Here is a 115,343-nt window from a genome sequence, read left to right as displayed (position 1 = left end):
CAATCACCGCTTCATCGTCTGCTTTATTCGCTTCTACGGTCAGCTTAACTTGAGGGGAGAATACATACTTCCAAATCACTTCATCCGGTGATCCGTATACATCCTGCTTCAATATAACATAAGAATGGCTGTCTGGATCCTGATAGGAGAAAGAAGGAAATGCAGCGTTTGCTCTTCGTTTCAATTCTTTCACGGCATCAGGACTAACCTCATCACCGATCCAAACCGCATACTTTACTTTATCCTCCTCTGATACCATCACGGGATAAGCAGGAATACCCGCTGCTTCAAAGGACGCCTGCCATTCTTGTGCTTCCTTTAAGCTTTTGAATTTACCCGCTTCGAGTCGATGCGGGCCTTTTACCAGCGGATTCTGCCCGATTGCTTGGGCAACTGTTTTTGCCTGATTGGCAGCAGCCTGATACGTGTCGTACGTTCCGCTTACAACCTGATAGACGGTCTGACCGTTACGTTTTGCCACCTGGATCGAACCCTCGTATTTTCGTTGGCTCAATTGCTGTGCAATCTGCTGTGCGCGATCCCAGTCACCTGTTTCGGCAACGATCAGATGATATTCATCAACTCGGTAACGAGCTGCATCTCCCTTTAATTCGGGTAAATCTGTCTTGCCTTCGGGTCCATTGAGCACGACCTCCATTCCATTTGCAGCAGTTAGCGTAACGGAAGGAACTACTCCCCGATAGCCTTGTCCTGTATCCACAAATAGCGCAACCCTAATATTGTCGCCGGCTGCCTGCGCTGGTTCATGTCCTCCTACGAGAACTACTGATAGCAGGCCCACCGAAAGGACTTTCCCCATCCATTTCTTTCTCATGTCGTCCATTGTCCTTTCTTCACCTGATTTTCAACAAAAATTGGCATGTCATCCCATGTTTTTTCGACAATCGTCGGCTGATCTCCTGCCTTTTTCGTAAAATGGGACCAAACGCCCTCACACAAAAAAAACCACCGGAACGATGAGCTCCGATGGCCTACACACTTGCTTATTTAAACAACCGAAATAGATACATGCCAAGAGACAGGACGATGCTAATCACAATACAAGTCACAATCGGAAAGTAGAATTTGACGTTTTCCTTTTCTACCACGATATCTCCCGGCAAACGCCCCAGCGGCAAAAATCTGCCTCCTACCTGCCACAACAGACCGATTACGATTAAAGCAGCACCACCAATAATAAGTAGCTTGGCTACAGGATTCACGATTTCATCTCCCGACCAAAGTGTTGGTACGCACTTGGGGTGAGTACACGCCCCCGTGGCGTCCGCTGCATAAAGCCAATCTGCATGAGGTACGGCTCGCAAACATCTTCCACCGTCTGTGACTCTTCTCCGATTGTTGCTGCGATCGTATCCAGTCCAACCGGTCCACCATCAAAACGATCAATAATCGCTAGTAACAGCTTGTGGTCGATATGATCGAGACCGCAGGCATCTACTTGCAATCTTTCCAGTGCTTCTTTGGCAATCTCTGTCGTAATGACGCCTTCGCCTTTTACTTGGGCAAAATCGCGAACCCGCTTTAGCAAACGGTTTGCCACCCGGGGTGTTCCCCGTGAACGTCTGGCAATCTCCTCTGCTCCGCCTTCTCGAATGACGACCTGCAGGATGTCGGCTGCACGCGAAACGATAAAGGTCAGTTCCGGGACAGTATAGAACTCTAAGCGATTGACAACCCCAAAGCGATCTCGAAGCGGCGCGGAGAGCATTCCAGCCCGCGTCGTAGCCCCGACCAGTGTAAATGGCGGCAAATCCAAACGAACGCTGCGAGCGCTTGGCCCTTTACCGATAATGATGTCCAGTGCAAAATCCTCCATCGCCGGATACAGAACTTCCTCGACGCTTCGGTTGAGTCTGTGAATCTCGTCAATAAACAGGACATCGCCTTCTTGCAAATTCGTCAAAATCGCTGCCAAATCACCGGGACGCTCAATTGCTGGACCAGAAGTCGTGCGGATATTCACACCAAGCTCATTTGCAATAATTTGCGACAGAGTCGTCTTCCCCAGACCAGGAGGACCGTACAGCAGTACGTGGTCCAACGACTCTTTCCGCATTTTGGCCGCTTCAATAAAGATTTTCAGGTTTTCCTTCACATGCTGCTGACCGATGTATTCGTTTAAATAGCGAGGACGGAGGCTCAGCTCCGCCGCATCTTCTTCCCAATTCATATGCGTCGTGATGATCCGAGAATCCAAAATCCTACCCCCTCATGAGCAACGCAAGCCCTTGTTTGATGAGCTTTTCTACACCATCGCCCTCTTTTGATTTCTCAGACAGCGTGTTTCTGATTTTTTGCAGTTCACCATCAGAGTAACCCAGTGCAGTCAATGCATCGAGTGCTTCGTTCAGTGCAGACACAGCTTGCTCGCCTGCTGTCAAATCACCCGCTGCAACAGTCAAAATCGCAGATGGTGTGTACCCTACCAATTTATCCTTCAAATCGAGGATAATGCGCTGGGCTGTCTTTTTCCCAATCCCCGGAAATTTCGTCAAATAGGTAACATTCTCCTGTTGAACCGCCATCACTAGCTGCTCAGGCGTTGCAGCGGCCAGAATAGCCAGTCCGCCCTTTGGACCAATTCCGCTAACATCGAGCAGCTTGCGGAACAAATCGCGTTCGTCACGGGTGGCGAAGCCGTACAGCAGGATGGCATCTTCCCGCACGTGGTGGTGGGTAAACAATTTGGTTTTGTTGCCTTCATACCGAACGAATTGGTACGGGTTTGGGCAAAACAGTCGATAACCAATTCCACCCGTTTCGATAACTATGTATTCCGAATCGAGATAACTAAGTGTACCTTCTACAAAATCAATCATTTCTTGACCCCTTCCGAAATGGAAATGAACGCTCGAAACTGTGCGTGCGTAATCGCAATGCCCAATGCGTCCGCCACGTCGTCAGGCTTTGGTACTTCCTTTAACCGCAATAGGAGCTTCGTCATTTCCTGTATTTGCTTCTTCTCTGCTCCCCCGTATCCAGTCACAGCTTGCTTGACCTGCATCGGGGTATATTCATAGACCGGCACACCAGCCAGCTCTGCTGCAAGGATAATAACCCCTCGCGCTTGACCAACGGTAAAGGCCGTCGTCACGTTTTTATTAAAGAAAAGCTTTTCGACGGACATTTCATCAGGACGATAGGTTTCCAGAAGGCTCTGCATTGCCTCAAAAATCTGTTTCAATCTAAGCGGTACTGGCAATCCAGCTTCTGTTTGAATGCTTCCATATTGGACGGGACGCAATTGGCTGCCCTCTTTATCCACAACCCCGAAGCCAACAATCGCAATGCCAGGGTCAATTCCTAAAATGCGCATAGTCCACTCTCCGTGAGCAAAGATTCTACTCTCTACTGTAACACAAAGCACCCAAAAAGCGAACGTGTATTTCCATTTCATATCCAAGTTCAAAAAGTCGATTTTTTTAACAACCATAAAAAAACCCGTTCCTTATAAAAGGAGCGGGTTATACGGCGTCTGTTAGTGTTTGTTCATTCCGAATGAATCCGACACATCATGCTGCATGTGAGCATAGTCGTCTACGCCACTTTGCATGTGCTCTTTGATCTTGTTGATCTGTTGGTAATTGAGCTTGTTGTGTCCCTGGTTCAACTGAACGTACAAACGCTGATGGAACTGGTCTTTGTAGCTACCTCTAGGCATGGTAGACATGGTCTAAAGACTCCTCCTTCGATCACCGTATGAAATCAGTATGGCGTAAGCGCAATGGCGTTATGATACCAAGATTTACGCCACATAAGCCAGACATCTTATTGAAACGATAAGCTGTGGAGGTGTTGGTTGTTGCGCAGCAAAGTCCTTATTTTTTGTATCTATTTTTTCGCAATCGCACTGTCCATGCCGTACTCTGCGCTTGCCAAGGTCAAGAATGACATCAAGGTCACCGTTTCGGTGTCACCCGATTCCTCCTTCCAAACGACCATGTCCTTCCCTGATCGAAAGCAATTTTCGAAGCGGATATTGGGCTCTACTATCGAAGTCGCCTCCTATAACCCGCATTGGGTACGCGCTACATTGACCGTAAAAAAACGAATGTATGTATATGATCACGATGGTCAGCTTTATGAAAAAGAAATGCCACGTCGTTATGTGTTGGCAAACGATGTTCGCCAGCAGATCGAAGAAATGGTCAAGTCCGTAGAGGCAGTCCATTTTGCACAAGCCATTCCCTGGGAACAGGTGAAAAAAACGTTAAAACGGATGGAGTTCGGTACGGTAATTGATTTAGAGACAGGACAACGTTTTGATGTCCAGCGCAGAGCAGGTAGTCGCCATGCCGATGTTCAACCGTTGACGCGCAAGGATACACAGATCATGAAGAACATTTATCAGGGAAAATGGTCGTGGAAGCGCAGAGCCATTCTGGTAGAGGTAGACGGCACTTATTTTGCAGCCTCTATGCACGGAATGCCTCATGGTGCTGGTGCGATTAAAGGAAATGAATTCCCGGGGCATTTTTGCATCCACTTTTTTGGCAGCTCCACCCATCGACGCTCAGAGCCCGATCCCAGTCACAGCATGATGATTCTCAAAGCCTCCGGAGCACTTGCCACTACTCTAAAAGGGGCGTCACCTGAAGAATTGGTCGGCTATTTCCTCACCGCTCTGCATGAGCACGACACCCATTCGATGCGAATGACAACAGACGGTTTCACACTTCCAGAAGAACTGTCCGCGATCGAATCTGTGCGAACGTCAGAAATCGTTATCCCTTCTGATGAACGTGGTCCCCTCTTGATAGAGGTTCCTGTTCGGCTCGCGTACATCGCAGAGGAAGGCGGGAGTTTTCGACGAACATGGAAGTTTCTTTTGCGCCGTGAAGTCCCGGGGGAACGCTGGCGAATCATTGCGGTTGAACTAAATCCGTAGCCATGGAAACAAAAATCCCTTTCCAGTCCATACGTGCTTGTTACACGAAAGGCTCGAAAGGGATTTCTTTTCGGTTTACCCGTATTCATTGTCCGCTCCATTGGTATTCGCCATAGGTAGACAATACACTGTTATACTCTGCCAAATTCCGAATGCGAATCCCCCGTTTCAGATTCTCCCATTCCTCTTTTGGCAGACTCGCTTCCATTTTTGCCGTATCGATTCGATAAAAGGTTTGCACGACATCTTGTTCAGCAGGCAGACCATGAAACAGGGCTAGCATGCCGTCCGCAGCTATTCCGATATGTCCATTCTCCTTGCACGCTGGCGCTATATCCTGCTCGCGTTTCATTAAGAGCATCTTGACGGGCTCGGCTTGTACAATTTCCCATCCATTATAGTTGCCCATGGCGTCTGCCAGTTGATTCGGACGAACCGATACATGTTCTTCATCTCGCACCCCACACAAATAATGGCGAGTTAAAACCAGTTCGTACGAATTACCTGCGACTACATCTGCTTTGCCAGTATGGTTCAGTAAGCGCGTAAGACCTGAATCGTTTCCGTCTTTACCCACAAATAGGATACCGGCTACGACGCCTGTAACGAAAGCTACACCCCACGTCGCGTAAACCATCCACTTTTTCTTCTCAGTCAAATAGAACCCCTTCTTTTATAGGCTTTTCTTCCTATCATTGCCACAAAGAAACAGGGGCATACGCGACTAAAGTGGGATTGACGTTCTATTTTTTTATTTTTGTCAATACAAAAAATTAATATACTATTTCATCTAGCTATCTATCCAGCCTTCAAATCTAATGATAAACTATTTTTGCTTGGCATTATTGTAAACTTATGGAGGTCATTTCAAACATGAAAAAAACGAACAAAAAAATGCTGACTGCTTTTCTCCTCAGCACTTCTTTGGTTGTTGGCGCACTCTCTTTTCCTCTTACTCCGGTAAGTGCGCAAACAGGTTCTGTCCTCAAGCTCCGCCTATTGGAAACGACAGATATCCACACCAACATCGTGAACTATGACTACTATCAAGACAAAAACACAGACGAGTTTGGCCTCGCAAAAACAGCCACATTGGTCAAAAAAGCAAGAGAAGAAGCGAAAAACAGCATCCTGATCGACAACGGTGACTTGTTGCAAGGAAACCCGTTGGGCGACTACGTGGCAAAAATTGACCCGTTGAAAGCTGGAGATACTCACCCTGCTTACAAAGCAATGAACCTAATGGACTATGATGTTGCCAATATCGGTAACCACGAGTTCAACTTTGGTTTGGACTTCTTGGGCACCAGCTTGAAAGGTGCGAAATTCCCTTATATTAATGCCAACGTCTATGTAGACGACAAGGACAAAAACCCTAACAATGACAAAAACATGTTCACTCCTTACGAAATCCTGGAGCGTACTTTTAAAGATGAGAACGGCAAAGATGTAAAACTCAAAGTAGGCGTAATCGGTTTTGTTCCTCCACAAATTATGCAGTGGGACAAGGCTAACCTGGAAGGAAAAGTAATCGCGAAGGACATCGTGGAAACTGCCAACAAATTCGTACCTGAAATGAAGAAAAAAGGTGCGGACATCATCATCGCAGTTCCTCACTCCGGAATTGGCCCTATCGAGGGTGGTCCTCAATTGGAGAACGCTAGCTACCAGCTGAGCAAAGTAGATGGTATCGACGCGATCTTGTTCGGACACTCCCACTCCGTATTCCCTGGTCCTGGTTTCGATAAAATTCCAGGCATTGATGCAGAAAAAGGAACGCTCAACGGTAAACCAGCCGTTATGCCTGGCTTCTGGGGTAACCACCTCGGCGTGATCGACCTGACGCTGAAACAAGAAAACGGAAAATGGAAGGTAGCTGAGTCCGCTACAAAAGTTGTTCCGATTTATGACAAAGCAAACAAAGCATCCTTGGCTGATGCAGACAAAGCTATCGTAGACGCAGTAAAAGAAGATCACGATAAAACAGTTGACTGGGTTCGCTCCGCTGTAGGGAAAACATCTTCTCCGATCTTCAGCTACTTTGCACTCGTGCAAGATGACCCATCTATCCAAATCGTAACCAATGCACAAAAATGGTTCGTTGAGAAAAACGTGAAGGGTACAGAATACGACGGCATTCCAGTTCTATCTGCTGGTGCACCATTTAAAGCGGGCGGCCGTAACGGAGTGAGCTACTACTCCAATATCCCAGCTGGTACAATCGCCATCAAAAACGTATCTGACCTGTACATCTACCCGAACACATTGAAAGCGGTTCTGGTCGATGGTGCTACAGTGAAAGAATGGTTGGAGCGCTCCGCTGGACAGTTCAACCAAATCGATGCGAAGAAAACAGATGAGCAACCACTCATCAACGAGTCTTTCCCAACGTACAACTATGATGTAATCGACGGTGTTACTTATCAAATCGATGTTACGCAGCCATCCAAATACGCTGTAGATGGAAAAGTAGCAAACAAAGATGCAAACCGCATCAAAAACCTGTCTTATAACGGCAAACCAGTAAAACCTGAAGACAAGTTCATCGTCGTAACCAACAACTACCGTGCAAGCGGCGGCGGTGCGTTCCCAGGTCTGGATGGCAAAAACATCGTAATCGATTCTCCAGATGAAAACCGTCAAATCGTAATCGACTACATCCTGAACCAAAAAAATATCGATCCAGCAGCAGACAATAACTGGTCTTTTACTCCAGTAGATGCGAAGCTGAACGTTACCTTCACTTCTTCGCCAGACGCGAAACCATTCGCTGAAAAAATGTCCCATATCAAGTTCATCAACGTATTGGAATCTGGGTTTGCGAAATTCTCTATTGATCTGTCCAAGCCTGCTTCCAAGTAAGCTTCTCAACAACACAAACATCCCTCTTGAAAGAGGGATGTTTTATTTTATCCAACTATCCAACAAAATGGTAATGCCCCCACGGAGAACGCTGGAAGATTCGTTCTCCGTCGTTTAAAAAGCGTTGGCGATTTGCCATCACTTTTCCTTCCATTTGGATCAGCTGCATGACGCCCTTCATGTGGTAGCCTGGGCGCTGACTATACAAGCCTGTTACCTCCCGCAAGAAATTATCGGGATAGCGAAGCAATTGATGAACAGCCCAAATCTGCGTATCAGATAAATAGTTGACGTTACTATAGGCTTCCATCGCTTCTACAAAGGAATCCATTCGGTACTCTTGCATCAATAGCATCCGCGACATCAATTGTACGAGGTCAACAAGCTGAAGATCATGACCTACGGTATCAAGGTCGATCAAGTAGCAATTGCCTCGCTCCGTAAGCAAAAAGTTATGACTCGCCACGTCTCTGTGAGCAAGTGTCCCCCTCTCCATGGCTAAAAACATTTCTGGCGTCAAAGGCAGCTTGTAGGCAGATTGCAGCAGCTCCTTGCCATCCCGAAGGACATGATCTGCCTGTTGGGAAATGAGTTGCTCCAGTTTTGTCTGTGGTCCCTTCTGTTCAAGCGACCACATCAATCGCTCAAAGTATTCCAAGCGGCTCTCCCATTTATCTAAAAGGGCCGGTTTTCCTTCATACGCATAGGAATGAGCATTAGGAAAACCCTGAGCTGCGACATGAAAACGCGCCAATGTCTCTGCTGTTTTTTTCACATCGAAAAGAGAACCGTTATCTGCTTCATGCCCATCAATCATTTTCATGATGGTGTAATGGCGGTCTTCAAATGTAAAAATTTTTGTCCCTTCCTGACTCGCCACATACTGAACCGTATGATGAAAGCCCTTTTGGTATAGGGCATCTGCTAACTCTGTCACCCACACAGCTTTTTCGACCTGCTTATATCCTTTGAGTATCCAATGGCCCCGGTCTGTTTTTAACAGGTTGACGTTTCGCTTCGGCTTTACCCCGTAGATTTGACAGCGAAAAGCCTTTTCAATGGTAGATAAGATTCCTTTGTTCATCCCATACCCTCTCAGTAAGAAGAGGATTCTTCATGCCCATCTCCCCAGTTCGGCCAAACCCCTTGTTCAGGCATGGAAGCCATACACGGGGAAGGCGGGAACATCATGTTATTGTGAATCCCCTGTGGAGAACGATTGTACTTGCCTTTTCGGCCTCTGTACTCCATGACTTCAGAAGAACACTCACATGATGATGACTCCACTGGTTCCGGGCACACAGGCCTCTTCGCTCGTGGCCGCTTTAATGGCATGGGTGGAAATGGTGGTGGGCATGGATAAGGAAACGGCATCGGTCTGATCGGTGGTGGGACCATTGGAAATGGATGAATGGGTCGAATTTGTTCGGGACTCACAATCGGTCGGCGACTTGGATAAAATGGGCCATTCCACGGGTTCACGAACGGTGGGCAGGGAGGAAATGGCGGGCATGGTGGTGGGAATGGTGGCATGAACGGCGGTCGGAATGGCGGGAATGGGCGCACCTGTGGCATCGGCCTGCGCTCTTGCTCCGGACTTACCCTCGTTGTTGGTTTCTGCTTCTGTTGCGGGCTCACTTTTGAAGGTGGCTTGAGCTGCTGCTGTGGGCTCACCTTTGAAGTCGGCTTCTGCGGCCGCAACGGACTTACTCGTGGTGGGTAGTTTGGCTGCATCGGTTGCAATGGGCTTACCCGCGGTGGGTAGTTTGGCTGCATCGGTTGCAATGGGCTTACCCGTGGCGGTGGATAGTTTGGCTGCATCGGTTGCAATGGGCTTACCCGTGGCGGTGGATAGTTTGGCTGCATCGGTTGCAATGGGCTTACCCGTGGCGGTGGATAGTTTGGCTGCATCGGTTGCAAGGGACTCACCCGTGGCGGTGGGTAGTTTGGCTGCATCGGTTGCAAGGGGCTTACCTGTGGCTGCGTGCAAGGTGGGCATACATTTGCTGGCGGTCGTATAGGCTGTAAGGGCAAGACCTGAGTTGGTGGTCTATATGGAATGTAGGGCACATTTTGATTCGGTGGAATCGCTGGTGGATAAATATACGGACTCACTCCGGTTGGAGGTGGAGTCGGTATGAGTGGACGTATAGGAACAGGCGGAACCGGAGGCAGCACATTTGGATTACCTGAAATGTTCGGTGGTTTATACGGTGTTGGCTTCTCAATCGGTTTTTCAATCGGTTTTTCACTTGGCTTCTCGATTGGTTTTTCGATCGGCTCCGTTGGTTTTGGAATCGGCTGTGTTGGTGGTGGAGGTGGTAATGTTGGTGATTCCGTTGGCCTGACTATTTCTGGTGAAACAGAAGGGACTGGTGGTGTTGGCATTTCTTTGGGAGGTCTAGGCATCTCCTTGGGTGGCCTCGTAGGAATGGGAGCCGGTGGTAGAGTAGGTCTGATCTCCTCTCTGGATTCGATTTCCACCTCTCCTGATTCTTCCGGCTCAATGGGCCGCCTTTCAATTTGTTGCGGAACCTCCATCTCTTCCTCTTCGGTAATCGGTCTTTCTTTCACATAAGGGGCCGCCTCACTCATTGGATGCGGAGGCGTCGTTCTTTGTGGTGGTCGGACAGGAACTTGTTTCGCCGGAATCTTGATTCTCGCTCCAGGATAAATTGTATCGGGAGTTTTTAATTGACTATTAAGGCGTAACAGTTCTTTGTAATCGACGCCGTATCTTTTGGCGATCTTCCACATCGTATCGCCTTTTTGGACGATGTGTATTCTCAATGTTTTTCTCCTCCCTTGCACCAAACTCCCTAACATCGTATGCAGTCATGGGCGTTTTGCTCCTTGGCGTCATTCCTTTGTTGGGAGGGAGTAGAAAAAGAAAAAACCAATCCTCTAGGAATTGGTCTGATGCATATAAAATGGATACGTCCCGAGCTGACGAACTTGACAACCAATGGCTTCAATCTCCGCAAACGCTCCTGGCAGCAAGACATCGTCCATCTTCTGCTCAATGTCGATGACAAAATAATAGCTTCCGAGTGCTTTCTTCGTCGGACGTGATTCAATGCGAGACAAGTTGACCTTTCTCCAAGCAAAAGCAGCAAGTACTTGATACAATGCTCCCGGGAAATCTTCTGGCAGCGTGACCAGTATCGTCGTCTTTTCCTTGCGGGAAACCGGTAGATCAAGACTTTCCCGACCGACGAGAACAAAGCGCGTATAGTTATTCGAATAATCTTGAATTTGTTCACGCGCAAACTCCAATGGGTAGATTTCTACATTTAATCGAGTACCAACAGCAGCCCATGGCTCTTCTGGATGCTCACTCACCATTTTTGCAGCCAATGCCGTACTGTTTACTGTTTCAATCGCTGCTTCCGGCAAATTCTCACGCAAAAAGTTGTGGCTTTGTGCAATCGCTTGAGGATGTGACAGCACTCTCGTAATCGCGGACAAAGGAAGTGGGTGCTCCCGTTTTGCCACAAGCAAATTTTGCGTAATCGGCAAAGCGAGCTCTGCCAAAATAGGCAGCTCTACTTCGTGAATGAGCCAATCCAGTGTAGAATTGACCGTTCCTTCAATGGAGTTTTCCATCGGTACGACACCGTATGCCACTTCCTCTTTGGAAACAGCGTCTAGTACTTCAATAATACCTGGGTACGGAACGAAAGATAGATTTTGTCCGAGCGACAATATCCGTGCTGCTTCTTCGGTAAACGTTCCACGCGGTCCTAGAAAAGCAAGTTTCTTCTCCATGGCTACTCCTATCCACTATGGTCTATCTCTGATGGATTTCTACCTGTACGCCATTTTCGTCCGGTTGCAAGATCATCACGCGGTACGAGATGTCGTGCCCTTTCATCACTCTGTCCACAAATGCACGCAGCTTCTCTAATTCTTCATCTGAGGAGAAGAAACAGAGGATCGTCGGTCCAGCGCCGCTTAAAGCAGCTCCCAGTGCCCCGTGTTCAGTCGCTTTGTCCAGGATTTCGTTCAAGCCAGGTACAAGCTTTGCGCGATACGGCTGATGCAGCCGATCCGACATTGCCCGTCCCATCAGGTCGAGTCTGCCTTGTGCTAGTGCAGCAACTAGCAAACTACTATGACCCACATTATATACAACATCCTCCCTGCTGTACACCTGTGGCAAGACGTTCCGCGCTTTTTCTGTTGAGAGCATGAATTCCGGGATCACAACGAGGGTCTGCAATCCAGCCGGGGCAGAAAACCGCACATAAGGCACAGGGTCTCCTGGTACTTCAGGCATCGTTGCAACAATGACACCACCAAACATCGAAGCACCTGCATTATCTGGATGCCCTTCCAAGCGCGTTGCCTTTTCAAACAACTGCTCACGCGTAAATGGTTCGCCAGCGAGATGATTAGCCGCTACGAGTGCACCTACAATCGCAGCGGCACTACTTCCCAATCCTCTCGTCAGAGGAGCCTCACTGTAGGCACGGATCGCGAGCTCAGGAATGGCGAAACCTGCTTCTTGAAACAATCCCGCTGCAACCTTGTACAGAAGATTGTTTTTATCCGTCGGTGTTCCTTGTAGCTCCTTGCCCATCATCTCCACTGTCGTATGATCACTGATTTCCATTTCTACGACAGAATACAACTGGAAAGCCATTCCCAGCGCATCGAATCCCGGTCCCAGATTCGCTGTCGTTGCCGGTATGGTTACTTTTACACGTCTTCCATTCATGATACAAATTCTCTCCCACTTTGACGAACCAGCTCCATTACAGCTTCATGTGTCGCCGGAACAGAACGCGGCTCTTCACCTACCAGCTTCAAAGCGATATTTGGATCTTTTAGTCCGTTTCCAGTTAGTACGCACACGATCTGGCTACCAGGTTGGAGCCTTCCAGCCTCATGCAGCTTGATAATACCCGCCAGCGATGCTGCCGAAGCAGGCTCACAAAACACACCTTCACTCTTCGCCAGCAAATGATAAGCATGTAAAATTTCTTCGTCTGTTACACTATCGACAAGACCGTTTGATTTCGAAATGGCATTCAAAGCGCCATCCTTGCTCGCTGGGTTGCCAATTCGAATCGCTGTCGCAATCGTTTCAGGGTTGGGTACGGGTTCGCCGTGAACCAACGGAGCTGCTCCGGCTGCCTGGAATCCGTACATCTTAGGCAAGCGAGTCGATTTTTGGGCTGCGAAATATTCCTCGAAGCCCTTCCAGTATGCCGTAATGTTACCTGCGTTACCAACTGGAATAGCCAAAATGTCAGGAGCGTCTGTCAACGCATCGCACACTTCAAATGCCGCAGTCTTTTGTCCTTCAATCCGGTAAGGGTTCACGGAATTCACCAGTGTAATTGGCTCTTTCGCTGTGATTTCCCGAACAATATCCAGTGCTTCATCAAAATTACCGTCAATCGCGATGACTTCTGCACCATAGGCGATGGCCTGTGCCAACTTGCCCAGTGCGATATTACCGCTCGGGATCAGGACGATGCAACGCAATCCTGAACGTGCAGCATACGCCGCTGCTGCTGCTGATGTATTCCCCGTCGAAGCGCACATGATTGTGTTGCTTCCCTCTTCAACCGCTTTGGCTACAGCCATGACCATGCCTCTATCTTTGAAAGAGCCGGTCGGATTGAGCCCCTCGTACTTGACGTACAGCTCCACCCCCAATTGTTTCGATAGGTTCGGGGCATGGATCAGCGGAGTGTTTCCTTCATGCAAGCTGACCAGCGGAGTTTTTTCCGTAATCGGGAGAAATTCCCGGTAACGTTCTAGGATGCCAGACTGTCTATTAAAAGCCATTATTTGTCTCCCCCTTCTACACGGTAGCAGCTCTGCACAGTTGATACGATATCCATCTGTTCCATGTATGCCAGTACCGCATCCATGTCACTTTTTGAGGACATGTGTGTAATCATGATAATCTCTGCTTCACGTCCGTTGTTGAACGGTTGCTGGATCACCTGCTCAAGGGAAATATTTTTGTCAGCCAACAGCTGCGTAATTTGAGCAAGAACACCGCGTTTATCTGCAACGACGATACGCAGGAAATATTTCGAGAATTTTTCACTGTCTTCTTTCAGTACTTTTTCTTTGTAAGGAGCAACCATTCCACGTCCATTCACTCCTAGCTTTCTGTTTTTTACGACAGTGACCAGGTCAGACACAACGGCGGTGGCAGTCGGTAATTCACCTGCACCCGGCCCGTAAAACATGGTTTCTCCTACCGCTTCCCCATGTACGTACACGGCATTAAAGACACCATTAACGGAAGCGAGTGGATGAGATTTCGGAACCAGAGTCGGCTGCACACTTACCTCAATCGCCTCTTCGTCACGACGAGCCAGCCCGAGCAGCTTGATTTCATAGCCCAGCTGCTTGCCATAGGCGATATCTTCCTTGCTCACAGAACTGATCCCTTTTACGTCCACATCTTCGAGCTTCATCGGTACACGGAAGCCCAGTGTTGCCAGAATCGCCATTTTGCGGGCGGCATCAAAGCCCTCCACATCGGAGGTTGGGTCCTGTTCCGCATAGCCCAGTGCTTGCGCTTCTTTCAATACCTCGCTGTATTCTGCGCCCTCTTGACTCATTTTGGTCATGATGTAATTGGTCGTCCCGTTGACGATCCCCATCATTTTCGCGATACGGTCTGAGGAGAACCCTTCTACCAATGCACGTAATATCGGTATCCCACCTGCCACACTTGCCTCGTAGAAAACGTCACAGCCTTTTTCTTGCGCTTTCTCTAAAATTTCGGCTCCGTGCAACGCCATCAGATCTTTGTTGGCTGTTACTACGTGCTTGCCTCGTTCGAGTGCACCCAAGATGTATTCCTTTGCAGGGTGAATGCCACCAATTACTTCCACAATGACTTCAATTTCTGGGTCATCCAAAAGACTAGCAGGGTCAGTGGTCAACGTGCCCTCCATGGATGAAATATTGCGGGATTTTTCCGCATCCTGAACAAGAATACGGGAAATCTCAATGCTGAGACCGGTTTGCTTTTGCAAATCCTCCTGATGCGCTTGAATAATGCGTACGACACCAGTCCCGACTGTTCCAAACCCCATTAATCCCAATTTAATGCTCTGCTTCTCCATATCTCTCTCCCCTGCCTTTTCTTTGATTGTTTTTTCTTAGCCCCTACCGACGATCATCGCTTTGCGAACGCCCGGGATCAACTGCAAGCCATCCAAAAACTCCGTGCTAGATACGCGAAGATTAGCCATATCGACTGACATGGATATGGTAGCAATCCCTTGAAGTGGAATCGTCTGATTGATGGTCAATACGTTTCCACCTTGATCTGCTACATATGTGAGCACTTTGGACAAGTAACCTGACATGTGATCCAAAGAGAAAGTAAACGTCATAATTTTTTCGCTCATCATCGCATTGAACGGAAAAATGCCATCTTTGTACTTATAAAAAGCACTACGACTCAATCCCACCCGTTCAACCGCTTCATTCACGGTATCCACTTCGCCGGATTCCAGCATCTTCTTGGCTTCAATCGTTTTGGCAATCGATTCTGGCAAGATGTCAGATCGAATCAAGTAGAATTTTTCTTCCTTTTTCATGCGTTGTGTCCTCCTGAAAAAAACAGTTGTTCCTTCATAGAGGACATTATAACGGAAAGAATGGAATGTGACAATCCTTATCCGTCACTTTTTTTCATCCGACCCTATTTGGTTCACTTTGATTACATGAGGGACAGCTTCTTCGCACACAATAATGCGTATCGTATGGAGGAGGTGAAAGGCAAATGGCCGGACGTGGAAAGTCAGATAAATCGGAGCGCCGTAACAATCACCCAGCGGGTAAGCCAAGCAGTCTCGAACAGTTTGGCAATGACATGCGGGGCAAAAAGATGGCACAATCCCCAAACGTGATTGAAGATCCGAGCGGAAACGGATAAACAAGCACAAAAAACCCGGGACATCATGATCCCGGGTTTTCCTGATTCGATTAGTATGCCAAAGACGACAGACCGTTGATATGAGTCAAGTAGCGAACGTTACTCGCTTCTTTCATCAAGGTTGCAGGCAGACCTTTCAGCTTCAGTTGGCTTGCACCAATTGTACCGATCGCGTCTTTACGGCCCAGGCTACCCAATGTTCCGGAGAATACCGGCTTGAAGGTATCCATTTTGGTGCCGTTGAAGTGTGCGAAAAGGTTGTAACCTACTACTTCGCCCATTTGCCATGCCAGTTGCGCAGTTGGAGGGAATGGACGACCTTCTGGCCCCATTACGACCGCACTGTCACCTGCAAGGAATACATCAGGGTGAGAAGTGGATTGCAGGAATTCTGTAACAGTTGCACGTCCGCGGTTTACTTCCACGCCGCACTCAGCTACTACGCGATTACCTTGTACGCCACCTGTCCATACCATTGTTTTGGTTTCAATGGTACCGCCATCCTTCAGGCAAACTGTGGTTTCTTTCATTTCCGTTACAGGTACGCCTGTCAGGAACTGAACGCCGCGTTTTTCCAAGCTTGTTTTCGCACGCTCAACCAGGTCAGGAGCAAAACCAGCCAAAATGGATGGACCTGCTTCTACGCAGTAGATGGAAACGTCTGCAAAGTCTACACCGTGCTTATGGCACAGATTTGGCAACATATCAGCGAATTCCCCAACCAGCTCGATACCTGTCAGACCGCCACCGCCTACAACGAAGGTAGCATCTGCTTTATTTTTGCTCGTCTTGTATTCAATCACGCGCTCTTCGAGGTGTGCACGCAGACGATTTGCTTCTTCTACAGACTTCAGTGTAAAGCTGTACTCTTGCAGACCTGGGATTCCAAAGAATGCGGTTTCACTTCCCAACGCAATGACCAAAGCATCGTATTTGATGGACTCGCCGCTCGCCAATGTTACGCGTTGGGACTCGAGACCAATGTTTTCTACCGTGTCTACTACAAGGTTAATCTCTTTGCCACGCAGCAATCTTTCCAGAGGGAGCGCCACGTTTTGTTCAGACAGGTTTCCTACTGCCAAGCGGTGCAGTTCCGTAATGATTTGGTGAGTAGGAAAACGGTTTACTACCGTGATCGACGCTTCTTCAGCCGTCATGTATTTACGTGCAGTCAATGCGCTGAGCAAACCGCCATAACCGCCGCCTAGAATCAGAATATGCTTCGCCATGCCCAATCCTCCGTCCTTGTCTTCCATTCCATAATAAAAAAACTATCGTTTTTGTTGTTGACGTTCTGCAGTTACTTCCAGGAATGCTTGTGCGAAACGCAATGTTTTTTGTACTTGCGGATCCTTGAGCATTTTGAGAATACCGAACAAACCGATCGTAGACTCTTCTACATGTACACGGTCATTGGCTTCAATGGCTGCTTGCGCAATACCTTTTGCTTTATCAGAGATCGGTTTTACGAACTCTTCCATTCCGCCTTTGATGTCGTCGATCAATACATGATCATTTGCTACCGTTTGTACCAAATCATAGGTTTTGGTCAAAAGAGTTGTCAGTTCTGCCAATTTAGGCAGGTTCGCCACCAATATGTTCAGTGACTCTTGAATTTCTGGTTTCATCAACTGATCGAGTACATCTTGTTGCTGTGCTGGTGCCAGAGTAGCAGTGCTTGCTACTTCAGCAGCAGCTTGAGCTTGTTGCGTAGTTGTTTGAGACATAAAAAAACGTCCTCCTTTGCTTTGGAATAGAGGCCTTTCATTCTCGATGCCTGTTCATACGAGTAACGGCCGCTATTCTCCCTGAAAATCCGGTAAAAAATTGCATGTAACATTTTTCACAAAGTAAAGCAAACAACGGATTCTTATAATAAAAAGTGAATGATTTCACAAATATTTATTCAGGAAAGCGCACACAACAAATCATGAAGTGAACAGGCTCGATTGAGAACTCTATGTACTCTACTATATACCTTCTTCACGGGAACATCAAAGGAAAAAAACCGCTTCCTTAGGAAGAAGCGGTAGTTAAGAGCTTTTTATAGTAATCTTTGATGAGATCATGGTGCTTTTCATTGATATCCGTAAAGATTAATTCAATGATTGTTTGGTTGTCTTGGAACGTTTTTTCCACGATTTTCGCCATCATGACGATCTCCTGCGCTTGCTTCGGTATCTTGAAAGACAAATGGAGAAAATCGCCCTTTGACACATAACCGTCTGTTCCCAAAACAAGACGGGTAGGAGAGAATTTCAACAACACTGCCTCGCCTTTTTCTTCGATCGGTCTAGCTCCCATCACCTTGTAAGGAACAGAAATACCGAGATCTGGGGAAATAGGATCCTGCTTGCGCTTTTGGGTAATTTCTACCCCTACACTAATCGGAATCATCCCTAAAAGCTTGATCGGCCAAATCGTTTGCTCCGAAACTACTTCCAAATCAATGGTGTTCACTGCCGCATCTGTTTCCCAACGAATGCGTACAGTTGTTCCGAGCAGCTCTGCTTTCGTTTCAGGCTTCATCTCATAGGAAACTACGAGATAATTGCCCTTTGCATGTTCAACCAAAACTTGGACAGGTGTCTGCACCTGCTTGGAGATGATTAGCGGTAGCGATGCACCGCGTTGGAGTCGTTTATCCCCCATAAATGGGTTCAGTGATGGGATATCAATCATGGTTTTTGTCACTCCACAAAGTCAAACTCTAATTTGCCGATCCGAACGGTATCCCCGTCTTTTGCTCCCAGCTTGCGCAGAGCATCATCTACACCCATGCTACGCATTTGTCTCGCAAAACGCTGGGCTGCATCATAGCTGTTCAGATTCGTCATGCGTACGAGCTTCTCGATCTTCTCCCCGCTGACGACAAATACGTCGTTATCACGCGTAATCTCGAATGCGTCTGGTTCTTTTTCTGCTCGGAACACTACGCGCTCTTCCACTTCCGCAACTTCTTCGACAGCAGGCTTGTCCGGAATCGCCGCCAAGGTATCCCCGATCGCATACATCAATTCTTGTACGCCTTTACTAGTTGCAGCGGAGATCTCGTACACCTTGACATCTGGAGCCTTTTCCTTGAAAATACGCAGGTTTTCCTCTGCTTCTGGCAGTTCCATTTTGTTCGCGACTACAATTTGCGGACGATCTTCGAGCTTCAGGTTATACAGCGTCAGCTCTCGGTTGATTTGCAAATAGTCCTCGTATGGGTCGCGTCCATCTACTGCTGCCATGTCAATCACATGGACGATCAAGCGTGTACGCTCTACGTGACGCAGGAATTGGTGACCAAGACCCACACCTTCATGCGCGCCTTCAATCAATCCTGGCAGGTCGGCCATTACAAAGCTCCGCTCCCCCAAGTCCACAACACCCAGATTCGGTGTCAGCGTCGTAAAGTGGTACGCAGCAATTTTTGGCTTCGCCGCTGTTACACTGGACAGCAACGTGGATTTCCCTACACTCGGATAACCAACCAAGCCCACATCTGCAATCAGCTTGAGCTCCATGACAATATAACGCTCTTGACCTGGCTCTCCATTCTCCGAGATGTGTGGGGCTGGATTCGAAGAGTTGGCAAAACGATTATTGCCTCGTCCACCACGTCCACCTTTTGCGATTACAGCACGTTGACCTTGCTCCACAAGATCGGCAATCACTTCTTTGGTATCATCATCAATGACAGTTGTTCCCGGTGGCACGCGCACGACCATATCTTCCGCGCCTGCTCCGTGCTGAGATTTGTTGCGGCCATGCTCTCCGCGTGGTGCTTTGAAATGTCGTTGATAACGGAAATCTACCAGTGTACGCAGACCTTCATCCACGACAAATACGACATCTCCACCTTGACCACCATCTCCACCCGCTGGACCACCCAGCGGTACGTACTTCTCCCGGCGAAAGGAGACGGCTCCGTTACCACCGTCCCCGCCTTTTACATATACTTTTACCTGATCGACAAACATGGTGTCACCTCTTTCATTCCGCGAATGGAACCACCAATTTCAGGACCCATTCCTCTTCCGTATGTATCCACTCGGTGACTTCCACCGTACTCTGTTCGCTTTTACGTATCAGCTTTTCCAATTCTTCCATTCCGGATGCACGAAGTACACCGGCCAGGTCAAAACGAAAATGAACGCCACGCTCATCCATCTGCAAGCTTACTTGCATGCTGGCCGCTTCGTACCCGCTCTGGTCTACATGATCGTTCACTGTGCATAATATCTCTGACACCAACTGAAACAAGTCTTGCTCGTTCAAGACTACTCGCGTGAGATCCACATGATTGCACACGTCTACTTCTAAAAGCAATTCGTTGTTCAGTGCGTTAAATGTCAAGAAGAAGACGGACAACAAGGAGCTATTCAATCGGGCAACCATCGATTCCTGCATCGCCATCTGTGCAATGCGCTTCAAATGGGCCTCTCCTTGTTCAGTACGGTTCAAATGCAAATAGCCGAGCAGAACCTGAACATGGTTCAACCAGTCATGCCGCTGCCTGTTCAGAACGGTCAGCAGTTGGTCTGTCTGATGCGTAAACAGCCTCCGCTCGTCCCCCATCACATTCACCCAAGTCGATAAGAATATCTTTCCCATCTATTGTACCATAAAAAAACCTCTTTCGAGGCAAAATCATAGAAGAGCGACCGCGTTTTACTGGAAGTTTTTATGCGCTCCGGATTTTTTAAATTCCTGCTCGTTAAAAAAGAGCCGGACAAAAAGAAAACCCAGCTATACGCTGGGTTTTTCTTAATAAATATTACGCTTCGGAAGCAACTGGCTCGATCACAACTTGTTTGCGATCACGGCCCAGACGCTTGAAACGAACAACACCATCTGCAGTTGCAAACAGAGTGTCGTCTCCGCCTTTCATTACGTTCGCACCTGGGTAGATCTTAGTTCCGCGTTGACGAACGAGAATGTTACCAGCAGTAACGAATTGCCCGTCGCCACGTTTCACGCCCAGACGTTTGGAAATGGAATCGCGACCGTTCTTTGTGGAACCTACCCCTTTTTTCGATGCGAAAAACTGAAGGTCCAAGTTAAACAGCATGTTCATATCAGACACCTCCCTGCCATTTACGATCATTTACTTTTACGTATTTACCGTAATTCGCCTCAACTGACAAAAGAGCAATGACCATGCTCTCTGCCAAAAGCTGTTGTTTCTCGCGTGCAGTCTCATCCCCCGAAGAAGAAAGACTCCACTTCAAGAACCCACCGCCTTCTTGTGCGACAGCGACATCAGGGGTGATGCCGGTCAAAGGTTGGATGGCGTTTAATATACCAAAGCTGATGCCTGATACAGCAGAACAAACGATGTCTGCCCCATAGGCACCCGCATTGGCATGTCCGGAAATACTAATTTCATGGATACCGTGCTGCGCACGGCTCACGATCACTTCAATCATAACAAGTCACCAATTAAGCGTTGATCTTCTCGATCACAACTTTGGTGAATGGTTGACGGTGACCTTGCTTGCGACGGTAGTTTTTCTTGGCTTTGTATTTGTACACGATAATCTTTGCAGATTTACCGTGTTTTTCTACTTTACCAGTTACCGTTGCACCAGCTACTGTAGGAGCTCCTGCAGTAACTTTGCCGTCTTTGCTTACGAAGAGAACTTTGTCAAAAGTAACAACGTCTCCTTCGTTGCCAGCCAATTTCTCGATGAAGAGAACTGCTCCCTCTTCAACTTTGTATTGCTTTCCACCGGTTTCGATAATTGCGTACACTGTGTGCACCTCCTATACTCAGACTCGCCTTTACAGGTGCGTCGACAAGCGACGGCTTATGTACCTGATTCGTGCGGTTACAGTATGCACGAGGCATATCTGCATGACAACCATTAGGTTATCATAGCTACAATAGCCCAGTCAAGTTATTTCGATTGTAAACGCTCCGCCTCTGCCCGATTTCCGACGTATCCAATTCGAAACTCGTCGGGGCTCATAGAAGAGACAAGCCGCTTATAGACATGGACAGGCCATGTAATTGCTTCTGCTATTTCCCCCTCCTCTATCATGTCCAGCAATCGTGGAGGCATGTCTACGAGAATCGCCTCCGCATCTTGGCTCTTTGCCAATGCAGTGACTTCGACGTACAAGCGCCGTAACAGCTCGTCTACTCGCCAAACTCTCCCTCGCCCCGCGCATGCCTCACATGGCTCCGTCAACCGCTCCATCAGGCTCGCACGAACTCTTTTTCGCGTCATCTCGACTAATCCGAGCGAAGTCATCCCGAGAACAGTCGAAGGCACAGGGTCCTTTGCCAGCTCTTGTTTCAATCGCGAGATCACTCGCTCCTTATTGCCCTGCTCTTTCATGTCAATGAAATCAATGATCACGATGCCACCGATGTCCCGCAAGCGAAGCTGCCGGGCAATTTCAGCTACTGCCTCCAGATTGGTCGCGGTTACTGCCTGCTCCCGCTGTTGCCCTCCCGCACCAGTGAATGAACCGGTGTTTACATCGATGACCGTCATCGCTTCTGTCCTGTCAATGACCAAGGACCCTCCACTCTTAAGCGGCACCTGTCGATCACGAGCACGAATCAACTCCGCCTCGACACCCAAGAAGTCAAAGAGCGGCTGTTTGCCCTGATACCAGCGAAGCTTCTCTTGTACTTCCGGAGCAAAAGCTGCCAACGCCGCTTTTACCTGCTGATGAGTCGCCGCACCTTCTACTAACAACTCATCCATTTCGTTCGCCAAGCCATCTCGGAGCGCCACCTCGATCAACTCGGCATCCTGAAAAATCCGCCCGGTCGAGCGCAGTCCTTCCGCTGTTCGCCGCATGTCCTGCCAACGATTGCGCAAATAGGTCAGTTCACGAATGAGTGTCTGCTCCTCTGCTTCCGCTGCTTCTGTGCGCAAAATACAGCCTTCCCCTTGCCCTACTGTCGAAGAGATCACCTGTTGCAGTCGTTTTCGTTTGTTATCATCAGATATTTTACGCGAAAGTGAAATGCTCTCTTCAGTCGGAAGGTACACCAGGTAACGCCCCTGCAAGCTGATCCGCATTGTGATTTTGGGCGCCTTCATTTCCAACGCCTCTTTACTCACTTGAACCAATATCTTTTGCCCAACGTGAACGCGTTCTGCAATATTGGGTTTCGCTGTTCTACCCGGCTCCACACCGATCGTGTCATCTACATACAAATAAGCATTTTGACCTGTACCAATATCAACAAAAGCGGATTGGATGCCAGGCTTTACATCTGCGATCCGTCCTTGATAAATGTCACCAACACTTGCGTGTGACCCCACATCCTGTGTACGCCATTCCTGCAATTTCCCGTTTTCCATAAATGCGATGCGGATGCTCCCACCTTGTGTACTGATCGCTACTTGCTTCACTGCCTTCACTCCTTATTCCCCGTACAAGCCTTGCCCAAAAGAAGGATAACCGGGCTCATAGGAAGTAATCTAACATAGCTACCAAGTCAAGGTAAAGGAGATAAACCATGATTCATGCTGGTGATCTTACCATTAGAGCATTAACCCCCAATGGTACCGCTCACTTAGTCAAATGGCTTTCTGACGAACGCGTTTTGGCCTATTATGAAGGTCGCGATTGACCCGCAAGCCTGGAATGAACGAGCCCTCCGTTGCTACGAAAAATGTGGCTTTCGAAAAGTAAAAGAGCTTCCTCTGCACGAATGGCACGAAGGAAGCTTGCGTGATTGCTGGTTGATGGAATGGATTGCTCCTGCTGATTAAGGTCTATAGACTAAAGGAGCTTGCCCACTGCGGCATCGTGCTTTTGTTCAAACAAAAGGGCATACAAAAGCTGTTCCTCAGCCAAGAGACCCGCACCTTGGACGTAGAAAAGATGGGAGCATCCCCGTCGCAGCTTGTGCGAGACAGCTAGTACCGTTTCCTCGGGATGCACCCGTATCGCTTGAACGGCAGCTCCGTCTAGCTGCCGGTCGTATTTTTCGACCAGGAAGCGAAAAAATTGATAAGGAAATCGCAAAAATGCCTGGATGTTCAACGTCAGTAAATAAATCCCGATCACTGCTAAGTTGTACTTCAACTCCAAGCTGGACATCCCCACCATGATCCCCGCAAACAGCGTACTCCCGGTCATCGATATCATCGTCGCTTGCCTATATGACATAAACCAGCATAGAACCGCCAACAAGATTCTCCCGCCATCCAATGGCCAGATTGGCAACAGGTTAAACAGCGCAATCGTCAAATTGCTTACCAAGAAAAAGCGGGCCCACTCTTCCGTCCATATCCCCATAAACCAAAACAAGTAGGAGGCAGCCATCATCACCATATTTAAGAAGGGCCCTGCCAGTGCCACGACAATCTCATCCAATGGGTCCGTGGCGTATGAGTCTTCCATCATCGCTACTCCACCAAAAGGCAGAAGCTGCACTTCTTTTACAGTCCATCCGAGCTCACGCGCCATCGCTACATGCCCTAATTCATGGATCAGCACGATGACAAACAAGGTAATGACCTCCAAAAAATGGCCTGTCACCACGGACAAGCCAATCACCGCCCAAAATAGCAGGTGAATGCGAAAGCGAATGTCGAGCCAGCCTCCCCTATTCAAATGGAATCACTTCCAAGGGATTGACAAATTGCTCATTCACTTTCGCCCCTAGATACAGTTGACGTGATGTCTGATCCATTACCCGAGCGGTTCCGATGACCTTACCAGGTGCAAGGACCTCGTCCTTCGTCACCCCTATACTATCAAGATTGCCCAGCCATATCTCCCGCCCTTTGGTTAGACGAACAATCACTGTCGTCCCATAATCAGGCTTTTCACCGACAAAAGCAACCCAGCCAGCTTCTCCGATCGTGATCTGATCGTTCATTCCCGTATGCAGGATCACATTTGCACTCTCTGGATCATAGGATTTGACGATTTTCCAGCTACTGGGGAGCTTCCACACAGCAGCTACACCCTTTGTTGTGCTCGTAGCTGGCACGGCAGGGGGACTAGTAGGCATCGAAGGAAGCATTGTCGGAATCGGTCCAAATCTCGCTTCATACCAGTCCGCTACCCCCGAAAAATTAAAGTCCCGTGTCATGACTTCCCTCGCGGAGCTTTTCCAAGTAGCAGGGATCAGCGTTGTTTGAAACAATACATAAGCGGCACCAATCAATAAGACAGATGCTAAAATTTGCACGCCCCACTTTTCATGAGACGGTGGCTGGACCATCATATCGTTCTCGGGCGGCGAGTAACTGAATGGGTTTGGCGTTTCTTCGATCGGATCTTTCCAGTCATCGACGTAGGGAGTATAGCCGTCTCGTGACTGTGTTCGAATTCGTTCCAAACGCTCCCTCCGTCTTTCTTTTACGCGATCTACTCTTTCAAACATGTCCATCCCTCCGCAGGCCAAGCCTTTAGTACTCATCCTATGACTTGTCTACCTGGTTTATGACGACCGTCGCCCTCTCCAACTCCCCAGCTTATCGGGTACAAACATGCAAAAAAGACAGTCTCCCCATAGAGAGACTGCCTTTGAATCTGTCAATTTTACAGTTTAGTTACGCTAGCAGCTTGTGGTCCACGGCTACCTTGAACGATTTCGAACTCAACCTTTTGGCCTTCGTCAAGAGATTTGAAACCTTCTGACTGGATTGCGCTGTAGTGTACGAATACGTCGTCGCCACCCTCAACTTGGATGAAGCCGTATCCTTTTTCTGCGTTAAACCATTTTACGATACCTTGTTGCATGAAACAAAACCTCCCTGAACATTACGCCCCACGAGGCGAAAGAGTGTAGCGTTAACCTCTTTTTTACAGATAAGCCTTTTGCGTCAAGGAAAAAAAGTCATACGAATTGCGATTGACAATTGGTGACGTCACTCACAATACGTACGACTCCATACCAATCAATCAAACACTATAACTTGTAAAAATGGTTAACTTAGGATGATTTTAGCATAAGTATTTGCATTTGTCACGCATTTCATGAGTATCCAAAAAGTCTTCAATTCCGCACCGAGAAAGCGGGCGAACCTGAAGACTTTTTTGAACAACTATTTAATCAAAACGTAACTTGTCCTTACGCATCCCAATGTTGAGCACCACACCAATGATCAGGAAGTTGGTTACGAGCGAGCTCCCTCCGTAGCTAATGAACGGAAGCGGAATACCCGTAATCGGCATCAACTGAATCGTCATGCCGATGTTCTCAAAGATTTGGAAAGTAAGCATCCCTACGACACCCGCAACAACGTAGGAGCCGAACGGATCTTTTGCCTCCATCGCGATGCGGATCATTCGGTAAATCAAGACGAAAAACAAAATCATCAGCAAGCCCGCTCCGACAAAGCCCAGCTTTTCTGCAATGACAGTAAAGATAAAATCACTTTCTCCTACCGGCACCCATCCAAAGCTCGCTTGTGTCGGCGTATCAAGCCCTTTTCCGAACAGTTGCCCTGAGCCGATAGCAATCAATGCTTGCTTGAGCTGGAACCCTCGTCCCATCGGTTCAAGATCCGGGTTCATCCAAAAGACGATCCGATCCCACTGATACGGCTTGATAATCTTGAAAAAGATATCCTGCTTATATTGATACAACAGTGTCATGCCGGCAAAAAAGCTACCGACCAGCCCGCCCATATACAATACATGCTTCATCCGTATACCACCAACGATTAGCATAGTGGCAAGCATCCCCGTATAGACCATTGCGGTACCCAAATCGGGCTGAATTAAAATCAAAAGCAATGGTACGCCAACCAAGGTCATTACTGGAATCAGTTTGTAAAAGTAGTAAAAGCGGTCTTGATCGTTTGCCCTCTTGGACAAGAAGCGGGCCACCGTTATGATCGTGAACAGCTTCATCGGTTCAGAAGGCTGAAACAAGATAATACCAAGGTTATACCAGCTCGTCGTATTGTTAATGGGCTTCGTTTGAAATACCCCGATCAAAAGAATCAGACCGAGTGCATATAAGACATAGGCCATGCTGTGGAATAGGCGATAGTCAAATAGCAATGTCACACCTAGCACAATAAAGCCGATGACATACCAAAGGACCTGCTGATGCGCCTTATCTACACCTGCCGCAGAACCGGAAATTCCCAGATAGCTGAAGATACCTAGCCCTGCCAAAATCAAGATGATGGTCCAGTCAATTGTTTTTAAATGACGTTTTTCCAGGTCCATCCGTTTCCTCCTAGAAAACGTGACTCCCCTCTATAAAAGAAGGGAGCCAAGTATTACCTATTTTAATCCAAAGAATTTACGCATTTTGTGGAACACGCCCGCTTTTTCTTCCAATGGTTGCAATGGAACAGCTTCACCCAAAAGTCGTCGGGCAACGTTCCGATAGGCGATGGAACCACGCGATTCATGGTTCATCACAGCAGGCTCACCTTGGTTCGCGGATTTAATGATATGATCATCATCCGGCACTACGCCAATTAAGTCAATGGCTAACAAATCCAATATGTCTTCTACATCCAGCATGTCGCCATTTTTCACCATATGGGAGCGAACACGGTTGATCACCAGCTTCGGCATTCCGATTTTTTCTCGCTCTAATAGGCCAATAATCCTATCAGCATCACGCACAGCGGCTTTTTCAGGTGTAGTCACGACGATTGCTTGATCAGCCCCTGCCACCGCATTGCGGAAGCCTTGCTCAATACCCGCAGGGCAATCGATGATGACATAATCATATTCCCGCTTCAGTTGCGTAATGATTTCTTCCATCTGCTCGGGAGTTACTGCGGATTTGTCCTTGGTCTGAGCAGCCGGGAGCAATGCCAGATTGTCAAACCGCTTGTCTTTGATCAGAGCTTGTGGCAGTCGGCATGCGCCTTCGGCAACGTCTACCAGATCATAAATAATTCGGTTCTCAAGTCCCATGACTACATCCAGATTGCGCAAGCCAATATCGGTATCTACCATGCACACTTTTTGTCCCAACAATGCGAGCGCCGTTCCCAAATTGGCGGAAGTGGTCGTCTTACCCACGCCGCCTTTACCGGAAGTTATGACAATTCCTATCCCCACGTCCGTTCCTCCTCTTTCCCTCAACCCTCACGCTTTTTCTCACCCAATTCAGGGCGGATTCGCGACAAGTAGTTCATTTTCGCTACCAGCATGATCTCATTTTCCAGATAGGCGAATTCTGTGCCTCCAGAATTATTCGTCCATTCCTCACCCGGCTTGCTAATCACTTCTGCAATCCGCAATTGGGTAGGACTCATGACTGCAGCCGCAATAATTACCTGTGAGTCACCGGAAATACCTGCGTGCGCGTATCCTCTGAGATGCCCTAGCACGTAAATGCTTCCTGTGCTGCGAACCGTCCCCCCGGGATTGACATCTCCCAATAAGAGCAAATCACCGTCAAACTCCAGAACTTGTCCAGAGCGTACCGTATTTACCTGTATGGAAAAATGGGTTTTCAGGCGTTCAGCCATCGCTTCTTCCCTCGTGATCAAATCAGATTCGATTGTATGGATCACCAGGTTGCCCTTAGTTCGAATAATTTGAGTCAACTGCTCTTGTTGCTCTGGAGAGCAGTATCGTTTTCCCAATTTTATAGATACCCGAATGAGTGGCCCCGACAAAATCTGTTGGTGGCTATGCTCTATTTTTTCACGCATATCGGCCAGCAGTTCGTCGAAGGAACAAGTATCATCCATAAAGAAGACGAGACCCTCTTTAGTCCCTTTGATCGTGACCTTGCTTTTCACAGTCGTCACCGGTTTCACCTCGACCGATACCATTCGCCATGCAGAAAGATTTTTCCTGCTCTGCGTAAAAAAATTGCCGAAACGGGTCAGATAGTGGCGTTTTACAAGAGCTTGACTCGATTATTCTCTTGGGCTTAATTGCCCTGGACAACCTTCTAGTTAGTTGGATTCGGCTTCGGAACCCCACCAGTAAGGACACCTGGATTCAGTTCATTGTAAGCTTCGAGCAATCGACGCGCGATCGGACCAGTAGCATCAGAACTGGATGTACCATCTCTCAAACTGTTCGGCGCAACGACGACGAAAACCAGTTGAGGATTTTCATAAGGCGCAAAGCCGACAACCAGTGCGTTTTCCGCTGGCTGCGACGTTTGTGCCGTACCAGACTTGGCTGCAACCGTGAACGGCAACCCCTTGAAGCGTTGAACGGTACCACCTGGTTGAGTAACCAACCGCATCCCTTCTTTTACCACCTGAATATACTTCGGATCGATATCAACCCGGTTGAGCACTTCTGGTTCAATAACGGAGAGCGTTTGACCTGGTTTCTTCGGATCGGTGGTTCCTTTGCGAATTTCTTTTACAAGATGGGGGCGTATTCGATATCCTCCATTGGCAATGGTCGAAACGTATTGACCCAACTGCATCGGCGTGAACAGATCATATTGACCAATCATCACGTCCGCCAAGTTCCCGAAGTACATGTTCTGGTTTTCCCAACCAGTATGTTCATTCGGCAGATCCACACCTGTTTTCACACCAAGACCAAACTGGGCATTGTAGTAATCATAGACAGAGAACTGCTTCTCCCAGCCATCTTTTCCTTTTCTTGCTAAGCGAAGCGCCATTTCGTACATATACGTATTGTTCGACACCTGCAAGGCACGACGAGCGTTAACAGCTCCATGACCACCCGCCTTCCAGTTGCGTTTATACGTGTTTCCGACATACAATCCGCCTCGGTCATAGATGACTTCGTTCGGTGTAGTCAGCCCCTCCTGAAGCGCAATCATGACAGACAGCGGCTTGTAGGTAGAAGCAGGTGGATACGGCGTATAGATGAATCTATTTGATTCGTTCGGCAAAATAAGTGAGGCGTAATTCTCGTTGAATTTCTTACGGTCGTAATACAGATTCAAATTGTAATCTGGATAACTCGCCATCGCCAATATTTCGCCCGTATTCGGATTCATCACCAATACGTGTGCGTCTTTAAATGCTTTTGGTGTAGACGGGCGCTTCTTGAATGCTTCAACCTCTTCTTTCAAGATGGCCTCTACCTTGCTTTGATAACGCCAGTCCAAAGCCAAAACAAGATCGTTTCCTGGTTCAGGGGCTTGGCGCATCTGCTTCTCTACCGTCTCCGAATTTTTGTTCACGTGCACTTCCATAATCCCGTTTTTGCCGCGCAAATAACGTTCATAGGAGCTCTCCAGCCCGGTTACACCGACACGGTCGATAGCATTGTAGCCTTGTGCCTGATATTCTTTCAAGCTCTCAGGACGAATCGCATTGATGTACCCGAGAAAGTGAGTACCAAATGCCGAACCATCCGGATCTTCGAAAATTTGGCGCACTGGCTCCAGCTCCACACTAATTCCCGGCAGCTCGGTGCGTCGTTCTTCGATTTGGAACATTTCTTGCGCTGTAATGTTGACCTTGACACGTCTTGGAATGTAGCTTGCCATCTGTGGTGAGCGCATTTCCTGCAGCAAAGAAAGCTTGTGCCACTGAAATTGGCGTTGCTGCTCTGTCAACGGCAGTTTGACATCCATGTCGAACAACGAGGCATAGCGCAGCAAATCCATGTCAGACTTATCTGCTAAGCCTTCCGGGGTTGGCAAAGCTGAAATCTGATCCTTCACTTTTTTGGCGAGGTCATTGCGATCTTCCTTGTCGAATTTCAGAGCGAGGGTCATATTGGCGTTTATCGCCATTTTTAACAGCTCGAAGTCCGTGGTGTTCGCTTCCGTAATAGCGGGTGTACCTGGTTTGGCAGCATTTAGTTTCTTAATAAGATCTGCTCTCTCCTTGTCATCAAAAGGAGAACGAACGCGCATTCCCAGATATACAGCGGTTTTTACCAACTGGAAGTCAGACATCTGATCAACGGTCTCGACTTTCGGAACGGCTTTTAACTTCGTCGCGACCTTTGCCTTGAGATCGTTTGTTTCTTGCCCATTGAAAGCAACAGGCAAGGTTGATCTCAATTCAATCGTCTTCTTTAACAGTTCCTTATCCGTACCAATTTTGCCGCCATCGGGGATGAGGATTTTTGCCAGACGATCCGCAACTTTCTCTTCATCAATGTCCTGTCCTTGTTCTTCAACGTATTGCACGGTGTACACAGGCTTATTCGAAACAAGTACCTCGCCATTTTTATCCAAGATACGGCCACGAGGAGCGGAAATCGGCAGTTCCCGAATACTGAACTTTTCCAATTCATGTTTGTACTGTTCGCCTTCCACTAGCTGCACGATGGATAGCCGCAAAATAATGGCGGCGAAGAACAAAAATACAATCACAAACAATATATTGAGCCGAATAGGGATGTCTGATTTTGGTTCTTTGACTTCTTCCACGAACTCTCCTCTCCTTTGTCCTTACTGCATGTGCATTTCCTTTTTCGCCAGAATCTTGTTGCATACATTCTTGATCGGAAAGTATACCAGTAAGCCAAAAGCGAGATTAAACAGCACACTTGGCAAAATTTGATGCGTCAAAATCCATCGAACATCGAAGGGGGCGGCGGAAAACAAGCGGAACAACGAATACAAAAGCCACTCATGTCCGAACAAAATCAGGAAGCTAGTAATGAAAACCATCCCGAATCCTCTCTGGAACAAAAGAACGATCATCCCTGCAAAGTAGCTGGCCACCATCATGGACATGGTATAGATTCCAATTAGTTGCCCAAATAGGACATCTTGTAAAAACCCGAAGGCGATCCCGTAATACAAACCTTCGCGCCTGCCGAGATACATCGAAATAAAGATGCAGCAGACAAGCGCAAACCGGGGTACCGTCATCCAAGACAGACCCCATGCATCAGGTGAAAATACTTGCATCACAGTTCCTTCCAAAACAAACACAACCACGACGCCCAACGTCAGTAAAAAACGAGCCATTACTGACCACCCCCGCTAGCAGGTGGAGCCGGAGGCACAGTTTTTTGTGTCTGACCAGCTGGCTGTTGCGGGATCAATTCACCATTGGGACCGATTGTGAAGTCTCGTTCCACAACCATGACTTCATTCAATTGTGAAAAATCAGCGCTTGGCTGGATGTAGGCGGTTTGAGTCAAGCCATAATCATCTGGCTCTACGCGAACAATATAGCCGATCGGCAAATTGCGAGGGACAACTCCTCCCAAGCCGGATGAAATAACTTGCTGATCTTTTTTAATTGCCTGTCCCCAAGGGATTTTGCGCATGACGAGCAATCTCTTTTGCGCGTCGTACTCTTCAATGACACCACTAACCTGACGGTACACAAGCTTGCCGTCAACGATCTGCTCCGTCAAAATATCCGCTGAGATGTGGTCACGTCGCTCGTAGCTCGTCAACAATTCAACTGTAGCTGAAAAGTTGGCAACACTTTGTATGCGCCCGATCATTCCCTTGGCTGTAATGACAGCCATATCCTTTTTGATACCACTTTTTAATCCTTGATCGATGGTAACGACGTTGTTCCATGTATCAGGGTTTCTCGCCACGACTTCCGCAAAGTGAAGGTTGTAAGATTTAAGTGAATCTTTTGCCCCCACCATTTCTCGAAGGCGATCATTATCTGCCTTGAGCGTGTGCAATTCGGCACTTAGACGTGCGTATTGATCCAAGCTTGCCTTAAGTGCCTTGTTTTCTTCATACACGCCGTACGCTTCTTCTATTTCCTGAAAAAAGCCAGAAACAGCCTGGGCAGGACGATAGAAAAAGCCCTGCACCACGCTGAAGGTATCTTTGAAGAACATTTCTGGCCAGGTCAGGCTAACCCGTTCACGAGAAGTGAAGCCCATGACGGAGATAAGCAGGACCAAGCCTACAAGTACAATGATAAGCCGCTTATTCCCGAAAAACGACATGCCCTACCCTCCGTTTATTTACCCCGTTTTAGTCGGGAAGAGGTGATGCCTTGCTTGGATTTGAACAGGTGAATGTTCTCCAATGCACGACCTGTTCCAATCGCTACGCAATCCAGTGCGTTTTCCGCGACATGCACGGGCATACCAGTTTCCTTACTTAACAGGCGATCCATGTTGCGCAAGAGCGCACCGCCGCCTGTGAGTACAATTCCACGATCCATGATGTCCGCCGCGAGCTCAGGCGGGCTTTTTTCGAGTGTTACCTTCACCGATTCCACGATAGCAGAAATGGTTTCCGCCAATGCTTCCGCAATCTCTGAGCTGCTTACCGAGAGCGTTTTTGGCAATCCGGTTACAAGGTCACGACCGCGAATGTCAACGTTTTCGACCTCATCAGGAGCAATCGCAGAGCCGATCTCCAACTTGAGTGTTTCTGCAGTCCGTTCCCCGATCATCAAGTTGTAACGGCGCTTGATGTACTGAATGATCGCCTCGTCCATCTCATCCCCGGCCACACGAATAGAGCGGGATGTCACAATCCCCCCGAGAGAAATGATTGCAACTTCTGTCGTACCGCCGCCAATGTCAACGACCATACTACCAGTCGGTTCCCACACCGGCAGGTCTGCACCGATCGCTGCTGCAAACGGCTCTTCAATCGTATATGCTTCCTTCGCCCCAGCCTGCTTCGTAGCATCTTCGACCGCGCGCTTTTCCACCGCAGTAATTCCCGAAGGTACACAGACCATTACGTTTGGACGACGTGTAAACAGCCCTTGATTTTTTTGTGCTTGATTGATGAAATAGCGCATCATTGTCGCAGTTGTATCAAAGTCAGCGATAACCCCGTCTTTCATTGGGCGAACCGCTACGATATTACCTGGCGTACGACCGATCATACTTTTCGCTGCATTCCCTACTGCTTCAATGGAATTGTTATTCGTGCGGATCGCTACAACAGAAGGCTCACGCACCACAATTCCTTTCCCCTTCACAAAAACAAGTGTATTGGCAGTGCCGAGGTCAATCCCCAAGTCACGTGTAAATCCACCAAACATAAAAAAACTCCTTCCAAATATTAATCCAAATGACAAGCATAAGAGAACCTCTTTCGAGGCCTCTTCAAGGTAGAGCGACCGCGTTTTTGGGAAAGATTTTCAAACACGCTACAAGTACCCTTGCTCTTTGAGACTAACGTACTTGCCTTCCCCGATAATAACATGATCCAACAATGAAATCCCCACCAGTTCACCAGCGTCACGCAATGTATGCGTAATCGCAATGTCTTCCCTGCTAGGTGTCGGATCACCGCTCGGATGGTTATGTAGGCATATCACCGATGCGCTGCTACGACGGATCGCTTCTTTAAAGACTTCTCTCGGGTGTACGATGGAAGCGTCCAGACTGCCTACGAAAATCGTCTGCTTGCCAATCACATGGTTCTTGGTATTCAGAAAGAGACAGACAAAATGTTCCTGTGTCAAATGAGCAAGCTCTGGCGACATCAAATCAGCTACGTCCCGTGGTAAACGGATAGAAGCCCTATACTCTCGAGGCACTCCCATCAATCTACGCCCAAGCTCAAACGCAGCATGCAATTCAATCGCTTTGACTGGACCAATTCCTTTTAGCTCTGTTAACTCAGCATGAGAGGCTTGGGCTAAACCACGCAGGTCTCCAAACCTGGCTAACAAGCGCTGAGCCAGCTGATGAGCCGTCTCTTGTTCCCTGCCTGTCCGCAGTAAAATGGCAAGAAGTTCAGTATCAGACAGATGGACCGCTCCTTCGCGAAGCAGTCGTTCACGTGGACGGTCATAGTAAGGGACGTTTTTCAACAGCATTTTGTTACAGGTATTTGTTGCCATTTTATATCCGCCTCCAGCCATATTCACATTATCGAAAACGGCTGACATGGAGATGTTCATGAGGCGTATGGCCGTCGCCGCTTGCTTCAAGCATGACAACTTTACAAAATTGGCATCCCAAAACGTGTCAAAAGAGTAGACGTCAGGCCTAACGGAAGACCAACAACAGTGAAGTAGTCTCCGTTTATTCCTTCCACGATCGTGGCTCCAATACCCTGAATGGCGTAAGAGCCCGCTTTATCCATCGGCTCACCTGTCGCGATGTACGACTTGATTTCTTGCTCTGTTAAAGCTCGAATTCTTACGTGCGTTAGACTATGTGAGACTTCAGTACGACCTGTCTCCACATCTATCAAGGCGACTCCACTATAAACGGTGTGCTCTTGCCCCTGGAGCATGGACAACATACGATATGCGTCCATTTCATCAATAGGCTTGCCCAGTATTTGGTCATCAAGAACGACTACCGTATCAGATCCTAAAACGACGCCTTCTGTCAAGCGAGAAGCCACTTCCTTGGCCTTGCGTAAAGACAATTCTTCTACTACTTCGCTCGCAGATAAATGCTCTGCGGTCGTCTCATCTACATCACTGGTGATGACGGTAAATGATAAGCCTAAAGTTTGCAGAAGCTCCCTTCGACGCGGCGAAGATGAAGCCAGAATGAGAGGAACATTTTTTTTCGTCATTTTTCAACCTACTTTATTCGTCGATGTATCCAAAACGCGAGGGCTAAGCCTCCGATACTGGCTAGATTTAGTTTTACCTGAAAGTTCAGTTCGTACTTCAAAATTTCTAAATCTGCCGCAGGCGACCAAGTAATCTCTTTACTCTTGGCCAAAAAAGGTAGCCAAGGACTTAAAATCTCCCCGATAATGCTACCAAACAAAAGTCCACTCACCAACAGAAACACGAGAGTAAGCGTTTCTTTCCCCATTTTCCCAACTCCCTTTTTATAAGGGATTCTCTTTTTGCCAAACATAAGTTTAGCAAATGGGGAGAAGCGAAACAATCCCTGATTGCTCCTGGTAATTACTGTATAGAAAGAAAAGGCCTCCTGCAAGAAAACCTTGCGGAAGACCATATAAACTTGTATTTATGTGGATGAACGCGCCTTTTGAATCCAACTCGCGTAGCTCTCGAAAAAGGCAAGGACACCTGCCTGTACTTGCCACGCATAGGATTCCGCGCTTTCCACCTTTTTGCCAGCGCTTGCTTCCGCCATTTTGTCCCTCGCTGCCAGCGCTTGATTCACCCCATTTACCATCCCATCAAGCAATGGCTTCCAGGCCTCCTTGGCTTCCATTTTACGGCTTTCCTCCAGAAATTGGCGGTGAATTTCCTTTATTTCTGCCGTTTCTTTTGCGGTTGGCGAAAGTTGACCCGTCGTAATAATAAGCCCCGATTGTGCTGAAAGTGTTTGGACAAGTTTGACTCCGTGGGTGAAAAAGGCATTCACGTTAGATTCGCCAGATGCGTTGGCGGCTTTTCCGACAGGGACAGACCCTTCAAAAGCGGGAAAGGAGAATTCTTTGACGTATATATCCATGCCTTTGTTTTTCAGGCTGGCGGCAAAGCCTAGCACAGCATCTCTTGTGGGAGCAGCGGCTGCGAACATGTACTGCTTGCTTGCGTCTTTATAAAGCAGATGAGGAATACCCGCCTTCTCCAGTGGTTCTACAGCTGTTTGCGGCGATGCATCTGGCTGGAATACTCCTGCCTGTGCAACGTACATGTTTACGGCTGGCAGTTGTAGAGCTACCGCTGTTTGACCCACTGCGTTACCATTGGTCGCCTTACCTTTCGCTTGCTGACTTTCATCTGGCAAAGCGGGACCTGTCACGTCATTTTTCCCAGCCGTTTGTTCAGTGCCTTCACCCGGCGCGGTCAGTGTCTGAACCGTTTCACTCAGAACATTTCCGTACGACTCGGAAAACTCCTTTTGGGAAAAGACCGTCAATACAAGAAATCCGAATAAGAGGCCAATGGCTACAGCCCCACCTGTTGTTAAAGTCGTGCGCCAAAAGGGCCCCTCTGGCCATAACGATGCGAGCCGACTCATCGGACGACTCCTGTATCCCTTTTCTTCGGTATCCTCGAAGGAAAAATCGGATTCGTAGGAGTCGTTTGGCGTCTGATCGAGTTCAATACTCGGCTTCGTTTCTTTCGCGGCAGCCCCTCGTAGCTGCATCATCCGTTCCCATGCTTCGTTGCCCTTCTCCTTAAACGGGTCAGTAAACGGTAAGGGGGGAGCTTGAAAACGAACGCGTGGCGTATCGTCCTTTGGCGTGCGCTTTCTACTTGCTTCCTTTGTGCTGTCGTCCCGCTTTTCATTCCAGAACCTTCCGTTCATTTTGACCGTCACACGATTTTTATTTTGTCCGCTCATACGCTTGCCCTCCTAGTCACAGGCTCTTTGTACTAGCATACGTTTTGCTCGGACGGGTTATGACTTCTATCTAGCGATTCTATCGAATTTGTTTCTACTACGATTCCACAAGCCATTTCAAGAAGCTTCACTGATAAATAAAAGGACGGCTAACCCCATCGTCACAAAAGGCGCAAACGGCACTTCGCATTTTATACTTACTTTTCGTATCAGCAACAAAACGAGAGAGACGAGCAATGCAGCCAAGCTCGCAACCGTAAGAACGACTACAAAATCGCGAATCCCGAGTCCATAGCAGACTAGAGCGAATAGCTTCACATCCCCCATCCCAAGCGCAAGAGGCTTGTAATAGCTAATCGATCCAAACACCAGTAAACAGAGAATCGCAAAGAGTCCAGCCATCAGCCATTCCATTGGCGAAGAGCGAGCGAGCTCGAGAAAAGAAATTAGTACAAACCCTGCAACTAATGCGCGATTGGGTATTCGTCTATGATGAAAATCAACCCACGAAAGGTAGAGGCAGAGTACGAATAATATCATAGCGTTCGCCATTTTTTGTTCCCCCAGTCGAAACCTGTCCTCCTTAAAGGATATCTACCATTCCTGGGACAAAAAAAACTGCCCAGAACAATTCTGGACAGCCTCTCCATTTTCGATATAGCTACTTTTACGGATTCCAAGTGAACAAAAGACCACCGTGGACGAGACCACCGCCAAACCCATACATCAGGATCGTATCCCCTGCCTTTACTTTGCCTTCCTTGATCCCCAAGGCGAGCGACAAAGGGATGGTAGCCGCTGATGTGTTCCCGTAATGAGTCAGACTGTACAATGTCTTATCGAGAGGGAACTGACTCTTCTCACAAATGGATTCGATCATGCGCAAATTGGCACTGTGCGGGATAAACCAGTCCACATCTTCGAGCGTTTTACCAGCCCGGTTCACTACCTCTAGCATCCCCTTTGGAACAGTTGTTATTGCCCACTTGTACACTTCTCTCCCGTTTTGGACCATGCATCCATTCCCGTTCAATTCTCGTCCGTCCATACGCGTAGACAAGCCCGATCGGTATACATGAATCCCTCCGTCTCCCTTTGAGCCTAAATAAGCGGACAAAAAACCAGGAGCTGTAGAATCCTGCTCAATCAGCACCGCTCCCGCTCCGTCCCCGAATAGGATGCACGTCGTACGATCCGTGTAGTCGGTTACTTTTGTTAGCGTTTCTGCACCTACCACCAACACTTTGCGATGCAACCCAGAGCTGATGAGCGCATTTGCTGTATGGAGCGCATACGTAAATCCTGCACAGGTAGCAGAGAGGTCCATTGCTCCCGCCTGCTCGACTTGAAAATGCGCTTGGATTTGACTCGCGACGCTTGGAAATGGATAGTCTGGGGTACTAGTTGCGACCAAAATCATATCGACATCGCGGACATCCTTCCCATAATTTGCAATCATATCGTGGATAGCAGCGATGGCCAGATCGCTGGTAAATTCATCTTCCTTTGCCATACGGCGCTCATGTATACCTGTTCGTTGCAAGATCCACTCATTCGATGTATCTACTAGCTTTTCCATATCTGTATTGGTAAGGACGCTACTCGGCACATACGTACCGATGGCGGTAATTCGTGATTTGAAGGGGGTTGTATTTGTCATCATCCGAACATCACCTTTCGATTTTTATGATCTGATTATAACACTAGATATTAGTATCTGGTACTAATTTTTTTAGAAAAATAAAAGTCTATGTTGAGTCGTCATAGTGGTGGAGAAGAAAAAGCACAGGTCTCTTCGACTCTGACACGCCCGCAACGGGATTCACTGGCCGTCTCCACTTAAAAAAGGAGACCGTCGAGCCAAAGCCACCCTACGGGCGGACGTTTCTCAAGGAAGAAGTGTTCGACAAGCGTGGTCTCCTTTTTTAAGTTCCGACTGGGTAGGCGTTGTCAAGGTCTGAACTACTCCCCTAGAAATAGACAGTATTTAAAAAGAGCCTGTTGCAAATTAAGCAGCAATGAGATGATTTCTGGTTTCATCAGGAGTCATCTTTTTTAATGTCCACTGATAACGCTCTGAATTGTAATAGGTTACATATTCGTTGACGCGTTGACGCAACTCTTGAAGTGAAACACAGTCCTTATATTCGAGTTCGTCTTTCATATGACCGAAGAACGATTCCATTGAAGCGTTGTCCCAGCAGTTACCTTTGCGAGACATCGACTGCTTAAAACCAGCCTCAGCAATAAGGCGCCTCGTTGTAAGATGAGTGTAGTGCATTCCTTGATCCGAATGAAAAATAGCATCAGGATGGACGTTACCGTCCAATCGTTTGATTAATAAGTCTAGTGTCCGTTTCACTAGTGATAACTCCAATGTCGAAGACAGATAGTGTGCCAAAATCTGTTTGGTCGCCCCATCTTTTACGCAAGACAAATATGCCCATTGACCAGTACCATAGCGCAAATAAGTAATGTCAGTAAGTAGAACCTTCTCGGGTATACCTTGATCAAACTGACGTTTAAGTAGGTTTGGGCATGTGCGGTGTTCCTGAGTAGCCTTGGCCATTTTTCGATACGGATTCGCTTTCCGAATAAGAGTGACTAGCTTAAACTTTTGCATAAGACGACGAATCTTTTTATGATTCATCACGACACCGTTCATTCGCTCCAATCTCATTTTAATGACCAGCACTCCTGCTCTCCCTTTTCGAGTTTCGAAATGCTCCTTGATGAGCAGGAAGTCTCGTTCGTCGGCTTCTTCTCGAATTTGTCGCTGTTCCTCAGCACTACACCAGCGATAATAGCCACTTGAGCTCACTTCAGCAATCTGGCATAGATAACGGGTTACACGCTTCAAGCCATGTTTACGAAGAACTATGCTAATAAGCTGAAAGCGCTCGGGAGACGATAACGTCTTATTGGTTTGTCTTTCGAGCGCTTCTAGCTTTTTTAAAAGTTCGTTCTCTGCTTCCAGAAGCCTAATTCGTGCTTCAGCACGTCTCAGTTTTTCTTTTGCTGATAATTCTCCCTCTGACTTTCTACCGGTGCTCCCCTTGCCTCTGCGCTCCTCAATTAATCCAGCTTCACCAAAAGTCGTACATACTTTTCTCCATCGATGTAAGCATTTTTTTGGTGTATGACGACCCATTATTTCTAAGGGGAAACCTGCCTGAAGAAATATCTCAATCGGCGTTTGTCCCTCTCGATATGCCTGTACAGCGGTAAATTTGAACATAGGAGAATACGTGATGTTTTTCCCTGTTACTCGAAGTACATTTTGATTTTTTTCTAACATATGTATCTCATGTTCCGTAAAACTTATTCTGTTTTTACTCATCTAACATATCCCCACTCATTTCTCGTTAATGATGATTAAAACACAAAAAACCGTTAGACGGTCACTTTTTTCAAAGTGTCCATCTAACGGGTAGTAGTTCAGGTCTACGAGCCCTGTGCTTTTTCTTCTCACTAGCTTTGTGGGTAGCTCGATACTTTTTAAATATAGGTAGATCAAAATAAAAAGACTTGAAACCCGTAGGTTCCAAGTCTTTATACGTCTCTATCCGTTATTTCTCAAGCTTTTCTGCTAGCCAATATGCAGATTTCCAAATGTCTCCTGCGCCCATTGTCAACACGAGGTCGCCCTCTTGCAATCCTTTGAAGACATGCTCCTGCATTTGTTCCTTTGTAGGAATGTACTGCGCACGCGGGTGGCTGTTGGTGCGGATTTTTTGAACCAACACCTCGGAGGTAACTCCTTCGATTTTTTCTTCGCCCGCTGGAGAGTAGATGTCCGTAATGATCACTTCGTCTGCTTCTGCAAAGGCACGACTGAATTCATCCATAAGGAAATACGTGCGTGTGTAGCGTTGTGGCTGAAACACAGCGATTACACGTCTGCCCGATGCCCTTGCCCCGCTAAGTGTCGCGATAATTTCTGTCGGATGATGCGCGTAGTCGTCTACGATCAGGACGCCTCGTGCATCCCCGATGATTTGAAATCTGCGCTTGGCACCGCTAAAGGTAGACAGCGCCTGTGCAATTTTATCAAAGGAAAGGCCAATATCCAGACATACAATGATCGCGGCTAGTGCATTTGCAATATTATGCTTGCCTGGGACTACGAGGCACAATTCACCCAACCGCTCATCTTTGTGATAAATCTGGCACGTGCTGCAACGATCTCCACATTCAATCGAAGTGGCAGAAAACTGTGCTTGTGCCACAAAGTTCGGATCAACTGCATACGTCACGACCGTTTTTTCGACCGACGGCATGACTTCGCGCACATGTGAATCATCGATACACAGGATCGCTTTTCCATCCGGTTTGAGATGGCTCAAGAACTGGACATACGCCTGTTTCAAATTGTTGAAGTCGCCATCGAAATGCTCCAGATGATCTGGTTCGATGCTCGTCACAATTTCATACATCGGCCTGTATTCCAAAAAGGAACCGTCGCTCTCATCTGCTTCGGCAATGACATAATCACTGGTACCTGCCTTTGCGTTGGTACCAGCACTCATCAATTCACCGCCAATGATGAAAGTCGGGTCTACACCGCACCCTTCCAGCACGTGAGAGATCATCGATGTCGTGGTCGTCTTGCCGTGTGCTCCGGCTACTGCTACTCCTGTACGTTCATTCAATATGCGAGCAAGCATTTGGGAACGGTGCATGACCGGAATTCCTAGTGCTTGGCCTGCAATCACCTCAGGATTGTCTTTAGAAATACTGGTGGAGTATACGATGCTGTCTGCTCCCTCCACGTGGGCAGCATTATGACCAATATGAATGACCGCCCCTCTTGCTTCCAGCTTTTTCGCCAAATCGTTCATGGCGACATCGGAGCCGGTTACCTTGTATCCAAGGTCGATCAAGACGCGGGCAATGGCACTCATGCCATAACCGCCGATGCCCACAAAGTGGACGTGTTGGGCCTGATCCACCCTATTCACCTGCCTCTTCTACTATAGTGGGAAAGAATGCGCGTACTTGGGCGATGAAGTAGAGCGAACCGCAGACGACCAGCCAGTCATCCGCCTTCGCTAATTGCTTCTCCCGCATCCAAGAAAGGAGAAACGCCCGCCAGTCTGGGACTGCATCGAGAAACTCTTGCTCCCAGCCCCCGGCTAAAAACGACTCTTGTAAGCTATTGGCTTCGGCTGCACGCGGGAAGTCAAAGGTTGTCACATGCAGCTTTTTGATTTTTGACTTAACTGGTGCGAGCGACTCTGCCATTTTGGCGAGCGGCTTATCTGCCAATCCAGAAAAGAGCAAATGCAACTGTACTCCGTCCGGCAACAACCGATCCAGACTGCTTACAAGCGCCTCCATTCCTTCCTGATTGTGTGCCCCATCCAAGATAACCATTGGTCTTGGAGAGATGACTTCTAGACGACCAGGCCAACGCGTTTGTTGCAAACCACGAGATATTTCTTCTTCCTCCAGCAAGAAAGAGAAGTAATTTCGCAGGACATCGATAGTCATTAAAGCAACGGCTGCATTGGTTGTTTGGTGAATGCCATTCATGGTAAGACGGTAGGATGCTTCCGCACGACGGTGAATGCTTTTGTAACGAAACTGTTGATCACCCAGCTGCTCCTCTACCTGCTCTGCCCAGAAATGTTCACCTATATGATATAGCGTACTCTTCATTTGTCTCGCGCGCTCCTCAAAAACCGCGAGAAGTTCCGGCCTAACCTCACCTGTGACTACAGGAACACCCGGCTTGATAATCCCCGCTTTTTCCCGGGCAATATCTTCCAAGCTTTCTCCCAGCACTTGTGTATGGTCCATGCCGATATTCGTGATGACTGAAACAAGCGGAAGGACGACGTTCGTCGAATCCAATCGCCCGCCTAGTCCTGTTTCCCAAACGACTACCGCTGGTCTCGCCACTCTTGAAAAATAAAGAATGGCGATCAGCGTAATCACTTCAAATTCGGTAGGGGAACCATACTCTGTTTCTTGTTCGCATCGTTGCACCCACACCTTGACTTCATTCACCAGCTGCAATAGATCTTCTTCCGCGATCATGCTGCCGTTGTAACGGATGCGTTCACGGAAATCCACCAAATAGGGGGAGGTAAATGTACCTACACTATATCCGGCTTCCATCAGCATTTGCGTCAGGAATGCGCAGGTTGAACCTTTTCCATTGGTGCCAGCCACATGAATAAACGGGATTCTCCGCTCAGGATGTCCTACCTGCTCCAAAACCCAGTGCATTCTCTCAAGCCCCGGCCGTTGACCGAACCTGAGCAGTCCATGCAGCCAGTCGAGCGCTTGGGTGTATTCTACAAACCCTTCTTCTGCATGCATACCACAATGCTCCATTCTCAAAAATATGCGATGGTATGGCGGATCATTCGCCCTTCAATTCAGCAAGTCGTGCAATCACCTTATCCCGCTTATCCATGTAGTCTGCCATCTTCGCTTTTTCCTCTTCGACTACTTTTTCAGGTGCCTTGGCCATAAATCCAGCATTGTTAAGCTTTTTCTCAATGCGCTCCACTTCGCCGTTGAGGGTCGCCACTTCTTTTTCCAGGCGCTTCAGCTCTTGCTCGATATCGATCAAGCCCGCCAGTGGAAGGAACAGTTCTGCTCCCGTGATCACGGAAGACATCGCTTTATCAGGCGTAGCCAGATCCAGGCTGATTTCCAGACGCTCAGGGTTGCAGAAACGAGTGAGATACTGCTCACCGCGTGTCAGTCGCTCAGCGGACAGTGCATCGCTTGGCTTGATCAAGAGCTCAATTTTCTTGGACATCGGTACGTTTACTTCAGCACGGATGTTGCGTACGCTGCGGATGATATCCATCAACTGGTTCATTTCGCTTTCTGCTTCAGCAAACATCCATTGCTCGTTAACGGTTGGCCAAGGTGCTACTGTGATGCTCTCGCCTTGGTGCGGCAATGCCTGCCAAATTTCTTCCGTGATGAACGGCATGAACGGATGCAACAGCTTAAGCGTTTGATCCAGAACCGTTACCAGAACGGATTGGGTGGTTTTCTTCGCCGCTTCATCGGTACCGTACAATGGCAGCTTCGCCATCTCGATATACCAGTCACACAGGTCATCCCAAATGAAGTTGTAAAGCACACGGCCAGATTCACCGAATTCAAATGCATCAGACAGACGGGTTACATCTGCAATTGTTGCTTGCAGGCGGGAGAGAATCCATTTGTCTGGTGTAGACAGCTCACCGCTCAAATCGATTTCCTCGTATTTAAAGTTAGTCAGGTTCATCAAGGCAAAACGGGACGCGTTCCAAATCTTGTTTGCGAAGTTGCGGTTTGCCTCCACCTTTTCCCAATAGAAGCGTTGGTCATTCCCTGGAGAGTTCCCGGTCGCCAGTGTGTATCGCAGCGCGTCCGCTCCGTACTTCTCGATTACTTCCATCGGATCGACACCGTTGCCGAGTGATTTGGACATTTTGCGGCCTTCGGAGTCGCGAATAATGCCATGGATCAAAACGGATTCAAACGGACTTTTCCCGGTAAATTCAAGACCTGAGAACATCATACGAGCTACCCAGAAAAAGATGATATCGTAGCCTGTTACCAGGACATTCGTTGGATAGAAGTACTTCATGTCCTCGGATTCTTCTGGCCAGCCCAGCGTCGAGAACGGCCACAGACCAGAGGAGAACCATGTATCGAGAACGTCGTTGTCCTGCTCCAGCTTGTGGCTGTGGCAGCTTGGGCACTCAGTCACATCCGCGCGAGATACAATCGTTTCGTTACAATCTCCGCAATACCATGCAGGAATTCGGTGACCCCACCAAAGCTGACGTGAGATGCACCAGTCGCGGATGTTTTCAATCCAACGCAGGTAGTTCGTCTTGAAGCGCTCTGGGACAAACTTCACACTCTCTGGGCTATTTGCATTAGCCAGTGCTTCGTCAGCCAATGGCTGCATTTTTACGAACCATTGGGTAGAAAGGTATGGTTCTACGACTGCATCGCTGCGCTCACTATGTCCAACCTGATGAATATGTTCCTCAACCTTGAACATAACGCCTTGCTCCGTCAAGTCTTTGATGATTTGCTTACGGCATGCAAAGCGATCCAAGCCTTTGTAGATACCGGCCAGTTCGTTCATCGTGCCTGTCTCATCCATGACAACGATTTGTGGCAACTGATGACGAAGACCCAATTCAAAGTCATTCGGATCGTGTGCTGGCGTAATTTTTACAGCGCCAGACCCAAACTCAGGATCAACGTAATCATCGGCTACGATTGGAATTTCGCGTCCAACGATTGGCAAAATCACGGTTTTCCCGATCATGTCCTTGTAACGCTCATCTTCCGGATGTACCGCTACAGCCGTATCACCTAGCATCGTTTCAGGACGGGTTGTAGCTACTTCGATATAACCAGTGCCATCCGCCAATGGGTAACGCATGTGATGCAGCGCACCTTTTACTTCCTTATAGATTACTTCAATATCGGACAAAGCCGTGCGAGCAGCAGGGTCCCAGTTAATGATGCGATTGCCGCGATAGATCAAGCCTTTTTCGTACAAGCGAACAAATACTTCGCGTACAGCTTGGGACAAGCCCTCATCCATGGTAAAACGCTCGCGGGAGTAATCCAGAGCAAGACCGAGTTTTTCCCACTGCTCACGAATATGAGAAGCGTAAATGTGCTTCCACTCCCATACCTTTTCCACGAATTTTTCGCGGCCCAGGTCATGACGAGAGATGCCTTCTTCTCGCAAGGTAGCCTCTACCCGCGCTTGGGTTGCGATACCGGCGTGGTCCATACCTGGCAAGAACAAGGCGCTGTAGCCTTGCATACGCTTGGTACGCGTAATGATATCTTGCAAAGTCGTATCTAGAGCGTGGCCCAAATGCAATTTACCAGTAACGTTCGGCGGTGGAATAACAATCGTAAACGGACGTTTATTCGGGTCACGTTCTGCCTTGAAAAATTGTTTTTCAATCCAATACGGATACCATTTGTTCTCTGCTGCTTTTGGATCATAGTTTTTCGGCAGCAATTGGTCGATGTCGGTTGTTGGCTGTGTAGACATGTACGACTCCTCCTATTAGCATGGCTTGCTTTGCAAAAAATAAAAAAACCCTTCATCGCAAAGGACGAAAGGATTATTTTCGCGGTACCACCTTTGTTAACACACGATAAACGTCATGCTTATGGCGTGTTCACTCTGACAAGATAACGGTTGCGAACCGGTCTCGGCTAGGCACATGCTTTCACCGAAAAAACTCCTGGGCGACCTTCAGCCATTCATGACCTTAGAGAATCTCGCAGCTACTGATTCTCCTCTCTGCCAAGGCGTCCTGACTTACTCTTCCCACTCATCGTTCATATCATATGTAGTTGTCTTATTGTTAGCTTTCACTATTATATACAATCACGCTGTTTGGCGTCAAACCCGGGTTTCGCCCACTTTTCCAACTGCAATGCCCAGTGCTTCGGTAAAACCGAGAACGCCCAAAATATCGAGAATTTCTTCTCGGACATTGACGATTTCTACCTGCTTGCCCATGGCCAACAGTTCTTTCGTGGTAAAAAACAGGCTTCCAATACCGGAAGAATCTACAAAGGAGACACCTTGAAAATCGACGGTAACGGATTGATTTCGCCCTCCATACTGCTGGAGCAATTCACCCACTCGATCTCCTACAGCCATGTCCAACTCTCCGACGAAAAACAATGTAGCTTGTCCGTTCGCCTCTGTTGCGCGGTAGTCCATGCTCAAACTCCTCTCAATAGGTATCGGTACACCCAATCTGCTCGTCCTTTTACTATATTACCCATTTTCATTCACTTGCAAACATTTGGCTTTTTGGAAATCATTACTTAACGCGAAAGGATACATTCTAAAATAAGCTTTGTACCCGCCAGCGAGCTACTCAAATATACACGATCACAGTATTGCAGGATCACGTGAAATCCGGCCCCAAGCGAGTGGCGTGTAGAAAATCCTTGCTGTAAGGTAGCACGCGGAATATCCTCGAGCAAAATTCCTTGGCCTTCATCATGGATCACAGCCCGGCACATCTGCCTGTCGTTCGACAAGTATAACGTGACCACGCCGCCATTTCCGTGCTTCAACGTATTCGAAGCAGCTTCGTTGACCGCAACGAGAAACTGCAGTAATCGTTTATCAGAAATGCCTTGTGGTTCCAAAGCCTCCTTGAACAATTTACGCAGTTCTGCAAGCTGCTCCGGTAAACGGATATCGATCGCCAAGAGCTTATGCCCTTCCCGAAGCAAGAAAAATAATTCTTCATCACTTAGCAACAACAGCTTACCTTCCGTGACCACACCCAGAATATCTCTGTAGATCTCCCATTCCCGTCTTTTGCGTTTTCGTTCTTCTGCAATGACGGCGGTGACATCAATCAAGGCGATTCCACAGGTCCGATCTGGCAATACAGATGTGTATAAATCAAACACCTTTGTACCATCCGAGGTGACAATTTGCTCCCTCACAGGTCCGCCCGTTCCAGCGGCCTCTTCGACCAGTCGTTGCATTTCTCGCTCTACTTCCGCACTTGCACGAGCGTCACCCAGCGGACGCACTTCCCCTTCATCGTAAAGATAGAGAAAAATGGTCTCGATCTGACGCAATATCGATAGCTTTTGAATCTCTTGTTTGATTAATCGCCCCCGCTCGTCGTCTCGATCCTTCCAATGTAACAAGACGTCTGTAGGGTCCAATTCGCCACTCATGTGCCACGTGTGAAATTCTTCCAGAAGCAATCGCTCCAGGACATCTTCCCGTCGCAAAACCTTTTCGATATCGATAATGTGGTAAGGATCACCTGCTATACCACGCAATCCGCTACCGATAATTCGGAAATCATAGGCGAGCTCTATTTCTATGCGTCCGTGCAAATCATGATCAGAACTGCTTAACCCAATGGTCGTCCGACTCACTGCTACCAGCTTCGCCTGGAACGCTTCCATCGTTGCTAGGTTCGTCACCTTAACAGTGCGGGGCGGAACGACTTTATTCGCTGCACCGCCAGAACGTAGCGCGACAAGGCAATTATCACAAGTGGGATTGTCCGGACAACGCTCACACAAAATCACAGTTCATCCTCCTATTCACTGACGCAACTACACGAGGGCTATACTCTCTTCAGGCTCAAATTGAAGAATCAACACAGAAATATCATCCGTTTGTTGTCGCTGCTGTGTTATCTCCATTAAGTAGGACTCAACTCGATCCATCGACTCCTGCTTACTGTCACTAGGCATATGTAATAAGGAGGTTAGTTCTTCTAGCCAATGCCTATTTCCTCGAAACACATCTTTTCTCCCTGTATCGATCAAACCATCTGTATAGAGTAATAGCATACCCTCTTCTTCTAAGGGTACCTCCTCCATTTGGTACGTGCTATCGGGCGAAAGCCCTAGGCCTACCCCACCCTTGCAGGCTAATACGGTTGGACTCGATTTGGACAAATAAAAAGGCTGTGGATGTCCTGCCCTGCTAAATCGAATTTTGTGTTCTACCTCATCATAGACAGCAACCAGCATCGTAATGTAAGACCGGGTTTTCACCAAATCTGCATAAAGCAACTGATTGAGTTTTTCCAAAATCTCATCCGGCAAATAGCTGGACTGCAACACCTGCCGTACAGCAATCCTAATCCCCGTTGCCCAAATACTGGCCAAAAAACCGTGACCAGACACATCCGCAATGATAAAACAGGTGTAGCGATCATTAATTTGTCGATAATCGATGTAATCTCCGCCGACATAATCGACTGGTACGTAAACCGTTCTTGTTCGCAAACTGGTCAACTGCAATTCTTCTGTGGGAATAAGCATCGACTGCATGCGTCTAGCCAGCTTCCTCTCCATCTCAATTTCTCGCTGTCCTGTTGACTGGTCCTGTTGACATCTGAGAATCAACGCCCGGATGTTTACGAGGAGCAGCCCATAAAAAGATTTCTCCAGTTCCTTTAGCTCACGGTCGTTGACATTACTCTGCGCGAACAAACGGACATAACGCGGTGTTTGAGCGGTATCACACTGTTCCGAGACAACAATGCGCTCCTCTACTTCGCGCTGCACTTTTGCGCTCTCTTTGTTGCCACGCTCGATTCGAAAATAGACAACACCTAAAGCCGATTCAAACGAGATCGACAGGAAGCACGGCTTGTCCATTTTCACGAACCACGTATCGACTAACTCTTCTATAAATGGCATAAGACTCTCGTAATTGACCTGGCGCGTGCTTTGCTCATTGCTGGTCATCACCAGATACTCATAATTCTGTTTTAATTCCATTAGTTTGACCAATTGATGATTCATCCCCGGGCCACTCCCATACACACTTTAGCATAATTCTTTCTTTCGGGAATTGGGCAAAGGGTTTTGGCAATTTTCAAAAACATTATGATCACCTTTATTCGTTTCGTCCTAGCCTTCCTGCCCTACACCTTCCCTTTTCAGGCGCCATTCAAACCACTATCTACTTTCCACGAAAATGTTTTAGGCGTTTGTTCAAGGTTGTAGACACTGTCCAAAGTTAACACGCATATGCTGGAATGAGGTGATTGTGATGAATTTTCGTTGGAAGTATAACCCCACGTATTTACGGATCAAATACGGATGCAAACAGGTGCTCTTTCCGCTGTTGGTTTTTCAGTTTGTCCGAACCGTTGTGTTTCCTACCTCTTTTGATGTCATCCTTCTTGGTTTGCTGGCCATGCTCTATGTTGCCATCTCTCTTGAATGGTTATAAAAAGAAAAACAACGCCCCACGCGGTGAGACGTTGCTCATTAAAAGGCTTGCTGGACCCAACGATGCAGGCGCATCAGGCGGTCCATATCTTTTTCAAAACGTTGGACAGCGTAAAGCTCGCTCCACTCGCGGGGATGATGATAGTAAATATCCAGGTCCCTCATGATCCTCTCCGGATAGGACAGAAACGAAGCCATCAGTTCAATTTCTTCCGGTTGCAGCGGAAATATCTCGGCGTAGCGATGGAATAGTTGAGAAGCCCCAACCTCATCCCCCGCCATTTGAAAATAAGTACGATAAAATAGCGTCAAGTCGCGTACTGGTGTATCAAAACTGGCACGATCAAAATTAAGCAGCCGTCCTTTTCCCGATCGATCTGGCACAACATGCTCTGGATTCGGGTTACCATGGATCAACGATAAGCGAAAATGAGCATGTGTCTCATGACGTTCTTTCCAATCGGTCAATAAGTCTGTCGCTGTTTGGGCCATTTCCTCAATAAACTCCTTATTTGCCAAAAACACTAAATCAAAAGGGGAAGGGTATTTGCGTTCCTGCGCAAGAGTTGCCGCCTTATTCATTTGCTCTTGCCAATATTGCCAGCGGTTTAGCAAGGAGTCGACAAGCGGCTCTACCTGTCTCGGATCATCGTAGCGATAGTTTTGTGTCAAATGATGAAGCTCCGCCAAACGTTCCAAGGCGGGGGGCGCCCAAGACAAGGGTTGCTCGGCCCATTCCTCACTCCCTGGCTGCCAGGGGGTTACATAATAGGCAGTGCTACCCTGTTGAACAAAAGGATCATCGTATTTCGTATACGTAAATGGAACAGCCCCATCCCATCCGCGGTGCTGCAATTGGCGCAGCATATCGCTGACGAAAACAAGACGTTGCGCGGGTACTTGCGCTCGTTTGCATACGAAGGAGCCGTAGGGAGTCGTCGCCTTAAATACATTTGGCTCCTTTAAAACGTCAATGCTCTGGGCATACATGTCATACTCTTTAAACAAAGGAGCAATGTCATCATACCGACTCATAGACTCCCTCCCTCCTCGAACGCTCGGCCCGCTCAGCAATATGTCGAAGTAGCAAATCAACAGATTGTTGGCTCTGCAAGGCGTGCTCAATACCAGCGATCGACGCTTCTTGATTCAGCGATACACGTTTCACGTAAGATTCGATACTCCTGTACACTTCACGGGGACGAGCCATAAAGGCGAGTATCAACGAATAGTTTCCATAGGTGAGTGGCTTGATTTCTTCATAGCCGTCAAAAAAAGCGTCTATCTGCTTCAAATCCTTATGGGTTAAAAAATGATCGCGCAAAAAGGTGGCAACGTCGCGTTGCTGTACTGAAATGACCGGCCTGAAAAAGCCTCTCAAGTACAGCTTCCCGTTTATCAATCCCCAGTTGTTACGCAAAAGGTCTCGATGGGATACAGCGACTGCCTCCGTGGTAATTCTCTCATGGGCAAGCATCGTAGCGGAACGGTCCATTCTTTGCAGTATAGGGGTCATGAGTTCCGATACCCAACGATTTTCCTTAGAATTCCTCTCATATTTGGCTCGAAATGATTCGACCAGCTCTTTGGCACGTCTTCCTTTTTCTTCTACTTGCTGCTTTTCCTGCTTGAGCAAATCACTTCCGGACAGTAAAGGACTCTCCTGCTGAGACTGATGCATCATCGCGATCACCCGTCCGCATTGCCTCACAGTGTCCTGGCCGGGCTGATAGTCTTCGATTTGTCTGTGGTGGTCCGTCATAGTAACGCCGCGTTTACCCAAAATCAAAAATGGCTTGGTGTCTCTCGTCCGAATAAACCGCTCCACTTCTCGAAACCCCTGACGAGCCAGTCGTTCGCGCCAGGCAAACGACCAGCGCATCACATCTACACGCGGCCAAACGTGGAGTTCTTTGGGGCCCCGGTTTGTCTCCAATAAATAGCAATCATCAAGGGGCGTAATTCGGATTACGCGGGCCCGATATTGCTGGCAAACCTCGGAGAGATCAATTTTATCCACGGTCCCCCACTCCTCTATTGTGGGATGTACAGAATCTGCCCTGCTACGAGCTGCTCAGAAGTTAATCGGTTTACTTCCACGATTTTGGAAACTGGCAAGGAGTATCGCTGTGAAATATGCTCTAACGTCTCATCGCGCTGAATAATGCACATTTTCAGCTGACTGGAGCGCTCTTCTTTTTTCCGGACAAACGATGTGAGATTTTGCATGGCCTCCACCGTAGAAGGGCTGGCATTCGCCGCAGACCCATATCGTGAAGAGCTAGATGAAGATTCCGCCTCCTGCGCCATCGCTTCCTGCCTGGCACGACTCGCTTGAGAGAAAATGGAAGTAATGTTCACGCTACTTTTTTCTTCCTTGGAGGGTTTCCCTGAAATCGCCACTCGTACTTCTACATCTTCCGCGGCAGCCTCTGGTTCTGCTACGACTGCTTCTGCAACGACTGGTTCTGCTTCTTGCTCAGGTTCTGGCTCAGATTCTGGCTCAGATACTACACTAGCTTCCACCGCTTCTTGCACAGCTTCCTGTGACTCCGCTTCGACTGATGAGCCAGTAGGTTCATTAGAAACTGGTTGGTATCCGATTGCTTCTTGATCGTGTAGAGCCAGTATTGGCTCCTCATGTCCTTGTTCTTTTTCGGCTATTTCTCTCATCTGTTCTTGCTCATCTGCCAATACCGGCTGCCCGGAATAGGAGTCAGAAGAATCATACGAAGCAGTTTGTTGGGAATCGAAGTCATACGAAATCGGAGCAGTCTCCCAAGATTCTGGTGGATCGGGCTGAGCCACTTCCAGTACATCCCCATATTGCTCGTAGTATTCATCTTCATTGGATTGAGCAATAGCCGGGGTATCGAACAAGGAAGGAGATTCGGTTGATTCATAGGATGCTGGCAATGCCTGCCGCTCCAATTCCTCCTCCAGCGCACTCAGCTTTTGATCAATGTCATCGAGGGACGTCTGCTCCGTATATTCCTGCCCATCATCCCCAGCTGCGAAAGTGTATTCCCATGCTCCTTCGTCTGGACCGGCAGCCTGCGTTTCGATCTGCTCTGCTTGTTCATTTCGATTCCCAAGGACTATCCCTAAAATCTTCAGATCGGCATCGATTAGCATTTGATGGGGTGATTCCAGTTTGTAGTCAAAGCTGTCCACAATCGCGTAGATGTCTCCGATCTCCGTAATCCGATCCAATGGAATGGTGATATTCAACGGAATGCGATGACCGATCTGTTCCTCCCAGCCATAGAAGGCTTGATCCGATACTTCCTGGCGAAAGGGAGTAAAAGTCATGGCCTCAACCAGCGATTCTCCTTCGCCGCCTGTCGCTTCTGCGGCTTCCCTGATTGGCTCGTACTTCCCTACTAATTGCAAGCAACCCGTGATCGAGATGTAGGAATCGTTTTCCAGCACCTCCACATCTGGAACCAATTCCAGCTCTTGCAATTCACCTATTCCAGCTCTATCGGATGAGAGGAAAATGGTCTCCTTGATGGCAAAAGAGAGTTGCCCATCCTGTAATGCCATTCGTGCTCCTCCTTTCAAGTGCAGGACATTTCCCTATACTATATGGACAGGACGAGCCGTTTAGCACCGAAAAAAAAGGAAAAACCGGGGTTATCTATCTCCCCGGTTTTACTGACGCTATCCATTCTGCTATTGCTTTTTTCCCCTGATCAATACAATCTGGTACACCTACGCCACTGTACGACGCACCTGCCACGATAACACCAGGGAGTTTTTCTTTTAATTGATTGTTCACATTCTGCACCCAAGCCTGATGTCCCACAACATATGGAATGGCATTTTGCAAGCGAGATACGTTATAAAAATCCGGCTCTGCTCGAATCGTCATGATCTTGCGCAGATCGCGGAGGACAACCTCCAGAATTTCCTCGTCCGTCTGCTCCATGAAGGATTGCTCTCCTGCTCTCCCTACAAAACTACGCAGCAAGGCTTTGTTTTTCGGCGTCGTATGGGGCCATTTGCGATGCGCCCACGTACACGCCGTAATTTTTGCGCCAGAATTCCGCGGTACAATAAATCCTGTCCCTTCCATCCCTAAATCAATGGCTGACTCTGGAAACGCCATCGCGATGGTTGCCACCATATGCGGCTTCGCTTGTGGAAGGGGAGGAACTTGTACATAAGGACGGAACAATGGCTCTGCCATAGCATGTGGTACGGTAAACAGCACCGTATCCGTCTCAAGCGTTTCTCCATTTTTCAATACCAAGGTGTACTTCCCGTCTGGCCGTTTCACCAGTTCTTTGACACCAGTATTCTTCGAGATGACTTCTTCAGGCAAGCTCTTCTCGATTGCCTCAACAAAAGACTGCAAGCCGTTTTTCAACGTCAGGAAGATGCCTTTTGGCTTTCCCTGCGTTTTTGATTGCGGGCGCGAATGCTTCATCGCTACAATCAAGCTGCGATGCTGCTCTTCCATTTTAGCGAATTGAGGAAAACTCGCAAGCAAGCTGAGATTGTCGAGATCCCCGGAGTAGACACCGGACAATAAGGGCGCTATAAGATTATCAATAACTTCATTACCTAGCCTACGCCGAAAAAAGTCACCCACAGAGATATCGCCGTCTCCTTTTGAGGCAGGAAGAACGAGATCCAAAGCAGCTCGAAGCTTGCCCGGCCAAGTAATGAGATCGGTCGTGACAAAAGGCATGACCTTTGTCGGTACACCCATGACCGCTCCTTCTGGTATAGCCTTTAGGCGATCCTGATGCCAAATATAAGCTTGGCCTGTACTGTTGCGAACGAGATCATCCCCAAGCCCCAAGTCTACAGCCAGCTCAGCCGCGCTTGTTTTCCGCTCGAGAAACGAATCGGGACCTTGCTCAATGACAAATCCTTCGTGACGCCATGTCTTGATTTTCCCACCAAGTCGTCCCTGCTCTTCAAGCAGTCGAAAACGGATGGGCAAGCCTTTTGCTTCGATTTCCTTTTGTAAGTAAAAAGCAGCGGCCAACCCTGTTATGCCGCCGCCTATAATTGTAATATGATAGGTATTATCGCTCATATGATCGATCCCCTAATTCGCCAGCTTCTTTCCGACTGCATCAGCCAGACAGGAAATGAACGGAGGTCTGGCGTTAGGCATCGCTGGACGATAGTAATGTACCCCTAGCTCATCTGTAACCGCTTTACATTCCACATCATTATCAAACAGAACTTCCAAATGCTCCGCAACAAATCCGACCGGACAGTAAACAAATGCTTGGTAGCCTTTTGCTTCGTACAGCTCTCTGGTCAAATCCTGTACATCTGGTCCCAACCACGGATCAGGTGTATTTCCTGCGCTTTGCCATCCGATTGCATAGGAAGTGACCCCTGCTTGCTCGGCAATGAGCTTTGCTGTCTCTTCCAGTTGCATTGGGTACGGATCACCTGACTTCAAGATTTTTTCCGGCAGGCTGTGAGCGGAGAAGATCACGATGGCTTGTCCACGCTCTTCATCCGTCATCGCGGCAAACGTCGCTTGAATAGCGTCTGCCCAATATCCGATGAATCCTGGTTCCAGATACCAGCTCTCAATGCTGTGGATGACAGGTCCGCCAATTGCAGCGGAATGCTCTTGTGCTCGTCCATTGTATTCTTTGACGCTGTAGCTGGAATAATGAGGCGCCAGAACAAGACTGATCGCTTCCGTAATTCCATCGCGTTTCATTTGCTCTACTGCGTCTTCGACAAATGGAGCGATATGCTTCAAGCCAAGGTACCCTACAAATTCACGATCTGGGTTGCGTTTGTTCATTTCCTGCTCGAGCGCGCGCACTTGCTCATCCGTAATGTCTGCAAATCGATTCAATCCATCTACAGCCTCGTAACGCGCCATCAAATCATCGAGCAGTTCTTGTGGTGGCTTACGACCACGGCGAATGTGCGTATAGTATGGTTCAATCTGTTCAGGACTGCGTGGCGTTCCATACGCCATTAACAAGAGTCCGATCTTCTGCTTTGACATGTAAGCGCCCCTCCTGATTAGATGTCCCTTTTGTAACGATGGATGAACTTCGTGAGTTGTTGCAGCGTTTCTACTTTAGCGTCTGGGAATACACCGTGTCCCAGATTGAAAATGAAGCCTGGCTGTTTTGTGCCCTCATCCAAAATTTCCTTCGCCTTTGCTTCGAGCTTTTCCCACGGGGCCAGTAGCAGCGTTGGGTCCAAATTGCCTTGCAGCGTCTTCGTCACACCCATTTCACGAGCAGTTGTAATCGAAGTACGCCAGTCCAGACCAACCACATCAACAGGCAAGCGGTTCCAATCCATCAAAAGATGACCAGCGCCGATACCAAAATAGATCGTTGGCACACCAGTATCTTTTAGTGCGTTGAAGATACGGGTCATGACTGGTGTAATGTACTCGCGGTAATCTTCGTCATTCAATGCACCGACCCACGAATCAAATACTTGAACAGCTTGCGCACCTGCTTTAATTTGCGCTTTAAGGTAGGTAATCGTCATATCGCCCAGTTTTTCCATCAGCGCCTGCCAAGCAACTGGCTCGGTATACATGAATGCTTTTGTCTTATGATAGTGCTTGGAAGGGCCGCCTTCGATCAAATAGCTAGCCAGTGTAAATGGTGCTCCTGCGAAACCGATTAATGGAACAGATAATTGCTGACGCAAGATCTTAATGGATTCAAGTATGTACGGCACATGTGTTTCCGGATCGAGCTCAAGCAGACGCTCAACATCCTTCAAGGATTCGATTGGGTTTGCGATTACAGGACCAATCCCCGATTCGATATTCACATCTACGCCAATCGGTTTTAGTGGCGTCATGATGTCTGCAAACAAGATTGCAGCGTCAACACCCAGTTGCTCAACGGGCAGACGTGTCACTTCCGCACAAACTTCCGGTATGTAATTCATTTCAAAAAAGCTATGCTTCGCGCGGATGGCGCGGTATTCTGGCTGATAACGCCCCGCCTGACGCATGTACCAAACCGGAACATGCTCTGTCGCTTCACCGCGACATGCTTTCAAAAACGTATCGTTAAAAGTTTTTGCGGTCATGAATAAACCTCGCTTTGCACAATTATGTTTCCTTCAATATGATACCATTCGTCATTCGACAAGGAATGTCTCTTTTGTGTCAAAATCTTTTCGTTTCTTCCGTTTCCAATCCTATCCATCAGTGTTTCCAAACTTCTCCTATTGAATGCGAACATCCCCAGTAGAACTTCGTACAGTCACTTTGGGTCCACCTGCTCCAATCGATGCCTTCACTCTGTATTCCTCGTCTTTTTCATAGGTAAGGTTCGACCAGGTGGTTTCGATGGAACCTGTATCTGTCGTCACATCTAGCTGTGCTGCAGTAGGCTCCTTGGCTACCGTCACTCGAATATCCCCCGTATCCGTTCGGATGGAAACGTCATGGGTCAGCTCTGGCATTGTCAGTTTATCAATCTCGCCAGTAGAGCTTACAATGGCAACGGCCGAGCGAACATTCGCTAAATTGATATCTCCTGTAGCTGTCTGGACATCAAGCGCTTCTCCTTCATAACCCGACACGTTCACATCTCCATTGGCGGTGGATATTTTCGTGTTCTTTGCATGCAGCATTCCACTCTTGATATCCCCTGTCATCGTTTCAAGCTGGACGTTTTCATACACCTTTTCCGGCAGGAAGAGCTCCAGCTTTACCTTCCCATTGCGAGGATAAAACATATTCACGTGAGGGCGTTCACGCAGTTCTACGAGCAGCGTACCATCTGGTGAGATTACACTCCGAAACTCTAATCGCTCCTGTTGTTGTTCAGATACTTCCCCGACCATCCGTACGCTCGCTTTTGGTTGCTTGCTTGCCAAGATTTCCACATCAGATGCTTCCGTCCGCACCTCAATCGCTTTGACCTCTTGTTCGATCACGCGCTCTTCATTCACTTGTTTTAACGAAAAGGAGAAATTTTCTTGCTTCGTAAAGAGCCAGATGATTCCACATACACCGATAATGAATAAAAGAAGACTTATGCCAAAGAGTCTTTTCCCTAAATTTCGCATCTTATTTCCCCCTGATCATCTTCACGTTGAACTGGAGATAACGCAAAAACTGGCGATACAGCCATTTTGTCAATCGCAGCAAGCCGATGGCAAGCATACCGCCCAAGCCTACGGAAACCATGCTGGAGAACAACAAGAAAAGTCGCTCTTGAGAGGGAGCAGGAATCCCGTAATCCAGGAAGATTCCGACTGGCGCGACCAATAGTGCCGCAGTCATCGCATACAACCCCATCAGTATACCGATCAGGCCTAGAAATGGCCCCAAAACAAAGACGAGATTGAAAAAACCCAAGCTGATCGTCGCGACAATCGCTCTCGTCATATTCCCTACCGATGCGGTGGACTGAGCTTGATCAATTCGGTAGCCAGCCAAAAGCTCGCGTGCCACTAGCTTCGGACTTCCCAATCCTTCCGCTATCTCGTGCTCCGTCTTCCCTTGATTCATACCCGAGAGAAAATGCTCTGTATAATCGGCAAGGATGTCTAAGCGTTCTTTATCGGGCAAAGCGCTAAGTAATGCATTTAACTCATCCATAAACTCACGCCTTGTCATATCCGAGTCCCTCCTCTATGATCTCATTTACCCCGCGGTTAAATATTCGCCACTCCAAGATAAGATCATTCATGTATTGACGTCCGCGATTTGTCAGCTGGTAATATTTCCGTGGGGGTCCCTCTTGTGATTCCGCCAAATAGGTCGTAAAAAATCCTTCCTGGGTCAATCGGCGAAGCAAGGGGTAAACCGTTCCTTCAGAGATATGGAATTTTTCAGAGATGCTCGCAACTAATTCGTATCCGTATCTGTCCTGCTTAGCTGTCAAGACGAGAACACACAGCTCCAGAACCCCTTTTTTAAACTGTACGTTCATCAACATCACCCATGTAAAAGCTTACCAAATGGCTACTCTATATTGCAAGGTACTTCATAATAAAAGATGGACAGGGAGGTTTTTCTCCACCCCTGTCCGGTCAAACCTTATTTTTTTACTTCAACAATGCGATCTTCTACTTTTGGATTGACAGTTTTACGCTTGATAAGACCTTCCTCCACAATGCTGTACATGGACAAGCCTGTGTTGAAGAATGGCTTTTTCAACGATTCGTAACCATCTCCACCTGCTGCCAGGAAGTCGATCGTAGCCAATTTATACGTTTTCGTCAGGTCAAGCGGCTTGTCGCCAACTTTTACTTCTACTACGCGCTCACCAGTTGGCTTGGATGGGTTGTACGTGAAGCTCATGCCGCTCACTTGCGGAAAGCGTCCGGCTCCCTCTTCTACCTTGCTCACGCCATTTTCGAGGGCTTGCTTCAGCTCTTCGCCTGTTACTTCTACGACTGCCAGTGTATTGTTCTCGAATGGCAGGAGCGTGTACAGACCTTTTTTCGTGATATCGCCTGCTGGCAGCTGTGTTCGAATTCCACCGCCGTTCGCCAGTGCTACATCTGCCTCATGGCCTTTGATGGACTTCGTGCGCTCCAGCATGATATCTGTGATCAGGTTACCAACGTTTGTTTCTTTCGTACGTACCAGTGCACGGTCACCATCGAGTGGCACTTCGGATTTCGCAATGACAACATTCATGACCGTATCGATCTTGCTCACGATTTCTTTAACCATCTTATCTACATCTGGATCAGCCACAACTGCTTCATCGTACTCTTTCAAACCGCCGCTGAATGCTACCAGTTCTTTTCCGAGGTAGTAGAGGTCAGCGCGTCCGAGTGACTTGCCGTACTCCCAGTCTTGTACGATGTATGTGCCGTTTACGAGTTCAGGTTCTTTCAGCGGAGTATGGGAGTGACCACCAACGATCAGGTCAATGCCAGGAACGTTTTTCGCGATTTCACGGTCTACGTTCACGCCGATATGGGAAACAACAATCACGTGATCTGCTTCTTTTTTCAGCTCAGGTACAAGTGCTTTTGCCACTTCTACCGGGTTTTTGAATGTCAGCCCTTTTACGTTGTCAGGGTGAGTCAATACAGGTGTGTCTTCCGCTACGAAACCAACAAAGGCGAATTTCTTCCCGCCAATCTCTGCTTTGAAAACAGGTGGCAGCAATTCTTTTCCATCTGATTTGAATACGTTAGCAGAGATAACTGGATGCTCGAGCATGTCACGCAGCTTGAGCAATTGCTCATAACCGAAGTCAAACTCGTGGTTACCTGCCGCCATTACGTTGTAGTCAAGGCTGTTGAGGATCGGAACAACAGATTCGCCTTTGAATTGGTTCACGAAAACGGTACCTTGGAAGGTATCACCAGCGTCCAAGAGCAAGAAGTTTTCGTTCTCTGCACGCCATTCCTTGAGCAAGGTTGCGATTTTAGCAAAGCCGAATTCTTTTTGGTTCTTGTCTTCTTGAATATGACCGTGTGTATCGTTGGTATGGGCAATCGTTACCTGTGTGGTAGCCGCATCACCCAATGCTTGGAAAAATTCACCGCGCGTGACAGTCGCCTTGTTGTCGAGCTTCACTTTATAGCCCAGTTTGTCAGCCATTTGTGTAAGCTTCGCAGATGTTACCACTTGCGCAGGGTTTTTATAGTCGTCTTGTGTGAGAGCACCATGGCTCTTTGCCCAGTCGAAGTAAGGAGTAGACCAGTGAGCTCCTTTCGCGGCAGCTCCCACTTTTGCCTCTTTCAATTTGGAGAAAACAACAGTCGCTTCTGCAAGAGTCACGGCACGATCCAAAGCAAGATCGCCATTTTGACCCGCTGATACAATTGCCTTTTTCACCATCCAGTCAACGTGCTGTACGGGATGCAAGGGTGCTGCAAATGCTGAGGAAGACATCAGCGATGCAAATACAACAGATGCAAACGCCGTCATCGTAATCCGACGTGCCTTTTTCATGATAATTTCCCCTCTCGTCTATGTATAAATAAATAGGATAACGTTTTCATTATAGCAAAATCTGCTAGGACTATGGAGTGATATTTGTTTAGTTTCTGTTTAGAAAGCTCTTGAAGGCTTCAGCCATCTTCTCTGGTGATTCAACCATGCCCATATGCCCAGCATCAGGCAACAGCACTTGTTCGACGTTATTTTTATCTACTGTAAAAGTTTTTTCAGCAGGGATGATCTGGTCCTCTGTTCCTGCGACTAATAGCACAGGTAATGTCGTTTCTTGCAGCACATGATTGCGATCCGCTCGATCACGCATAGCGATTAATGTTTGGACGGCTCCAACCGGGCTCGTTGCAAAGCCAATTTCTTTTGCTAGCTGGACTTCTTCTCTCATCGTGTCGATATGGGAAGGTGCGAACAGCTTCGGTACGAGGGCTTTGATAAACGGCTCCATTCCATTTTGGCGGATGTTGTCTGCGCCTTTATCCCGATTGGCTTTGGCAGCGTCGTCATCCGGATATGGCGTCGAATGGACCAAACCAAAGCTCGCCAGCTTGTCCGCGTATTGATTGGCAAATGCCAAGGTCACATAGCCACCGAGTGAATGTCCAAACAGATGAATCTTTGTTAAACCAAGCTCCTCTACAAGCAAAGCCAGATCGTCTGCAAAGCGCTCGATCGAATACGGTTCATCAGGCGCCGAGCTGTCTCCATGACCACGCAAATCGATCGCAATGACACGATGCGTTTTTGACAGGAGTGGCACTAGTTTGTGCCAGTAAGATGAGCTCCCGCAAAAGCCGTGGATCAAAACAAGCGACTCCCCCGTTCCTTCTTCTACGTAAGCTATTTTGATGCCGTTACTCAGTTGGACTTCCTTTTTCATCGAATCATGCTCCTTTATTGTTTGTTTACTTCTTGTCAACAAATGCTATTGCCCTTACGATTGGAAAATAACTCTGTTCCAAGAACATGAAAGAGGTGCAGCTAGTAGATGGTATACCCAAAAACAGGTTCCGTGATCGTCAGGGAAGGTAGAGAAATGACGTACACGCACATTCAGGCAAATCAGACGCCATCTCGCTCCGTCTGTTTTTTCTTTCCCGGAGCCAGCTATTCGTTCGACAGGCCTTATCTGTATTATTCTACCATGCTTTTTTTGAACAAACAGATCGATCTGGTCCATGTACATGCAAATTACGGACGAGAAAATACGGATTTGTGGAATCGCTCATTCGGTGAACGAAGTTCTTGGATCAGCAAGGAGATGCAAACCGTTGTTTCACGTGTGCTGGAGGTTCACGAGTATGAACGAGTTTTCTTCCTCGGGAAGTCACTCGGTACGGTGCCGATAACATGCGGATTACTCAAGGAATCTCGTTTTGCCCAATCATCGGCTATCCTGTTGACTCCATTGCTGGCTGAGGACGTGTTTAATGCGGAGTTACTGAATCTTACCCAACAAGTATTCCTCGTCTCAGGTACTGCCGATCATTACTACAACCAGGGTGTGGTTGATCAGCTTGCCACATCCAAACCGAACATCCAGCTCCATCTCCCGCAAAACGCCAAGCACTCCCTTGATGTCGATCTCTGCGTCGATGATTCCCTTCAAGTGCTTCAGTCTGTCATGGGTGAACTGGCAAGCTTCTTGGACAAGCAAATGGATTGACATCAAAAACAACACCTCTTGCTCGTGCAAAGGAGGTGTTGTTTTCTTGTTTTTTACCGAAGCGGGATAAAAATTTCATACGCATTGTCGACCCGAGCAGACTCGTGCAAAGTTGGAAGGTACCGCTGATCGTAGCGCTCCATGCGAAGAGCTTGCTCGTCCACTTGATGGCCATTCTCGTTGAGCCAGCCAAACAGACTGTGGTATGTGTTTTGGACCTGTTCCATCGATCCTGTGTGAGTAAAACGAGCGTATGTCTTCGCTGGCATGGTGAACCCCACCATGCCCTCAGGGATATGCTCAAAACGCTCTACCTCCACCACAATGTACTCGGTATACATTTGGTGCGGCCGATTCTCGTCGCTGATGTCGTAGCGTACATCTGGTGAAATCGCGAGAGGAATCTCAGCCTGACGCTTCAAAAAAGTCTCCCATAGTTTGGGCATGTATTCGACAAGCATCGGAAAAGAACCGGAGAAGCTAAGCCCAATCAGATGTTTTTGCGGTACGTGAACAATTGTCCCTTCCATCTCTCCACCTCATTCATCGGCATTTGCCTTCGTATTTTGACAGGAGATAGAAAAATCCTGCTCAAAGTCAAAAAAAGCACCTCCCGCATCAGCAAGGAAGTGCTTTCTTCTTTTCATTCTTTATTCAAACGCTTTTTTCATCGCTTTGTAGCTTGCTTCAATCGTCCGTTCGATATCTTCATCCGTATGAGCCAAGGAAACGAACATACCCTCAAACTGGGACGGCGGGATCATGACGCCTTCCTCCAGCAGATAGCTAAAGTATGCTGAGAAACGCTCCAGATCGGATGTTTTCGCTGTTTCATAGTTGATCACCGGCGTCTCTGTGAAGAACAGGCAAACCATGGAGCCTACGCGATTGAGCGTGTGCGGAATGCCCAGCTTCTTGGCATTGTCAGCCAAGCCTTCACCCAAACGGGCGGACATCTTCTCCAAGCGCTCGTAAGCACCTGGTTTGCTGAGCTCTTGCAAGGTAGTCAAACCAGCAGCCATTGCCAAAGGATTTCCTGACAGCGTCCCTGCCTGATAGATTGGTCCTGCTGGAGCCACTTGCTGCATGATCTCCCGTTTGCCGCCGTATGCACCTACTGGCAAGCCACCGCCGATGACTTTCCCCATCGTTGTCAAATCCGGAGTAATGCCGTACAGCTCTTGTGCACCGCCCAATGCTACACGGAAGCCAGTCATGACCTCATCGAAAATGAGCAGTGTCCCATGTTTCTCCGTAATTTCACGAAGCCCTTCGAGGAAGCCTGGCTGTGGAGGAACAACCCCCATGTTGCCGCCGATTGGCTCCACAATAACTGCTGCCAGATCATTGCCAAACGCTTCAAATGCCAGTTTGACGCTTTCCAGATCATTGTAAGGAACCGTAATCGTGTTGTGTGCTGTTCCTTCTGGTACGCCTGGGCTGTCTGGAAGTCCTAATGTAGCCACACCGGAACCAGCTTTGATCAACAGGCTATCGGCATGACCGTGGTAGCAGCCTTCGAACTTCATGATTTTGTTGCGTCGGGTATATCCACGCGCGAGGCGCAAAGCGCTCATCGTCGCCTCTGTACCGGAGTTCACCATGCGCACGACTTCGACAGATGGCACGATCTCACAAACGAGCTTTGCCATTTCTGTTTCCCGCTCAGTCGGTGCACCAAAGCTGGTTCCAAGCGCAGCTACTTCCGTAATCGCTGCAAGGACACGCGGATGCGCATGACCCAAGATCAACGGACCCCACGAGCCGATGTAATCAATGTAGCTGTTTCCATCCACATCAAAAATGCGGGAGCCTTCTCCTTTTGCGATGTAAACAGGATTGCCTCCCACGCTTTTAAAGGCACGAACCGGACTGTTTACTCCGCCTGGTATGTAATGCTGTGCTTCTGCAAATAACTGAGTAGATTTTTCTCTATTCATCTCGTGCTCACCTCGCCAGCCATTTTGCAACATCTTTTGCATGGTACGTAATGATCATATCTGCTCCTGCGCGTTTGAAGCCAACCAATGTTTCCATAACGATACGCTCTTCATCGATCCAGCCATTTAGAGCTGCAGCTTTTACCATGGAATACTCGGCACTCACATTGTAAGCCACGATCGGCAGGTTGAAGTTCTCACGCAGACGAAGAACCATGTCCATGAAGGCAAGACCTGGCTTCACGATCAAGAAGTCTGCGCCTTCTTTTACATCGGAAGCTGCCTCGCGCAGACCTTCACGTGCATTGGCCGCGTCCATTTGGTAGCTTTTGCGATCGCCGAATTGTGGAGTGGAGCCTGCCGCATCGCGGAACGGCCCGTAGAAGGCAGAAGCGTATTTCACCGCATAGGACATGATCGGAATATGCTCAAAACCAGCCTCGTCCAAAGCTTCACGGATTGCAATCACGAAACCGTCCATCATATTGGAAGGTGCAATTATATCTGCTCCAGCTTTTGCTTGGGAAACAGCAGTCTGACCCAAAAGCTTCAAGGTTTCATCATTCACAACTTCGCCTTCGTGAATGACACCACAGTGACCATGATCGGTGTATTCACACAGACATGTATCTGCAATCACGATCATTTCCGGATGGGCTTCCTTGATCAGACGCATCGCCTGCTGGGTAATCGCATCGTCATTGTACGCCTCTGTTCCGCATGCGTCTTTATGTGTTGGTACCCCAAACATCAGAACAGCTTGAATTCCCAGAGCTACGATTTCCTTCATCTCTTCGGCCAGTGTGTCCAAGGAGAGCTGATACACGCCTGGCATGGACGGAATCTCGTTCTTAATACCGGTTCCTTCCACTACGAACAACGGATAAATCAAGTCTTCCACCCGTACGTGGTTCTCCCGCACCAGATTGCGCATAGCCGCGCTTTTGCGAAGGCGGCGATGACGGTCAAATGTTTGTGCCATGTCGATTCCCTCCCAGATTCTCTATGATAGCTGCTAGTAATCCTTCCACGGTGTACTCACTTGCTACTGCATGAACAGAAAGTCCGTTTTGCTTTGCTGTATCTGCCGTTATCGGTCCGATACAAGCTATCTGAACGTGCTTGAGCCAGTCTAACGATGCATAGGGCTCCATCGCTGCCATGAAATGCGTCACCGTTGAAGAGCTGGTAAACAAGATGATATCAATGAGACCTTGCTGTAGTTTTTCCGCTGCTTCTGGTGCGTGCTCTGCATCAATGACAGTGTGATACACGTCTACCTCTGTCACAGCAAGCCCCAAGCGAGCCAATTCCTTTGGCAATGCCTTGCGCGCAATATCTGCACGAGGCAGCAGAACGCGCTGACCAGGAAGCAGCTGATCATACAAGCTCGACAGCAAGCCCTCCGCGACGTAATCAGACGGGATTACAGCTACTTCGAGCCCGTGATGCTCAAGCGCCTTGGCCGTCTTCGGACCGACCGCAGCAATTTTGCCAGTGAACCCTTCAAGACCAACCCCGACCTCGCGCATGCGCTCCAAGAAAAAGCCCACACCATTCACACTCGTGAAGACCACCCAGTCGTATGCTGGCAACTGGGTGATGGCTTCGTCGAGCTTGGCAGTGTCCGTCGGCGGCATCATTTTCAGCAGAGGAAATGCGTATGCTTCTCCACCCAACCGCTCGATCTGTTCAACGAGCTCGCGAACTTGACTTCTCGCCCGCGTGACCATGATGCACTTGCCAATCAGCGGCTTGTGCGATCCGTGGACAATCATTGCTCATTCTCCCGCAATACTTCTGCAAGTACCTCTCCCGCTCCTTGCGCCAGAAGGGCTTCCGCCACTTGAATGCCCAGCGCTAACGGATCCTGACCAGTCGCCGTGTTTTTGAACATTTGTTTCCCATCTGGAGAGCCAACCATTCCGGTCAGCGTAATTTCATTGTTCTCTCCAATTGTCGCATAAGCACCAATCGGCACCTGACAGCCCCCTTGGAGCTTGTGCAGGAAGCTCCGCTCTGCTGTTACCGCCAAACGCGTCGGAGCGTCATCAAACTGCTTCAAGAGAGCGAGTGTCTCCTCATCGTCTGCTCGGCATTCGATGGCAAGCGCACCCTGACCGACTGCTGGCAAGCTGATTTCAACAGGCAGAAACTGCGAGATTTCCCCTTCAAAATTCACGCGCTCAAGTCCAGCCGCAGCGAGGATAATCGCATCAAAATTTCCTTCCGCAAGCTTGCGCATACGCGTATCAATATTTCCACGCAGAGATTCGATCTGAATATCAGGGCGATAGGCGAGAATCTGTGCAGAACGGCGCAAGCTACTGGTCCCTACCAAAGCTCCTTGTGGTAATTCATCCAACGTCTTGCCGTCCTTGGAAAGCAGAACATCTCGAGGATCAACACGCTTCGGAATCGCGCCGATTACCAAGCCCTCTGGCAATTCAGCAGGCATATCCTTCAAGCTGTGTACCGCAAAATCGGTTTCCTTATCAAACAAGGATTGCTCGATTTCTTTGACAAACAATCCTTTTCCGCCTACTTTGGACAAGGTCACATCGAGGATTCGATCGCCTTTTGTCACGATTTCATGCAATTCAAAATCAGCCTCAGGTGCGAACCCCTTCAGTTTATCTACGACCCATTTCGTTTGAGTGAGCGCCAATTTGCTGCGACGCGTTCCCACTTTCCATTTTCCCATGACAGCCTCCTTGATGAACAGCCCCTACCACCAGTCGTGAAATGTAGAAGTAGTGAAGCCTAAAAAATTGATAAGCAGTAACAAAAACGCCACGACGTTCCACTGCGCGAGTCTGCGCATCTGCATCGTATCCCGATAACGCTGGTACAGCCACAGCGAATAAATCGCAACAACCAGCACGGAAAGCACTACTTTTGAATCTAGCAGAAATTTCTCCGGCAAAACCATTTTACCCCAAATAATCCCTAATACAATCGAGAGCAAGAGCATTGGTACACCCAGCATGTTCATTCGGTACGCGTAGCCTTCCAATTGATCGAGGCTAGGCAAACGTCTGAGCAACGGCGACCAACGTCTTCCCTTGAGCATTTTGTGCTGAAGCAAGTACATGGCCGAGAAGATCATCGAGAGCGAGAACGCCCCGTAGCTGAACATGGCCAGTGTCACATGCGTCAGCAATAGCTCAGAGGTCAAAATGCTCGATACAGCCTCAATCGGCGTTTCCGGTAAAAACATCGACATGACGAGCACGACAAACCCGATAATATTAGTAAAAAAAACCAGCAAATCAATCCGAAAAAAATAGTGAATGGCAAGCGACAAGCCTACCAGCACCCATGAATAAAAAAAGAGCGTCTCAAACAGCGTAATGACTGGAAAATACCCCTTCATGACTGCTTGCGAGACAAAAAATGCGGTTTGCAAGGCCCAAACGACAACAAGCAACCCGAAAGCCAGACGATTGACTTTCCGGTTGCTTTGCAAGAAGTCGTTAAAATAGAAGAGAACACTTGCAGCGTAGAGAAAGATCGTCAAGTCGTAGATCCATCTCACCTCGGCCATGCACTCTCTCCCCCACTTTCCCAATCGGTTTCTAACAGTAGCAGATAGATTGATTGTCAGGTCAGCTTAGTCAGGGAACCGGGAAACCAATACTTGCTCCCGAGAAGAAGATGTCTGTTTATTTTTATCGTTAGCCCAGATTGCTTCCTGTTCTTTTCGCTCCAGGATCTCCTCCAACGCAAACATTTTCTCGAAAATATCCAGTACTTCTTCCCCATCTTTGGTAGCTGCCATTTCTTTTAAACGCACAACCGGATCGTGCAAGAGTTGATTGACAATGCCCTTGGTTGTCTTGCGGATGATGTGCATCTCCCGCTCAGACAGGTTCGGCAGCTTGTTTTCGATTTTTCGCATCGCTTCGCTTTGGATCGTATTTGCCTTGTCACGCAATGCAGCGATCAGTGGCGCCACGCCAAGCGTCTGATACCAGGTCGTAAATGCCACGATCTCTTCTTGAATCATGACATCCAGCCGTTCCGCTTCACGAGAACGTTCTGCAACGTTACTCGCAACGATGCCTTCCAGATCGTCAATATCATATAAAAATACGTTATCGAGATCATGCAAGTCAGGATTCAGATCGCGAGGAACTGCGATATCCACCATGAACAACGGACGATGCTTTCGTTGTTTCATGATCGGAGCCAGTTCTTTTTTGCCGAGGACATAACCTGTCGCTCCGGTCGAGCTGATGACGATGTCTGCTGTGAGCAGTGCCTCAGGCAGCTGCTCCATCGTACAGGAGTCACCCTTGAACTTCTCTGCCAAAAGCTGCGCTCGCTCCAAAGTACGATTCGCAACCATAACGCGTTCCGATCCATTTGCGTGCAGATGCTTGGCGGTCAGCTCGCTCATTTTGCCCGCTCCGACGATCAGAACAGACTTCCCTGCAAAGGAACCGAAGATCTTTTTCCCCAGTTCGACAGCAGCGTAGCTGACAGAAACCGCATTTTGTCCAATCGCTGTCTCTGTATGGGCACGCTTGGCAAACGTTATCGCTTGCTTGAATAAGGTGTTGAAGACAGTCCCTGTCGTTTGATGCTCCTGCCCCAACAGGAACGCATCCCGGACTTGTCCGAGGATTTGTGTTTCTCCCATTACCATCGAATCAAGACCGGAAGAGACGCGGAACAAGTGCTCGATTGCCTGTTCGTTCTCTTTTATATAGAGATGATCCTTAAATTGTTCTTTCTCCACGCCGAACCATTCAGCCAAAAAACGACGGGTATAGTCTCGGCCTATATTTGCCTGGTCGCAAACGACGTAAATCTCCGTCCGGTTGCACGTCCCCAGGATGATACATTCTGCGATACTCTTCGTCTGGGAGAGTAGATGAAGAGCGCGTGCTGTCCCATCGTCGCTGAATGTAAACTTTTCGCGAATTTCGACAGGAGCTGTTTTATAGTTTAAACCCAGCAAAAGAATATCCATAATGTCCTCCCAGAATAACAAACCTGTTAGCGGCATATGTAAAATGCACTATTATTATATCATTATGTCCCGAATCGGATAGGAGTAATTGTGAAAAGTTTTTTAACGGAGCGCACTTTGCGTATATCCTATATAATCCGCTTGCGTTCCTCCCGGGAATCCCTTATGATGTCGCCTATACATGAAAACCGAAGAAAAATTGTGAAAATGTCAGAAAGGAGAGGAAAGAAGCTTTGAGAAAACCTTGGATGGCAGACATAACGCTACTCCTCGTCGCAGTTATCTGGGGAACTACGTTTTTGATCGTACAACAGGCAATCGCATCGCTGCCTCCCAATACGTTTAATGCTGTTCGTTTTACCATTGCTGCGTTATTTTTATTGATCATCTATTTCATCCGCAATCGTCATCGTGGGCAAACCTCTGAATGGAGAGGGCCACTGCTTCGTGCAGGCGTCATCCTCGGCTTTTGGCTCTGTCTGGGATACGCCTTACAGACCGTGGGACTACTGTATACTTCGCCGTCCAAAGCTGGCTTTATCACTGGATTAGCCGTCGTATTGGTGCCGCTCTTCTCGTTTTTGCTCTTGCGTGAACGCGTCAAGCCTTTCGCTATCTTCGGTGTGATTCTGGCAGCATTCGGCTTGTATTTACTGACGCAGAACCAGTCATTCTCCTTTAATCTCGGTGATGCCCTAATCTTCGTCGCTGCCATCTGCTTCGCCATGCAAATCGTCTTTACCGGTAAATACGCTCCTCGTTTTGCAGCATTGCCCCTTGCCATCACGCAATTAGGCACAGTAGGTGTGATGAGCTGGCTGTACGCCTTTTTCTTTGAGGATTGGAGTCGTGCTTTTGATCCGGCGATTTTGTTCATACCCGAGGTGGCCTTTGGTTTGATCGTCACTTCTATTTTTGCCACGGCACTGGCCTTTCTCGCGCAGACGGCCTTGCAAAAGCAAACCAGCTCGACGCGGGTCGCTCTCATTTTCGCTTTGGAGCCCGTATTCGCTGCAGTCACCTCTTACGTCTTTATTCATGAAATATTGAGTGGAAGACAGCTAACCGGATGTCTCCTGATTTTCACCGGCATGATTCTTGCTGAGCTGCCGATTCAAGAATGGGTGCGGAATCTCCGTCAAAGAAAGCCAAATGACGGTCGTGAATCCGCCTGATGCGAAAAGCAAAAAAGTTCCTTCTCCCCTGCGGGAAAGGAACTTTTTTTATGAACTCTTCTTAACCTCTAGCATGACGGCATCCACAAAAAGCTGCATAACGGGTCCACACACTTCTTGCGGGTAACGCTCCGTTCGTTTAAGCCACTGTTTGAGGCGGAGCAAGTGATAGACTGCTTGTGGCAGTCGCCCTCTTGTCCCATGATCGATGAGAGCAACTGCTGACAGACCGACTTTGGTCCACAGATGGAACTTTTCCACCCACGGCCTCGTTTCTGCTGCAAGCTTCTCATTCGCCATTCCTGCCAACAGCTTGTTTGCCGCCGCCTCCATCTCCTGAAAAAGAGCCGTCAAGTCCGCAATGGCCTTTTGTCGATCTCCTTCCAAGAAATGAAAGCGGAAGGTCAGGATCGCTTCTAGCAATCGCGGCGATTCCACCTCGCATAAAAACGAGCTTTGCACGTTATTCGCAAAGGTGAAGAAAGCATCCGCATCCTTTTGTCCCGCTACTTCCTCGACCGCTTGTTTCCATACCGTATCAGGATCGTAGCCGATCGGATCTCGCAAATAGGCTGCCGTCGTAATCAAAGGAATCTTCGAGCATTCTGGTCTAGACATCGCATTCGCCACATAGCCTGCTGCGTATTGCCACAGGTCTGGATCACGGTGACGCAATGGACCAATATGTAGTTCGTTCGCCATGGCCAAATCATTCACCGGGTAGTTGTCCCAATAAAATGGCTGATGACCGGTGTACTCTTGAAAGCGAATCGCATCACCGTCCGTCAGGTAAGGCGAGCAGACGAATCGTCCCGTCCAGAACAAATCGATTTCTGGCGGCAAATGCTTGCCGAGGTACATGATATACGCTTCTTTTCCTATCCCGTTGTATTGTGTAGGACAGACAACCAGCTTGACTGGATCGCCCCAGTTACGTATCAAATCCCACACAAAAAGCGTCGTATGGGCATGGGCCTCCGCCAAATGGGCAAACTCGGCTACATCTTTCTCATGCAACAGGTGCATGGGGATATCATCGAACAGTAGCGCAAAATAACGCACACCGAGATCATACAAATCCCGATACTTCTTACCTAACAGCTCCAAGTGCTGACGATTCGTATATTCCATGCTAAGTCCAGGACCCAGACAATAAATAAACTGCATGTTGTGAGTCTTCGCCCGCTGAATCAGCTCATCTAACTGTTGATTGGCTTTCACAGGAAGCGGCTCCATCCAGCGTTCCCTCAGATACTCGTCATCTTTGGGAGCGTAGAAATACGCGTTGTAATCATATCGGTGTAAAAAGTCGATCATATCCAGCCGCTCTTCATGTGTCCAAGGTGTTCCATAGAAGCCTTCGATCACACCACGTACAGCAAAGCAAGCACTCCCGCTCACTTAGATGCTCCCTTCCCCACGACGAATTGGGTCTAAGAATTACTCACTGGCTGGAGCAATCTCTTCTGCTCTGGCAGCCGTCTCCTTGGCCATTTCCTCACCAGCACGGATACGACGCATGATTTCTGCCCACAGTTCATCCTTGCCTTGGCCTGTCTCCGAGGAAAATACAATGATCGTATCATCCCCGCGCAAATTCAGGCTTTGACGGATGATCTTTGTATGCTGTAGCCAACGCCCGCGAGCGATTTTATCACCTTTCGTTGCTACGACTACGGTAGGGAGCCCGATTTGCTTGCACCAATCGTACATCGCAATATCGTCTTTACTCGGAGCATGGCGAATATCGACCAGTTGAATAATGAAGCGAAGCTCATTCCGGTTTTTCAAATAACCCTCGATCATTTTTCCCCATTGTTCCTTGATCGTCTTCGCTACCTTTGCATACCCATAGCCCGGGAAGTCAACGAAGTAGAGCATTTGATTGACACGGAAATAGTTTAATGTCTGGGTTTTACCCGGACGAGAACTAATCCGGGCAAGCCCTTTGCGGTTCATCATTTTATTGAGCAATGATGATTTTCCTACGTTAGAGCGTCCTACCAGCGCGATCTCATGGAGGCCATCTGTCGGATACTGCTTCGGTCCAACCGCACTGATAATAAACTCTGATGATGTTACTTTCATGCTTTGTCACCTACTGGCTGTTTAGTTAGCGCGTGACGCAGCACTTCATCTAAATGGTCAACTGGATAGAATGTCAGTTCACCGCGTACGCTCTCCGGGATATCCTCGATATCCTTCTCGTTGTCTTTTGGCAAAATGATCGTGGTTAAACCTGCACGGTGAGCGGACATGCACTTTTCTTTCAGCCCGCCAATTGGCAGTACCCGACCTCGCAATGTAATCTCCCCGGTCATCCCCACCTCTTTTTTCACCGGGATTTTCGTGAGGGCGGATACGAGTGCGGTCGCCATCGTAATCCCAGCAGACGGACCGTCTTTTGGAATCGCCCCTTCCGGAAAGTGGATGTGGATGTCGTTCTTCTCGTGGAAGGCAGGATCGATTCCCCACTGTTCTGCACGAGAGCGAATATAGCTGAATGCAGCCTGCGCAGATTCCTTCATGACGTCACCCAGTTTCCCTGTCAGGGTGAGCTTTCCTTTTCCAGGCAAAATGCTGACTTCTACATTCAGCGTATCTCCGCCTGCTTGTGTCCAAGCCAGACCCGTAACGGAGCCGACCTGATCTTTTATCTCCGCCAGTCCATAGCGGTAGCGCGGTTTGCCGAGCAGCGTCTCCAGCGTCTTGACCGTAACCACGACACGCTTTTTCTCACCGCCTACAATCAGCTTGGCAGCTTTGCGGCATACGTTTGCTGCTTCGCGATTGAGGTTGCGAACTCCCGCTTCCCGCGTGTACAAACGAACGAGCTTCAGCATCGCATCGTCGTTCATTTTCAGCTTATCTTTGCCCAGACCGTGATCCTGCATTTGCTTCGGCAGGAGGTAATCACGCAAAATGTTCAGCTTTTCCAGTTCGGTATAGCTGGAAATCGAGATGACTTCCATCCGGTCCAAGAGCGGACGCGGAATCGTATCGAGACTATTTGCGGTCGTAATAAACATGACGTTCGTCAAATCATAGGTCTCTTCGATATAGTGATCACTGAATTTATCATTTTGGTTTGGATCTAGTACTTCGAGCAGGGCAGACGCAGGGTCTCCACGGAAATCGGACGCGAGCTTGTCGATCTCATCCAGCAAAAAGACAGGATTAACCGTGCCAGCTTGCTTCATTCCTTGGATGATTCGTCCTGGGAGAGCTCCTACATACGTACGGCGGTGACCGCGAATTTCTGCTTCATCACGCACTCCACCCAAGGAAATGCGAACAAATTCACGCCCGATTGCACGCGCTACAGAACGGGCCAGAGATGTTTTCCCGACACCCGGAGGACCAACCAGACAAAGGATCGGTCCACGCATGGAGTTTACCAGCTTTTGTACTGCCAAATACTCCAAGACGCGCTCTTTAGGTTTATCCAAGCCGTAATGATCTTCATCGAGAACTTGCTGTGCATGATGAATATCCAGATTGTCTTCTGTCGTCTTCGTCCACGGTAGCGCAAACAAGGTATCGATATACGTGCGGATAACCGAGCCTTCCGCAGAAGTCGCCGGCATCTTTTCCAGACGCTCGAGCTCCTTCTCAATCTTCACTTTGATCCGTTCAGGAGCGTCCGATTTTTCGAGCCCGGCACGTAGCTCATCTACTTCACCTTGGCGGCCATCCTTGTCGCCCAGCTCTTTTTGGATAGCTTTCATTTGCTCACGCAGGTAGTATTCCTTTTGCGTGCGCTCCATCTGTTTCTTCACGCGGTTGCCGATCTTGCGTTCCAGCTCAAGTACCTCGCGCTCGTTGTTCAAAATGGTCAAAAGAATTTCCAGACGTTCCTTGATGTTGGTCGTCTCCAGAATTTCTTGTTTGTCTTTCATCTTGAGCGGTAAATGGGAAGCAATTACATCGGCCAAGCGTCCCGGTTCCTCAATGTCCTGCACAGAGGTTAGCGTCTCTGGAGAAACCTTTTTGGACAGCTTGATGTACTGCTCAAAGTGGCCCAGCAAGGAACGCATTAAAGCTTCCACTTCGTTTTGCTCTGTTTTTTCATCTTGCAAATATGTAATCGACACGACGAAATAATCTTCCTGCTGAAGATACTCCTCGATCTTCGCGCGTTGCAAGCCTTCTACCAAAACACGGATTGTCCCATTTGGCAGCTTCAGCATTTGTTTCACACGCGCAACGGTACCAATCTTGTAAATTTGCTCAGCATCTGGCTCTTCTATGTGGACCTCTTCTTGTGTCGCAAGCAAAATCTTGTTATCGTCTACCATGGCTTGCTCCAATGCGCGGATGGACTTTTCCCGTCCAACGTCCAAATGGAGTACCATTGTCGGATAAACAAGCAATCCTCGCAACGGGAGAAGCGGTAATTCTCGTTTACCGGAACGTTCGCCCAAGCGGATGCACCTCTCCTTGTTGATCTACCCTCTTACAAAGAGTCTTATAACAGACAAAAACGGCCCTCAAAGCCGTTTTTTAAACGCCCACCCGACCCCAAAAAACGAGACAAAAAAGATCATACACAATCATTTTTGTGGAGCTCGTTTCAGGCCGGGCAAGGCCTCAGGCTCTTTGCAAGCAGAAGCTTTTTTCCATTGTAGCGCAAACACAATCCGATGTCTAATCCGCGAGCATACCCGACTGTTACAGGGATAGCGGAGAGGAAGCGAGATCCTCTTCTGGGATTTGCAAAGTAAATCCCGTCGCCTCTTCTTCTTGCATGGTAGCTTGCGGTACAGCCAGCTCGATTACTTCAGAGACTGTAGACATCGGAATGACTTCGATCCCTTTCATGTCCGCAAAAATACTTTGCCAGTTTTCCTGTGGAATGAGGACTCTAGTCGCTCCCGCCTGTTTGGCAGCTTCCACCTTTGCCACTACACCCCCAACTGGCTTTACCTTCCCATGTATACTCACTTCGCCAGTCATCGCCAGTAAATTATCGACAGGCTGATTCAGAATCGCCGAGTAGATCGCAGTGGCAATGGTAATGCCCGCCGAAGGCCCATCGACAGGGATGCCTCCCGGAAAATTGATATGCAGATCATAATCATACGGACGGACGCCCATTCTGCTCAAGACAGTCATGACGTTTTCAATCGAGCCTTTTGCCATCGACTTTCGGCGAATCGTCCGGCTGCGGCTGCCCATTTCCTCTTCCTCTGCCATTCCTGTCATCGTCATTCGACCCTGACCAGGAACAGCTGCGTGTGAAGCAGTCACTTCAAGCTCCATCACACTGCCCATGTTCGGACCGTACACAGCAAGACCGTTGACCAAACCGACCTGTGGTGTATCATGCACCTGTTTTTCGGGGCGAGGCGATTTTTGACTGCTGTGCATTACCCATTCCACATCGGCAGCCTGGATGTCTTGGCGTTTTTCCGTCAAGGCAATTCCCGCGGCGATTTGCAAGGTATTGATCGCTTCACGTCCATTGGTCGCATAGCGCTCGATTACTGTAACTGCGCTGTCTTCTATATTCATATTCATTTTAGGCACGGCTGTACGCACGATACACCCAATTTCCCCAGCCTTTAATGGACGGAAAAAGATTTCCAGGCAACGGGAACGAAGCGCAGCAGGCAGTTCTTCTGGCAGCCTCGTCGTCGCTCCAACCAGACGAAAGTCGGCGGGCAAACCGTATTTGAATACGTCATGAATATGCGAAGGAATTTGGTTGTTTTCCTCGCTGTAGTAAGCACTCTCCAGCATGACTTTGCGGTCTTCGAGAACCTTTAGTAACTTATTCATCTGAATAGGATGAAGTTCCCCGATTTCATCAAGAAAAAGCATGCCACCGTGCGCTTTCGTCACAGCGCCTGGCTTTGGCTGCGGAATCCCTGCCTGCCCAAGCGAGCCTGCCCCTTGATAAATCGGATCATGTACGGAGCCGATTAACGGGTCAGCAATCCCGCGCTCGTCAAAGCGCGCAATCGTCGCATCGATTTCAATAAACTTGGCATCAGAAGAAAACGGCGATAGCTGATTTTTCTTCGCTTCTTCCAGTACGACCCTAGCCGCTGCGGTCTTGCCTACACCTGGTGGTCCATAAATAATGACATGCTGCGGGTTGGGACCGCACAAAGCGGCACGCAACGCACGAAGCCCATCTTCTTGTCCTACAATTTCTTCCAAAGTCGCTGGTCTTGTTCTCTCTGACAGAGGTTCTGTCAACGCAACCATTCTCATTTTACGAATGGAATCAAGATCCTTGCGCGATTCCTTTTCGGTTGAGGTTTTCGTGTTTCTCTGCGCTCGCAGCAAGTTCCAAAAGTAGGTGCCGATCACGATACCAACAACCACTTCAATGACAGCAATGACCAATGTCGTATAGTCCATATGCAGTCCCTCCCATGCGTCTTCGCTTGCGGTCAACTTTTGTCCTCCGAAGAGAGAGGAGCACGTTCATGACCGTTTTGTGCATATGTAAAGCTTCTCTTGAACGATATCAAGTAGTATTGCCCCGCAAGCGTAGACGTAAACCACCAACAAAAAAACCACCTCGCTGATAACGAGATGGTCTTCGTAGACAATGCTTAGGCTGTTTCTTCGTGCAATTCCTGGCCTTCTTTGGTCAACAGTTGCGGCTTCACTTTGTCGCGTACCGTTTCTTCGGTAATGACACACTTGTTGACGTCTTCTCTGGAAGGAAGCTCATACATCATATCGAGCATGATTTGTTCGATAATCGCACGCAGTCCGCGCGCACCAGTGTTGCGCTTAATCGCTTCTTTCGCGATTTGCAGCAGCGCACCGTTATCGAACTCCAGCTCAACACCGTCGAGACTCAGCAGTTTTTGGTACTGTTTCACCAAAGAGTTTTTCGGCTCTGTCAGGATACGCACGAGCGTCTCCTCATCCAGCGGCTCCAAAGTAGCCAGCACTGGCAAACGACCGACGAACTCCGGAATCAGACCAAATTTCAGCAGGTCTTCCGGCAAAATGTATTTCAGGTATTCTCCGGCTTTCAGATCGCCTTTTACGCCATCGCCGAAGTCTGCGCCGAAACCGATGACTTTTTTACCCAAACGACGCTTGATAATCTGCTCGACGCCATCAAATGCACCGCCACAGATGAACAAAATGTTCGACGTGTCGATTTGGATGAACTCTTGGTGAGGATGCTTGCGTCCGCCTTGTGGTGGAACACTCGCAACGGTACCCTCCAAAATTTTCAAGAGCGCTTGCTGAACGCCTTCACCAGATACATCACGCGTGATGGATGGGTTTTCCGATTTGCGGGCTACCTTATCAATCTCGTCGATGTAAATGATTCCTTTTTCAGCCTTCTCCACATCATAGTCAGCAGCTTGAATGAGCTTGAGCAAGATGTTTTCAACGTCTTCGCCCACATAGCCTGCTTCTGTCAGAGAAGTTGCGTCCGCAATCGCGAAAGGTACATTCAGAATGCGCGCCAATGTTTGCGCGAGCAACGTTTTCCCGCTACCAGTCGGACCGATCAGCATGATGTTGGATTTTTGCAGCTCCACATCCTCGATCTTCGCCCCGGAATTAATCCGTTTGTAGTGGTTGTACACCGCTACAGACAAGGATTTCTTCGCCATATCTTGACCGATGACATAGTCGTCCAAGATTTTGCGAATTTCCACTGGCTTTGGAATTTCTTTCATATCGATTTCTTCTTCAGTGCCCAGTTCTTCCTGTACAATTTCATTGCACAGTTCGATACATTCGTCACAAATGTAAACACCAGGACCAGCTACCAGCTTGCGCACCTGTTCCTGGGACTTGCCGCAGAAGGAACACTTCAGTTGGCCTTTGTCGTCGTTAAACTTAAACATGCGCTTCACCTCACAACGGGTCAGTTTTTGCGTTCGATAATAGAGTCAATCAATCCGTAGGCCTTTGCTTCGTCTGCACTCATGAAATTGTCGCGATCTGTATCTTGCTCTACGCGTTCATAAGGCTGACCTGTCCGCTCAGACAAAATCTCATTCAGCTGGCGCTTCGTTTTCATAATCCATTCCGCATGAATGCGGATGTCTTCTGCTTGCCCACGCACACCGCCGAGCGGTTGGTGAATCATCACCTCGGCGTTTGGCAGAGCAAAGCGCTTGCCTTTTGCACCAGCAGCCAACAGGAAAGCACCCATACTGGCAGCCATGCCCACACAAATCGTGGACACATCCGGTTTGATGTACTGCATGGTGTCATAGATGGCCATTCCGGCTGTAACAGAACCACCTGGAGAGTTTATGTATAGCGATATGTCCTTGTCCGGATCTTCTGCTTGCAAGAAAAGCAGCTGAGCAACAACCAGATTGGCGATTTCATCATCAATCTCGGTGCCCAAGAGAATAATCCGGTCTTTCAGGAGGCGCGAGTAAATATCGTACGAGCGCTCTCCCCTGCTTGTTTGCTCGATGACCATAGGGATTAACATTATGTATTTTCCTCCTTTGCCGAAAAAAGTCAATGGTGGAAAAACAAGGCACGATACACTCGTGCCTTGTGGTCTTGACAGCCAGCGCTCAGGGTTAGCCTGCCCACTGACCAATCATGCGTTCTTCTAAGCTTATGCTGTTACTTTGCTTTCTGCAACCAGCAAATCTACTGTTTTGCGAGTTTGCACATCGCGGTACAGAGCAACCATGCCATCTTGTGCGGAGAAGATTTTGCGCAGCTCATCTGCTGGGCGGCCGTATACGCCAGCCAGTTTATCCAGTTCTGCGTTTACGTCTTCTTCTGTTGCTTCGATGTTTTCTGCTTTGCCAATTGCTTCCAAAGCCAAGGAAGTGCGAACGCGGGATGTTGCGTCTGCACGCAATTGATCACGCAGTTGGCTCTCATCCATGCCGGAGAACTGGTAGTACAGTTCCAGCGTCATGCCTTGGTATTGCAGACGTTGACCAAATTCATTAACCATTTGATCCAATTCATGCTCAACCATTACTGCTGGCAAATCGATCTCAGCGTTTTCAGCTGCTTTCAGAACGAGTTGCTCACGAACATATTGATCTTTTTCTTGCGCTGTTTTTTCTTCGAGTTTTTTCTTGGTGTCTGCTTTCAGCTCTTCCAGCGTGTCGAACTCGCTCACGTCTTTGGCAAACTCATCATCCAAAACAGGCATGTTTTTGCGCTTCAGGCTGTTCAGTTTCACTTTGAATACCGCTTCTTTACCAGCGAGGTTAGGAGAGTGGTACTCTTCAGGGAAAGTTACGGTAATTTCTTTTTCTTCGCCGATGTTCAAACCAGCCAGTTGCTCTTCGAACCCTGCGATGAAAGTACCGGAACCCAGTTCCAGAGAATAATCTTCCGCTTTACCGCCTTCAAAAGCTACTCCGTCTTGGAAGCCTTCGAAATCGATTACAGCGATATCGCCTGTTTGTGCGGCACCTTCTTCTACTGCTACGAGCTCAGCATGACGCTCTTGCATGCGCTTCAGTTCAGCGTCAACGCTCTCTTCTGTTACAGAGAAGTCTTTTTCTTCGATGGACAGACCTTTGTAGTCGCCCAGCTTCACTTCAGGCTTCACAGTTACAGTCGCTTTGAAGATCAGGTTTTTCCCTTGTTCCATTTGCGTTACGTCTACTTCTGGACGATCTACTGGCTCGATACCAGTTTCACGAACAGCTTGTCCGTATGCAGTTGGAAGCAGAATGTCAAGAGCGTCTTGGTACAAAGATTCTACACCAAAACGGGATTCGAACATTTTGCGTGGTACTTTTCCTTTGCGGAATCCTGGAACTTGAACTTTTTGAACCACTTTTTTAAACGCTTGATCCAATGCTGCGTCTACTTGCGTAGCATCTACTTCAATCGTCAGGACTCCCTGGTTATTCTCTACCTTTTCCCAATTTGCTGCCACGTAAACTTCCCCTCCTAAATCGAATCAACAGAACATCGCCAGCCGCGCCAAGGTATCTTCGCAGGCTCGGATGATAATATTCTAGCCATTATAACCATTCTAGTATAGCACAAATCTTTTAGTTTTCAAGAAGACCTCATTGGTCGACGAACAGAATAGTTCCCTCCCAATTGTGGAACCAGGTTGCCTGCATGATCATAAAACGCCACGGATATGTAAGTTTCTGTCGGGCTCGTTCCTGTCTCTTCTAAAAGAGCATATGTCGGTACGTGAAAACCTCGTGGCATTTGCAGGCTACCTGGATTTAGAAACAAAATGTCTCTTTCTACTCCACAGACAGGTACATGGGAGTGACCGAATACGACTACATTTGCCCCGACCTCTTCTGCACGGTAATGAAGGCGCAGAAGAGAGCCTTTCACTCCAAAAAGATGCCCGTGCGTTTGCAGGATGTGAAGGTCGCGCCATTTGGTCTCTTGCTCAGTCGGCACCTCTTGTGTCGAATCGCAATTGCCTCGGACAAGTGTCATGTTGGAAAACGGCTCGCGCTTATGGTCGACACAAAAATCGCCACAATGCAGAATTTTTTCGACATGATGTCGGTTGACGACCTGGCTTACTTCCCGAACCAAGCCGTGGCTATCGCTCATGATGAGAATTCCCATCACGCTTCACTCTCCTGTTTTCTCTCTTGTCTACTTGAGGATTGCAAGCAGTTGCTGCATGGCACGAGCGCGGTGGCTAATCTGGTTCTTTTCTTCTGGCATGAGTTCGGCCATCATTTTGTCCATCGATGGGACGTAGAATACCGGATCGTAACCAAAGCCGTTTGACCCTTTTGGTTCACGCGCGATCACGCCCTCACAAGCGCCTGCGGCAATGATTGGCTCTTCGCCCGGAATCACCAACGCCAACGTACAACGGAAGCGAGCTGTGCGTTCCTCTGTCGACACCTCTTCCAGCTCATTCAACAATTTACGCCAATTCTGCTCGTCTGTTGCATCTTCCCCAGCGAAGCGTGCGGAGTAAACACCCGGGCGTCCTTCCAGCGCATCTACTTCCAGTCCGGAATCGTCACCCAAGGCCGGCATATTCAAGTATGTAGAGATTTCGATTGCTTTTTTCAGCGCATTTCCTTCGAAGGTGTCCTTGTCTTCTACTACCTCAGGCACACCATCAAATTCAGCGAGGCTAATCCCTTCCCAGCCTGCATCTGCGAACAGCCTGTTGAATTCTTTCACTTTTCCTTGGTTCCGTGTTGCGAGAACGACTTTTTTTCGATTAGGCATGACTTTCCTCCGCTACCGATTGTGCAAAAGAGAGCGTAACATCAGCGAGCGCCTCTTTTTGACTGTTGATCAAGTTGTCAATGCCGACTTTTGCAAGGGCAATCATTTCTTGTAGCTGTTCAGGCGAAAACGGAGCATCCTCCCCTGTTCCTTGCAGTTCGACAAACTTTCCTTTTCCCGTCATGACGACATTCATGTCGACAATTGCTGTAGAATCCTCTTTGTAGTTGAGATCGAGCACGGCTTCCTCGCCGACTACCCCTACTGAGGTCGCTGCCAGGAAATCGTTTAACGGAAGCTGTTTCCAAGTGCCACTATCCACCAGCTTTTGCATCGCGTCTACCATTGCCACAAACGCTCCGGTAATCGAAGCTGTCCGTGTACCTCCGTCTGCCTGAATGACATCGCAATCCAACCAAATGGTGCGTTCACCCATTGCTTCAAGGTTTACAACGGAGCGCAGAGCACGTCCGATCAGACGCTGAATCTCCATTGTTCGTCCACCGACTTTTCCTTTCGACGACTCACGCGCGTTGCGGGTCGCTGTTGCTCGGGGAAGCATGGAATACTCGGCTGTGATCCAGCCCTTCCCGCCACCACGCATAAAAGGCGGTACCCGTTCTTCCAAAGTCGCCGTACAAATCACCTTTGTGTCTCCGACTTCAATCAGGCAAGATCCTTCTGCGTGTTTAATGTAATTGCGCGTAATGGTTACTGGGCGCAATTGGTCATGGGCACGGCCATCCACTCTCATTCCAAGTTCCTCCTAAATCGCTTTGTTACACTCCGCTCATTATACCAGAGGCGGGAAACGATCTGCCACTGCACAAACGCCTCTTCCCTATTTACGTGAATTGCAAATATTCTTGTCACTTCCTTCCTCTTAAAAAATTTATTGCCGTCACTCGACTATTTAAAATATTATCTAATTAGATATTCAATTAATTTGATGGTAGGTGAATCTGTATATGAGCTTCTTGTTTCTTTTGAAAAAGCCGAATCTGCGGCGCCTTTTAACCGCCAATTTCTTAAGCGGAATCGGAGATTGGTTTAACAGCGTTGCTGTACTCGCACTGCTGCTCGAAATAACAGGAACAGCTATCGCGGTCGGCATTACCCTCGCGCTACGCACGCTGCCTCATTTGATTTTTGGTCCACTGGGCGGTCTGATGGCAGACCGTTTTGATCGAAAAAAAGTGATGGTCGCCTGTGATCTCGTTCGCGGCTTCGTTGCTCTTTCGTTTTTGTTCGTATCTGAAAAATCAGATTTATGGATGGTCTATGCAGGTACTTTTTCGTTAGTTGCCTTTTCTTCCCTTTACAATCCTGCACGAATGTCCCTGCTCCCCAAAATCGTTGACCCTGAGGAATTGGCGACTGCGAACGCACTTGATCAAAGTATCTATGGAATCGTCATGGCCATTGGTTCGTTGATCGGCGGTATTTTTATTGCACTGTGGGGAAGTGATCTGGCTTTTCTTTTCAATGCCCTCTCCTTTTTCGCCTCGGCTCTGTTTCTGGCTAGGCTGAAGGTACCCGCCTCCCCAAACGACTCCGTTACTAACGTGCAGTTGCGGCAGGCTGCTAAAGTCTCTTCCTACGGAGAAGTGATTCGCGCCATTACATCCACACCAATTGTGTACGCTATCCTTTTGCTAAAAGCCGTGTGGCCAATCGGCGGGGGGATCATCAATGTCTTGATCAGTGTCTATGCCTATCAAGTGTTTGCTGCCGGTGAATGGGGAATTGGTCTGTTGTACGGAGCGATCGGAATTGGCTTCATCATCGGAGGAGTACTTGCTCAGCGCTTTCAACGATACTTTTACGAAGTGGCTGCCAGCAGCTTTGCTGTGGAAGGCTTTGGAATGCTTTTGACCAGCTTTTCACCCACGATTTATGTAACGGCACTGTTCTTTGCGCTATCCACCGTGGCGGGAGGAATGGGAAACGCCAGCCTGAATACGTTGATCATGCGGCATGTCACCCCCAGCTACCACGGCAGAGTATTTGCTTTGGATGCGACGATCTCAAATATTCTGATCGGTCTGTCCATGCTCCTTGGCGGCTGGATTTTGACGATGGCTGACCCACGTATAGTCGGATTTGTGGCAGGTCTTTTGATCACGATCCCATCGCTTGGACTCGGGCCCGTTATTTGGAGAACCGTACGGACCGGTGACAACGAACCATTGGCGAACAAAAACCACGCTCGTTAATACGGGCGTGGCCAGGCTGTCGAGAAAGTCGACAGCCATTTTTATTTCACTTAATTTTAAAGCGACACCGCGTTAATTTGTTATAATTCTTATAATTACATTTTATAGTAGGTGATTATTGTGCTTACCTCCAATGATAAAAATCCACAAATGCATTACGAATTTGTGTGTCTTGATGAATTGGTCCCAGAGGACCATTTATTAAGGGTCATCCAGAAACATATAGATTTCTCCTTCATCCGAGAAAAAGTACGTCAATATTATTGCGAGGATAACGGTAGACCGTCGATTGATCCTATTGTTTTATTTAAAATGATTTTCATTGGATACCTTTACGGTATCCGCTCAGAGAGGCAACTCGAAAAAGAAATCCAGACTAATATCGCCTATCGTTGGTTTCTTGGCCTTTCTTTAACAGATCGAGTTCCAGATCACACAACAATCAGTTGGAATCGTCGAACCCGTTTTAAAAATACAAATGTTTTTCAGGAGATTTTTGATGAAATTGTTCGCTTGGCGATTCAGCATCGAATGGTCGCTGGACGTGTATTGATAAGTGATTCTACGCATCTTAAAGCAAATGCGAATAAACGAAAATTTAAGAAGCATGTCATCGAGAAAACGAGTCGTGCCTATCTCAAAGATTTAGAGGTAGCAATTAATGAAGACCGTGAGGTACATGGAAAAAAGGATTGAAGCCTAGAGAGGGTGTGAAGGAAGAAAAGGAAATCAAGATGAGTACCACGGATCCGGAAAGTGGCTACATGGTTCGAGACAGCAAGCCCGAAGGCTTTTTCTATCTCGATCACCGGACTGTCGATCATAAGTACAATATTATTACCGATGTCCATGTCACTGCTGGCAATGTCCATGATTCCGTTCCTTACATAGATAGGCTGAATCTCCAAATCGAGAAGTTTGGGTTTCAGGATACAATTGAAGCTATTGCATTAGATGCTGGTTATTTAACTACTCCAATCTGCAAGGCACTTCACGATATAAATGTATTTGCTGTCATCGGTCATCGTGCCTTTACACCTGTTAAAGGTCTTTTTGCTAAATGGCGCTTTAAATATGATCTGGAGTGCGATGTGTACACATGTCCTCAAAAACATACACTTACTTATTCGACTACCGATCGAAACGGATACAGGATGTATAAGTCCAATAAAGAAATATGTAAAACTTGTCCAAGGCTTTCTGAGTGTACCCGATCTAAAAATCACCAAAAGGTGATAAGCAGGCACGTTTGGGAAGAGAGTAAGGAATGGGTTCGACAGAACCGTTTAAGTAAATCGGGGAAATATTTATATAGATTAAGATACCAAACCATAGAGCGAAGCTTTGCAGATGCTAAAGAACTGCATGGGCTTCGCTATTGTAGGTTACGCGGACGTGAAAATGTCCAAGAGCAGGTATTGATGACAGCAACAGTACAAAACATTAAAAGGATAGCGCTACACCTAGCGAAAGCAAGTTAGGTGCAGGCTATCCTTTTTTTCAGCACTTCGTGCTGAACAATACTAAAAAGAAATCCCCCAAAAGGGGGTTTCTCTTCAGGCTGACCACGCTCGTTAATACGGGCGTGGCTCGTTCCTTACATCTGTATGGGATTGAGTTGAACCGGGCGGCTCACTGGCTTGGTAAACGCACCACTAGCGAGCGGTTTTCCTTCCACCAGCAGCTGCACTTGCTTGGCTCCTGTCGTCTCTGTCAATGACAAGACGAGCGATTGCAGCGCTTCTGGGCTCGCTTCCTTGCCATCGTCATACTTGAGGATGTCACTGCTCAAATTGACTGTCACCAAATCTTTTTCCTGCTTCACATTCAGAACACGTGTCGTACGCAGCAAGGAACTGAAGAGCTGAGATCCTTGTTTCGGTCCTTTGATCAATTCTTCGACCGTTGCCTTGGCGATGTCGGTCGTTTCAGGAACTAGCCGAGTGATCGGGACATAATACGTTCGTGTATCATCCAGCTGACCTTGGAAATAAACCGTTACGCTGGAGGTATCCCCTGGTATTGCCCCATCGCCCAGTTCGAGATTGACTCCTTGATTCCGGTCTAATAGCGTGATGGGTGTTTTGGTTGCTGGCATTTCTGTCATCGGCGTGCCGTTCACCCAAATTTGCACAGTCTTGACGGTACTAAATTCCGTCAACGCCCGGGTGACTGCATCGACAATTTTCTTCTCGTCCTTCTCTTCGTACGTTTTGAAGTCTTTGGAAAAATCGACAGTGGCTACGCCGTTCTTGATGACAAGTCCTTTTACTTCTGTCCCTTTCGGCAAGACAGCGGAGAAGCCACCCTGGAGCATGCTCTCAACCGGTCCACCTTTTACCATGTAGCTCAATACTTGTTTGGCAGGACCGTCTGATTTCGGAAGCGTCATCGAGACAGGAACGATATAGCCGTTAGCATCCTGCAAGTACACCATTCTCTCTCCAGTCTCCTGAACGACCGGTTGTGCGCCATCTTTTGCAGCATCCGGGGACGGCGTGCCGTTGGGCAAATCCACAGATACCTCTGACTGTGGTGGTGCATCAATACTAATTGTTTCCTTTTCCGGGCCAAAGAGACCGCAGCCCGACAAAAGCACTGCGCTAACTCCCAGCACGGCCGTCATTTTCCCGATGTGCCTTATCTTCATTTCCCCAGCCTCCTCCACACACTTTGTACTACCATGTATACGAGCTAGGCTTGGGTTTATGCGTTGAAAGTTTGTCTCGCCAGACAAGGTCTTCCATCAGGGCTGGACAGTTTTTTCCAGTGAGTTGTGCTGGACGTTAACTTTGCAATCTAGCCATTCTTCTGCAATGGTCCGGAATTTGTTAGCATCCCCACTCGTCACAAACAGATGTTCTGGACGCTCTATTTGCTTGCGTTCGGCGTCCGTCGCAATTTGCAGAGACAATTCTCGCGCTGTCTCTTCTGCGGAGTTAATCAGGCGTACTCGATCTCCCATCACTTCCGAAATAATTGGTGCCAGCAACGGATAGTGTGTACAACCCAAAATTAACGTGTCCAAATCTTCGTGCAAGAACGGGGCAAGCGTTTCTTTTACAACTCTTCTTGCTTCCTCCGTATTCGCCATGTGGCTCTCCACCAGTGGCACAAATGCGGGGCAAGCCATTCCTGCGACATACAGATCCGGCTGAATCCGCAAAAGCGCACGTTCATACGCCTTGGTACGAATGGTCGTTTCCGTCCCGATGACACCGATCCTTCCGTTTTTCGTTACTTGAACAGCCGCACGCGCCCCTGGCTCAATCACCCCGATGACGGGTAGCGGCAAATCCCCTATCGCTTCCTCCAGCACGACGGCAGTCGCAGTATTACAGGCGATCACCAATGCCTTTAACGGTGTACGCATCACATAGTCGATCATTTGAAAGCTGTAGGTACGAATCTCTTCCGGCGATTTGGAGCCATACGGACAACGGGCATTATCGCCTACATAAACAATCCGTTCTTCGGGTAGCTGACGCATGACTTCCTTCGCAACAGTTAATCCTCCCACTCCTGAATCAATAACGGCAATCGCTCGTTCTCTACTCATACTAATGTGTCTCCCCTGTTGAAATGAATATAGTACAGCATACCACTCAAACATTTGTGCTACTACCATATGCGTAGATGAAATTTCTTGTACTCCGCAAATGTCGCACCTTCTCTAGGCGCCTTTCATAATGTGGAGAGTGATGATGTGCCCACGAGGAGGAGAATCTTTTGGTAGAAGAAGCCAAGAATTTGCTGGACTGGAGCCAATGGGGGCGACAATGGATCGAGCATTTGCGAAAACATAAGACCCTCAACCGAGAACTCGAACGGCATCTGCACAAATTCGAAGAAACATTTACACGGATCGGAAGGCAAGCATCCAAGCTTGATTCAACAAAAGACAGCGTCGAACTCCCTGCTCTCATCACTCGCGCAGAACAAGTGCAGGAGCAATTCCATCACTTTTTACGACTGGCACAGTTGAGTGAGGATGACCAACTGGAAGAAGAAGCGAAGGAACCTGTTGAGGAATCAATACATGGACAGCCAGCGGTGGCAGAAGAAGTACAAGTGCCTGTTGTGCCAGAACCCGTTTCCTATCCCGGTGCACGTGAGCCAGTCCGTGCGGCACGCCCCGTGGGTGTCGGACGGCATACTCTCCCCCCGCTCCCTTATGCGTACAACGCTTTAGAGCCGTACATCGATGAAGCTACCATGCAAATCCATCACAACAAACTGCACCAAAAGTATGTAGACGATCTCAATGCAGCAGAGAGGAAGCTATCGGATGCGCGAGAAAGTGGCAACTTCGATCTCATACGCCATTGGGAACGCGAGCTAGCCTTTAATGGGGCCGGTCATTACTTGCATACGATCTTTTGGTCATCCATGAGTCCAAATGGGGGCGGCACTCCCTCTGGTGATCTCGCAGCGGCAATCAATCGGTATTTCGGTTCGTATGACGCCTTTCAAAGACAATTTAGTCAGGCTGCAGAAAAGGTAGAAGGTCCGGGGTGGTCGATCCTCGTTTGGGCCCCGCGAGCACATCATCTGGAGATTCTTACAGCCGAAAAGCACCAGAACCTGTCACAATGGGATGTGATTCCGTTGCTGGCTCTGGACGTATGGGAGCATGCCTATTTCCTGGCGTATCAAAACCAGCGAGACAAATATGTAAAGAACTGGTGGAATATCGTCAACTGGCCCTATGTGGAAGAGCGATTCGAAAAAGCACGAAAACTGCGCTGGGAGCCGTATTGACTTGTCTCTCCCCTTCATCGACAAACCCCCTCCTCATCCCAAATGTCAGGAATGAGAGGGGGTTTTTGTTGGCAAAACTTATTCGCTATACGGGACAAATTCGATCTTTTGTACCTTGATCGGATTTTGGATGGGCTTTGCATTCTCATCTGTTTTCTGGGCTGCGATCTTGTCTACGACCTCCATCCCCGCAAATACATGACCAAAAACAGTGTGACGATTGTCGAGGTAAGCTCGTCCGCCAATTTCTTTATACTTCGCTTCTGCGTTCAGCGGCAGCGCCGACAAATCGAGGTACTCCTGATCTACCTTCGGGCTTTGTACAATGTAGAAATGCGTGCTATTGGTATTAGGTCCAGCGTTCCCCATGCTGAGTGCTCCTCTGAAATTGAACAGATCCCGGCTAAACTCGTCTTCAAACGACTCGCCGTAAATACTCGGCAGCTCCTTGCCATCCGGCCCTTTCAAATCTCCCGCCTGAATCATGAAGTCGTTGATCACACGGTGAAAAATCATATTGTTGTATTGCCCTTTTTTCGCGAGTGTTTTAAAGTTTTCCACCGCTTTTGGAGCTTTGTTCGGGAACAGTCTCAGCTTGATCACACCCGCATCTGTCGTGATCACGCATACTTCTTCGCCTTTGCGCGGCTTCTCCAACTGGATCAGCTTCACATCTGACACATCGATGCCAGAGTCCTGCCAAATAACTCCCCACGCCTTCCAGTTTACCGGGTCTGTCCCGAGTCTGGCCAAGCCGAGATAATCCGTTTTTTCAATGGCCTTGTTATCTGCGGTATACCCGACGTATTTGAATTTTACAATCGCGCGATAATTATTGTAGGCGTCCTCTTTGGTGACGGTGTACAGCTTGTCTACCTTTGCTTCGATCACCTGAATGTTTTTGTATTGCGCCAATCCTTCTATATAGCTTTTCATCGCAAAGTTCGTTAAGGAGTCATCTGCTACCAGCTTTGCTACCTCAGCAGGATTGGATCGTTGCTTCACCAAGGACGCGATGAAATCATTCACTTCCTGCTTATCTCCCCCATGTGGGCGGAACTGGTTGACCTGAACTTCATTCCGATAGTCATGAATAGCATTTGCAGCAGCATGTTGGACAAAAGTTGGACTTAGTAACGGGATCGCAATACTTGCAACGACTGCCAAAGAAACGAGTTTTTTCATTTTTTCCGCCCCCACTAATTAGAAGATTGTTCCATAAAAACAGTATAGCTCAATCTGTGAATGGATATCTGAAATATTTTAAAATTCTGCCAAGTAGAGCAAAAGCTGTGAACATGATAGGAAAGTTCTTAGCATCTCTATATAATAAGCTCTCATGAGCGCTCTTTTTTGTTTGTTAGTTTGAATTGGGAGGTTTCATGATGAATATCAAAACTGTTGTTTATGAAGCCAGCTATCATGATCAATTAGTAGATATTTGGTATCGTGCCGTTTGCCGTACGCACCATTTTTTTACAAAAGAAGAGATATTGCGGGTCTGTCAAGATTTTTGTGTAAACTCAATCAACCGATATATGAAAAGGTTTCATCCCCCTAATTGGGACCTCTTTTTCGAAGCCAATAGAGTCAAGGGCGTAAGGCGAAGCGAACCCTTGACGCATTGGTGGAGAGAAAGATAATCCCTTCGGGGATGAAGCCTTTCATTTGTTACCGAATGTACGGCTGTACTCGATCTTCAAAGAAAACGGATAGCTGCAAGAGAATCTGTCCCCAGTTCTGGACGCGTCCCGTCCACTTTCGCAGAACATCCATGGTCACGAGATATAGCATCTTCAGAAGGGCATCGTCTGTGGGAAACATGGCTTTTCCCTTTGTCACTTTTCGGAGCTGTCGATGATAACTCTCGATGACGTTGGTTGTATAGATCAGCTTTCGAATCTCTGGGGGATATTTAAAGAAAGTCGCAATCTCATCCCAGTTATTTCGCCAGGAACGAACCATCAAGGGATATTTACTGCCCCAGGCTTGTTCAAATTGCTCGAGTTCTTCCAATGCAGCTTGCTCCGTTGGAGCCTTATAGATGGGTTTCAGTTCGGACGTAATCTTTTTTAGATCCTTATAGGAAACATACTTGATGGAGTTTCGGATTTGATGGATGACACATTTCTGAATCTCCGTCTTCGGATAACATGCTGAAATGGCTTCTGTAAAGCCTCGAAGGTTATCGACGCTCGTAATGAGAATATCCTGCACTCCACGATTTCTCAGTTCATTGAGTACATGCAGCCAGAATTTTGCTGATTCATTCTCCCCAATCCAGATCCCGAGCACATCTTTATGACCGTCAAGGTCAATACCAATGACCATATAGGCGGCTTTATTGACGATAGCTCCGTCCTGTTTTACCTTAAAGTGAATGGCGTCAAGGAAAACAACAGCATAAACCGCTTGTAAGGGGCGATTTTGCCACTCTTTGATCATCGGTACAATCTTATTCGTTACATTGGATATGAGCGTTGGTGAGACTTCGATGCCATAGAGCTGTTGCAGATGGTCTTGGATATCGCGTGTGGATACGCCTTTGGCATAGAGGGCGAGAATTTGATCTTCGATCCCTGTCACATTGGATTGATGTTTCTTTACAATGTTCGGCTCAAAATCACCCTCTCGATCTCGAGGGACTTGGATGTCAACATCCCCGTACTCAGAACGGACGGTTTTCTTGCTATACCCATTGCGGCTGTTGGTTGTCCGCTTGTTTTTCATGTCATGCTTGGCGTATCCAAGAGAGGACTCGATTTCAGCTTCCAGCATTTCTTGGATCGTGTCTGCGAATAGATCCTTTAACGCTGACTGCACGTCGTCCACTGACTTCATGTTTTTCTCTTTGATCCACTGCTTGATCTGCTCTTTTGACATCATAAAAATCTCCCAACCTTTCTACTCCTAATTGTAGTTTAGAGGTTGAGAGTTTACACAAAATATTTTACAGACTCGATATTGCGTTTTTTGACACTCCCCATGCCTAAAGGCGGGGGATTCTTGGGTAGTCACTCCTAACGGAGTGAATATTACCAAGCTAGCCCTGTGTGTCCCACAGTTTAGTTGACTACGCCAACAATCGAAGTCCTTCTTGCTCAATATTGATCGCAGCGTTTTGGTCACGATCATGTTGTACGCCACAGTGCGGGCATATCCAACTGCGCAAGTTGAGACTTTTCACTTCTTTGTTGCGGTATCCACAGTTTGGAGTTGAGCATAGCTGGCTTGAAGGAAATTGTTTTCCCACAATGGAGACCTTTCTTCCATACCATTCTGCCTTATACTCCAGCATCGTACGAAACATCGACCACGAAGCATCTGCAATGGATTTGGCTAACTTGTGATTTTTGACCATATTTTCCACTTGCAAGTCCTCCAAACAGATTACTTGGCTTTCGTTGATCAGCTTGGTTGACAGCTTATGTAGGAAATCGTTACGGGTATTTGCAATTTTTTCGTGAAGTCGAGCTACTTTGGTACGCGCCTTGTTCCGGTTGTTGCTGCCTTTTTGTCTACGAGATTGAATCCGTTGCCACTTCACCAGTTGCTTTTCATCCTTGCGATAGTATTTGGGATTTGCCACCTTCTCACCAGTAGAGAGAATGGCGAAATCCTTGATTCCAAGGTCAATCCCAACTGTTCGTTCTACTTGTGGGAGTAATTTACACTCCGTTTCACACAATACGGATACAAAGTATTTACCTGAAGGATTGCATCTTATCGTAGCTGATAGGATTCGCCCTTCAACTTCTCTAGATTTAGCATACGATACCCATCCCAACTTAGGAAGTTTGATGCGATTCCCTTCTATTTTGATGTTCATCTTGCATGTATAGGATTGCTTTGGGTTCTTCTTGCTCTTGAATTTGGGATAGCCTTTTTTCTCCTTGAAAAACTTTTTGTAGGAGGAATCCAAATCTTTTAAGGTTGATTGCAGGGCAGTGGAGTCCACTTCTTTCAACCATTCGATTTCTTTTTTAAGTTGTGTGAGCAAAGCAGAACAGTCGTTGTAATTCAACGTTTTGTTTTCTTGTTCGTAAGCATCTTTTCGTTTCGCAAGAAAGTGATTGAATACAAAGCGAGTACATCCAATTGTCTTGTTGATGAGTGTTGCTTGTTCTTTGTTTGGATACAAACGGAATTTGTAGGCTCTATGCAAGTTCAATCATTCCTTTCTTTTTGAGACTCAATGTAGTTCTTAATCACATCGAGTTGCACCGTGCCAACCGTTGCTACAAAGTAGGAGTTTGTCCATAGCGAGGGAAGTCTACTTTTGAGATGTCTAAATTCCATCCGCAACACTCTAGAGGTATAGCCCTTCAAATGTTTTACGACTCGGTGGATTCCGAATTGCGGATCGCATTTGATGAGCAAATGAACATGATCAGGCATGATTTCCATTTCAACAACTTCCACACGTAGTTCCACTGCCTTTTCAAGAAACAACTCTTTTAATCGAATCTCTACTGGCTCTATCAAAACCTTTTTACGATACTTCGGACAAAAAACAACGTGATATTTACAGTCAAATACGACATTGTGGTTACTTTCCACTGATCTAGTCAAAACCATCACCTATGGTTAATTATACCACCCTGTTAGATAGAGAAGACATGTCTAACAAGTATCAACAAAAAAAGAACTATTTTTGTTTGCTCTTAGCCCCCACAAGGGATGCAGAGCAAAGTGCCTTATATCCCCATAGCTAAAGCAAGGGGTTTTACGGCACGAGTGATAAAAACATGGTAAAAAATGAAGCACTATCTGCTGTTGAGGTATGGATGGAAATAAACGAAAAGAAAGAGCCTGTAGGCTTCATTGGGCTTGATGGAACGAAAATCGAAATGCTGTTCGTTGATCCAGAATATCACGGGAAAGGGATTGGGAGCAGATTACTCGAACATGCAGAGCGTAAGTATGGCCCTCATTTGAAAGTAGATGTCAACGAGCAAAACGAGGGGGCTCACGCTTTCTACAAACGGTATGGATTTGTGCAAACAGGACGTTCTGAACTGGATGGTTCGGGAAGGCCCTTTCCTCTGCTTCATTTAGATTTAGAACGTTAATTTTCGGTTTAGCCAAAAAACAAGACTGCCTCATGTAGTAGAATTCTCTACTTGCGAGACAGTCTTGCTCTACTTATGTGTCTGAAAAACTACCAAGGGCATTCACACAATGGGCCATTTCTAATGCATCCTTTTTGGCATCCTGCAAATCCACTTGCTCCGAGCTTTTGGAGTAATTTCTTGAACATTCTTATCGCCCCTTTGGTATAAATTGTATTTACAGGTATATAATACAATGATTATACGAGAATTGAAAGTGTTTTCTGAAATTTCAGGAATTAATATGTTTGTCGCTTCTTCTACTGTACTCTTCTGCTGCCTCCATTTTATTAATGAACGTCCCGACCACCTTTAATACTTGAAACAAGACGACCAAAATTGCGATGACCGTCACCCATAATACCCCGAACCCAATCATCCAGCCTGTAGACATGTTCATCCCTGCCTTTTTCGCAAAATATGTTTGAACGTACTAATTTCTCCGCCAATAGCCATGAGTAGTGAGATGCATACACTCGAAAAGAAGATAGCCATAACTTCGTTCGTGATTTCGAAACTGCCGGACAACAAATAATGGTCAACACTCGCCCAGCCCCCGCTCCATTGCCCCACACAGACTGCCAGACTGATGAATACGAGGTTACGCAAAACAAGCTTCCACGATAAAAAATGGTTTCCCGCCATTCCGCCGCATCCGCATGAAATCTTCTTTCTCCCTTTTGCTAGATTGATACTGATCGCAAGCGTGTACACCCCTAGCAACAGAATCGCCAGGGACAGTCCCAGCGTTGTAAAAAGACCGATTAGCAAAGAAACCGCTACGGTGACTTGCAACCCCAGATCCAGATACGTAAAGCCTTTTGACCACGAATAAGGTATGATCTGATAGGCTCGCACAATGGACAAATGCGTGCCCATATCGCTTATTTTTGAAATAAACGTGCTGAGAAATAAAAACGCGAGAATCAGCCGAAACAGCAGCCCAAGCTCCTCCATATCACCCCTCCTTTGTTACGCAAACCATTTCGCCTGCATGCGGTACATGCGCGAATATTCTCCGTTTGCATCCATTAGCTCATCATGATGCCCGACTTCGATCAGCTGGCCTTGCTTCATGACAAAAATCCGATCCGCCATTCGTGCCGCAGCCATCCGATGGGAAATAAAAATCGCCGTCTTATTCTGTGTGAGGGCATCAAACTGCTGAAATACTTCAAGCTCTGCCTGCGGATCAAGTGCCGCCGTAGGCTCGTCCAGAATAAAAATCTCTCCTCTTCTGTATAAAGCCCGCGCCAACGCGATCTTCTGCCACTGTCCACCTGACAAGTCTTCGCCATCCTGTAGCGTCCGCCCCAAAATCGTATCGTAACCACTAGGGAGCCGACGAATAAAGGTATCTGCACCGGTTTCAACCGCTACTTGCCTCATCTGGGCGGGATTGACTTCCTGCGTCACTCTCCCAATGGTGATGTTCTCGCCAGCAGTGAAGTTGTACCGTATGAAGTCTTGGAAAATGACCGTAATATTTCGTTGCAGGTCGGAAATATCGAGCTCACGAATCGACTGATTGTCGAACAGAATATTCCCTGAATGGATCGGATAAAGCCCCATCAGGCATTTGACGAGCGTCGTTTTTCCAGAGCCATTATCGCCAACAATCGCAATACGCTCCCCAGGGTTGATCGTAAAGGAAACTTCATGGATCACATTACGCTCCATTTTGGGATAGCAAAACGAAACCCGATCAAACGTAATACCAGATTGCAGCTTGGCGGGAAACTCCGCTTTGCCAGTGAGCTGCGGAATCGTTTTATCCTCGTATTCCAGAAAGTCAAACAGATCAGCGATGTACAAGCATCTGTTGACGATATGTGCGAGGTTAAAGGTCATTTGCGAAAGCAGCTGCTGCGTATTCTGTACCGCTTGTGCAATCGCTACAAAATCCCCTACCATCAGCGCGCTCGCACGAAGCAAAGATACTACCAATCCCAAGCAGCCAATATACATCGAGGAGGTAAAAATCCCGGAGAGAATCAGTGCTTTTTCCCTGCGGTGGAGCAGACGAAGTACCTCTTTCATATTTTTCAAATACAGGCGAGACCATCTGCCTAGCAAAAAGTCCGTGAGCTGAAACAGTCGGACCTCTTTGGAGCTATCGCGCTCATTCAGGATCGAGCTGATGTAGGAGGCTTCGCGAATCTCTGGCGTCTGTAGCCTTGCGAGATAGTATTCCGACATACCAAATTTGATTTGGACAATTAACAGCGGGATCACGGCCAGCAAGCTCATCACAGCTAATCCCCAGTGAATGCTAAACAAAAATACCGCAAACGAAATCAGAGTAATCAGATTTTTCCCAAGATCCAATACCCTTTCCAGAGGGTCCAGAAACCGTTCCCCCATTGCTTCTGCCCGAATGCGGTGATGATGATTGTAAAATTCCGGATCATCGAAATAGGAGAGCGGAACAGATGCTGCTTTCTTTGCTACCATATGCTCCAAATGATATTCCAGTCGTTGCTCCGTATGGGCATTGAGAACACGCAAGACCGTTTCCAACGCATTCGTCACCAACGTCACGGAAAACAATCCCGCAAGCAGCCAAATCAATGGCTGGTAATCATCCGTGTGGTCCAGCGCAATGGCTGTAACCTCGTTCACCATTTCTTTCATAATCCAGATCGTAGCCAACGGGGAAAATGCCAGGATGATTCTGAGAGCAATGGAACAAATGAGCCATAGCTTGCCATGTGCCCAAATCAATCGAACCGTTTTTGCAAAATAGGAGCGAATCATGCTGGTTCACCTGCTAGCGCCAGAAGCTTCTTTTTGGTTTCCACGGCGGTTATCGGCTTGGCACGAATGACGTCCTGTTCATCGATTACGAAAACGCTGGGGAAATGGTTGATCTGGTATGCTTCCAGCATGGGTTCGTTGCCGATCAAGACAGGGATGCCGGATATGTTGTTTTCTTGTAGCCATTGGGAAGTGGATATGTGCTGGGATTCTGTTGAGATGATTACGGATGCATCTGTGAGTACCCTTCCCTCGGATAATAGTTCGTGTACATGATTGGCACAGTGCCCGCAGCCTGTATGGGTGAAGTTTACGATTAGTGGACGGGGCAGGTGATTTAGTTGTTGCTCTAGACCGTTTAGCGTGCGGAAAGGTAGCGATTGTAGTTTGGTGCCGATTGCTGGTCCGGTTTCTGGGATGAATGGGTGGAAGTGATGGACCTGATCTTGTGTTTGTTTTAGTAGGGTGAGGAGTTTTGCCAGTATGAAGGCAAAGATAAGTAGAAAGATCAGGTTTATGGCTATGAGCAAATCTATCGATCTCCTTTCGTGCGACTCGAGATTATACGAGAGGCGTGGCGTATTTTTACAGAGAAAATACTATAATATTCAAGTTTTGTCATTGTTTTATGGTTCAAATATGTTTATTGGTAGAAAAAAATTGGTGGTTACAACTGACTTTTGACGAAGGGGGACTTGGGGGTTAATTGCTCGCGTGGATTGGCAAAGGGTGAGGTACAAATATAAAAACCACATGGAGTGATAAACCCACATGTGGTTGGAAAATTAGATATTCTTAATCTCAGCCCCTAAAAGAGCGATAGGTGATCATCCTCTACGTCACCGGATAAGTTAAAGATCATCTTATACACTCCGGCATATTGATCTTTGTAATGCATTCTAACGACAATGATTACATGATTATAACCATCATCTGGCCAATTGGTGATTCGAAGGGAGACCGTATCAATGAAAACCTCTACATGGTTAACATGATAATCTGGAAACTCTTTCTGAAATTCTTCACTATATTCTTTTTGGTAGTTATTAAAATAGTTCCAAAATCCAGTAATACTTCGCTCCTCCAAATTATGTGTCAGTACAAAATCTTTTATCGCCTGAATATCCATATACTCACCACCAAAGATTTTACATTCCCAGAAAGTCGCTTAATCCCTGCTTCAGCTTACTACGAATCATCCTTTTTTAGGAGTACTCCGACTCCCGCTCCTCCCGTCAAATGACGAACTACAATGCTTCATTTCACACAAAATAGCATTTTATTTCCTGCACCAATGTTCGTCAAGGATAGTATGTAAACCCCTTGAATCTTAAAACACGAAAATCCCCCCCCTGACGAGTTTATTGCTCGTTTGGGGGAGTAGTGTCAAAAGTATTCTTTATTAAGTTGCTTTAGCTTAGGTAGTACATTTTTCTCAAAATCTCCTAGTTTTTTCTCTGTGAAACACAAAGAAAAACTAACATCTTCTTCAATATGACGTAATACATATGAATAGTCTTGAAATCTACTTTGTTTATCTACAACTACACACAAAAATAGGTAATTCATTTTGATCGCTTCTATTATTTCATTTTTTCCAATTGGACAAATCCAAGAAGTAGTAGGCAATCTTTTTTGGGGAGGGTCCCAAGAGAGTACCCACTCATTGTTAATATAGGCTGTTCTGTCAATAACTAATTTTTTGTGAATCTCTGCATCAATAAAGTTCAAATCACTAGAAAATGCAAAGAGAAGTTTCTGATTGTCATTAACAAAACAATTTAAAAAGTCAACAATTCCACTTATACTCCCCACTTTTTGGAAGTCCTCTATTACTCCGTAAGGTGATTCTATCAGCAGTTTCATACTTCCCCCATATTTATGTACCCTTTTTGTATACATTCGATGTACTTAGACAGTCTCGTACTTTATAGTGTCATATTCCCAACATAGATATCGGTTGATTGCTTGTGCAAAACCTCTTCCTAGGTAGATCTAACGCAGTCCTCTAATATTTTTTTAATCTCCCTCTCAATTAACTCAGAAGTAAATGAATCGGCTACACTGAATTGGACAATTCTCTTAAGGTCTAGTAGATTGAAATCAAATCGACAAGGAACGGAGAGAATGTCATGGGGAAACATGAGCGTCGGTCATTCACCGATGAGTTCAAGCAGCAGATGGTTCAACTTTACGAGAATGGCAAACCGCGTGCAGATATTTTGAGAGAATATGATCTGAGTGCATCTGCGTTTGACCGTTGGGTCAAACAGAGTAGAACAACAGGTTCTTTCAAAGAAAAGGACAACCGAACAGAGGAACAAACGGAACTTATGGAGCTGCGTAAGGAAAATCAACGATTGAAAATGGAGAACGATATTTTAAAGCAAGCAGCGCTGATCTTCGGACGAAAATAACCGTTATCCGGCAAAATGCACATAAGTACTCCGTGTCTGGCATGTGCACCGTCCTCAAGGTGAATCGAAGTACCTACTATTATGAAAGTAGCCAGCAGTCATCTAGCGATGATGAGATGGAGCAAGCGATCATCCGTATTTTTGATGAGAATCAGCGCGTTTATGGAACCAGAAAGATCAAGGCAACCCTACAAAAAGAAGGATGGATCGTTTCCAGACGGCGTATTGGACGTTTGATGAAGAAAAACGGTCTTGTATCGGCGTATACGGTTGCCCAGTATAAACCGCATAAGTCGCCGTGTAACGATTCACTGATTCAGAACGAATTGAACCGCGAGTTTACAAAAGATGAACCACTAGAGGCGGTTGTGAGCGATTTGACGTATGTCCGAGTCGCAAACAAATGGCACTACATCTGCCTGCTCGTGGACTTGTTTAATCGTGAGATTATTGGTTATAGCTGTGGAACCTTTAAATATGCCGCACTCGTCTACCAAGCTTTTGCAAGCGTAAAAGGAGACCTGCGTCAAATTCGCTATTTCACACGGATCGTGGCAGTGAGTTTATCAATCGCACGATTGATGACGTCATCCGTACATTCAAAATCAAGCGTTCGCTAAGCATGAAAGGCTGTCCCTACGACAATGCTGTCGCAGAAGCGACTTTTAAGCTGATCAAAACGGAGTTTGTAAAGAATCGACGATTTGAGTCTCTAACACAGTTGAAGCAAGAATTAGGGGCATATGTAAAATGGTTTAACGAAATAAGAATTCACTCGACTTTGGGGTATCTGAGTCCACTCGTTTACAAACAAAAAGCACTTAAGAAATCTGTTTAGTTTGGTGTTGACAGTCCAAAACTCGTTAAATATAAATTGTTCGGTAAAAATAAAGTATTAGACTGGAGTCGTTGATTTATCGTGGTTTTTGAATTGAAGAATCGTCAGCTTTTGAAAAATAAATTGTAGACTGATCCATTAAAAGAAGCAGCGGCGGACCAAGACTGAACTGCACCCCGTCAAGTAGACAGTACAAATAATAAAATTTAGGCGGCCTTGGTCCTGAACTCCATCGGACTGAGGCCGTTTAGTTTTGCTTGTAATCGTTCGTTATTGTAAAAGTGGATATAGGCCTCAATATCTCTCTCAAGTTCCTCAAAAGTATGGTACGTGTGCAAATAGTACTTCTCACATTTGAGGGTCCCCCAAAAAGATTCCATTGGGCCGTTATCGATACATCGTCCCACACGGGACATGCTCTGGATTATGTTGTTGTCATCCAAAAGTTTCTTAAAGCCCAAGGAGGTGTATTGGTAGCCTCGGTCGCTATGAAGCATGGGGCTGCTTCCTGGTGCTGCCTGCAAGGCACGTTTCAACGTCTGGAATACAAGTGGATTGTTATTGGAACGCCCTAATACATAGGCGACGATGGATTTATCATGAAGGTCGAGAATAGCGCTTAAATACGCTTTCTGGCCGTTACCGTACTTGAATTCCGTTACATCGGTGAGCCACTTTTCATTCGGTGCATCAGCATGGAATTTACGGTTTAGTAGGTTTTCCGCCACCTGTTGCGGCGTGGCGTTTGTGTACTTCTTTTTCTTTCTCCGGATAACAGACTGGATTCCCATTACCTTCATTAACCGTTCTACGCGCTTATGGTTAATGGTTTTTCTGGTTTGTTTTCGCATATGCAAGGTTAATTGACGGTATCCAAAGGTGTGCTCCACTTTCTCATAGATGGTCATCATCACCTGGGTAAACTTCTCATTCTCCATCTCTCGAGCACTGGGTTTGCGATTTAGCCACTTGTAATAGCTTGAGCGTGCAATTCCTGCAATTTTACATAGGAGTTGAACGCTAATTGATGCATCCTTTTGAAGCGCTTGGATGGCAAGGTAAATTGTTTCCTGCCGTGTCTGATTTAGCGTCGCCTTCTTTCTAGCTCCTCTAACTTTTTTAAGAATGCATTTTCCGCCCGAAGTCGCTCAATTTCGTACTCCATCTTCTTCATCTTGAGTTTCTGTTGATCGGCCTCTGTTAACTCCTCCGGAGTTTTCTTTCTCCCTCGGCCATCCTTTAACGTATCCTGACCGCCATCTTCGAATTTCTTCACCCATTGGTATACTTGCTGATAGGAGACCTGAAAATGTTCAGATGTCTTTTGGTAATTATGTTCATGTGCCAGACAATACTGCACAATCTCAATCCGTTCTTGCCAAGTCGTAGAGCGACCCTTTGTCATAGCTTTTGCTTCCCCTTTATAGGCTTTTAAGCTGCTATGACCATTATACTTGTTGATCCAATTAAAAAGCTGTCTCGTGCTAGCAATCTTGTATTTATCGATGATTTGGTACTGAGACAATCCCCCCTCAAGGTAATCCATTACCGCTCGGAGCTTAAGATCAGCACTATAGCGTTGAAGATGCGTACGACGCTCTAACCCTTCATATCCATACATCTTGTACCGACGTTGCCATTTCATTAAAGTTGTCTTGTTAATCTCATATTTCTTCGCAGCTGCCAGGAAACCAATTTCCCCATTTGATACTTCTTCGAGAATGGCTAGTTTCTCGAAAGCATTATATTTACCTCTAGACATGAAAAAGCTCCCCTAACAATGGGGCTGTTGACAAAAAGGGTTAGGGACCCAATGCCCTAACCCTTTTGCCGTTTTTTCACTTATACGTCGTCGGATTGTTTTGTTTCGTAACCTGTGATTAGTTTGCTTTTATCATTCGTTTAATGTTAATTGCCATTGCAGAAAAGAGGCAGTGTTCGGATACATTTCGAATGCCTCTTTTGTATGTTTCTTTTAAGTTATGCTGCCTTTTCATTGTACCGAAGGTACCCTCGCACCATATTCTTCTTTGCCTTTGGATAACACTGTACTCTTGGCTTTGCTTCCTTGCTTGGTTGCGTTCTTTAGCCTCTTGGAATAATGGTCTTTCTATTGTTTTGCGAGATGCGGTTTGTCCAAAACATTGTTGGCGTAACTCACAGGACTTACAGTCCTTTGTTTGGGCAGCATAAATTTTGCTATAACTTTGTTTCCAACTGTGCCACTTAACATGAGTAAATTGAAGTGCCTTGCCATTCGAGCAATAATAGGCATCGTTCATTTCATCAAATGTAAATTGTACTGACCTTTCGGTCTGATCAATAACACCTTTTATCGGAGAGATATAACCGGTTATCTTTAAATTTTCTAATTCATGGTGTACTCCAGAGCGATCATACCCTTTATCTGCGCCTACTTTGCCAATATGTAAACCAAATTTCTCTTTTTGTATCTGTAATCGCTTTATAAATGGTTCGTGGTCATTCACATTAGCAGCCGTAACGTGTATATCAGTTATGATTCCATGCTTAACGTCCACACTGGTATGCGCTAAATAGTGAAATCCCTTGGGTTTATTAGGACGGTTCAATAAACCTGACTCCGGGTCTGTTGTGCTCTGTTTTACTTCCTTCTCAGGAGGAGAGGTTTTAGGTTTTCTTCCTCGTTTTTTCCTAGTGGGATCGTTATCTCTGTCTTTTTTAATTCTCCGTGCTTCCTTTTCTAGCTCTTCAAGGTACTCAGTAGGCTTTTTCTCCACTAAAACTTTTTCTGACCTATTAATCGATGCATTCGCTTTGATGTGAGTAGAATCAACAACAATTATTTCCCCAGTAACTAAACCAGTTCGAATACATTCCGAGACGATGTGATCGAAGATCTCCTGAAAAATATGACTTTCTTTAAATCTACGACGGCGGTTCTGGCTCAGTGTGGAATGATCGGGAACAGTGTCAGTTAAGTCCAATCCTAAAAACCATCGATAGGCCAAATTCACTTGGATTTCTTGTTCCAACTTCCTTTCGGAAGGGATGCCATAAAGATACCCGATAAGGATCATTTTCATTAACAAAACTGGATCAACTGAGCGACGACCTACAGGCGAGTATAAGTGTTGCACTTTCTCATAGATAAAAGAAAAATCAATCTTATTACGAACAACACGTAAAAAATGATTCTCGGGTACAAGATCATCCAAATTTAAGAACATAAACTGGTGCTGTTTGTCTCCATCGATTCCCATCATGAGATAGCCCTCCAAAATAAAAAGAACCGTATAGAAATGATTTCTACACGATTCCCAGAAACCCCTATCTCTACGGCAATTTGTCAACAGCCCCTAACAATAGCAAGCTTTTTATTATTTCGCCTGTCTACTGTATGGGGAGCATATCAGACTTGAAAAATATAGTCTTAGACTGCCGCTGTTGTCATTGAACTAACGAACCCGTCGTATTATGAGGTCAGCCAGTTTTTACTGGTTGACCTCTTTTATTTAAGGAGTCGTACCATTACGGTAGCCGGGGTAGAACGGTCGAACCCGTGGGAGATCTCATCCCGTCACTAAAACTGTTCACCCCCTACTTGTGGAAACCATGTTTAGGCTGGTTGGGACAAACGATCTCGCATCACTAGCGATGCTGTGGAACTGCAAGCAGTCATTAGGGGTTACCGGCAATAAATCTTTAGAGAGGGAGAGATGTATGAATCCAGTGATCGGTCTGGATGTATCGAAGGGACAAAGTCAAGGGCAGGTATTTTTAGATAAAGGGAAACCTTCCGGTAAGAGTTTCTCATTTCTTCATACGCAAGAAGGACTTCATTACCTTTTAAACTTAATCAATGATGTCACTACACTGACAGGCCACTCACCCACTGTCATCTTAGAGTCTACTGGGCATTACCAGGCTGCTGTTGTTCAGTTTCTGGAGGAACACTCTATTATCTTCATTGTGGTGAATCCGCTGATCTCAAACCAAGCGAAAAAGTCATCTTCGTTACGTAAGGTTAAGACTGATGCGGTAGATGCCTATCAGCTCTGCGAGCTGTATTACAAGGAGGAGTTTGAGGCTTATAAACAGAGAGGCGTACATTTCTTGAATCTTCGCCATCTAACGAGGCAGTTTGAATCCCTGACAGATATGTATGTTCAAGCAAAGTTGCAATTTCATGCAGTCCTCGATCAAGTTTTCCTTGAATACAATGGCATCTTTGGAGACCTATTTTCGAGAATCTCCTTACTCTTATTACGGGAATTCCCTACAGCCGAGTCGATCCTGGCTGCAGGAGAAAACACAATCATGGAGAGAGTAGCTTGTATTTGTACAAGCCGATCAGAGCGTTGGGCCAAGGAAAAAGCCGAGCTTATCATGGCTGCAGCAACACGTAATCCTTTTCAGAAGACAGCCTATCAAAGTCATCTAATCAGCCTTGAACTTTATATTCGCCTTCTTCTTCAGTATCAAGAGCATCTTTCCAGCTTACAGGACCAGATTGATGCTCTTGCTGAAGAAGTTGAAGAATATGAGATTATCCAATCGATTCCCGGTATCGGTAAAAAAATCGCGGCAACGATTCTATCTGAAATCGGAGAAATCGATCGGTTTACTCACGCTAAGAAATTAGTGGCGTATGTAGGAGTAGATCCAAGTGTATACTCTTCAGGGAAATTCACAGCAACAGCCAATCGCATTACCAACAGATGAGACTTATGTTCTCATCATGTTTCATCGTGAAAGCAAGGAAGTTGATGAGATTTTTTTAAATCAGAAAGATTTACTCCATCTTGCCAAAATTAACATGTCATTACAGCTGCCCCATACGGATCAATTGGCTACTGATTGTCGCGATGCAAATGTGGAGCCCAGGAAGACGCTCACATGTGAAATGGTAGAGGAAGTAAGCGATAATCTTGGCATCGGACAAGGATTGAACGATCGATCCTTATCATTCGATTTAGTGGAATCCTTGACGGATCTAGCTGAAGATGGAGTGACCGGGTTCCATAAGTCGTATCAACATACCGTGAAGCTGGTGAACCTCGTTAGCCTCTTTCTCTCCGAGCGAGACATTCTCATTTTTACTGTTCACTCACTTTTGCGATATGCCACAGGTTTTTACTCTCTTCTTTGATTACTGACACATATCCGCCTGCTTCTGTTTGGAACACCGCGGCACTCTCGATTGCTCGATCGTCTTTTTCGATCACGTTTTCCCACTCTACCTGCCCAGTCTGATCAATCTTGCGCAGATACGCATGTTTTATAGTGCTATAAGAACTCCAGTCAATACCGTAGTCCGCTCTTCCTGCAAGGATGAATCCGCCATCCTCCGTCTGTTGAATATCGTTGATTCTTGTATTCGAGAGCGCGCGGGGCAGATTCGCCTCCCACTCCAACTTTCCAGATTTGTCCAGCTTCATGTAATACCCATCAACATATCCGTCTACATCTTCGACGATGTAATCTGTGTAATTGTTCGCCGCGATCAGGAAGCCGCCGTCAGCGGTCTCGATTGCATCTTTAGGTTCCGTATTTCTATTTGACTCGTATTGCTTGTCCCACTCTTGGTTGCCTGACGAATCGAATTTGACTGCATACATATCCGTATAATTGTCATAATTGAGTTCCGTGTATTCAGCTGTTCCAAGTTCACCTAAAAACAAAAATCCTCCGTCTTGGGTAGGTACGACTCTACTTACTTTGTCATAATAATCGTAATCCCCGATTTTCTTATCCCACTGTATTTCCCCATTGTTCGTCAGCTTTGCAAGGTAGATATCGTTTTGAATATAGTAGTCGTACAGATCTGTTTCCGCTGCCAAAACGATATTGCCATCCTGCAGTTCCGCCAGATCGACGGAGTACCCGAGGTCAGAGTAGTCTTTCTCCAGCGTTTTTTCCCATTGCAGTACGCCTGATTTGTCTACCTCCATTAGATAGAGTTTTTTGCTCTCTGTCCATCCGGCAAAGACATATCCGCCCTTTTTCTTTTGCGTGAAGGATGCCAGTGTGCCAATCTCCTTTTTTGCAAAGGTCTCATGGTCTACGACTTTACCAGATTCGTTCATCTGTACCAGCTTGATCTCATCGCCTGTGAGTTGCGCAAAATAGAGTCCGTCTTTTCCATGCTTCATGACACCATTCAAATTTTCGTAGGTTTCTTCCCATTTCACCACGGGCTCCGCCGCCACCTTGCCTCCCCACATGAAAGGAACGGCACAAGCCACAGCCAAAAGAGACTTGCATACCTTGTTCCAATCCGATTTCAACAAACCGCCTTTTTTCGACACAGTCTACCACTCCCATAAGCGCCATATTTTTCATACGTTTTAATTATTTCACTCATTTTCCATATATGTAAATAAGTTAGAAAGAGCATTTCTCTATTCCTACAAATCCTCCATTTACCAAAAAAGCCACATTCGATTAGGTATTAAAGAACCATCTGGTTATGCACCTAGATGATTACAAAATTCACCTGCCATACAGGAAAAAAGAGGGAGACATATCGCAGGCAAGCGTTAGCTAGTGTTCGGTGGGTAAAAGAACGAAGCGAAGATCAGAAACATGCTTCTTCCCACCGTAGCCACATTTCTCCCCACAAAATTCAATTACTAGTGAGGGAGAAGAAACCTTTATTACCTTGGTTGAAAACAATAATGTTCTTGGCCAGGCGTACAAGATAGACAGTGATGAATATAAAGTTGCGTACTACGCTTCTAATGTTCTTTGGGGCACATTGGAAATCATTCCTGATAAGGAAAAACAAAATCTAGCAGCCTCCATGGGACTATCCGTAGAAGGGCTTATGTTAATAGCCGAGAAATTGTTCACAACTAATGCAGATCCGGATCTGGACGACAAGACAATTAAGTTTGATTCGGAAGTTATGCGTGAACTGGCCAAAACAGACCGACTCATCTCGTTCCAAATGAAGACACTGGGGGATGATGATCGCAGCTTGGAAGCCATCTACAATAGCGAAATCTTGGATGATAGCCTGTATGAAGAATTATACCAACAGGCTGCATTTAAGTTGAAATGTAAGTCCTAAAAATTGGAGGAGATTGCATGGAATTCGTGTATGGCGTAATCATTGGTATCGTCATAATCGCAGCGCGTTACTGGAGGCAGATCATCGACCTCTGGACATTAAAGAAACGGTGCAGGCCGAACTGGAAATGTTTGAACAGCAACAGCTTATTGCCCCTTAAGTCGAAACAGCTTGAGGACGTGCAAAGGACCACTGATAGATATTAATCGAATGGTGCAGACCTTTTAAAGAGTATCTTGTGGAATGTGAAATAACCATAGAGGAGGCGAATGCCCTCTGGCAGCATGTTATTCCAGAGTAGGCAGCAGCCTACTCTTTTTTCATGCAGTTAAGGCAGAATTTATGGACGAGAGATATCAATTTACTGAAGGGGAGCAGCGAGTATCAGTCTTCCAGAGTCTGAAGAAGTGGAATAATACTGTACGTTCGGTGTGGTCCTACTTACAGAAAAATGACTTTGTCTTTCATGGTGTTGTACGAGATCATAGCGGGGTTTTTTCCATAGGAAATGGATACGTGGTGATTCATCACTTTACTCACGATAAGCCAAAGAAACCAATGCAAGGGACAGACAGTGACTTGGCTTGGAGTGATATCATTTCGGCGGATACCACACTTGGGAATCTGTTTGCCTTTTTAGAGCAAGAGGATTTTACACATATGATCCCAGACCAAGTGTTCATCGATGCCTTTATTCACAGTTTGCTGCTGCCTCATGAGTGGGATTGGCATTTAGAGTCACCTAAAAACAAACTGATGGTATGGTTTGAAAAGCATGACACCACGCTGCTGATTGAAGTATTCCCTGCTAAAGAGATGGGACCATATGGAGTGAGCGGGGCTTTGGATTGGCCAGATCTCACCTATGAATATGAGTACGCATCAGCTATAGAATGGAGCGACCTGTTTGAGATTGAGGAAGTTCAGGCTGCAACTCCAGTGAGACCGGCGAATGGCGAGGCTTTAACTATATTGGAGGAAATGCCTAGTTTTGCTTTAGATATTGCGAGAGCGTCCATTGCTAAAATCATGACTGAGTCGCGCAGGGTATGCCTAGCCTATTCCGGAGGAAAGGACAGCCATGCATGCCTACTACTCGTTCTCCATTACTTGCTAGTTAATCCTGCTTGCCAAACGAACGAGGGTCCAAGCGACTTAGACACGCCTTGTACCTTGCGGTTCTATGTGGGCTAAGACGCTCCTGCAATAAAAAATTAAAGGAATTCTACGACAAGAAGCGTGAAGAAGGAAAACCGTACAGAGTGGCAGTTATAGCATGTGTAAACAAGCTTCTTCATTGGATCTATGCCGTTTTAAGAAGCAAACAATCTTTCCTTGATTTAGCTTAAATCCCAAAGAAGATCAATAAAAGAAAAGCCTTCCATTAAGTTTCTGGAAGGATATTTGGCATGCGCATCTTTAGTATATCATCGGGTTTTAAGGAATTTAGAGATAAATATTGACAAGATATTAGCTGGTTTTAGTTGAATTAGTTAGCACTTATCTTGAACAGAATATGATTTGCCCCACCGCATGAATTTCTCCCATATCATTTCATCAAATACGGTGTCTTTATCCAGTTGATAGTGCTCCCCAAGTTCTTTCCATTCCAAATCGACGAGCACTAATAAGCTCAATTAGGAGTCCTTCAAAAGCCATTTCATATTCAGCATGCTTATAAAAATGCATGACTTCCTCGAGATCATTACTGGTTAACAGTTCTTTAGAAGAAAGAATACAATTTTCTAGCCGTTGTTCAAAAAATCCCATTACGATCCTCCTAATCGGGTTCGTTTTACAGTATAGGATACCATATTTATTCAATTATCCTGCCCGTTAGCGAAATGACTCAGCGTCAGTCTAATACTATATTTTCTCAGTCTAAAACATTATTTTCACGGTCTAACACTTTATTTTTCAGTCTAATACTTAATTTTCTTTGGACATAAATGTCGCTCTGCAATCTATAATACTGTCCTCTTTAAGCATTGAAAGTAATCTTTTAGATGAGATAATTCTAAAATAAAAGTACTCGACACCTTCCTCGTCTTTTGCTCCTACTCCTATATCTGCGTTTGCTGAAAGAATAAAATCATCAGCACATTCAGGTTCGCCTCGTACGACAATATCCTTTAAAACTGGTATTATCATTTAATCACATCCTCAGTGTTATTCTATTACCACATGATAATTGGAAATCAACTTACCATCTTTTTCGAATATCTCAAGGGTTGCTTCGCGAACAATAGTACCTTGCTGCTAACTTTTTACACACTTTAGTATAGAGCGCGGACGTTTTGCTCGAACAAATATCATCAGCGGCAAGTCAGTAGTGTTATTTCCCATCTCCGAATTCCAAGACTGGAAGTGAATTAACGACTCATATGGGCATTATGTCAACTGGCACATTATCAGAGTTTTCTCGTTAGAACCATCGCTCCAAGTGTTCAGTTAGTTGTGCATTAAATTCACATTCGATAAATTTCTCCCTACACCCTATGGTAGTCGGGCTATATATCTGTTCAGTTGCAAAGTTCCCTGCTCGCCCTCCCTATCGATTGTAATATGAGGTCGGTTGCGATTATTAGCAATCTCATTTATTTCTGAAAAACCGTGAGAAAACGAAGATATGGTATTCGGAACCAGACATGATGATATCTGATGATACTGGAGCTTTTACGAGGTTAGAGGATTCGTAATAAAGGGGTATATTCTCCAACACCTTGTTTGTGCTTACAAGCATATTGGAAGAATATCATACGGAGGTAATGATGATTAAGTTGTTTCGGGACGTGCCACCAATTCATTCGGCGCTGGGTAGGGGTAAAAGAAAGACCTTGATTACCACCCCAAGGTCTTTAGAACCAGTTATTTGTCCCTAACCAGAAAACCTATTTATTGGACAGATTCATTAATTCGCTAGATTATAATATTAATATTCTTTAACTGTTTTTTTAAATCCCAGTCTTTTGGTTTATCTTCAAGATGACACCAGGGTGCCCCCCTTTCAAACCACCATTTACGATATGATTCAATTGAATGACCTTGGTCATCATCATCGTAACCTGCTTGATATCCACAACAAATGCATAATTCAAAATTTGGTAATCCTTCACTATCATATTGAGGTGCTATTAATCCACGATAACCGCAAACCAAGCAATAGTACATGTGTCGAAATCCTTTCTACTTAACTCGCTCATAAAAATCTATTCCTTTTTTTGGTTTAAACATTGAGCCTATAGTTCCATCTGGATTAATGTAAATAATGTCATTTGTAGATTTCCTATACATCACTTGCACTTTGTTACGATCAAGTGTCTTTGAAAACACATCAATTCCATCGATTTTAGAATTTTTTAATCCAATTGCAATATCATAATATTGTTGCTCTGTTATATTTCCGTACTCTCTACCTCCACCATGCAAACCTTTAACATGTTTTTCGTAATGATAAGTAAATCTCCAAAACTTATCACCACATTGATTGTGTGTCCAAATGTGAAGATTTGAAACAAAGTACGTATGGAAATCCTTCACCTTAAAGTTATAAACTGTTACATGTTCCTTCTTAACCCCGATCTTCTCAATGGTCAATTCCTTGCCATCGGCGTTTGTTAGAACATCGCCCACAACAAGATTTTTAGATTCCACCCAACCTTTTTTGACGATCCAAAACGGATGTTCGTCAGTTGTCGTTATGACTTCACCGCCAACAGTAATATTATACGTTTCCTCAACATCACGTTGGAAGAGCCATTCGACTTTTTTATAGGCTATCTGACCTGTCTCATCGTCTTTAGCTAGGACTTTATCACCTACCTCGATTTCCTCGATAGGTTTCTCCCCTTCGTCTGTTAGCACCTTTGTTCCTGCCGTAAAACAGTTGCAACCAAATAACGGCTTGAATGTGGTTGATTTACTCTTTGCTACACCAGGTACTTTACCTACTCCTCCGCCGTCCATAGGAACGCCATTTTCCATTGCCCAATCCCATGTAACCTTAGCTGCAATGTAATTTTTTACTTTATTTGTACCTCTCAATGTATCTTGCATACCTGCTTGATCAGATTCAAACCATTCTCGGTAATAATTCCAATCAATTTCCTTACTTCCGTGAATTCGTCTGACTCCGTCATGATCATAGTAAAAATAACTTCCTCCAGGTTCCCAACCTCCGCTTTCACTCACATGATTACCAGAAGGATCGACATATCGTATCGGATTATTATGCGTATAGGTATACCGATTCAAACTCAACGGATTATCCACTTGCCCCTTATACGTATCCTCCATGATAAAGCGCTCAATGGATAAAGGTTAGGTGGCAACATTTCCGCTACCACCCTGCTACTACGCCACCTGTTCTGTAAGGACTGGCATTTTATATTCCGTCTTATACTTCATCATGCTGTATATGACATTGACCAATTTACGCATCACGCAAATAATCGCTTGCCACTTGGTTTTCCCTTCTGCTAGCTTTCTTTCGTAGTATGCATGGTAAACAGGATGATTGGGTTTCTTCGCCCTTGATACGCCCAGTTGACGAATGGCAAGGTTATAGAAGATATCATACAGGCTACGGTTGCCTAACTTGCTCTTTTTACTCTTCTGCTTGTTCCCTGAACTATGCTGAACGGGTGCAATTCCAGCGAAATTAGCTAACTTGTCAGCACTGGAAAAACGTGAAATATCGCCAATCTCCGCGATTAGTTCCGCTGCCGTGACCGTACTAATTCCGTGCATGGTCTCTAGTTTGTAATCCAGTAATGCAAGATGCTTAGCCAACTCTGTGTCAATTTGTGATAGCTGATGGTCTCTAGCGATCAAGTCCCGAACCACATTTTTAACAAGAAAATCATTGACTCCTTGATAGTCCTTCGATGTGTCTCCATCTTGCTGTACGAGAGATAGAATGTCCTTTGCCTTCTTGGTAGACATGTAGCGATTGCTCTTCTTGTATAAGAAGTTAGCCAATTCATCCACATTCACCCCGCTCAAACAACTTGGAGAAGGATACCTCAGCCAGAAAGCTAAAGCTGTTTTCCCATCTACTTGTGAGAAAAATTTCTTGTAACTTGGATAGTGGTAGCCTATCAACTGATGAAGCTGCAACTTGATTCCTGTTACAACACTCACAATGTTCTCTCTTCTTGTGACAAGCTGTGAGATTGCATAATAAAGGTCATGTGGATTTGCAGTCGGCAGTGTATCCAAGTTGGAAATCAGAATGCGAGCCACACACTCTGCATCCCATGCATCTGTTTTCTTGTTATTTGGACTGCTTCTCCGAATAGATATCGTAAGGGCAGGGTTAACCGATTTTACTTCATACTTGTGTTCGTTAAGGAACATGGTCAATCCTCTTCCGTAGCCCCCTACATCCTCCAAGCCAAACACAGGGGTCAAGCCTTCCCTCTTTGCCATTTTTTCTACCTGTTGCAGAAACTTAGGAAACGCTGACGGCTTGTTCTCGAATTGGATTTCGTCTCTCTTTTCATGGAAACAGGTCATCATCACTGCTGTATGATGACGTTTATGTAAGTCTACTCCGATATATAGGTACTTCAATTTATGATGCAAAAAGACTTCACCCCTATCTTTGATGAGTAATGATGTAGAGAAAAGAATGCCAGCACCCTCCGAACAAGCATTATTCAAAGATGAACACGCACGGATACGTTAGCTCGTACATTCTTTTCATGTCATTATCGTTCTATCATTACGGTTGTAATTTGGTGCTAGACAATGCCTTCGCTAAACGGATTTGCAGCAAGTATTCTCGTTGATGTAGTTCCACCTGAAAGATGGCTTTTATTATGTCCTCTATCGTAGCGATGTTAAATACAGCGTCCTCTTGTTGAACATAATCAAAAATTAATTGTGTACCTATTTCGCATGTCTGAATCTTGTCAAGAGAACGTATTTCTTCCTGTTTATAATGAGTGAATTGAGCTTCCACGTTCGTTCCTCCCGCTACATAATGGCTTGGTGAAGTCCATTTGCTTCAATCTGACCATAGCGGTAGGTACCCTTGTAGAAGGCTTCACGATCAATCATTCGTTTGACCTGTACCTTGGTAAAAGACTTAGCATGTGTCGTTGTATACCCTTCTGCATTCAGTTGGTCAGCCAATTGGGACAGTGACCAAGTGGGATGCGTTTCACGTAAGGAGAACAATCTACGTACCGTCTCCGCCTGTCTCTCATCTATCTGAATGGCTTTCTGTCCTTTCGTTGCCGTATATCCGAAAGCAACGCCACCTCCTGCATATCCTCCTTGTTGCGCTTTCTTTTTTCTCCCCCGCCCTAGTTTGAGTGCGATTTCCAAACGTTGGTATTGATCGAGTAATTCCATCATGCCATTGATCAGAAAATCATTGGGGTCATGGGCATAAATACTATAGTTGGGCTGTTCGATTGCTTTTACATCTACGGCGTGCCGTTTTAACTCTCTTTGGATAAGGACTTTCACCATGTCCGCTCTCCACAATCGGGAAGTGTTGAGAACGATAATATGGCTTACTTTTTGCCAATGAAGATTAGCAAGTAATTCCTGTAGACCTGCACGTTCAATCGTTAATCCATCCTCGTCCACCTTTGCTCCGCTGATTCCTTCATCTTTGTAGATTCCGAGTAATTCTAGGTTATTCTCCTTGCAATAGCGCTCGATCTCTTCTACTTGATAGGATAGGCTGTACCCATCTTTTACTTGTCCTTTGGTGGATACTCTCACATAACCGACTACTTTCTCCATGCGTTTCACCCCTACCGTTACAGGAATTGAAATTAATGTAACGCTTAACCGAAACATTATGGTTTCATTATATAACTCTTAACCGTAACATTCAATGACTTCCTCCTTCTTCGATGCTATAATGAAAACAAATTCCGTCTCTTAGGAGTCACTTTTCAGGAGAGAAAATACATGGCAATTCGTATAAAATTAAGAGAAATTCTTGAACAAAAAGGGATAACTCAGCGGGAGTTGGCTAGATTGACTGGTTTGCGAGCCAGCACAGTGAATCATCTTTGTTCTGAAAAGGTTGATCGGGTTTACTTGGAAACACTAGAACTCATCTGCAAGACTTTAAACATTCCTATTGAGCAGCTTATTGAAATTGAATAGCTGCTTATTGTAATTTCTACAACTTCACCGTGGAACTCGATGTGCAAGGCGTTTATCTTCGGTGCTAGATTCGGCTTTAGATGTAATTTGCCCCCCACCGTTCCAATCGTCAATGCATCGTTTTCCCCTCGTTTTTCCATAAGCTGTATCAATTTGTCCTTATTTCTCCTGCTTTTCACGCTTTGGCACCCTGAATCAAATACAATATTCTGTAATTATTATCGCTATCGTAAACGTAACAGATTCAATTGGGTGGATGTCTTCATCCCTGAACTGAATCAATAATCTCTAACCTTTTTAAACCTTCCTTTTTCGGGATGGTTATTTGCTTTGCCAAACTCCTACGATTAGGAAGAGTGGATGTTGTATAAATTGCTCTTATTCCACTTTCTTGGAACAAATTTTTGATCATGGTGTAGGCTAGATAGGTCTCAATCTTCGATATCTCCTTCTTATTTTCCAAAAGCCATTCATAATCAATGGTTTCCACATTTTCTGTGTATGGCAATCCCTCAAGTGTCTTTTTGATTATGTAGGTAAAAAAGGAATGAGTGACGAGATGAATGGCTCTCTTCTCTTTGGTATATTTCTTCATGTCATTGTCGCTCGGTCTAATTTCTAATCGTAAAATTCCCTTGGACTGTTCAACGATCTCCTTCGGTTCCTTAGCTCGCTTACATTGCTTGTATTTATCGTACAGGATGACTCTGCTACTCTTGTTATAAAATTCTACCGTTTCATCATGATTATAATTTCGTGTATCTTTATAGGGCATTTTCCCTTTGCTCAACTGACGAACATACTCCCCTGTTCGATTCCCAACATGGAAATTGCAGCATACATCTAAACGGGTAATTCTCCAATCTTCATGGGCAATATTGATACCGAATAATTGCTGTAATCGTTCTTGTACTCGTTGAAAGAAGGTAGGAATATCTGATTCGTTGATTGCTTTGACATTATTTCCATAAAGCAGTTTAGGAATGGAAACTTGAATCGTTAAGGTTCTGCTCCCATCCTGATATTTGATATATGGAATGATCTCGTCTTGCATTTTATATGTGGTTATGACACCTGTTTTCTGATTACGGTATGTAAAAGATGCAAGGTTATATTGTTGTAATATTTCAGGTTGAATAAATACGGAACTTACTTTTATTTTGATGGAATCAAACAATTTTATACTCTCCTTTTTACTATAAATTTTAATATATTAGATATGATTTGGACTGTTATAACAAAAGATAGCAACTCATACGTTTGTTCACCTCCTTCGTCGATTTACAATAAATTTTTAGTTTTATCTTGTTTCCCCAGAGGAATTACATCCTCTAGGTGCGTTACTCGTACAATGCAGCAATCATATCTGGATTTACGAAGTCTTTTAATCCCCACCATATATACTCTAGCTTGTTTCCATTCATGACTTGGCTAATACCGAACTGTTGGCATATCTCATAATACTGCTCTTTTCCAAGTTCACCATCACGTTCTAGCAGTTGTTTTCCCATCCAGATCATCCCGCTACGTTGAATCGTTTTCACTCGTAGATTGTCCAAACCAAAGTAATTTTCTAATGCATGTAATCTCCCATAAATCAGATGAGGACTGACTTGTTCCATATGAACATTTCTTGTCTTGGCTGGCCTGATTACATAGCCTGTTTCTATTAATTCACTTGTTTCTTTGAGATGCTCTCGTCTCATCTCCCCATTCCCTTTGAGATAATCCTTTTGCTTGATTGCGCCATTTATTAATTTCAGACACTGCTCGGATATTTGAATTTCTCTTGTTTCTTCTTTATCGTTA

The 115,343-nt window shown here is 46.8% G+C and carries 114 protein-coding genes, 6 pseudogenes and 2 other annotated features (2 of these 122 running past the window's edge); of the genes and pseudogenes, 20 read left to right on the top strand and 100 right to left on the bottom strand.

The features are described from left to right. The 6 genes from ACUUHJ_RS10420 to ACUUHJ_RS10395 form a co-directional block, all read right to left on the bottom strand. Positions 1 to 844, bottom strand: partial view of a SpoIID/LytB domain-containing protein gene (locus ACUUHJ_RS10420; RefSeq protein WP_472298855.1) — the start only. Its footprint begins 1,091 nt before the window's first position; the window shows 844 of its 1,935 coding nt (coding positions 1-844); it begins with the start codon at positions 842 to 844; its stop codon lies off the left edge, out of view. A 160-nt stretch (positions 845 to 1,004) separates the two neighbouring features. After that, entirely contained in the window at positions 1,005 to 1,223 is a 219-nt protein-coding gene (locus tag ACUUHJ_RS10415; RefSeq protein WP_012685583.1) for a DUF2905 domain-containing protein, read from the bottom strand. Further along, a complete protein-coding gene (gene ruvB / locus ACUUHJ_RS10410) occupies positions 1,220 to 2,218 on the bottom strand; it encodes a Holliday junction branch migration DNA helicase RuvB (protein ID WP_012685582.1) in 999 nt (332 codons plus the stop codon). The genes ACUUHJ_RS10415 and ruvB overlap by 4 nt, the downstream gene beginning before the upstream one ends. Positions 2,219 to 2,222: 4 nt before the next feature. Next, positions 2,223 to 2,840, bottom strand: a complete 618-nt coding sequence (gene ruvA / locus ACUUHJ_RS10405) for a Holliday junction branch migration protein RuvA (protein ID WP_012685581.1) — start codon at positions 2,838 to 2,840, stop codon at positions 2,223 to 2,225. Continuing rightward, positions 2,837 to 3,337, bottom strand: coding sequence for a crossover junction endodeoxyribonuclease RuvC (ruvC, locus tag ACUUHJ_RS10400; protein WP_012685580.1), 501 nt, complete (start codon positions 3,335 to 3,337; stop codon positions 2,837 to 2,839). The genes ruvA and ruvC overlap by 4 nt, the downstream gene beginning before the upstream one ends. Positions 3,338 to 3,499: 162 nt before the next feature. Next, complete coding sequence (locus ACUUHJ_RS10395; RefSeq protein WP_007724527.1) at positions 3,500 to 3,691, bottom strand: hypothetical protein; 192 nt, start codon at positions 3,689 to 3,691, stop codon at positions 3,500 to 3,502. A gap of 132 nt (positions 3,692 to 3,823) precedes the next feature. Between ACUUHJ_RS10395 and ACUUHJ_RS10390 the strand changes: the two genes are divergently transcribed. Continuing rightward, the gene (locus ACUUHJ_RS10390) at positions 3,824 to 4,909 is read left to right on the top strand and encodes a hypothetical protein (RefSeq protein ID WP_472298854.1); all 1,086 of its coding nucleotides are present in this window, start codon (positions 3,824 to 3,826) and stop codon (positions 4,907 to 4,909) included. 85 nt (positions 4,910 to 4,994) lie between these two features. On the opposite strand, the gene ACUUHJ_RS10385 is transcribed toward ACUUHJ_RS10390, so the two are convergent. Next, complete coding sequence (locus tag ACUUHJ_RS10385) at positions 4,995 to 5,567, bottom strand: BofC C-terminal domain-containing protein (protein ID WP_289677192.1); 573 nt, start codon at positions 5,565 to 5,567, stop codon at positions 4,995 to 4,997. Between the two features lie 215 nt (positions 5,568 to 5,782). On the opposite strand from ACUUHJ_RS10385, the gene ACUUHJ_RS10380 reads away from it, so the two are divergent. Beyond that, a complete protein-coding gene (locus tag ACUUHJ_RS10380) occupies positions 5,783 to 7,771 on the top strand; it encodes a bifunctional 2',3'-cyclic-nucleotide 2'-phosphodiesterase/3'-nucleotidase (protein WP_289677191.1) in 1,989 nt (662 codons plus the stop codon). Positions 7,772 to 7,826: 55 nt separating this feature from the next. Here the strand turns inward: ACUUHJ_RS10380 and ACUUHJ_RS10375 are convergent, their stop codons facing one another. Next, complete coding sequence (locus ACUUHJ_RS10375; RefSeq protein WP_289677190.1) at positions 7,827 to 8,855, bottom strand: phosphotransferase; 1,029 nt, start codon at positions 8,853 to 8,855, stop codon at positions 7,827 to 7,829. Positions 8,856 to 9,038: 183 nt separating this feature from the next. Continuing rightward, positions 9,039 to 9,761 carry a hypothetical protein gene (locus tag ACUUHJ_RS10370; RefSeq protein WP_472298853.1) on the bottom strand — a complete coding sequence of 241 codons (723 nt, stop codon included), beginning with the start codon at positions 9,759 to 9,761 and terminating at the stop codon, positions 9,039 to 9,041. A 147-nt stretch (positions 9,762 to 9,908) separates the two neighbouring features. On the opposite strand from ACUUHJ_RS10370, the gene ACUUHJ_RS10365 reads away from it, so the two are divergent. Beyond that, on the top strand, positions 9,909 to 10,349 hold the full coding sequence (locus tag ACUUHJ_RS10365; protein ID WP_472298852.1) for a hypothetical protein: 441 nt from the start codon (positions 9,909 to 9,911) through the stop codon (positions 10,347 to 10,349). A 125-nt stretch (positions 10,350 to 10,474) separates the two neighbouring features. Here ACUUHJ_RS10365 and ACUUHJ_RS10360 read toward each other — a convergent pair. From ACUUHJ_RS10360 to ACUUHJ_RS10335, 6 genes and pseudogenes are all read right to left on the bottom strand, one after another. Continuing rightward, a pseudogene (locus ACUUHJ_RS10360) lies at positions 10,475 to 10,528 on the bottom strand (LysM peptidoglycan-binding domain-containing protein); the annotation flags it as partial. A gap of 147 nt (positions 10,529 to 10,675) precedes the next feature. Next, the gene (gene pheA, locus ACUUHJ_RS10355; RefSeq protein WP_472298851.1) at positions 10,676 to 11,539 is read right to left on the bottom strand and encodes a prephenate dehydratase; all 864 of its coding nucleotides are present in this window, start codon (positions 11,537 to 11,539) and stop codon (positions 10,676 to 10,678) included. A 22-nt stretch (positions 11,540 to 11,561) separates the two neighbouring features. Further along, positions 11,562 to 12,491, bottom strand: a complete 930-nt coding sequence (thrB, locus tag ACUUHJ_RS10350) for a homoserine kinase (RefSeq protein ID WP_289677186.1) — start codon at positions 12,489 to 12,491, stop codon at positions 11,562 to 11,564. Beyond that, positions 12,488 to 13,570 (bottom strand): threonine synthase, encoded by a 1,083-nt coding sequence (thrC, locus tag ACUUHJ_RS10345; protein ID WP_289677183.1) that lies wholly within the window; start codon positions 13,568 to 13,570, stop codon positions 12,488 to 12,490. The genes thrB and thrC overlap by 4 nt, the downstream gene beginning before the upstream one ends. Next, positions 13,570 to 14,871, bottom strand: coding sequence for a homoserine dehydrogenase (locus tag ACUUHJ_RS10340; protein ID WP_289677181.1), 1,302 nt, complete (start codon positions 14,869 to 14,871; stop codon positions 13,570 to 13,572). Before ACUUHJ_RS10340 ends, thrC begins: the two co-directional genes overlap by 1 nt. Before the next feature lie 36 nt (positions 14,872 to 14,907). After that, a complete protein-coding gene (locus ACUUHJ_RS10335; protein WP_012685570.1) occupies positions 14,908 to 15,351 on the bottom strand; it encodes an ACT domain-containing protein in 444 nt (147 codons plus the stop codon). A gap of 185 nt (positions 15,352 to 15,536) precedes the next feature. Between ACUUHJ_RS10335 and ACUUHJ_RS10330 the strand changes: the two genes are divergently transcribed. Further along, positions 15,537 to 15,689, top strand: a complete 153-nt coding sequence (locus ACUUHJ_RS10330) for a hypothetical protein (protein ID WP_007728640.1) — start codon at positions 15,537 to 15,539, stop codon at positions 15,687 to 15,689. A 50-nt stretch (positions 15,690 to 15,739) separates the two neighbouring features. Here the strand turns inward: ACUUHJ_RS10330 and ACUUHJ_RS10325 are convergent, their stop codons facing one another. The 9 genes from ACUUHJ_RS10325 to ACUUHJ_RS10285 all read right to left on the bottom strand — a co-directional run bounded on the left by ACUUHJ_RS10325 (position 15,740) and on the right by ACUUHJ_RS10285 (position 23,053). Beyond that, positions 15,740 to 16,918, bottom strand: a complete 1,179-nt coding sequence (locus ACUUHJ_RS10325) for an NAD(P)/FAD-dependent oxidoreductase (protein ID WP_016739201.1) — start codon at positions 16,916 to 16,918, stop codon at positions 15,740 to 15,742. Between the two features lie 42 nt (positions 16,919 to 16,960). Then, on the bottom strand, positions 16,961 to 17,416 hold the full coding sequence (locus tag ACUUHJ_RS10320) for a helical membrane plugin domain-containing protein (RefSeq protein WP_012685568.1): 456 nt from the start codon (positions 17,414 to 17,416) through the stop codon (positions 16,961 to 16,963). Between the two features lie 289 nt (positions 17,417 to 17,705). Further along, positions 17,706 to 18,371 carry a PilZ domain-containing protein gene (locus ACUUHJ_RS10315; protein ID WP_472298850.1) on the bottom strand — a complete coding sequence of 222 codons (666 nt, stop codon included), beginning with the start codon at positions 18,369 to 18,371 and terminating at the stop codon, positions 17,706 to 17,708. Between the two features lie 8 nt (positions 18,372 to 18,379). Beyond that, on the bottom strand, positions 18,380 to 19,657 hold the full coding sequence (gene obgE, locus ACUUHJ_RS10310; RefSeq protein ID WP_289677180.1) for a GTPase ObgE: 1,278 nt from the start codon (positions 19,655 to 19,657) through the stop codon (positions 18,380 to 18,382). 13 nt (positions 19,658 to 19,670) lie between these two features. Then, a complete protein-coding gene (locus ACUUHJ_RS10305; protein WP_012685565.1) occupies positions 19,671 to 20,255 on the bottom strand; it encodes a sporulation initiation phosphotransferase B in 585 nt (194 codons plus the stop codon). Between the two features lie 199 nt (positions 20,256 to 20,454). Beyond that, entirely contained in the window at positions 20,455 to 20,748 is a 294-nt protein-coding gene (rpmA, locus tag ACUUHJ_RS10300; protein ID WP_005832382.1) for a 50S ribosomal protein L27, read from the bottom strand. 7 nt (positions 20,749 to 20,755) lie between these two features. Next, positions 20,756 to 21,106 carry a ribosomal-processing cysteine protease Prp gene (locus ACUUHJ_RS10295; RefSeq protein WP_289677179.1) on the bottom strand — a complete coding sequence of 117 codons (351 nt, stop codon included), beginning with the start codon at positions 21,104 to 21,106 and terminating at the stop codon, positions 20,756 to 20,758. Positions 21,107 to 21,119: 13 nt separating this feature from the next. After that, on the bottom strand, positions 21,120 to 21,431 hold the full coding sequence (gene rplU, locus ACUUHJ_RS10290; protein WP_016739197.1) for a 50S ribosomal protein L21: 312 nt from the start codon (positions 21,429 to 21,431) through the stop codon (positions 21,120 to 21,122). A gap of 10 nt (positions 21,432 to 21,441) precedes the next feature. Then, positions 21,442 to 21,520, bottom strand: a sequence feature (ribosomal protein L21 leader region). Positions 21,521 to 21,577: 57 nt separating this feature from the next. Beyond that, positions 21,578 to 23,053, bottom strand: a complete 1,476-nt coding sequence (locus ACUUHJ_RS10285) for an Rne/Rng family ribonuclease (protein WP_472298849.1) — start codon at positions 23,051 to 23,053, stop codon at positions 21,578 to 21,580. Positions 23,054 to 23,160: 107 nt separating this feature from the next. On the opposite strand from ACUUHJ_RS10285, the pseudogene ACUUHJ_RS10280 reads away from it, so the two are divergent. Continuing rightward, positions 23,161 to 23,416, top strand: a pseudogene (locus tag ACUUHJ_RS10280) (GNAT family N-acetyltransferase). A gap of 10 nt (positions 23,417 to 23,426) precedes the next feature. On the opposite strand, the gene ACUUHJ_RS10275 reads toward ACUUHJ_RS10280, so the two are convergent. The 23 genes from ACUUHJ_RS10275 to ACUUHJ_RS10165 all read right to left on the bottom strand — a co-directional run bounded on the left by ACUUHJ_RS10275 (position 23,427) and on the right by ACUUHJ_RS10165 (position 49,019). Beyond that, positions 23,427 to 24,263, bottom strand: a complete 837-nt coding sequence (locus tag ACUUHJ_RS10275) for a M50 family metallopeptidase (RefSeq protein WP_472298848.1) — start codon at positions 24,261 to 24,263, stop codon at positions 23,427 to 23,429. After that, positions 24,256 to 25,041, bottom strand: coding sequence for a peptidoglycan DD-metalloendopeptidase family protein (locus tag ACUUHJ_RS10270; protein WP_472298847.1), 786 nt, complete (start codon positions 25,039 to 25,041; stop codon positions 24,256 to 24,258). Before ACUUHJ_RS10270 ends, ACUUHJ_RS10275 begins: the two co-directional genes overlap by 8 nt. A 158-nt stretch (positions 25,042 to 25,199) precedes the next feature. Continuing rightward, entirely contained in the window at positions 25,200 to 25,400 is a 201-nt protein-coding gene (locus ACUUHJ_RS10265; protein ID WP_005832370.1) for a cold-shock protein, read from the bottom strand. 309 nt (positions 25,401 to 25,709) lie between these two features. Beyond that, positions 25,710 to 26,840: an FtsW/RodA/SpoVE family cell cycle protein gene (locus ACUUHJ_RS10260; protein WP_472298846.1), complete on the bottom strand. Its 1,131-nt coding sequence runs from the start codon at positions 26,838 to 26,840 to the stop codon at positions 25,710 to 25,712. A gap of 57 nt (positions 26,841 to 26,897) precedes the next feature. Beyond that, positions 26,898 to 27,692 (bottom strand): septum site-determining protein MinD, encoded by a 795-nt coding sequence (gene minD / locus ACUUHJ_RS10255; protein ID WP_199929020.1) that lies wholly within the window; start codon positions 27,690 to 27,692, stop codon positions 26,898 to 26,900. A gap of 20 nt (positions 27,693 to 27,712) precedes the next feature. Continuing rightward, on the bottom strand, positions 27,713 to 28,390 hold the full coding sequence (minC, locus tag ACUUHJ_RS10250) for a septum site-determining protein MinC (protein WP_026133905.1): 678 nt from the start codon (positions 28,388 to 28,390) through the stop codon (positions 27,713 to 27,715). Positions 28,391 to 28,536: 146 nt separating this feature from the next. Next, positions 28,537 to 30,963: a peptidoglycan D,D-transpeptidase FtsI family protein gene (locus ACUUHJ_RS10245; protein ID WP_472298845.1), complete on the bottom strand. Its 2,427-nt coding sequence runs from the start codon at positions 30,961 to 30,963 to the stop codon at positions 28,537 to 28,539. 21 nt (positions 30,964 to 30,984) lie between these two features. Beyond that, positions 30,985 to 31,509, bottom strand: coding sequence for a rod shape-determining protein MreD (gene mreD / locus ACUUHJ_RS10240; protein WP_172142918.1), 525 nt, complete (start codon positions 31,507 to 31,509; stop codon positions 30,985 to 30,987). After that, a complete protein-coding gene (gene mreC / locus ACUUHJ_RS10235) occupies positions 31,509 to 32,462 on the bottom strand; it encodes a rod shape-determining protein MreC (RefSeq protein ID WP_472298844.1) in 954 nt (317 codons plus the stop codon). The genes mreD and mreC overlap by 1 nt, the downstream gene beginning before the upstream one ends. Positions 32,463 to 32,476: 14 nt before the next feature. Beyond that, positions 32,477 to 33,520, bottom strand: a complete 1,044-nt coding sequence (locus ACUUHJ_RS10230) for a rod shape-determining protein (protein ID WP_472298843.1) — start codon at positions 33,518 to 33,520, stop codon at positions 32,477 to 32,479. Between the two features lie 108 nt (positions 33,521 to 33,628). Beyond that, entirely contained in the window at positions 33,629 to 34,327 is a 699-nt protein-coding gene (gene radC / locus ACUUHJ_RS10225) for a RadC family protein (protein ID WP_012685551.1), read from the bottom strand. 101 nt (positions 34,328 to 34,428) lie between these two features. Beyond that, positions 34,429 to 35,016: a Maf family protein gene (locus ACUUHJ_RS10220; protein ID WP_173604944.1), complete on the bottom strand. Its 588-nt coding sequence runs from the start codon at positions 35,014 to 35,016 to the stop codon at positions 34,429 to 34,431. A gap of 8 nt (positions 35,017 to 35,024) precedes the next feature. After that, positions 35,025 to 35,264: a DUF4321 domain-containing protein gene (locus ACUUHJ_RS10215; protein ID WP_026133904.1), complete on the bottom strand. Its 240-nt coding sequence runs from the start codon at positions 35,262 to 35,264 to the stop codon at positions 35,025 to 35,027. A gap of 159 nt (positions 35,265 to 35,423) precedes the next feature. Beyond that, positions 35,424 to 36,716 carry a hypothetical protein gene (locus tag ACUUHJ_RS10210; RefSeq protein WP_472298842.1) on the bottom strand — a complete coding sequence of 431 codons (1,293 nt, stop codon included), beginning with the start codon at positions 36,714 to 36,716 and terminating at the stop codon, positions 35,424 to 35,426. Between the two features lie 117 nt (positions 36,717 to 36,833). Continuing rightward, positions 36,834 to 37,268: a prepilin peptidase gene (locus tag ACUUHJ_RS10205; protein ID WP_289677163.1), complete on the bottom strand. Its 435-nt coding sequence runs from the start codon at positions 37,266 to 37,268 to the stop codon at positions 36,834 to 36,836. Between the two features lie 115 nt (positions 37,269 to 37,383). Beyond that, complete coding sequence (locus ACUUHJ_RS10200) at positions 37,384 to 38,379, bottom strand: beta-ketoacyl-ACP synthase 3 (protein ID WP_472298841.1); 996 nt, start codon at positions 38,377 to 38,379, stop codon at positions 37,384 to 37,386. 345 nt (positions 38,380 to 38,724) lie between these two features. Then, positions 38,725 to 40,014, bottom strand: a complete 1,290-nt coding sequence (locus ACUUHJ_RS10195) for an IS3 family transposase (RefSeq protein WP_289673973.1) — start codon at positions 40,012 to 40,014, stop codon at positions 38,725 to 38,727. Positions 40,015 to 40,285: 271 nt separating this feature from the next. Continuing rightward, positions 40,286 to 41,668 (bottom strand): UDP-N-acetylmuramate--L-alanine ligase, encoded by a 1,383-nt coding sequence (gene murC / locus ACUUHJ_RS10190; RefSeq protein WP_472298840.1) that lies wholly within the window; start codon positions 41,666 to 41,668, stop codon positions 40,286 to 40,288. A gap of 1 nt (position 41,669) precedes the next feature. Continuing rightward, positions 41,670 to 43,043, bottom strand: coding sequence for a bifunctional folylpolyglutamate synthase/dihydrofolate synthase (locus ACUUHJ_RS10185; RefSeq protein ID WP_472298839.1), 1,374 nt, complete (start codon positions 43,041 to 43,043; stop codon positions 41,670 to 41,672). Between the two features lie 43 nt (positions 43,044 to 43,086). Then, a complete protein-coding gene (locus ACUUHJ_RS10180; protein ID WP_472298838.1) occupies positions 43,087 to 45,759 on the bottom strand; it encodes a valine--tRNA ligase in 2,673 nt (890 codons plus the stop codon). A 57-nt stretch (positions 45,760 to 45,816) separates the two neighbouring features. Next, positions 45,817 to 46,058, bottom strand: a binding site (T-box leader). Between the two features lie 58 nt (positions 46,059 to 46,116). After that, positions 46,117 to 46,443 (bottom strand): STAS domain-containing protein, encoded by a 327-nt coding sequence (locus tag ACUUHJ_RS10175; protein WP_007726674.1) that lies wholly within the window; start codon positions 46,441 to 46,443, stop codon positions 46,117 to 46,119. Between the two features lie 107 nt (positions 46,444 to 46,550). Beyond that, a complete protein-coding gene (locus tag ACUUHJ_RS10170) occupies positions 46,551 to 47,789 on the bottom strand; it encodes an ATP-binding protein (RefSeq protein WP_472298837.1) in 1,239 nt (412 codons plus the stop codon). Between the two features lie 27 nt (positions 47,790 to 47,816). Then, positions 47,817 to 49,019 carry a PP2C family protein-serine/threonine phosphatase gene (locus ACUUHJ_RS10165; protein ID WP_289677157.1) on the bottom strand — a complete coding sequence of 401 codons (1,203 nt, stop codon included), beginning with the start codon at positions 49,017 to 49,019 and terminating at the stop codon, positions 47,817 to 47,819. Between the two features lie 250 nt (positions 49,020 to 49,269). Here ACUUHJ_RS10165 and ACUUHJ_RS10160 point away from each other — a divergent pair, with 250 nt between their 5' ends. After that, positions 49,270 to 49,452: a hypothetical protein gene (locus ACUUHJ_RS10160; protein ID WP_026133903.1), complete on the top strand. Its 183-nt coding sequence runs from the start codon at positions 49,270 to 49,272 to the stop codon at positions 49,450 to 49,452. Positions 49,453 to 49,490: 38 nt separating this feature from the next. On the opposite strand, the gene ACUUHJ_RS10155 is transcribed toward ACUUHJ_RS10160, so the two are convergent. The 11 genes from ACUUHJ_RS10155 to ACUUHJ_RS10105 form a co-directional block, all read right to left on the bottom strand. After that, positions 49,491 to 50,486, bottom strand: coding sequence for a protein kinase family protein (locus ACUUHJ_RS10155; protein WP_289677156.1), 996 nt, complete (start codon positions 50,484 to 50,486; stop codon positions 49,491 to 49,493). Next, on the bottom strand, positions 50,473 to 51,471 hold the full coding sequence (locus tag ACUUHJ_RS10150; protein WP_289677155.1) for a phosphotransferase: 999 nt from the start codon (positions 51,469 to 51,471) through the stop codon (positions 50,473 to 50,475). Before ACUUHJ_RS10150 ends, ACUUHJ_RS10155 begins: the two co-directional genes overlap by 14 nt. A gap of 14 nt (positions 51,472 to 51,485) precedes the next feature. After that, positions 51,486 to 52,997, bottom strand: coding sequence for a LysM peptidoglycan-binding domain-containing protein (locus ACUUHJ_RS10145; protein ID WP_472298836.1), 1,512 nt, complete (start codon positions 52,995 to 52,997; stop codon positions 51,486 to 51,488). Positions 52,998 to 53,091: 94 nt separating this feature from the next. Further along, a complete protein-coding gene (hemY, locus tag ACUUHJ_RS10140; protein ID WP_289677152.1) occupies positions 53,092 to 54,501 on the bottom strand; it encodes a protoporphyrinogen oxidase in 1,410 nt (469 codons plus the stop codon). A gap of 12 nt (positions 54,502 to 54,513) precedes the next feature. Beyond that, positions 54,514 to 55,446, bottom strand: a complete 933-nt coding sequence (gene hemH, locus ACUUHJ_RS10135) for a ferrochelatase (RefSeq protein ID WP_472298835.1) — start codon at positions 55,444 to 55,446, stop codon at positions 54,514 to 54,516. A gap of 17 nt (positions 55,447 to 55,463) precedes the next feature. After that, positions 55,464 to 56,501: a uroporphyrinogen decarboxylase gene (gene hemE / locus ACUUHJ_RS10130; protein WP_012685534.1), complete on the bottom strand. Its 1,038-nt coding sequence runs from the start codon at positions 56,499 to 56,501 to the stop codon at positions 55,464 to 55,466. Positions 56,502 to 56,639: 138 nt separating this feature from the next. Then, positions 56,640 to 57,488: a DUF4097 family beta strand repeat-containing protein gene (locus ACUUHJ_RS10125; protein ID WP_289677149.1), complete on the bottom strand. Its 849-nt coding sequence runs from the start codon at positions 57,486 to 57,488 to the stop codon at positions 56,640 to 56,642. A gap of 1 nt (position 57,489) precedes the next feature. Next, a complete protein-coding gene (locus ACUUHJ_RS10120) occupies positions 57,490 to 58,041 on the bottom strand; it encodes an HAAS signaling domain-containing protein (RefSeq protein WP_012685532.1) in 552 nt (183 codons plus the stop codon). Then, on the bottom strand, positions 58,028 to 58,357 hold the full coding sequence (locus ACUUHJ_RS10115; RefSeq protein WP_012685531.1) for a PadR family transcriptional regulator: 330 nt from the start codon (positions 58,355 to 58,357) through the stop codon (positions 58,028 to 58,030). Before ACUUHJ_RS10115 ends, ACUUHJ_RS10120 begins: the two co-directional genes overlap by 14 nt. A 107-nt stretch (positions 58,358 to 58,464) precedes the next feature. Then, positions 58,465 to 60,342: a bifunctional metallophosphatase/5'-nucleotidase gene (locus ACUUHJ_RS10110; RefSeq protein WP_472298834.1), complete on the bottom strand. Its 1,878-nt coding sequence runs from the start codon at positions 60,340 to 60,342 to the stop codon at positions 58,465 to 58,467. Between the two features lie 88 nt (positions 60,343 to 60,430). Continuing rightward, positions 60,431 to 61,222, bottom strand: a complete 792-nt coding sequence (locus ACUUHJ_RS10105; protein ID WP_472298833.1) for an alpha/beta fold hydrolase — start codon at positions 61,220 to 61,222, stop codon at positions 60,431 to 60,433. Between the two features lie 108 nt (positions 61,223 to 61,330). Between ACUUHJ_RS10105 and ACUUHJ_RS10100 the strand changes: the two genes are divergently transcribed. Next, complete coding sequence (locus ACUUHJ_RS10100; protein WP_472298832.1) at positions 61,331 to 62,008, top strand: alpha/beta family hydrolase; 678 nt, start codon at positions 61,331 to 61,333, stop codon at positions 62,006 to 62,008. Between the two features lie 53 nt (positions 62,009 to 62,061). Here the strand turns inward: ACUUHJ_RS10100 and ACUUHJ_RS10095 are convergent, their stop codons facing one another. The 7 genes from ACUUHJ_RS10095 to hemA form a co-directional block, all read right to left on the bottom strand. Continuing rightward, positions 62,062 to 62,538, bottom strand: coding sequence for a GyrI-like domain-containing protein (locus ACUUHJ_RS10095; RefSeq protein WP_472298831.1), 477 nt, complete (start codon positions 62,536 to 62,538; stop codon positions 62,062 to 62,064). A gap of 120 nt (positions 62,539 to 62,658) precedes the next feature. Further along, the gene (gene hemL, locus ACUUHJ_RS10090; RefSeq protein ID WP_472298830.1) at positions 62,659 to 63,948 is read right to left on the bottom strand and encodes a glutamate-1-semialdehyde 2,1-aminomutase; all 1,290 of its coding nucleotides are present in this window, start codon (positions 63,946 to 63,948) and stop codon (positions 62,659 to 62,661) included. 7 nt (positions 63,949 to 63,955) lie between these two features. Beyond that, complete coding sequence (hemB, locus tag ACUUHJ_RS10085) at positions 63,956 to 64,930, bottom strand: porphobilinogen synthase (protein WP_064200736.1); 975 nt, start codon at positions 64,928 to 64,930, stop codon at positions 63,956 to 63,958. Continuing rightward, on the bottom strand, positions 64,914 to 65,726 hold the full coding sequence (locus ACUUHJ_RS10080) for a uroporphyrinogen-III synthase (RefSeq protein ID WP_472298829.1): 813 nt from the start codon (positions 65,724 to 65,726) through the stop codon (positions 64,914 to 64,916). Before ACUUHJ_RS10080 ends, hemB begins: the two co-directional genes overlap by 17 nt. Continuing rightward, positions 65,723 to 66,652: a hydroxymethylbilane synthase gene (gene hemC / locus ACUUHJ_RS10075; RefSeq protein ID WP_289677142.1), complete on the bottom strand. Its 930-nt coding sequence runs from the start codon at positions 66,650 to 66,652 to the stop codon at positions 65,723 to 65,725. The genes ACUUHJ_RS10080 and hemC overlap by 4 nt, the downstream gene beginning before the upstream one ends. A 24-nt stretch (positions 66,653 to 66,676) precedes the next feature. Then, positions 66,677 to 67,495 (bottom strand): cytochrome C assembly family protein, encoded by an 819-nt coding sequence (locus ACUUHJ_RS10070; protein ID WP_012685522.1) that lies wholly within the window; start codon positions 67,493 to 67,495, stop codon positions 66,677 to 66,679. A 66-nt stretch (positions 67,496 to 67,561) separates the two neighbouring features. After that, positions 67,562 to 68,926, bottom strand: coding sequence for a glutamyl-tRNA reductase (gene hemA, locus ACUUHJ_RS10065; protein ID WP_012685521.1), 1,365 nt, complete (start codon positions 68,924 to 68,926; stop codon positions 67,562 to 67,564). A gap of 233 nt (positions 68,927 to 69,159) precedes the next feature. Here hemA and ACUUHJ_RS10060 point away from each other — a divergent pair, with 233 nt between their 5' ends. After that, positions 69,160 to 70,101, top strand: a complete 942-nt coding sequence (locus ACUUHJ_RS10060; RefSeq protein ID WP_412843657.1) for a DMT family transporter — start codon at positions 69,160 to 69,162, stop codon at positions 70,099 to 70,101. A gap of 48 nt (positions 70,102 to 70,149) precedes the next feature. On the opposite strand, the gene ACUUHJ_RS10055 is transcribed toward ACUUHJ_RS10060, so the two are convergent. The 10 genes from ACUUHJ_RS10055 to rph form a co-directional block, all read right to left on the bottom strand. Then, the gene (locus ACUUHJ_RS10055) at positions 70,150 to 71,502 is read right to left on the bottom strand and encodes a protein O-GlcNAcase (RefSeq protein WP_289677141.1); all 1,353 of its coding nucleotides are present in this window, start codon (positions 71,500 to 71,502) and stop codon (positions 70,150 to 70,152) included. 39 nt (positions 71,503 to 71,541) lie between these two features. Beyond that, on the bottom strand, positions 71,542 to 72,189 hold the full coding sequence (gene yihA, locus ACUUHJ_RS10050) for a ribosome biogenesis GTP-binding protein YihA/YsxC (protein ID WP_016739159.1): 648 nt from the start codon (positions 72,187 to 72,189) through the stop codon (positions 71,542 to 71,544). Beyond that, a complete protein-coding gene (gene lon, locus ACUUHJ_RS10045) occupies positions 72,186 to 74,525 on the bottom strand; it encodes an endopeptidase La (protein ID WP_289677140.1) in 2,340 nt (779 codons plus the stop codon). The genes yihA and lon overlap by 4 nt, the downstream gene beginning before the upstream one ends. A gap of 247 nt (positions 74,526 to 74,772) precedes the next feature. Next, complete coding sequence (gene lonB / locus ACUUHJ_RS10040; protein WP_472298828.1) at positions 74,773 to 76,470, bottom strand: ATP-dependent protease LonB; 1,698 nt, start codon at positions 76,468 to 76,470, stop codon at positions 74,773 to 74,775. Positions 76,471 to 76,667: 197 nt separating this feature from the next. After that, a complete protein-coding gene (gene clpX / locus ACUUHJ_RS10035) occupies positions 76,668 to 77,933 on the bottom strand; it encodes an ATP-dependent protease ATP-binding subunit ClpX (protein ID WP_012685515.1) in 1,266 nt (421 codons plus the stop codon). A gap of 20 nt (positions 77,934 to 77,953) precedes the next feature. Next, positions 77,954 to 78,535, bottom strand: a complete 582-nt coding sequence (gene clpP / locus ACUUHJ_RS10030) for an ATP-dependent Clp endopeptidase proteolytic subunit ClpP (protein WP_289677137.1) — start codon at positions 78,533 to 78,535, stop codon at positions 77,954 to 77,956. 132 nt (positions 78,536 to 78,667) lie between these two features. After that, complete coding sequence (tig, locus tag ACUUHJ_RS10025) at positions 78,668 to 79,960, bottom strand: trigger factor (protein ID WP_472298827.1); 1,293 nt, start codon at positions 79,958 to 79,960, stop codon at positions 78,668 to 78,670. Positions 79,961 to 80,085: 125 nt separating this feature from the next. Next, complete coding sequence (locus ACUUHJ_RS10020; protein WP_173604985.1) at positions 80,086 to 80,625, bottom strand: metallophosphoesterase family protein; 540 nt, start codon at positions 80,623 to 80,625, stop codon at positions 80,086 to 80,088. Positions 80,626 to 80,655: 30 nt separating this feature from the next. Continuing rightward, the gene (locus ACUUHJ_RS10015) at positions 80,656 to 81,249 is read right to left on the bottom strand and encodes an XTP/dITP diphosphatase (protein WP_472298826.1); all 594 of its coding nucleotides are present in this window, start codon (positions 81,247 to 81,249) and stop codon (positions 80,656 to 80,658) included. Then, the gene (rph, locus tag ACUUHJ_RS10010) at positions 81,242 to 82,003 is read right to left on the bottom strand and encodes a ribonuclease PH (RefSeq protein WP_472298825.1); all 762 of its coding nucleotides are present in this window, start codon (positions 82,001 to 82,003) and stop codon (positions 81,242 to 81,244) included. The genes ACUUHJ_RS10015 and rph overlap by 8 nt, the downstream gene beginning before the upstream one ends. Positions 82,004 to 82,217: 214 nt before the next feature. On the opposite strand from rph, the gene ACUUHJ_RS10005 reads away from it, so the two are divergent. Both ACUUHJ_RS10005 and ACUUHJ_RS10000 read left to right on the top strand, forming a co-directional pair. After that, a complete protein-coding gene (locus ACUUHJ_RS10005) occupies positions 82,218 to 83,465 on the top strand; it encodes an MFS transporter (protein WP_472298824.1) in 1,248 nt (415 codons plus the stop codon). Positions 83,466 to 83,615: 150 nt separating this feature from the next. Beyond that, positions 83,616 to 84,946, top strand: a protein-coding gene (locus ACUUHJ_RS10000) for an IS1182 family transposase (protein WP_472301122.1) whose coding sequence is annotated in 2 segments (ribosomal slippage) — positions 83,616 to 84,156 and positions 84,156 to 84,946 — 1,332 coding nt in all. Because the reading frame shifts where the segments join, the coding sequence is not laid out codon by codon here. Positions 84,947 to 85,062: 116 nt separating this feature from the next. On the opposite strand, the gene ACUUHJ_RS09995 is transcribed toward ACUUHJ_RS10000, so the two are convergent. Beyond that, positions 85,063 to 86,115: a GerMN domain-containing protein gene (locus ACUUHJ_RS09995; protein ID WP_472298823.1), complete on the bottom strand. Its 1,053-nt coding sequence runs from the start codon at positions 86,113 to 86,115 to the stop codon at positions 85,063 to 85,065. 96 nt (positions 86,116 to 86,211) lie between these two features. Continuing rightward, complete coding sequence (racE, locus tag ACUUHJ_RS09990; RefSeq protein WP_012685507.1) at positions 86,212 to 87,024, bottom strand: glutamate racemase; 813 nt, start codon at positions 87,022 to 87,024, stop codon at positions 86,212 to 86,214. Positions 87,025 to 87,194: 170 nt separating this feature from the next. Between racE and ACUUHJ_RS09985 the strand changes: the two genes are divergently transcribed. Then, positions 87,195 to 88,226, top strand: coding sequence for a superoxide dismutase (locus ACUUHJ_RS09985; RefSeq protein ID WP_289677128.1), 1,032 nt, complete (start codon positions 87,195 to 87,197; stop codon positions 88,224 to 88,226). A 78-nt stretch (positions 88,227 to 88,304) separates the two neighbouring features. Here ACUUHJ_RS09985 and ACUUHJ_RS09980 read toward each other — a convergent pair whose 3' ends face one another. The 4 genes from ACUUHJ_RS09980 to tnpA all read right to left on the bottom strand — a co-directional run bounded on the left by ACUUHJ_RS09980 (position 88,305) and on the right by tnpA (position 92,798). After that, positions 88,305 to 89,411, bottom strand: coding sequence for a peptidylprolyl isomerase (locus ACUUHJ_RS09980; RefSeq protein ID WP_472298822.1), 1,107 nt, complete (start codon positions 89,409 to 89,411; stop codon positions 88,305 to 88,307). A 486-nt stretch (positions 89,412 to 89,897) separates the two neighbouring features. After that, complete coding sequence (locus tag ACUUHJ_RS09975; RefSeq protein WP_289673754.1) at positions 89,898 to 91,112, bottom strand: IS256 family transposase; 1,215 nt, start codon at positions 91,110 to 91,112, stop codon at positions 89,898 to 89,900. Between the two features lie 187 nt (positions 91,113 to 91,299). Continuing rightward, the gene (gene tnpB / locus ACUUHJ_RS09970; protein WP_289677124.1) at positions 91,300 to 92,391 is read right to left on the bottom strand and encodes an IS200/IS605 family element RNA-guided endonuclease TnpB; all 1,092 of its coding nucleotides are present in this window, start codon (positions 92,389 to 92,391) and stop codon (positions 91,300 to 91,302) included. Between the two features lie 2 nt (positions 92,392 to 92,393). Then, a complete protein-coding gene (tnpA, locus tag ACUUHJ_RS09965) occupies positions 92,394 to 92,798 on the bottom strand; it encodes an IS200/IS605 family transposase (RefSeq protein WP_436406355.1) in 405 nt (134 codons plus the stop codon). Positions 92,799 to 92,971: 173 nt separating this feature from the next. Between tnpA and ACUUHJ_RS09960 the strand changes: the two are divergent. Next, positions 92,972 to 93,298 (top strand): annotated as a pseudogene (locus ACUUHJ_RS09960) (GNAT family N-acetyltransferase); the annotation flags it as partial. A gap of 271 nt (positions 93,299 to 93,569) precedes the next feature. Here ACUUHJ_RS09960 and ACUUHJ_RS09955 read toward each other — a convergent pair. From ACUUHJ_RS09955 to ACUUHJ_RS09930, 6 genes are all read right to left on the bottom strand, one after another. Next, positions 93,570 to 93,731 (bottom strand): hypothetical protein, encoded by a 162-nt coding sequence (locus ACUUHJ_RS09955; protein ID WP_289677122.1) that lies wholly within the window; start codon positions 93,729 to 93,731, stop codon positions 93,570 to 93,572. Positions 93,732 to 93,733: 2 nt separating this feature from the next. Further along, positions 93,734 to 94,294 carry a MauE/DoxX family redox-associated membrane protein gene (locus ACUUHJ_RS09950; RefSeq protein WP_289677121.1) on the bottom strand — a complete coding sequence of 187 codons (561 nt, stop codon included), beginning with the start codon at positions 94,292 to 94,294 and terminating at the stop codon, positions 93,734 to 93,736. A 15-nt stretch (positions 94,295 to 94,309) separates the two neighbouring features. Further along, positions 94,310 to 96,094 (bottom strand): ABC transporter ATP-binding protein, encoded by a 1,785-nt coding sequence (locus ACUUHJ_RS09945; RefSeq protein ID WP_472298821.1) that lies wholly within the window; start codon positions 96,092 to 96,094, stop codon positions 94,310 to 94,312. Further along, a complete protein-coding gene (locus ACUUHJ_RS09940) occupies positions 96,091 to 96,624 on the bottom strand; it encodes a TlpA family protein disulfide reductase (RefSeq protein WP_472298820.1) in 534 nt (177 codons plus the stop codon). Before ACUUHJ_RS09940 ends, ACUUHJ_RS09945 begins: the two co-directional genes overlap by 4 nt. A 278-nt stretch (positions 96,625 to 96,902) precedes the next feature. Beyond that, complete coding sequence (locus ACUUHJ_RS09935) at positions 96,903 to 97,223, bottom strand: hypothetical protein (protein WP_289677116.1); 321 nt, start codon at positions 97,221 to 97,223, stop codon at positions 96,903 to 96,905. A gap of 257 nt (positions 97,224 to 97,480) precedes the next feature. Then, positions 97,481 to 97,960: a hypothetical protein gene (locus ACUUHJ_RS09930; protein ID WP_289677115.1), complete on the bottom strand. Its 480-nt coding sequence runs from the start codon at positions 97,958 to 97,960 to the stop codon at positions 97,481 to 97,483. 266 nt (positions 97,961 to 98,226) lie between these two features. Between ACUUHJ_RS09930 and ACUUHJ_RS09925 the strand changes: the two are divergent. Then, a pseudogene (locus ACUUHJ_RS09925) lies at positions 98,227 to 99,349 on the top strand (IS3 family transposase). 206 nt (positions 99,350 to 99,555) lie between these two features. Here ACUUHJ_RS09925 and ACUUHJ_RS09920 read toward each other — a convergent pair. The 3 genes from ACUUHJ_RS09920 to ACUUHJ_RS09910 form a co-directional block, all read right to left on the bottom strand. Then, the gene (locus ACUUHJ_RS09920; protein ID WP_289678118.1) at positions 99,556 to 100,476 is read right to left on the bottom strand and encodes an IS3 family transposase; all 921 of its coding nucleotides are present in this window, start codon (positions 100,474 to 100,476) and stop codon (positions 99,556 to 99,558) included. Continuing rightward, positions 100,434 to 101,111: a helix-turn-helix domain-containing protein gene (locus ACUUHJ_RS09915; RefSeq protein WP_289673542.1), complete on the bottom strand. Its 678-nt coding sequence runs from the start codon at positions 101,109 to 101,111 to the stop codon at positions 100,434 to 100,436. Before ACUUHJ_RS09915 ends, ACUUHJ_RS09920 begins: the two co-directional genes overlap by 43 nt. Before the next feature lie 118 nt (positions 101,112 to 101,229). Beyond that, complete coding sequence (locus ACUUHJ_RS09910) at positions 101,230 to 102,594, bottom strand: IS1182 family transposase (protein WP_472298067.1); 1,365 nt, start codon at positions 102,592 to 102,594, stop codon at positions 101,230 to 101,232. Between the two features lie 457 nt (positions 102,595 to 103,051). Here ACUUHJ_RS09910 and ACUUHJ_RS09905 point away from each other — a divergent pair. Beyond that, positions 103,052 to 104,050: pseudogene (locus tag ACUUHJ_RS09905) on the top strand (IS110 family RNA-guided transposase); the annotation flags it as partial. Next, the gene (locus tag ACUUHJ_RS09900; protein ID WP_472298819.1) at positions 103,998 to 104,480 is read left to right on the top strand and encodes a hypothetical protein; all 483 of its coding nucleotides are present in this window, start codon (positions 103,998 to 104,000) and stop codon (positions 104,478 to 104,480) included. The pseudogene ACUUHJ_RS09905 and the gene ACUUHJ_RS09900, both read left to right, overlap by 53 nt. On the opposite strand, the gene ACUUHJ_RS09895 is transcribed toward ACUUHJ_RS09900, so the two are convergent. Next, positions 104,428 to 105,639 carry a hypothetical protein gene (locus ACUUHJ_RS09895; RefSeq protein ID WP_436712679.1) on the bottom strand — a complete coding sequence of 404 codons (1,212 nt, stop codon included), beginning with the start codon at positions 105,637 to 105,639 and terminating at the stop codon, positions 104,428 to 104,430. The genes ACUUHJ_RS09900 and ACUUHJ_RS09895 overlap by 53 nt on opposite strands. A gap of 353 nt (positions 105,640 to 105,992) precedes the next feature. Here ACUUHJ_RS09895 and ACUUHJ_RS09890 point away from each other — a divergent pair, with 353 nt between their 5' ends. The 4 genes and pseudogenes from ACUUHJ_RS09890 to ACUUHJ_RS09875 form a co-directional block, all read left to right on the top strand. Continuing rightward, a complete protein-coding gene (locus ACUUHJ_RS09890) occupies positions 105,993 to 106,403 on the top strand; it encodes a hypothetical protein (protein ID WP_472298818.1) in 411 nt (136 codons plus the stop codon). Positions 106,404 to 106,416: 13 nt separating this feature from the next. Continuing rightward, on the top strand, positions 106,417 to 106,563 hold the full coding sequence (locus tag ACUUHJ_RS09885) for a hypothetical protein (RefSeq protein WP_436712681.1): 147 nt from the start codon (positions 106,417 to 106,419) through the stop codon (positions 106,561 to 106,563). A 182-nt stretch (positions 106,564 to 106,745) separates the two neighbouring features. Then, positions 106,746 to 107,597 carry a hypothetical protein gene (locus ACUUHJ_RS09880; protein WP_472298817.1) on the top strand — a complete coding sequence of 284 codons (852 nt, stop codon included), beginning with the start codon at positions 106,746 to 106,748 and terminating at the stop codon, positions 107,595 to 107,597. Then, a pseudogene (locus ACUUHJ_RS09875) lies at positions 107,540 to 107,752 on the top strand (IS110 family transposase); the annotation flags it as partial. The gene ACUUHJ_RS09880 and the pseudogene ACUUHJ_RS09875, both read left to right, overlap by 58 nt. Positions 107,753 to 107,975: 223 nt before the next feature. Here the strand turns inward: ACUUHJ_RS09875 and ACUUHJ_RS09870 are convergent. The 7 genes from ACUUHJ_RS09870 to ACUUHJ_RS09840 all read right to left on the bottom strand — a co-directional run bounded on the left by ACUUHJ_RS09870 (position 107,976) and on the right by ACUUHJ_RS09840 (position 113,162). Continuing rightward, positions 107,976 to 108,173 (bottom strand): hypothetical protein, encoded by a 198-nt coding sequence (locus tag ACUUHJ_RS09870; RefSeq protein ID WP_289677108.1) that lies wholly within the window; start codon positions 108,171 to 108,173, stop codon positions 107,976 to 107,978. Positions 108,174 to 108,332: 159 nt separating this feature from the next. Beyond that, positions 108,333 to 108,554, bottom strand: coding sequence for a hypothetical protein (locus ACUUHJ_RS09865; protein WP_289677106.1), 222 nt, complete (start codon positions 108,552 to 108,554; stop codon positions 108,333 to 108,335). 803 nt (positions 108,555 to 109,357) lie between these two features. Continuing rightward, positions 109,358 to 109,501 (bottom strand): hypothetical protein, encoded by a 144-nt coding sequence (locus ACUUHJ_RS09860; protein WP_289677105.1) that lies wholly within the window; start codon positions 109,499 to 109,501, stop codon positions 109,358 to 109,360. 88 nt (positions 109,502 to 109,589) lie between these two features. Further along, positions 109,590 to 110,699, bottom strand: coding sequence for a polymorphic toxin-type HINT domain-containing protein (locus tag ACUUHJ_RS09855; RefSeq protein ID WP_472298816.1), 1,110 nt, complete (start codon positions 110,697 to 110,699; stop codon positions 109,590 to 109,592). A 57-nt stretch (positions 110,700 to 110,756) separates the two neighbouring features. Further along, positions 110,757 to 111,989, bottom strand: a complete 1,233-nt coding sequence (locus tag ACUUHJ_RS09850; protein WP_472298815.1) for an IS110 family RNA-guided transposase — start codon at positions 111,987 to 111,989, stop codon at positions 110,757 to 110,759. A gap of 139 nt (positions 111,990 to 112,128) precedes the next feature. Further along, positions 112,129 to 112,368, bottom strand: a complete 240-nt coding sequence (locus ACUUHJ_RS09845; protein ID WP_472298814.1) for a hypothetical protein — start codon at positions 112,366 to 112,368, stop codon at positions 112,129 to 112,131. Between the two features lie 14 nt (positions 112,369 to 112,382). Then, entirely contained in the window at positions 112,383 to 113,162 is a 780-nt protein-coding gene (locus ACUUHJ_RS09840) for a recombinase family protein (RefSeq protein WP_472298813.1), read from the bottom strand. 171 nt (positions 113,163 to 113,333) lie between these two features. Between ACUUHJ_RS09840 and ACUUHJ_RS09835 the strand changes: the two genes are divergently transcribed. Further along, on the top strand, positions 113,334 to 113,534 hold the full coding sequence (locus ACUUHJ_RS09835) for a helix-turn-helix domain-containing protein (RefSeq protein WP_007722198.1): 201 nt from the start codon (positions 113,334 to 113,336) through the stop codon (positions 113,532 to 113,534). Between the two features lie 262 nt (positions 113,535 to 113,796). Here the strand turns inward: ACUUHJ_RS09835 and ACUUHJ_RS09830 are convergent, their stop codons facing one another. Both ACUUHJ_RS09830 and ACUUHJ_RS09825 read right to left on the bottom strand, forming a co-directional pair. Next, a complete protein-coding gene (locus tag ACUUHJ_RS09830; protein ID WP_472298812.1) occupies positions 113,797 to 114,711 on the bottom strand; it encodes a phage/plasmid replication domain-containing protein in 915 nt (304 codons plus the stop codon). Positions 114,712 to 114,874: 163 nt separating this feature from the next. Continuing rightward, a protein-coding gene (locus ACUUHJ_RS09825) for a phage lytic cycle repressor MrpR family protein (RefSeq protein WP_472298811.1) crosses the window boundary here: on the bottom strand, positions 114,875 to 115,343 show its final stretch. 488 nt of this gene lie beyond the right edge of the window; only the last 469 of its 957 coding nucleotides appear in the window; the start codon falls outside the window, past its right edge; its stop codon occupies positions 114,875 to 114,877.

The organism is Brevibacillus schisleri (genome assembly GCF_055685845.1).
This window is presented reverse-complemented; position numbering and strand designations above follow the sequence as displayed.

Coding starts and splice junctions, on each gene's coding strand:
- ruvA (WP_012685581.1), bottom strand. CDS start 2,840: ATGATTGATTTTGTAGAAGGTACACTTAGTTATCTCGATTCGGAATAC.
- ruvC (WP_012685580.1), bottom strand. CDS start 3,337: ATGCGCATTTTAGGAATTGACCCTGGCATTGCGATTGTTGGCTTCGGG.
- ACUUHJ_RS10395 (WP_007724527.1), bottom strand. CDS start 3,691: ATGTCTACCATGCCTAGAGGTAGCTACAAAGACCAGTTCCATCAGCGT.
- ACUUHJ_RS10380 (WP_289677191.1), top strand. CDS start 5,783: ATGAAAAAAACGAACAAAAAAATGCTGACTGCTTTTCTCCTCAGCACT.
- ACUUHJ_RS10375 (WP_289677190.1), bottom strand. CDS start 8,855: ATGAACAAAGGAATCTTATCTACCATTGAAAAGGCTTTTCGCTGTCAA.
- ACUUHJ_RS10365 (WP_472298852.1), top strand. CDS start 9,909: ATGAGTGGACGTATAGGAACAGGCGGAACCGGAGGCAGCACATTTGGA.
- pheA (WP_472298851.1), bottom strand. CDS start 11,539: ATGGAGAAGAAACTTGCTTTTCTAGGACCGCGTGGAACGTTTACCGAA.
- thrB (WP_289677186.1), bottom strand. CDS start 12,491: ATGAATGGAAGACGTGTAAAAGTAACCATACCGGCAACGACAGCGAAT.
- thrC (WP_289677183.1), bottom strand. CDS start 13,570: ATGGCTTTTAATAGACAGTCTGGCATCCTAGAACGTTACCGGGAATTT.
- ACUUHJ_RS10340 (WP_289677181.1), bottom strand. CDS start 14,871: ATGGAGAAGCAGAGCATTAAATTGGGATTAATGGGGTTTGGAACAGTC.
- ACUUHJ_RS10335 (WP_012685570.1), bottom strand. CDS start 15,351: ATGAAAAAGGAAGAAAAATTCTACTTGATTCGATCTGACATCTTGCCA.
- ACUUHJ_RS10330 (WP_007728640.1), top strand. CDS start 15,537: ATGGCCGGACGTGGAAAGTCAGATAAATCGGAGCGCCGTAACAATCAC.
- ACUUHJ_RS10325 (WP_016739201.1), bottom strand. CDS start 16,918: ATGGCGAAGCATATTCTGATTCTAGGCGGCGGTTATGGCGGTTTGCTC.
- ACUUHJ_RS10320 (WP_012685568.1), bottom strand. CDS start 17,416: ATGTCTCAAACAACTACGCAACAAGCTCAAGCTGCTGCTGAAGTAGCA.
- ACUUHJ_RS10315 (WP_472298850.1), bottom strand. CDS start 18,371: ATGATTGATATCCCATCACTGAACCCATTTATGGGGGATAAACGACTC.
- obgE (WP_289677180.1), bottom strand. CDS start 19,657: ATGTTTGTCGATCAGGTAAAAGTATATGTAAAAGGCGGGGACGGTGGT.
- ACUUHJ_RS10305 (WP_012685565.1), bottom strand. CDS start 20,255: ATGGGGGACGAGCGGAGGCTGTTTACGCATCAGACAGACCAACTGCTG.
- rpmA (WP_005832382.1), bottom strand. CDS start 20,748: ATGCTGTTTAACTTGGACCTTCAGTTTTTCGCATCGAAAAAAGGGGTA.
- ACUUHJ_RS10295 (WP_289677179.1), bottom strand. CDS start 21,106: ATGATTGAAGTGATCGTGAGCCGTGCGCAGCACGGTATCCATGAAATT.
- ACUUHJ_RS10270 (WP_472298847.1), bottom strand. CDS start 25,041: ATGTTTGAAAGAGTAGATCGCGTAAAAGAAAGACGGAGGGAGCGTTTG.
- ACUUHJ_RS10265 (WP_005832370.1), bottom strand. CDS start 25,400: ATGCAACAAGGTATCGTAAAATGGTTTAACGCAGAAAAAGGATACGGC.
- ACUUHJ_RS10260 (WP_472298846.1), bottom strand. CDS start 26,840: ATGGACCTGGAAAAACGTCATTTAAAAACAATTGACTGGACCATCATC.
- mreD (WP_172142918.1), bottom strand. CDS start 31,509: ATGGCTCGTTTTTTACTGACGTTGGGCGTCGTGGTTGTGTTTGTTTTG.
- mreC (WP_472298844.1), bottom strand. CDS start 32,462: ATGTCGTTTTTCGGGAATAAGCGGCTTATCATTGTACTTGTAGGCTTG.
- ACUUHJ_RS10230 (WP_472298843.1), bottom strand. CDS start 33,520: ATGTTTGGTGGATTTACACGTGACTTGGGGATTGACCTCGGCACTGCC.
- radC (WP_012685551.1), bottom strand. CDS start 34,327: ATGGCAACAAATACCTGTAACAAAATGCTGTTGAAAAACGTCCCTTAC.
- ACUUHJ_RS10220 (WP_173604944.1), bottom strand. CDS start 35,016: ATGACGAAAAAAAATGTTCCTCTCATTCTGGCTTCATCTTCGCCGCGT.
- ACUUHJ_RS10215 (WP_026133904.1), bottom strand. CDS start 35,264: ATGGGGAAAGAAACGCTTACTCTCGTGTTTCTGTTGGTGAGTGGACTT.
- ACUUHJ_RS10210 (WP_472298842.1), bottom strand. CDS start 36,716: ATGAGCGGACAAAATAAAAATCGTGTGACGGTCAAAATGAACGGAAGG.
- ACUUHJ_RS10205 (WP_289677163.1), bottom strand. CDS start 37,268: ATGGCGAACGCTATGATATTATTCGTACTCTGCCTCTACCTTTCGTGG.
- ACUUHJ_RS10200 (WP_472298841.1), bottom strand. CDS start 38,379: ATGATGACAAATACAACCCCCTTCAAATCACGAATTACCGCCATCGGT.
- ACUUHJ_RS10195 (WP_289673973.1), bottom strand. CDS start 40,014: ATGTTAGAAAAAAATCAAAATGTACTTCGAGTAACAGGGAAAAACATC.
- ACUUHJ_RS10185 (WP_472298839.1), bottom strand. CDS start 43,043: ATGCATGCAGAAGAAGGGTTTGTAGAATACACCCAAGCGCTCGACTGG.
- ACUUHJ_RS10180 (WP_472298838.1), bottom strand. CDS start 45,759: ATGTCTACACAGCCAACAACCGACATCGACCAATTGCTGCCGAAAAAC.
- ACUUHJ_RS10175 (WP_007726674.1), bottom strand. CDS start 46,443: ATGGACTACCGCGCAACAGAGGCGAACGGACAAGCTACATTGTTTTTC.
- ACUUHJ_RS10165 (WP_289677157.1), bottom strand. CDS start 49,019: ATGAATCATCAATTGGTCAAACTAATGGAATTAAAACAGAATTATGAG.
- ACUUHJ_RS10160 (WP_026133903.1), top strand. CDS start 49,270: ATGAATTTTCGTTGGAAGTATAACCCCACGTATTTACGGATCAAATAC.
- ACUUHJ_RS10155 (WP_289677156.1), bottom strand. CDS start 50,486: ATGAGTCGGTATGATGACATTGCTCCTTTGTTTAAAGAGTATGACATG.
- ACUUHJ_RS10145 (WP_472298836.1), bottom strand. CDS start 52,997: ATGGCATTACAGGATGGGCAACTCTCTTTTGCCATCAAGGAGACCATT.
- hemY (WP_289677152.1), bottom strand. CDS start 54,501: ATGAGCGATAATACCTATCATATTACAATTATAGGCGGCGGCATAACA.
- hemH (WP_472298835.1), bottom strand. CDS start 55,446: ATGTCAAAGCAGAAGATCGGACTCTTGTTAATGGCGTATGGAACGCCA.
- hemE (WP_012685534.1), bottom strand. CDS start 56,501: ATGACCGCAAAAACTTTTAACGATACGTTTTTGAAAGCATGTCGCGGT.
- ACUUHJ_RS10125 (WP_289677149.1), bottom strand. CDS start 57,488: ATGCGAAATTTAGGGAAAAGACTCTTTGGCATAAGTCTTCTTTTATTC.
- ACUUHJ_RS10120 (WP_012685532.1), bottom strand. CDS start 58,041: ATGACAAGGCGTGAGTTTATGGATGAGTTAAATGCATTACTTAGCGCT.
- ACUUHJ_RS10115 (WP_012685531.1), bottom strand. CDS start 58,357: ATGAACGTACAGTTTAAAAAAGGGGTTCTGGAGCTGTGTGTTCTCGTC.
- ACUUHJ_RS10110 (WP_472298834.1), bottom strand. CDS start 60,342: ATGAAAAAGGCACGTCGGATTACGATGACGGCGTTTGCATCTGTTGTA.
- ACUUHJ_RS10105 (WP_472298833.1), bottom strand. CDS start 61,222: ATGAAAAAGGAAGTCCAACTGAGTAACGGCATCAAAATAGCTTACGTA.
- ACUUHJ_RS10100 (WP_472298832.1), top strand. CDS start 61,331: ATGGTATACCCAAAAACAGGTTCCGTGATCGTCAGGGAAGGTAGAGAA.
- ACUUHJ_RS10095 (WP_472298831.1), bottom strand. CDS start 62,538: ATGGAAGGGACAATTGTTCACGTACCGCAAAAACATCTGATTGGGCTT.
- hemL (WP_472298830.1), bottom strand. CDS start 63,948: ATGAATAGAGAAAAATCTACTCAGTTATTTGCAGAAGCACAGCATTAC.
- hemB (WP_064200736.1), bottom strand. CDS start 64,930: ATGGCACAAACATTTGACCGTCATCGCCGCCTTCGCAAAAGCGCGGCT.
- ACUUHJ_RS10080 (WP_472298829.1), bottom strand. CDS start 65,726: ATGATTGTCCACGGATCGCACAAGCCGCTGATTGGCAAGTGCATCATG.
- hemC (WP_289677142.1), bottom strand. CDS start 66,652: ATGGGAAAATGGAAAGTGGGAACGCGTCGCAGCAAATTGGCGCTCACT.
- ACUUHJ_RS10070 (WP_012685522.1), bottom strand. CDS start 67,495: ATGGCCGAGGTGAGATGGATCTACGACTTGACGATCTTTCTCTACGCT.
- hemA (WP_012685521.1), bottom strand. CDS start 68,926: ATGGATATTCTTTTGCTGGGTTTAAACTATAAAACAGCTCCTGTCGAA.
- yihA (WP_016739159.1), bottom strand. CDS start 72,189: ATGAAAGTAACATCATCAGAGTTTATTATCAGTGCGGTTGGACCGAAG.
- lonB (WP_472298828.1), bottom strand. CDS start 76,470: ATGGACTATACGACATTGGTCATTGCTGTCATTGAAGTGGTTGTTGGT.
- clpX (WP_012685515.1), bottom strand. CDS start 77,933: ATGTTTAAGTTTAACGACGACAAAGGCCAACTGAAGTGTTCCTTCTGC.
- clpP (WP_289677137.1), bottom strand. CDS start 78,535: ATGTTAATCCCTATGGTCATCGAGCAAACAAGCAGGGGAGAGCGCTCG.
- ACUUHJ_RS10020 (WP_173604985.1), bottom strand. CDS start 80,625: ATGGGAATTCTCATCATGAGCGATAGCCACGGCTTGGTTCGGGAAGTA.
- ACUUHJ_RS10015 (WP_472298826.1), bottom strand. CDS start 81,249: ATGCCTAATCGAAAAAAAGTCGTTCTCGCAACACGGAACCAAGGAAAA.
- rph (WP_472298825.1), bottom strand. CDS start 82,003: ATGAGAGTGGATGGCCGTGCCCATGACCAATTGCGCCCAGTAACCATT.
- ACUUHJ_RS10005 (WP_472298824.1), top strand. CDS start 82,218: ATGAGCTTCTTGTTTCTTTTGAAAAAGCCGAATCTGCGGCGCCTTTTA.
- ACUUHJ_RS09995 (WP_472298823.1), bottom strand. CDS start 86,115: ATGAAGATAAGGCACATCGGGAAAATGACGGCCGTGCTGGGAGTTAGC.
- racE (WP_012685507.1), bottom strand. CDS start 87,024: ATGAGTAGAGAACGAGCGATTGCCGTTATTGATTCAGGAGTGGGAGGA.
- ACUUHJ_RS09980 (WP_472298822.1), bottom strand. CDS start 89,411: ATGAAAAAACTCGTTTCTTTGGCAGTCGTTGCAAGTATTGCGATCCCG.
- ACUUHJ_RS09975 (WP_289673754.1), bottom strand. CDS start 91,112: ATGATGTCAAAAGAGCAGATCAAGCAGTGGATCAAAGAGAAAAACATG.
- ACUUHJ_RS09955 (WP_289677122.1), bottom strand. CDS start 93,731: ATGTCTACAGGCTGGATGATTGGGTTCGGGGTATTATGGGTGACGGTC.
- ACUUHJ_RS09950 (WP_289677121.1), bottom strand. CDS start 94,294: ATGGAGGAGCTTGGGCTGCTGTTTCGGCTGATTCTCGCGTTTTTATTT.
- ACUUHJ_RS09945 (WP_472298821.1), bottom strand. CDS start 96,094: ATGATTCGCTCCTATTTTGCAAAAACGGTTCGATTGATTTGGGCACAT.
- ACUUHJ_RS09935 (WP_289677116.1), bottom strand. CDS start 97,223: ATGGATATTCAGGCGATAAAAGATTTTGTACTGACACATAATTTGGAG.
- ACUUHJ_RS09930 (WP_289677115.1), bottom strand. CDS start 97,960: ATGAAACTGCTGATAGAATCACCTTACGGAGTAATAGAGGACTTCCAA.
- ACUUHJ_RS09915 (WP_289673542.1), bottom strand. CDS start 101,111: ATGTCTAGAGGTAAATATAATGCTTTCGAGAAACTAGCCATTCTCGAA.
- ACUUHJ_RS09910 (WP_472298067.1), bottom strand. CDS start 102,594: ATGATGGGAATCGATGGAGACAAACAGCACCAGTTTATGTTCTTAAAT.
- ACUUHJ_RS09880 (WP_472298817.1), top strand. CDS start 106,746: ATGGACGAGAGATATCAATTTACTGAAGGGGAGCAGCGAGTATCAGTC.
- ACUUHJ_RS09870 (WP_289677108.1), bottom strand. CDS start 108,173: ATGGGATTTTTTGAACAACGGCTAGAAAATTGTATTCTTTCTTCTAAA.
- ACUUHJ_RS09865 (WP_289677106.1), bottom strand. CDS start 108,554: ATGATAATACCAGTTTTAAAGGATATTGTCGTACGAGGCGAACCTGAA.
- ACUUHJ_RS09855 (WP_472298816.1), bottom strand. CDS start 110,699: ATGGAGGATACGTATAAGGGGCAAGTGGATAATCCGTTGAGTTTGAAT.
- ACUUHJ_RS09840 (WP_472298813.1), bottom strand. CDS start 113,162: ATGGAGAAAGTAGTCGGTTATGTGAGAGTATCCACCAAAGGACAAGTA.
- ACUUHJ_RS09835 (WP_007722198.1), top strand. CDS start 113,334: ATGGCAATTCGTATAAAATTAAGAGAAATTCTTGAACAAAAAGGGATA.